Raw genomic sequence first — 113,211 nt, 5'->3', positions numbered from 1 at the left:
GTCGGAATCGATCAGCGGTATTCAGGACGGAAGCGACCCGCATCACAGCACCCGACACGAAGAAGGCGCCCACCCCCGCCAGGGGACGAACGCCTTCCACACACGCACGACGGATCAGACCCGGCCGGACCGCGTCACAGCAGCCCGTCCCACATCTGCTCCAGCAACACCGACCACCAGCCCTCCGGCGACGCCAGCGCCGCCGGATCGATCGCCACCAGCTGCGCCTGGAAATCGACCGTCCACCGGCCCGCCTGCTCCGGATTCAGCCCGAACCGCAACCGCCACATCCGGCCCAGCAACGCCATCGACCGCACGAACTCCGGCAGCCCCGTGTTCACGAACTGCGGCGGCACCGGCTGACCACCCGGCCCCGCCTCCACCGGAACGGCCACGATGTTCGCCGTCCCGTACTGCACACAGATCGCCCGGCCGAAGTCCGAACCCATCACCAGGTACGAACCCGCGTCGGACGCCGGCTGCACCTGACGCTGCACCGCCAGCTCCGCCAGCGTCGGCACCACCGGATGCCCCGGCTGCGCCCAGAAGAACGGCCCGAAATCGGCGGGCAGCCCCGCCCACATCAGCGTCCGCGCCACCACCTCCGGCACACCCTGACGGGACACCGCACGCTGATCGAAGCGCAGCACACCGGGACCGAACGCCCCGTGCAGCTCCTCCGCCAGCGCCTCCGGAGGGACCGCACCCGCCGGCGGCATCTGCGGCAACGGAGCCCGCACCGGAGCAGGCCGCGCCGGACCGTCCGCCACCTGGTGCAACTCACCCTGGTGCGTCAGCAGATGCTGCATCCCCTGCTGCCGGCTCGCGTGATCCGTCCCGTACGGCGCCACACTCGTGATCCGGACCTGCGGCCAGGTCTCCCTGATCATCCGCGCACAGTAACCACCGGGCAGCTCACACGACTCCAGCTCCGTGTGCAGCTCGATGACCTGCTGCGGCGGCACACCCATCGCACGCAGCTCGTGCAGCATCTGCCACTCCGGATGCGGAGTGCCCGGCGCCGAACGCCGGATCAGCTGCTGCTCGCTGCCGTCCGCCGCGCGGAAACGGAGCACGGCCTGATACCCCGGACCGACCGTCGGCTGACCCGTCGGCTGCTGCGGATAGCCGTACCCGCCCGGAGGCGGCGGCGTGTGCGGACCCTGCCCCGGCGCACCGGGAGCCCCCGGAGGACCGGGAGGCTGCGGCGCCCCGGGACCGGCCTGACCCGGACCCGCCAGCATCGTCGCAGCATGGTGGACCCCACCGCCCGGAGGACCGGGAGGGCCCGGAGGACCCGGGGGCCCCGGAGGTCCCGGAGGAGGCGTGGACCCAGGAGGCGGCGGCGCCACACCCGCACCCGGAGCACCCGGAGCACCCGGAGGACCGGGAGGAGCAGGCGGACCGGGCGGCCCCGGAGGACGCGGCGCGTTCGGCCCGCCGATGCTCGCGTCGGCGAACATCGTCGCGGCATGGTGCACCCCGCCACCCGGCGGCGGCGTCCCACCGGGCGGCCCCGGAGGAGCGGGCGGCTGCGGCACACCCGGAGGCGGCGTCGCACCGGAGGGCTGAGCACCCGGAGGGCCGAGCTGCGAGACGAGCTGCGTCGGTACGTACCCGCCCGCAGGCGCACCCGGAGGCGGAGTCGCCCCCGGACGCACCCCGGGAACACCGGGCGCACCGGGCGGCGGCGGAGCCGTCGGCCCCGCACCCCGGGCCCCACGCGGCGTCACCGTGGCCTTGCTCGTCGCGGCGTCCGCGATGTCCCTCGCCCCCGCACCCGGAGCGCCGGGAACACCCGGAGCAGGTGAGGCAGGAACCGCAGGGCCCGGAACAGAGGACCCCGGAGGCGGCGCCTGCGGATCCAGCCCCGGAACGACCGCCGTGGGAGGCAACTGACTGCCCCCCGACATCAGCGCCGTGGGCGCCTCCGCAGGCACCACCGGCGGCGGGACCTCGTCGTCGTCCGATCCGGACAACGGCGGCGCGAACACCGTCGCGGGCAGCGGCACAGCGCCCTCGTCCGGTCCCCCGTTCGTGTCCGTACCCGCCCAGGGCGTGGCCCCGGCCGGCACCCCGTCGTTCGCCGTCGGCTCGTGATCCGCCTGCTCACCGGCAGCCGGCCACAACGCACCCGAACCGTCCCGCGCCGGCGCGGGAACGGACGGAGCAGGATCCGGAACGGCCGGAGCCGAATCCGGAACAGGCCCCGGAGCAGCGGACTCCCCGGCATCGCCGTCCGCACGCCGGTCCGGAATCCCCAGCTTGTCCGCCGCCTCCTGCAACCACTCCGGCGGAGTCAACAGGAACGACGTCTGATTCAGATCGATACGCTGCGGCGCCTCGGCAACCGGCTCCGCCTCCCCCGACGCCCCGTAGTCCTCCTCGTACCGCCGTATCACCTCGCCCACCGGCAGCCCGGGCCACAACGTGGCCTCACCACTGTCCCGGGCGATCACCAACCGCTGACGGCCCCCGTCCGAAACAGGGCCCTCCGCACGGTCCTCGGCCCACACCACGAAACCCAGCTCGAACTCACGGACCCGGACCTCACGGTGCTGATACGCGGGCACGTCACCGTTGACCCACTCATCCGCCCGCTCCTGCGCCTGCGCGAACGTCACCACCGCGCTCACCCCTCCACCGGGACGGCCCGCGCGAAGCCACCGTCCACCATCAGGTTCGCCACCGTCTCCAGCTCCGGCGGATTGCCCGCGAGCCGCTGGAGGAACGCATCGAAGTCCTCACCGCACGGCAGCAGCAGCCGGTCCACCCGCTCCTGCACACCCCAGCCGTCCTGATCCCGCGCGTCGTCGTAGGCGCAGAACCACACCGACCCCAGGCCCTCGCCGCGCACCTTCACCGCCACGATGCCGCCCTGGACGAAACCCACACCCAGGAAATCCTTTGTGAAGTGGTCCCGCAGACACTTGTTCACGTACACCAGATCGTTCACAGCCGCTTCCTCACGCACCGTGAAGAACGGCTGGTCCACCAGCAGACCCAGCTCCGCGTCAAGCGCCGCACCCACCGGAGCCGACCCACCGGCCGCCTTCAGGAACGACCGGTACGCACCCGGAAGCCGGTACCCCAGATCCTCCTCGACCTGAAGGATCTGCTGCTCACCCACCGCCACCGACGCCTTCGGCAGCCGGAAATGGGCGGGCCTGGTCTCCTGCAGCGGTCGCGTACCCCGACGGTTCTGGTCCACCGCGGTCGTCGCCAGCCCACCGTGATGACGCAACAGCGCCTTCACCTCGACGGGCACCAGCTCCATCCGCCGGCCACCCGCCACGTGATGCCACGTCCAGCCGTGCGGGGTCGCCACCGCGGGAATCGTGTCCCACAGCTCATGCCCGCTCGCCGCCAGCGCCGCGTTCGCCGACACGTAGTCCGTCAGCCGCAGCTCGTCGATACCGAAGCCCGGAGGAGGCTCCGCGATCTCCGCGGCCGCACGCGCATACGGCGAAAGCACCGGATAGCCGTTCCCGTCCACGCGCACACCCCTGGGGTGGCGGGACGCCCGGACAGGATCCGGGAAATGCACGACCTGCCCGGCATAGGCCGCGTTCGGTGGCGCGGATTGCTGCCCGAGCCGACCTGTCGTCATGGCGGTTGCCCCCTGCTGCGTCTGGTGTTGCGCACAGCCTATGCGGTGGCGCAACACGGCCCCCCGCCCCCGCACCCCCCTCACCCAACGTCACCGGCGCGTGACGGACACGCCACCACACGACCCCCGCCACGCGACACGAAGACACGTTTCACCCACCCAGCTTCCCCACCACCCTGCATATTTGACAGGCTGTCCCCGCAACTCGGGGGATTGCAGGGAGGGACACCAGCACCATGCACTCAGCACAAACAGTCACATCCGGAGACCCGCGTCTCAGTTGGAGCACCACCGAGCCCGACCGAGCACCCCACCTCCAGCACCGCCGCGACGGCATCCTGCCCGCGGTGGCCGCAGCCCTGTCCGTACGCGGAGAGACACTCACCTGCACCGCGGGCAAGGGCGACCAGCCACCCGTCCTCCACCCACTCGTGCAGGACTTCCTCGACACCCTCACCAGCAACCAGCGCGAACGCTTCACCGGACGCTGCCCCGAAGCCATACTCCTGTCACGCCAGCTCACCGCCGCCGACGACAGCCGCTCCAAACGCGCCCAGCGCAAACCCCTCACCAACGGCGAAGCCCGCCGCGCGCTCAAACACGCACGCCTCACCGCCCGCCGCATCCGCGAGGACGGCGACCCCCTCCACGGCAGCTACGCACCCCCCTGCCGCTCCTGCACGGTGATGCTCGCCCACTTCGGCGTACGCCCCGTCGACCTCACCGCGAGTGCGGCGACCACCGCCGAGAAGGGCTGAACCCACCACCATGCACGACCGGACCGACGTACCCGGCCAGCAGAGCCGCACCTCCACCACCCGCTTCCCCGTCGCCGTCGACGCCGCACTCCGCGACGCCGGATGGCGACCCGGCCGCTGGGACATCCGCCAAGCCGAGGAATGGGCCGACGCCCTCCGCTCCCACACCTCCCCCGCCGGACACCAGCACGCCGTCTTCCCGGCAGCCGTCGAAGCCTGGGCCGAATTCGGCGGCCTCCGCCTCACCGCGACCGCACCCGGCCGCCAGATCGCCACCGCCACCGTGCGCATCGATCCGCTCAGCGGACTCCACCTGGCACGCACACTCGGCGACCTCGGACGCGCACTCGAGACCGAGGTCGCCGCCCTCGGCGACGAAGGAGACGGACAGGCCGTCCTCGCCATCGACAGCGAAGGCCGCGTCTACTCCATCGACCACACCGGCGACTGGTACCTCGGCTCCGACATCGACCGCGCCCTGGAGACCCTCCTGACCGGCGTCCAGCCCGCACGCCTCACCTCGGGCTGAGCCCCGCCCGGCACCGCGCCGAACGCACCCCACGCCTCCCCGGCGTCACGCCGGGCCCCCTCACGCCCCCTGCGCGTCCGGCAGCACCGCCGACACCCGGAAACCCCCCGCGTCCGTCGGCCCCGACACGAACACACCCCCGAGCCCCAGCACCCGCTCCCGCATCCCCACCAGACCGTTGCCACCGCTCGGCAGCCCCGCGTCCGCCGTCACACCGTCCGTAGGACCGTTCTCCACCTGCATCGCCACCTCGGCACCCCGATGCGCGAGCCGCACCCACGTCTTCGCACCCGCCGCATGCTTGTGCACGTTCGTCAACGCCTCCTGCACCACCCGGTACGCCGTCTGCTCCACCTCCGGCGCATACGGACGCAGCTCCCCCTCCACCGACAGCTCCACCGTCATCCCCGCCTCACGCGACTGCGCCACCAGCACCTCCACCTCGCGCAGCCGCGGACCGTCCTCCACCACCACCGCCGCGGCCACCGCGGCCACCCGCCCCACCGAGGCCAACGGCACCCGCCCCGCCTCCGGCGCCACCAGGGCGTCGCCGCTCCGCAACACCCCGAGCATCTCCCGCAGCTCCGTCAACGCCTGCCGCCCCATGTCCCCGACCAACGCGGCATTACGCACCGCCTTCGCCGGATCCTTCGGAGCCACCGCCTGCAACGCCGCCGCGTGCACCACCATCAGGCTCACCCGGTGCGCCACCACGTCATGCATCTCCCGGGCGATCCGGGTCCGCTCCTCGGTACGCGCCCACTCGGCACGCTCCTCCGCCCGGTCCGCCAGCAGCGACAGCTCCCGCTCCAGCGAGTCCGCACGCTCCCGCAGGCTCTCCATCAGCCGGCGCCGGGCCCCGATGTACAGGCCGAACAGCACCGAGGGCGCCGTCAGCCCCAGCGACATGAAGAGGGACACCACGGGGACGTACCAGACCCCGGGCCCGAAATCCACGTCCGCGTCCACGCTCTGCCGCAGCCGCACGTACGACACGATGAACGTGCCGACGAGCGTCATCCCCGTCAGCACCACCGTGATCCTGCGCGGCACCTCCGAAGCCGCCAGCGTGTACAGCCCGACGATCCCCATCAGGAAGCCCATCTCGGCGGGCGTCGTCGCTATCGACACCAGCACCACCGCGATCGGCCAGCGCCTGCGCAGCACCAGCACGGACCCCGCGATCAGGCCGAAGAGCACGGCCAGCGGCACCGGCAACCCGGTGTCCCCGGCGAACTGCACCCCCTCCAGCGCACACTCCAGCGCCGAAACCAGCGCCAGCCCCACGTCCAGGGCGACACCGCGCCGCCGCTCCCACCACCAGTAGCCGCGGGTGGTCGGACCCGCCGCTTCCCGGTCTGCCCCCGTTGCGGTCATGGCATCCAGCCTACGGGCGGCCGCATCCCTTTTTCCGGAGACTCCATCAGCACGGAAAGTGACCGGTCACGCCATGAACCGAGGCAGATCGCACGATCCGGTGAACCGAGCACCCTTTCGACCCGGACGTCCGCATTCCGGACGAGGCTGTCCGTATGACACATGCCACCGGCAAGTACGCGGATTTCGAAGGGCTGCGCGAGAAGGCGGTCGCGCTGCGGCGGGAGGGGCTGAGCCGCCGCCAGATCCGGGATCGCCTGCACGTCGACAACAACGACATCCTCCATCGCCTGCTGGAGGGCGAGCCCGCACCGGAATGGACGAAACGGCCGCGCGCGAGGGACGACCTGCGGGCGAAGGCCCGGGAACTCCGGCTCCAGGGCATGACCTACGACCAGATCCAGGTGGAGCTGGGGTGCTCGAAGAGTTCGATCTCGCTGTGGGTACGGGACCTGCCGAAGCCGGAGCGCAAACGCACCACCGCGCAGGCCTCCGAGATCGCACGGCGGGGCTGGGAAGCAACCATGCGGCGGCGCGATGCCGAACGGACGCTGACGAAGAAGGGGGCAGCGGCCGAGATCGGCCCACTGAGTCCACGTGAGCTCTTCCTGGTGGGCGTCGGCCTCTACTGGGCGGAGGGATCCAAGTCGAAGGCTTACCGCCAACAGGAGAGGGCCACCTTCGTCAACAGCGACCCGGACATGATCTCGGTATATCTCGCGTGGCTGCGCCTCCTCGGCGTACAGCCGGAACACCTCCGGTTCCACGTGCACATCCACGAGACCGCCGACGTCCCAGCCGCGGAGCGCTACTGGGCCGACCTCGCGGGCGCCCAGGCCTCGGCGTTCGGCAAGACCTCACTCAAAAGGCACTCCCCGAAGACGAACCGCAAGAACACGGGCGAGGGTTACCAGGGTTGCCTTGTGGTGCGAGTTCTGAAAAGTGCCGACCTGTACCGTCGCATCGAGGGCTGGTGGTGCGGCATAGTAGGGGCTGCGAAATGCACCGATCAAGAAAATCGGACATAACGCCACAGACCCTCCCGGGTCGTCTAATGGCAGGACAAATGGTTTTGGTCCATTGAATGAGGGTTCGATTCCTTCCCCGGGAGCCTTGGGAGCGGGCCCCGACCTCACCGGTCGGGGCCCGCGCTCGTTTCGGGCATATACGCCCCCGGTATCCTGCGGGTGTCCACCACCCGAAGCCGAAGGGCACATCCGTGAGCGCCACAAGCCCGGCAGCCGTCGTCGTCCTCGCAGCGGGTGAGGGCACCCGCATGAAATCGAAGACACCCAAGGTCCTGCACGAGATCTCCGGGCGCTCGCTCGTCGGACATGTCGTCGCCGCTTCCCGCGAGCTCGACCCGCAGCACCTCGTCGTGGTCGTCGGCCACGCCTCCGAGCAGGTCACCGCGCACCTGTCCGCCGGCGACACCCCCGTGCGCACCGCCTTCCAGGCCGAGCAGAACGGCACCGGCCACGCCGTCCGGATGGGCCTGGAGGAGCTCGGCGGCACCGTCGAGGGCACCGTCATCGTCGTGTGCGGCGACACCCCGCTGCTCTCCGGCGAGACCCTCTCCGCGCTCGCCACGACCCACGCGGCGGACGCCAACGCCGTCACCGTGCTGACCGCCGAGGTCCCGGACTCGACCGGCTACGGCCGGATCGTCCGCGACGCGGCCACCGGTGCGGTCACCGAGATCGTCGAGCACAAGGACGCCACCGACGCGCAGCGCGCGATCCGGGAGATCAACTCCGGTGTCTTCGCCTTCGACGGCCGCCTGCTGAGCGACGCGCTCGGCAAGGTGCGTACGGACAACAGCCAGGGCGAGGAGTACCTCACCGACGTGCTGTCGATCCTGCGTGAGGCCGGGCACCGCGTGGGGGCGTCGGTGACCGGTGACCACCGCGAGATCCTCGGCATCAACAACCGCCTGCAGCTGGCCGAGGCCAGGCGGCTGCTCAACGAACGCCTCCTGGAGCGCGCGATGCTGGCGGGCGTGACGGTGGTGGACCCGGCGTCCACGCTGATCGACGCGACGGTGACGTTCGAGCGCGACGCGATCGTGCACCCGGGTACGCAGCTGCTGGGGTCGACGCACCTGGCGGAGGACGCCGAGGTGGGCCCGAACTCCCGGCTGAAGGACACCGTGGTGCACGCGGGCGCGCGGGTGGACAACACGGTCTCGGACGGCGCCGAGGTGGGCCCGGGGGCGACGGTCGGCCCGTTCGCCTACCTGCGGCCCGGTACGCGTCTGGGCGCGAAGTCCAAGGCGGGCACGTACGTCGAGATGAAGAACGCGACGATCGGCGAGGGCTCGAAGGTGCCCCACCTGAGTTACGTCGGGGACGCGACGATCGGCGACCACACGAACATCGGTGCGGCGAGCGTGTTCGTGAACTACGACGGCGTGGCCAAGCACCACACGACGATCGGGTCCCACTGCCGGACCGGGTCGGACAATATGTTTGTGGCGCCTGTCACGGTCGGGGACGGCGTTTACACCGCCGCGGGTTCGGTCATCACCAAGGACGTACCGTCCGGTTCGCTGGCCGTGGCCCGCGGCCAGCAGCGGAATATCGAGGGTTGGGTCGCTCGGAAGCGTCCCGGGAGCGCGGCGGCTCAGGCCGCCCTGGCGGCCACGTCGGAGCCCGACGGCGAAAGCTGACCGGAAACAGGTGCGCCGAAGGCGGCGTACCGTGATAGATGCTCACCCATTTCGGCTGGCTCGTCGCACTTTCGGGACACATGCGTGCGGTGCCAGATACACGTCTGAGGAGACTGTGCTGTGACCGGGATCAAGACGACCGGCGAGAAGAAACTGATGCTCTTCTCCGGCCGCGCCCACCCCGAGCTGGCCGAGGAGGTCGCACACCAGCTGGGTGTCGGTCTCGTGCCGACGAAGGCCTTCGATTTCGCCAACGGTGAGATCTACGTCCGCTTCCAGGAGTCGGCCCGTGGCGCCGACTGCTTCCTGATCCAGAGCCACACGGCTCCGATCAACAAGTGGATCATGGAGCAGCTGATCATGCTGGACGCGCTGAAGCGCGCGTCGGCACGGTCGGTGACGGTGATCGTGCCGTTCTACGGCTACGCCCGGCAGGACAAGAAGCACCGCGGCCGTGAGCCGATCTCGGCCCGTCTGGTGGCGGACCTGATGAAGACGGCGGGTGCGGACCGTGTCCTCACCGTCGATCTGCACACCGACCAGATCCAGGGTTTCTTCGACGGCCCGGTGGACCACCTGTTCGCGCTGCCGATCCTCGCCGACTACGTCGGTGCGAAGGTGGACCGGTCGAAGCTGACGATCGTGTCCCCGGACGCCGGCCGTGTGCGGGTCGCCGACCGCTGGTGCGACCGTCTGGACGCACCGCTGGCGATCGTCCACAAGCGCCGCGACAAGGACGTGCCGAACCAGGTGAGCGTCCACGAGGTCGTCGGCAACGTCGAGGGCCGGGTGTGCGTGCTGGTCGACGACATGATCGACACGGGTGGCACGATCTGCGCCGCCGCGGACGCCCTGTTCGCGCACGGTGCCGAGGACGTCATAGTGACGGCGACGCACGGGGTGCTCTCCGGCCCCGCCGCGGACAGGCTGAAGAACTCCAAGGTCAGCGAGTTCGTGTTCACGGACACGCTGCCGACGCCGGGTGAGCTGGAGATCGACAAGATCACGGTGCTCTCGATCGCTCCGACGATCGCGCGTGCGGTGCGTGAGGTGTTCGAGGACGGTTCGGTGACGAGCCTCTTCGAGGAGCAGGGCTGATCACCTCCGGGTGATCGACTTTGGGTGCGGCCTCCCCGCCGGGTAGACTCAGTGAGTTGCTCGGCGAGGGAGGCCGTTCTCATGCGTGGTCATGGGAATCGGTGGTCCGTTATCGACGCGCTCTTCGTAGCAGGCCTGTCGTGGGCCGGGTGACCATCGGTTTTTCGTCACCTTACGAGGAGTGCAGCATGGCTGAGATCAAGCTCGACGCAACGGTCCGCACGGAGTTCGGCAAGGGCGCTGCCCGTCGCACCCGTCGCGCCAACCTGGTTCCCGGAGTCGTCTACGGCCACGGTGCCGAGCCGGTCCACATCAACCTGCCGGGCCACGAGCTGCTGCTCGCCCTGCGTACCGCCAACGTCCTGATCGGTCTCGAGATCGACGGCAAGGACGCCCTGGTGATCCCGAAGGCCGTGCAGCGCAACGCCCTCAAGGGCAACATCGAGCACGTCGACCTGCTGACCGTGAAGCGCGGCGAGAAGGTCAACGTCGAGATCGCGGTGCACGCCGAGGGCGACCTGGCGCCGGGTGCCAACCTGCTGGAGTACGTGCAGAACACCCTGCTCGTCGAGGCCGAGGCCACCCACATCCCCGAGTCGGTCACGGTCTCCGTCGCCGGTCTGGACGCGGGTGACTCGATCGCCGCGAAGGACATCACGCTGCCCAAGGGTGCCGTGCTCGCCGGTGACGAGGACGCCATCGTGCTGCAGGTCGTCGCCGCGCAGGCCGAGGAGGCGCCCGCCGAGGGCACCGAGACCGAAGGTGCCGAGGCCTGAGCCTCGCCCCACCTGCTTGACTGACGGGGTGGCGGTTCCCTTCCGGGGGTTCCGCCGCCCCGTTTCCCTGTATCGACCTGTATGTACGCACTGCGAGGAGACCGAGCTCTGATGTCCGACGCCACCGACCCCTGGCTGATCGTGGGCCTCGGCAATCCCGGTCCCGAATACGCTGCGAACCGTCACAACGTGGGCTTCATGGTGGCCGATCTGCTGGCGGAGCGGATGGGCGGGAAGTTCAAGCGGGCGCAGAAGGCGCAGGCGCAGGTGCTGGAGGGGCGGATCGGTCCGCCCGGGCCCGCGAGTCGCCGGGTGGTGCTGGCGAAGCCGATGTCGTACATGAATCTGTCGGGGGGACCGGTGACGGCCCTGCGGGACTTCTACAAGGTGCCGACGGATCATGTGGTGGCGGTGCACGACGAGTTGGACATCGATTTCGGGATGCTGCGGCTGAAGCTGGGCGGGGGTGACAACGGGCACAACGGGCTGAAGTCGATGACGAAGGCGATGGGTCCGGACTATCACCGGGTGCGGTTCGGGATCGGCCGGCCGCCGGGGCGGATGCAGGTCGCGGACTTCGTGCTGAAGGATTTCTCGTCGGCGGAGCGCAAGGAGCTCGCGTATCTGGTGGACCGGTCGGCGGATGCGGTGGAGTCGTTGCTGGCGGAGGGGCTGGAGCGGGCTCAGTCCGCGTACAACTCCTGACATTCCTGCTGCTTCTCGGGTGTTTTCCGGCCACAGGTTGACCGACGGCAGGGCTCTGCCCAAGGATCTGCCCCCATGAAGCGGAGTTCCTCGCACCGATTGCTGGCCCATGGGCGTTCGTTCGCCGCGGGCTGTGTCGTGCTGCTGTTGCTGGCCGCGGGTGTGTGGACGTCGTGGGACACCGCGCACCACATCGTTCTGGCGAAGGGCCGTGAGCACGGGACGATGGTGGTGACGGCGTGCGGTGAGGACACCTGCACGGGGCCTTTCACGCCGGACGCGACGTCCGCCGACCGTACGTCGGTGACGGTGGAGCGGTCCGTCGCGGCGAGGACGGGGGATCGTTTCCCCGTCGTGGTGAAGCCCGGGTCCGGTGACGTGGTGCGTACCGGGGCGCCGGGCTTTCTGCATTCCTGGGCGCCCCTGGGCGGTGCGCTGATGCTGGCCGCGCTGGTGATCGGCGGCGGTATGCGGCTGACGCGGACGGCGTGGGGGGCGGGGATCGCGGGTGCGGCCCTGCTGACGGCGACGTTCGTCGCCCTCTGACAGGACCGCACCCGCGCGGTCGTCCCGTGCGGATCAGCCGGTGTTACGGAGTCCCGCGGCGACACCGTTGACGGTGAGCAGCAGGGCGCGGGCGAGGAGCGGGTCCGGCTCCTCGCCGCGTTCGGCGGCCTGGCGCTGGCGGGCGAGCAGGGACACCTGGAGGTAGGAGATCGGGTCCAGGTAGGCGTCGCGGATGGCGAAGGTCTGCTGGAGCACCGGGTTGGTGCCGAGGAGTTCCTTGCCGCCGGTGACCTTGAGGACTTCCTGCACGGTGAGTTCGTGTTCGGCCTGGATGACGTCGAAGACGTGCTTGAGCTCGTCGGGCACGAGGGTGTCGACGTAGTGCCGGGCGATGCGCAGGTCGGTCTTGGCGAGGGTCATCTCGACGTTGGAGAGGAAGTTCTGGAAGAAGTGCCACTGTTCGTGCATCTCGTCCAGGACGGTGTCGAGGCCGGCTTCGCGCAGTGCCTTGAGGCCGGAGCCGACGCCGAACCAGCCGGGGACGATCTGGCGTGACTGCGTCCAGCCGAAGACCCACGGGATGGCGCGGAGGCCGTCGAGGGAGACGCCCGAGCCGGGGCGGCGGGAGGGCCGCGAGCCCAGGTGCAGGTCGGCGAGCTGGTCCACCGGGGTGGAGGCGAGGAAGTAGGCCGGCAGGTCCGGGTCCTCGACGAGCTTGCGGTAGGCCTGGTGGGCGGCGTCGGAGACGGTGTCCATGGCCGCGTCCCAGCGGGCGAGTGCCTCGTCGGACTGCCGGGGTGCGGTGTGGAGGGCGGAGGCCTGGAGGGTGGCCGCGACGGTCAGTTCCAGGTTCTCCCGGGCGAGGGCGGGGATGAGGTACTTGTCGGAGATGACCTCGCCCTGTTCGGTCACCTTGATCTCGCCTTCGAGGGTGCCCCAGGGCTGCGCGAGGATCGCGTCGTGCGAGGGGCCGCCGCCGCGGCCGACGGTGCCGCCGCGGCCGTGGAAGAGGCGCAGGCGTACGCCGTAGCGGTGGGCGACGTCGCGGAGCCGGCGCTGGGCGCGGTGGATCTCCCACTGGGAGGTGGTGATGCCGCCGAACTTGGAGGAGTCGGAGTAGCCGAGCATGACCTCCTGGACGTCGCCGCGGAGTGAGACGAGCCGGCGGTAGGAGGGGTCGGCGAGCATCTCGTCGAGGATGACGTCGGCGGCCTTGAGCTCGTCGGTGGTCTCCAGGAGCGGCACGATGCCGATCTTGGCCCAGCCGCCGTGGAGGTCGAGGAGGCCGGCCTCGCGGGCGAGGACGGCGGCGGCGAAGACGTCGTCGGCGCCCTGGCACATCGAGATGATGTAGGACTCGATGACCTCGGGGCCGAAGCGTTCGAAGGCCTGGCTGATGGTGTGGAAGACCCCGAGGGTCTTCTCGCCGGCGGCGTCCAGGGGGGCCGGGGTGGGGGCGAGGGGGCGACGGGAGCGGAGTTCCTTCGCGAGGAGCTTCTGCCGGTAGTCGCGGGGCATGTCGGTGTAGCGCCAGGACTCCTCGCCGAGCCGGTCGAAGAGCTGGCCGAGGGTGTGGTGGTGGGCGTCGGCGTGTTCGCGGACGTCCATGGTGGCGAGCTGGAGGCCGAACGCGGTGAGCGTGCGGATGGTGCGGTCCATGCGGCCGTCGGCGAAGAGTCCGCCGCGGTGTTCGCGCAGGGAGGTCTGGATGAGTGCGAGGTCGGCGATGAGTTCGGCGGTGCCGAGGTAGTCGCAGCCGGGGCGGTGGGGGGTGCCGGAGGCGAGGCGTTCGCGGGTGTTGACGAGCTTCTGGCGGACGCAGGTGGCCTTGAGCCGGTAGGGCTCCTCGGCGTTCAGCCGCTTGTAGCGGGGGCTGATCTCGGGGAGGCGTTCCAGGTCGGTCTGGAGCGAGGTGAGGAGCTCGTCGGTGGCTCCGGTGTAGCGGATGGAGTTGGAGAGCAGTCCGCGCAGCTGGTCGACGAGTTCGAGGGCGTCGGTGATGCCGTGCTCGTGCTGGAGGATGAGCACGTCCCAGGTGACGGTGGGCGTGACGTTGGGGTTGCCGTCGCGGTCGCCTCCGATCCAGGTGCCGAAGGTGAGCGGGCGGGTGCCGGCGGGCAGTTCGACGCCGACGCGCTCCAGCTCCGCGGCGAGGTCCTCCAGGACGTCGCCGACCGCGTTGGCGTGGAGTTCGTCGAGGTAGTAGATGGCGTTGCGGGCCTCGTCGGCGGGCTCCGGGCGGACGACGCGGAGTTCGTCGGTCTGCCAGATGAGGTCGATGTTCTCGGCGAGCCGGATGTCCTGGCGTCGGCGGTCGGCCTCGATGACCGGGGTCTCGAGGAGTTCGGCGATGCGGCGGAGCTTGTTGAGGACGGAGCGCCGTGCGGCTTCGGTGGGGTGTGCGGTGAAGACGGGCCGGACGTTGAGGTTCTTGACCGTCTCGCGCAGGTGATCGGGGTCGGCGTCCTTGAGGCGGTCGGCGGTGCGGGCGAGGAGCCCGCCCTCGGCGGACCGGCGGTCGCGCATCTCGTGGGCGCGGTGGACCTGCTCGGTGACGTTGGCGAGGTGGAAGTAGGTGGAGAAGGCGCGCACGAGCTGCGCGGCGGTCTCCAGGTCCGTGTCGCCGAGGAGCTCGGCCGCTGCCTCGCCGTCCTCGCGGGTCAGGGCGCGGACTCGTTCGACGAGGTCGAGGAGGTCCTGGCCCTCCTGTCGTACGAGGGTCTCGCCCAGCAGGTCTCCGAGGCGGCGGATGTCTGCCCGCAGTTCGGTGTTGGCGGCAGGGGTCTGGTCGGCACTGCTCACAGTGTGCGGCTCCTTGCAGTGGTTGAGCACGTCTGTCAGGGGAGGCCGGGGCGCTCGCGGTGCTGACGGGGCACCCCGGGTGTGCAGAGTGCGGACCGCGCTGTCCGACGCACCCAGGATAGGTGTCCGGCCGTCCGGCGTGCTCGCTGCCCTGCGGGGGTGGGCCGGATCGGGAGTGCCGGAGGGGTGGGGGCCTCGCCGCACAGGGGTTGTCGGGGCGGTGGTCTCGTGTCGTGAGCCTCTTCGCTGCCATACTTACGTTGCCGTAGGTTACGGAAGCGTAGCCCACTCATACCGTCATATTTTTCCTCACCTCACAGGGGACTCCCCAATGCCCACCAGCCCCGAAGTGATCGACGACGGCCTGCCCATGCCGGCCGGCGGCCCAGCGGCCCCCTCGGCCACGCTGGGCGGCGACAAGAAGCGCTCGGTCGAGCAGATCGCGCTGCTGCTGTTCATCGTGGTGCCGTTCGCGGCCCTGGTCGCGGCGGTGCCGCTGGCCTGGGGCCGCGGTGTCAGCTGGCTCGACCTGGGTCTCCTGGTGGTCATGTACTACTGGGGCTGCCACGGCGTGACGATCGGCTTCCACCGCTACTTCACGCACGGCTCCTTCAAGGCGAACCGTGCCCTGCGCCTCACCCTGGCCGTCGCCGGCTCGATGGCGGTGGAGGGCCCGCTGGTGCGCTGGGTGGCCGACCACCGCAAGCACCACCGGTTCTCCGACGCCGAGGGCGACCCGCACTCGCCCTGGCGGTTCGGCGAGAACCTCCCCGCGCTGATGAAGGGCCTGTGGTGGGCCCACATCGGCTGGATGTTCAACGAGGAGCAGACACCGCAGCAGAAGTACGCCCCCGACCTGGTCAGGGACCCGGCCATCCGCGCGATCTCGCGTCACTTCCTCGGCCTCACGATCCTCTCGCTGGCGATCCCCCCGCTGGTCGGCGGCCTGGTCACCATGTCGTGGTGGGGGGCGTTCACCGCCTTCTTCTGGGGTTCGCTGGTCCGTGTCGCGCTGCTGCACCACGTGACCTGGTCGATCAACTCGATCTGCCACGCGGTCGGGAAGCGGCCCTTCAAGTCCCGCGACAGGTCCGGGAACGTGTGGTGGCTGGCGGTGCTCTCGTGCGGCGAGTCCTGGCACAACCTGCACCACGCCGACCCCACGAGTGCGCGCCACGGGGTGATGAGGGGACAGATCGACTCCAGCGCCCGGCTGATCCGCTGGTTCGAGAAGCTGGGCTGGGCCCACGACGTCCGGTGGCCCGACGCCTCGCGTATCGCCTCCCGGCGCAAGCCCGCGGCCGTCGACCCGGCATGATTGACGACGTGGCGACCGACGGAAGCACCAGCGGCGAGAAGAGCATGTCTGCCCCCACCCGACGGGCCCGGCGGGTCCGGATGACGGGTAAGGAGCGCCGCGAGCAGCTCCTGGACATCGGGCGCACCCTGTTCGCCGACAAGGGCTTCGAGGGCACCTCGGTGGAGGAGATCGCGGCGCGCGCCGGGGTCTCCAAGCCGGTGGTGTACGAGCACTTCGGCGGCAAGGAGGGCCTGTACGCCGTCGTGGTCGACCGCGAGATGCGCCAGCTGCTCGACCTGGTGACGGGGGCGCTCACCGCGGGTCATCCGCGTGAGCTGCTGGAGCAGGCGGCGTTCGCGCTGCTCGACTACATCGAGACGTACACGGACGGTTTCCGGATCCTGGTCCGTGACTCCCCGGTCGCTCAGTCCACGGGTACCTTCGCGTCCCTGATCAGCGACATCGCCACGCAGGTCGAGGACATCCTGGGCCTGGAGTTCAAGGCCCGGGGCTTCGACCCGAAGCTGGCCCCGCTGTACGCGCAGGCCCTGGTCGGGATGGTGGCGCTGACCGGCCAGTGGTGGCTGGACGTGCGGAAGCCGAAGAAGGCCGAGGTCGCCGCCCATCTGGTGAATCTGGCCTGGCACGGGCTGGAGAACCTGGAGTCGAAGCCCCGGCTGATAGGGCACCGGAAGAACTGAGCCCGGCCTCGGTGCGCGCGTGATCACTCGTTGTGATGACGGAGCGGCGGACCGGACCCTACTGTGGTGGAGCAGGACCAGAATCCCGGCCATGGGAGGAATCATGACCGCCGAGCCGATCACCGGGCACAGCAGCCGCTGGCCGGTGCCCCCGCAGGACGGATACACCGTGGACGACCTGTTCACGCTGCCCGATCTCCCGCCGCACACGGAATTGCTCGACGGGAGCCTGGTTTTTGTGAGTCCGCAGCGAGATTTCCACAGCACCGTGATCGACCTCCTGGTGACCGGACTCCGCCATGGCGCGCCGCCGGAGCTGAAGGCTCGTCGCGAGATGACCGTCGTCCTCGACCGGCGCAACGCGCCCGAGCCGGATGTCTGCGTCGTGCGGGCCGAGGCTGTCACCGGGCGGGAGCTGACCCGTTTCGAGGCGGCGGACGTGCTCCTCGCCGTCGAGGTGGTCTCACCCGACTCCGAGGCCCGCGACCGTGACGCCAAGCCGCAGAAGTACGCCGCGGCGGGCATCCCGAACTTCTGGCTGGTCGAGATGGCCGGGAGCGACCGGCATCCGGTGGTGCGGGTCTACGAGCTGGACCCGGTGAACAAGGCGTACGCCCTCACGGGCATCCATCACGACCGGCTGAAGACCGGAGTCCCGTTCCCCGTCGATCTCGACATCTCGCCGGAGGCGCTCGACGCGCTCTGAGCGCACGGCGGCCGAGGTCACCCGGCGGTGCGGGTGACGGCGAAGATCCGCCGGAACGGGAAGACCGTGCCGTGCGGGCCCGCCGGGTAGGCGGTGCGCAGCAGGTCGCGGTACTCGGCGAGGAAGGCGTCGCGGGCCTCGGGGTCGTCGGCGAGGGCGTCGAGGAGGGGGCGCAGGCCGGTGCCCTTGACCCAGTCGAGGACGGGGTCCTCGCCCTGCAGGAGGTGCAGGTAGGTGGTCTCCCAGACGTCGGCGGTGCGTCCGGACGCGGTGAGCTGCTCCAGGTAGTGCGCCGGGGTGTGCACGGCGTCCGCGTGGCGCAGGAGGCCGGCGAGGCGGTCGCGCCAGCGGGGGGAGCCGGCGAGTTCCCGCATGAGGGTGTGGCTGGGGGCGTCGAAGTTGCCGGGGACCTGGAAGGCGAGGGTTCCGCCGGGGGTGAGGGCGTCCAGCCAGTGGGGGAAGCGGGCGGTGTGGCCGGGGACCCACTGGAGGAGGGCGTTGGAGACGATGAGGTCGTACGTCTCGGTGGGTGTCCAGGTTCCGGCGTCGGCCTCGGCGAAGTCGAGGAGGGGGCCGGCGTGGGTGCGGGCCCGTTCGAGCATCCGGGGTGAGCTGTCGTAGCCGGTGATGCGGGCGGCGGGCCAGCGGTCGCCGAGGAGCGCGGTGACGTTGCCGGCGCCGCAGCCGAGGTCGGCGATGCGCGGGGCCGGCTCGTGGGGCAGGGGCCCGATGTGGGCCAGGAGGTCGTGGAAGGGCCGGGTGCGGTGGTCGGCGTGGCGGAGGTACTGCTGCGGGTCCCAGCTCGGTGAGGTCATGGGGGCAGGATCACCAAACAGGTCTCTTGATGTCAAGACACTTGAATTCAAGAGACTTCATGTCGAGGGACCCTCTACACTGATCGACATGGAGGACGAGGTCGACCGACTGGTCGCTGCATGGCGCCGTGAGCGCCCCGACCTCGACGTGGAACCACTCGAGGTCCTGAGCCGCATCTCCCGCCTGGCCCGGCACCTGGACAGAGCCCGCAGGATCGCCTTCGCCGAGCACCAGCTGGAGCCCTGGGAATTCGACGTCCTGACGTCGCTGCGCCGCGCCGGAGCTCCGTACCAGCTCTCCCCCGGACAGCTGCTCACCCAGACGCTGGTCACCTCGGGCACGATGACCAACCGTATCGACCGCCTGACGAAGAAGAACCTCGTCGAGCGGCTGCCCGACCCGAACGACCGCCGCGGTGTCCTGGTCCGGCTGACCGACCTGGGCCGCGACAAGGCCGACCAGTCGCTGGCCGGGCTGCTCGACCAGGAGCGCGCCATCCTGGGCGAGCTCTCCCGCCGGCAGCGGGCCGAACTCGCCGGACTGCTACGCCAGCTGACCGCCCCGTTCGACAACGTCCCCGGTTAGCGAGGCGGGGCCCACCCCGGCCCGCCGGGCCAGCGCCACGGCGGCCAGGGTCGAGTGCACGCCCAGCTTCCCCAGCACGTTCTGCATGTGCGTGCGCACCGTGTGCGGGGACAGGAAGAGCCGCTCCGCGACCGCCTTGCGGCCCAGACCCGCCACCATGCAGCGCAGGACCTCACGCTCGCGGGGCGTCAGCGACTCGACGAGCTGTTCGCTCTCGGTGCGGTGCTTGCGGGCCGCCGTCAGCTCACGCAGCACACCCGTCAGCAGGGCGGCCGGCAGGTGGGTCTCGTCGCGCAGCACACCGCGTATGACGGTCAGCAGACGCTGCAGCGAGCAGTCCTTGGCCACCCAGCCCGACGCCCCGGCCTGCAGGGCGGCCGCCGCCCTGCGTGGGTCGTCCCGCTCGGCGAGCACCACCGTCCGGATGTGCGGCTGGCCCGAACGCACCCCGGCCACCAGCGAGATGCCGTCGACCGGGCCGGCGGCGGCACCGGATGCCGGCGGACCCTCCGGCGCCCCGCGCGGCGCGGGGACGGTGCGGGTGGCCCCCTGGGCGAGGACGCCCAGATCGGCGTCGACCAGCATCACGTCGTAGCGGCGCCCGTCGGCGGCCGCACGCTCCAGACACCGCAGCGCGGCGGGACCACTGCCCGCCGCGGACACGTCGACGTCCGGTTCGGCCGCGAGCGCGGCGGCCAGGGACTCGGCAAAGATGCGGTGGTCGTCGACCACCAGAACCCGGATACGCGCCACAGACACCCCCCATGCTGTGTGAACTCCTGGGGCGCCCCGTACATGGCCGGCCCCGGCGGGTACGGACCGCGACGGACACGACACCCGGAGCCCTCCGGTGAACCGCCGACGCACGGCCGCCGCCGTGTGCCGGCCGCCACCCGCCCCGGGTGTCGCATCCGACTGTCTCGTCCCCTGAAACGACACCGGCCCCCACCGGTGCTGAGCATCAGCGTACGGGGGGCGGTGGGCGCCGGAAGGGGATTCGCGGAACTGACCACCCGACGTGTTTAGGGTGTTGTTCATGTTCCGTCTTGAGACCGAAGTGGACAAGGAACGTCGTATTCTGCTGGGCCGTCGGCTGCACGCCGACAACTGGGACGGTTCACCGGAGCTGCGTGCCCTGCGCTCCACCACCGCCGAGCACGAAGTCCCGCTGGACGTCTGGCTCCTGGACGACGCGGGCGCGCTGGCCGGCGGGCTGAGCGGACGGACCTGGGCCTACTGGCTCCATGTGGACCTGCTCTGGGTCGACGGCCGCCACCGCGGGCTCGGCCTCGGCTCACGGCTCCTCGCCGAGGCGGAGCGTCTCGCCCGCGACGACCGGGCCTGTACCCGCTCCCGGCTGGAGACCTGGGGCTTCCAGGCCCCGGACTTCTACCGGAAGCAGGGGTACGAGGTGGTCGGCGAGGTCGAGGACTACCCGCCCGGCGTCGCGGAGTTCATCCTGGTCAAGCGGTTGGAGTGACCCGGCGTCCCCCGGCCGACGGCACCGCGGGGAACACTCCCGGAGCGGCGTGCCCGGCCGCGGTGAAGGCCTCCGTGACGGCCTTGGCGACGGTGTCGGCCATCGCCTCCTCCACCAGGACGATCGCCGAGCCGCCGAAGCCGCCCCCGGTCATCCGGGCCCCGAGCGCCCCGGCCGCGTTCGCGGCGGAGACCACGAGGTCCAGTTCCTGGCACGAGACCCGCAGATCGTCGCGCAGCGAGGCGTGGCCCTCGTTGAGGACCGGGCCTGCCGCGCGCACCTCGCCGGCGTCGAGCAGCGCGATGACCTGTTCCACACGGTGGTTGTCGCTCACCACGTGGCGGACGTAGCGCACGACCGACTCGTCCTCGCCGGCCGCCGCGAGGGTCTCCAGCGCGGTGCCGAGGTCCTCGTACGGGAGGTCGCGCAGCATGTCGATGCCGAGGGCCCGGGCTCCGGCCTCGCAGCCGGCCCGGCGCTCGGCGTACGCGCCGTCGCCGAGGGCGTGCTTGACGCGGGTGTCGACGACGAGCAGCTGCAGCCCGTGCGCGGCGAGGTCGAAGGGGACCTGGCGCTGGGTGAGGTCGCGGGTGTCGAGGTACAGCGCGTGGCCCTCGGTGCAGCACGCCGACGCCATCTGGTCCATGACACCGCAGGGCACGCCGACGAAGTCGTTCTCCGCGCGCTGGGCGAGCACGGCGACCTCCTGGGCACCGAGACCCAGCTCGAAGAGGTCGTTCAGGGCGAGCGCGGTGACGACCTCCAGGGCGGCCGAGGAGGAGAGGCCGGCGCCGACGGGCACGGTGGAGGTGAGCTGGATGTCCGCGCCGGTGACCTGGTGGCCGGCCTCGCGGAGCGCCCAGACGACACCTGCCGGGTAGGCGGCCCAGCCGTGGCCGGAGTGCGGGGCGAGCTCGTCCACACGGAGGGAGACGACCCCGCCCGGCACGTCGGTGGAGTGCAGGCGCAGCTGTCCGTCCGTGCGGCGGGCGACGGCGGCGCGGGCGTGGTGCGGGAGGGCGAGCGGCATGACGAAGCCGCCGTTGAAGTCGGTGTACTCACCGATCAGGTTCACCCGTCCGGGTGCTGCCCATATTCCTTCGGGGGCGGTCCCGTACAGCTCGGTGAAGGAGGCGGTCAGCTCGGCGTTGTCGGTCATGGTGCGGTGGGTTCCTCTCGGCGGGCGAACGTCCACGCGTCGGCGACGATGGCGGCGAGGTCCGGGCGCGACGGCTGCCAGCCGAGCCGCTTCCTGGCGGTGGCGGCGGAGGCGACGAGGACGGCAGGGTCGCCGGCGCGGCGGGGTGCGGCGGTCTCGGGGACCGGGTGGCCGGTGACCTGGCGGACGGTCTCGACGACCTCGCGCACGGAGAAGCCGTTGCCGTTGCCCAGGTTGCAGATGAGGTGCTCGCCCGCGGTGGCCGCGTCCAGGGCCAGCAGGTGGGCCTCGGCGAGGTCGGCGACGTGGATGTAGTCGCGTACGCAGGTGCCGTCCGGGGTGGGGTAGTCGTCGCCGTAGACGGAGATCGACTCGCGCTGCCCGAGGGCGACCTGGAGGACCAGGGGGATGAGGTGCGACTCGGGGTCGTGGCGCTCGCCGCAGCTGCCGTAGGCGCCCGCGACGTTGAAGTACCGCAGCGAGACGGCGGCCAGCCCGTGGGCGTTCGCCTCTCCGCTGATCATGTGGTCGACGGCGAGCTTGGAGGCGCCGTAGGGGTTGGTGGGGGCGGTCGGGTCGGTCTCCGTGATGGGGCTGGAGACCGGCTCGCCGTAGGTGGCGGCCGTGGAGGAGAAGACGAGCGTCCGCACACCGGCGTCGCGCATGGCGGCGAGCAGGGCGGTGGTGCCGCCGACGTTGTTGACCCAGTACTTCTCGGGGTCGACGACGGACTCGCCGACCTGGGAGAACGCGGCGAAGTGCAGTACGCCGTCGTAGGAGGCGTCCAGCCACTTGGCGGCGTCCTGGACGCGGCCCTCGATGAACTCCGCGCCCTGGGGGACGCCCTCGCGGAAGCCGGTCGACAGGTCGTCGAGGACGGTGACGGTGTGCCCCGCCTCCAGCAGGTGTGCCGTCACGACACTGCCGACGTATCCCGCGCCGCCCGTCACCAGGTACTTCTTGGCGGTGTTGCTCACTCGCTCGCTACCTCTCGCAGTCGCTGGGCCGCGGCCTCCGGCGGCACGTCGTTGATGAACACGTTCATACCTGACTCGGAGCCCGCGAGGAACTTCAGTTTGCCGGGGGTCCTCCGGATGGTGAAAAGCTCGAGATGCAGCGCGAACTCCTCACGGCCGGGGGCACGGAAGGGCGCCTGGTGCCAGGCCGAGATGTACGGGGTCGGCGGCTCCCCGGGCCCGAAGATCCGGTCGAACCGCCTCAAGAGTTCCAGATAGATCTGTGGGAACTCCGTGCGGGCGGCCTCGTCGAGTTCCCTCAGGTCCGGGACCCGGCGGCGCGGGTGGAGGTGGACCTCGTAGGGCCAGTGCGCGGCGTACGGCACGAAGGCGACCCAGTGCTCGCCCTCCAGGACCACGCGCTCCCCGTCGGCCAGTTCCCGTGCGACGACGTCGTCGAAGAGGTTCCGGCCGGTCTCGGCGCGGTGGGAGTCCATCGAGCGGAACATCTGCTCGGTTCGCGGGGTGACGAAGGGGTAGCCGTAGATCTGTCCGTGCGGGTGGCCGAGGGTGACACCGATCTCGGCGCCCCGGTTCTCGAAGCAGAACACCTGGGCGACCTGCGGGAGCTCGGCGAGGTCGGCCGTCCGGTCGGTCCAGGCCTCCAGGACCAGGCCGGCCTGCTCCTCGGTGAGGCCCGCGAAGGAGACGTCGTGGTCGGAGGTGAAGCAGACGACCTCGCAGCGGCCGGAGTCACCGGCGAGGGAGGGGAAGCGGTTCTCGAAGACGACGACGTCGTAGCCGGTGTCGGGGATCTCGCTGTGGCGGCCCTCCCGCGAGGGGCAGAGCGGGCACTCGTCGGCCGGCGGGTGGTAGGTACGCCCCTGCCGGTGCGACGCGATGGCCACCGAGTCGCCGAGCAGGGGGTCGCGGCGGATCTCCGAGGACGTCGAGACGGCATCCAGCGGCCGCGGGTCGACGGCGTCGCGGACGGTGTCGTCCGCGGAGTCGTAGTAGATCAGCTCGCGGCCGTCGGCGAGGGTCGTAACCGTCTTCTTCACCAGGCTCCTCCATGTGAGGCCCTCTAAACAGAACCGCACATAACAAATCACAAGTCAACATGGTGCGTCAATGCCGCCGACTCCTGCGGCAAGCCCGGCGTCAGCGGTGGCCAGATAGGGACATTTCCACTCGCCCGATCACGATCAAACAAAGAACGCCACTGGAACTGTTCAGTTTCTGAACACAAAGGCGTAGGTTCCCTCGGGTTCAGTTCGCGCAACGAAGCGAGTACCCCCCATGCAATATCTGGCCGAAGGGCTCCGGCTCCCCACGAACGGGCTCGATTACACAATTCTGGCGATCTACTTCGTCGTGGTGCTCGGCATCGGCTTCGCCGCCCGGGCCAGCGTGAAGACGAGTCTCGACTTCTTCCTCTCCGGACGTTCGCTGCCCGCCTGGGTGACCGGCCTGGCCTTCGTCGCGGCGAACCTCGGGGCCACCGAGATCCTCGGCATGGCGGCCACCGGCGCGCAGTACGGCGTCGCGGTCGTGCACTGGTACTGGATCGGCGCCATCCCCGCCATGGTCTTCCTCGGCCTGGTGATGATGCCCTTCTACTACCGGTCGAAGGTCCGCTCCGTGCCGGAGTTCCTGCTCCAGCGCTTCGACAAGTCGGCCCACCTGCTGAGCTCCATACTCTTCGCCTTCGCGGCGATCCTGATCGCGGGCGTGAACCTCTACGCCCTGTCGATCGTCGTGGAGGCGCTGCTGGGCTGGGACCGCTGGGTCGCGATCGTCGTCGCCGGCGTGTTCGTCCTGCTCTACATCACCATCGGCGGACTCTCCTCCGCGATCTACAACGAGGTGCTGCAGTTCTTCGTCATCCTCGCCGCGCTCATCCCCCTCACCATCCTGGGCCTCAAGCGTGTCGGCGGCTGGGACGGCCTCAGCGGCTCGCTGGAGAAACAGCACGGCGCGGACTTCATGTCCGCCTGGGGCGGTACCGGCATCGGTGACGCCAACCCGCTCGGCGCCAACTGGCTGACGATCATCCTCGGCCTCGGTTTCGTGCTCTCCTTCGGCTACTGGACCACCAACTTCGCCGAGGTGCAGCGCGCGCTGTCCGCGAAGAACCTGTCCGCCGCGAAGCGCACCCCGCTGATCGCCGCCTTCCCGAAGATCTTCATCGTCTTCGCGGTGATGATCCCGGGCCTGGTCGCCGCCGTCGTCGTCCCGAACATCGGGTCGAAGGAATCCGGCCTCACGTACAACGACGCCATCCCGCTGCTGATGCGGGAACTGCTCCCCAACGGTGTGCTCGGCATCGCGGTGACCGGCCTGCTGGCCGCGTTCATGGCCGGTATGGCGGCCAACGTGTCCTCGTTCAACACGGTCTTCACCACGGACATCTGGCAGCGGTACGTGAAGAAGGACCGGTCCGACGCCTACTACCTGCGCTTCGGCCGGGTGATCACCGCGGTGGGCGTGCTGGCCTCGATCGGCACGGCGTTCATCGCCGCCAGCTTCTCCAACATCATGACGTACCTGCAGACGCTGTTCTCGTTCTTCAACGTCCCGATGTTCGTCGTCTTCATCATCGGCATGTTCTGGAAGCGCGCCTCCATGAAGTCCGGTGTCTGGGGCCTCGTCGCCGGTACCACGGCCGCGATGGTGAACTACTTCGTCTTCTACGAGCAGGGCATCATCGACATCCCCTCCGACCAGGGCGCCAACTTCGTCTCCGCCATCGTCGGCTTCGTGGCCGGCGCGGTCGTCATGGTCGTCGTCACCCTCTTCACCGCGCCCAAGCCCGACGCCGAACTGGCCGGTCTGGTCTACGGGACGGAGTCCCCGGACGCCGACGAGGCACCGGACGAGGGCGACGGCGCCTGGTACCGCAAGCCCGCCCTGCTCGGCTGGGGCGCCATCGTCCTCGCCGCCCTCTGCTACCTGCCCTACTCGCTCTGATCGGAGGCACTCACCATGTCCGACCTGCACAAGGAAGTCTCCGAACTGGAGCGCACGTCCGCGACCGCGGCCCGGCTCTTCGACATCCGGCGGATCATCGGCGGTCTCTTCGTGGTCTACGGAGTGATCGTCACCATCGCCGGGATCAACCCCTCCGAAGCCGACCTGAAGAAGGCCGAGGGCGTCCACATCAACCTGTGGACGGGCCTGGCCATGCTGGTGCTCGGGCTCTTCTTCCTGATCTGGCTGAAGCTCCGCCCGGTCCAGGTACCCCAGGAGACCCCCGGCACGCCGGAGGACTGACCGGCTCCACCCCGCGGGGGCCGGACGATCACGCGTTCACGCGAGGCCGTCCGGCCCCCGCGGCGTTCCCGCCGCCCGGTCGAGCAGCCCCGTACGGGCCGCGAGGGCGGCCGCCTCCAGCCGCGAACCGACGCCCAGCTTCATCAGCACCCGCTGCACATGCGTACGCGCGGTACTCGGTGCGATGCCCATGCCGGCGGCGATCAGCCGGGTGTCCTCCCCCTCGGCGACCCTGACCAGCACCTCCACCTCACGCGGGGTCAGCATCCGCAGCAGCCGCTGCCCTTCGTCGTCCGGCTGGACCACGGGATGCAGCAGCTCGGTGAACGCGCCCCGCAGCAGCTGCGGGGCGACCGCGACCTCTCCCGCACGGGCCTTGATCATGGCGCGCTCCACGCCCTCGATGCGTTCGTCGTGCCGCACGTAACCGGCCGCTCCCGCGGCGAAGGCGGCGGCGATCCCCCGCGGGTCCGGCACCGGGCCGAGCACCACCACGGCCACCTGGGGGCGCTCCCGTCCGATCCTGGTGATCGGGTCGAACGCCCCGGGTTCGGCGGGCGCGGCCGTGCCGAACAGACAGACTTCCGGCGCCCTGCTGATGACCAGTTCCGCCGCCCCCGCCGTCGGCGCGGCCGCCGCGAGCACCCGGTGTCCGCGCAATTTGAGTGCCGAGGCGAGTGCCTCGGCGAGCAGACGGTGGTCATCGACCACCATGAGCCGCACGCCCATCGGAAAGCCCCCATGTGTACAGCGCTGTGCCGCTGCGTGTCCCTGAACAGGCCCCCCGGCCTCTCTGACCCGGCAAGCTACACGCTTGTTCGACACCTCGTGCCCACTACCGGCAAGAAGCTCCCCGGAATGCCGAATTATGAGTCGTTCGAGGCCGGATGCCCGTCGTAAAACGATCGGCCCTGCCGGTCGTTGATCGACCGGCAGGGCCGTTACGGATGGCCCGGGAGCGGGCCGGGCGGGTCAGTCGGTGCTGAAGGAGACGACGAGGTACTGCTTGTCGTCCAGCGAACTGGACTTGCTGGGCTCACTGACCATCTTCTCGGAGATGAACAGCCGCCCCTTCTCGTAGATGAACTCGGCGTAGTCCACGGAGAAGCTGGTCTCCGCGTCGCGCACCGCCTCGTCGTCCGGGTTGACCATCAGCACGGTCTCCTTGAACGTGGAGCCGTCGATGGACACGATCTGGCCGCCCTTGTCGTACGGGGGCCGCTTGTACGCGATGACGTTGGTGCCGTCCATCCGCAGCGGGGTCAGCGTGTAGCGGTCGCCCGCGTCCGCCCTTCCGCCGACGAGCTTGCCGGTGGTGAGGTCGAAGGCGACGATCTCGTTGGTGTCGCCGTACTCGCCGCCGCCCTCGTGCTCCTCGGTCGGCACGTAGATCCGGTTGTTGCCGACGGCCAGCGAGCCGCACTGCTCGACCTCGGTGGAACCGCACTCCGCGGCGTACTTGTCCGCGTCGGCCGAGATCCGGACGATGAGCTTGCCGGTGGCCGCGTCGATGGAGAAGAAGTCCGAGATGCTGCTGCCGTCACCCGCGGTGTCACCCACGTCGGCGGCGACGACGAGCGGCTTGGTGGAGACGATGCTCGCGTACTCGACGCCGGCCGGCATCGCGTACGAGGAGAGCGGCGCGCCGGTCGTCGGGTTCAGCGCCTGGATGGTGAGCTGCGGGGCGTCGTAGCTGCCGCACTTGCGGACCACGGCGAGGGCGTCGCCGCCGCCGTAGCCCATGTCGTAGCAGTTGTTGGTGTCGGCCTTGGGCTTCCAGAGCTCGGCGCCGTCGGCGAGGTTGAACGCGGCGCCGCCGCTGGTGCCGCCCGCGGCGACGGTGGAGCCGCTGAGCGTGACCTCGCCGAACCTGACGGGCTTGTCACCGCTGGACGCCGAGGTGACGGACTTGCTCCACATGAGCTTGCCGGTGGCGAGGTCGAGCGCTCCGACCTGGTTGCAGGAGGGGTACTTGTCCGCGGCGCTCGGCTTGCCCTCCTGGAAGACGACGGCGGTCCTGTAGTCCTTGCTCATGTGCCGGGACGCCGCGCAGACCTGGCCCTTCAGCGGGATCGACCAGACCTTCGTGCCCTTGGCGAGGTCGTAGCCCGCGACCTCGTACACGCCGGTCTTCACGTACACCTTGTCCGTGACCCAGGAGCCGTCGACGACCGTGGTGTCGGTGACCTTCGGGTGGGGCAGCTGGAAGCCGATCTTGGACTTGGTGTCGGACGGGGCCTTCTCGGTCCCGCCGGCCAGGCCGTCGCCCTCGCCGCCCTTGCCCTCGCCGCCGGTCGTCCCGCCGGAGGCGACGTCCTGCTTGCCGCCCTCGTCACCGCTGCCGGTGGCGTAGAGGACTCCGCCGCCGACGATCAGCACCACGGCGACGACCGCGGCGACGATGATCTTCATCTGGGTGTTGAACTTCTTGCCGCCACCGGGCTGGGGGGCGACGTACTGGGGCTGCATCGGTGCGGTCGGGTAGCCGTACCCCTGCTGCGGGTGCATGCCGGGCGGCGGCCCTTGCGGGAAGCCGTAGCCGGGCTGGGTCGGCGGCTGTCCCGGGGGCGGGGCCTGCGGGTAGCCGTACGCCGGGGTCTGCGGAGCCCCGTAGCCACCGGCGGGCGGAGGCGGCGGAGAGCCGTATCCGCCGGCGGGCGGGGTGGGCGGCGTGGCCGGGGGCTGCTTCGCGAGCGGGTCGGCGGGCGGCGGGGTGGGTGCGCCGAACCCTCCGGGCGGCGGGTCCTGCGGGGGGCCGAATCCGCCCTGGGGCGGTTCGTTGGGCGGCTGGGGCGGCTGAGTCATGGCGTACGTACCTCTGCGGGGTCGGAGAAGGAAGGGCTGCGGTTGCCGTGGTCGGCCGTCACTTGCCGAAGGCCATCATGGTCGTCTGCTCCTTCTCCTCCTCGTCGTTGCTCGCGCTGACGCGATCGCTGACGATGATGGAACGGCCGCCCGTGTAGACGATCTTCGACGAGAAGAAGTTCTCGATCCGGGTCGTCGAGTCCGGGTGCTGGAGCAGTACCTTCGGCGCGCCTCCGGTGGGTGCGATCGTCGCGATCGCCCCGCCCTTGTCGTACGAGGGCTCCAGGTAGACCAGGACGTTGCCGCCCTCCATGCGCAGCGGCTTCATGGTGCGTTCGGCGGGGGCCGCCGACTTCCACTTGGTCTTGCCGGTGTTCAGGTCGAAGGCGAGGACCTTGTTGGTGCGGCCGGAGCCGCTGGTGTCGTCCTCGGTCATCATGTAGAAGGTGTTGGCGTCGGCGGCGATGCCGCTGCAGCCTTCGAGTTTCGCCCCGAAGATGGCGAAGTCGTGCCCGCAGTCGACGGAGGGGTTGTCCCCCTTGTCACTGATCAGCTGGGACCGGAGCGTCCCGTTCTCCCTGAGCGCGAGGATGCCCCACTTCTTCTCCTCGCGCTGGGTCAGCGAGACGACGAGAGGGTTCACCGAGTAGACCTTCGCGACCTCCCAGCCGCGCTTGGGCTGGTAGGACCACTTGGCCTTGCCGGTGACCGGGTCGATCTCCTGGATCTGGTGCTGGGGCTTGTTCACGTCGTCGGTGCGGCAGTTGGCCGCGGCGATGAGCTTGGGACCGCCGGCGAAGGCGAACGGCTTGCAGTTGCCCGACGGATTACCGAACAGTTCCTTGCCGTCGCTGACCCGGTAGCCGTTGGAGTTGCTCGTACGGCCGACGGTCACGGTGTCACCGCTGATCGCCAGACCGATGTCGGACAGCAGGTCCCAGGTGCCGTTCTTCTTGACCGACTTCTTCCAGCCGGCCTTGCCGGTGTTGAGGTCGATCATCTGCAGGTCGGCGCAGTCGGCCTTGTCGGTGGTTCCGTTCATCACGCCGATGACGATCTTGCCGTCGGCCGTGGGGTTACCGGGCGCCGCGCACATGTCGGTGGGCAGCGGCAGGCTCCACTTCTGCTTGCCGTCGGCCGCCGAGTAGCCGTTGACCGACCGGTACATGCCCTTGACGACCGTGTCGCCGACGATCCACGGGCCGTACACGTTCTTGCCGTTGCGGGGCAGGTCGACGTCGTTCTTCGTCAGCCAGAGGACCTTGGCCTCACCGTCCTTGCGCCCGGCGTTGAGGTCGTCGTTCGCCTCACGGCCGTCGCCCTTGCCGTCGCCCTGGTCGACCTCGGCCGACTCGCTCGGGCGCACGGCTTCACCGCTGGACTTGGCGACGGGGTCCTTGCCCTCGTCGTCACCGCCGCTCGTGACGAGGAAGATGCCCCCGCCGACGACGAGGAGCGCGGCGAGCGCCGCCCCGATGATGACGGCGGGCTTGCCCTTGAAGGGGCCGCCGCCGGAGCCGCCGGGCGCCGGAGCGCCGGGGTACTGCTGCTGCGGGTAGCCGTACCCGGGCTGCTGCGCGTACGGACCGGGCTGCTGGCCGTAGGGCCCGGGCTGCTGCGCGTACGGGCCCGACGGGGCGCCGTACGGACCGGGTTGCTGGGCGTACGGGCCGGGGGCCTGGGGGTAGCCGTAGCCGGGCTGCGCGCCGGGTGCCTGCGGGTAGCCGTAGCCCGGCTGCGTCGGGGGCGCCTGCGGAGCACCGGAGGGCGGTGACTGCGGAGGGGCGGGCGGCACCTGCGGCGGTGACTGCGGCTGGGGCGGCTGGGGGGTGCCCTGCGGATCCTGCGGAGCCCCGAAGCCCCCCTGCGGCGGTTGCTGGCTGGGCGGCTGGGTCATCAGCACGTCCCCCTTCGTGCGGTCCGGTGCCCGGTCCGGTCTCCCCCGCGATTCCGCTGGGATCAGAGGATACGTGCAAGAAATCTCTGAATTCCCCCCGGAAAGGAGCGAATCGGGCATGGCTTCCGCGGCGTTACGACAGTCGAGCGGGGCTTCTTTGTACCACCCGTACCGCACCTGGCAGCGGTTCGGTCCATGCCCTGTTCCCAAGGGAGAACCGGGCCGTGATGCCGTCGTTACGCGCCTGTCGTGGCCGTCCGGGGCGCCCTCTGCCGACGCTCCGTCAACTCGCCCTCAGCTGCGCCTCTTTCACGGAACCCTCGCAGTCACCCCGTCATTCACCGAAGACCAGCACACCGGTCGCCGCCTTCTCCGCCTCGTCCTCGTCCTCGCTGATCCGCTGCGGGAGGAGGAAGGAGCGCCCGTCGCGGCAGGCGACCTTCGGCAGGAAGAGCGTGTTCTCGGTGCCGGCCGCCGATTCCGGGTGCTTCAGCAGGGCCGTGTACGCCCCGGTCGCGGGGTCCAGCGACCCGATCTCACCGCTCTTGCGGTACGCGGGCTGTACGTGCACCAGAGCCTTCCCGCTCTCCAGGCGCAGCGGCATCATGAAACGCCCGCCCGGCGGGGGTGTCCCGGCGGCGGGTCGTAGGGCGCTTTGAAGCCCTCCTGCGGCGGCCGGGCGGGCGGCTGGGTCATCGGCGGGATCCCCCTCGAGCGGCATGGCTCCGCAGGGCCACGCCAACCCGAGCGGCCCTACTTTCCTCCCACCCGCCCGGCCCGGACCGGACTGCCCGTCAGGCGTCCTCGGCCAGCTCCAGCCAGCGCATCTCCAGCACGTCCCGCTCCGCCACCAGTTCGCGCAGCTCGGCGTCGAGCTTGGCGACCTTCTCGAAGTCGGTGGCGTTGTCGGCGATCTGCGCGTGCAGCGACGTCTCCTTCGTCGACATCTTCTCCAGCTGCCGCTCGACCTTCTGCAGCTCCTTCTTCGCCGCGCGCGCGGCCTGCGGCGAGACGGTCTCGGCCGGCGCCGCCTTGGGCGCCGAGGACCCGGCGAAGGAGGCGGGCGTGGCCGTCTCCTCCATGCGCTGCCTGCGCTCGATGTACTCGTCGATGCCGCGCGGCAGCATCCGCAGCGCGCGGTCGCCGAGGAGCGCCATCACCTTGTCCGTGGTGCGCTCGATGAAGAACCGGTCGTGGGAGATCACGATCATCGATCCGGGCCAGCCGTCGAGGAGGTCCTCCAGCTGGGTCAGCGTCTCGATGTCCAGGTCGTTGGTGGGCTCGTCGAGGAAGAGGACGTTGGGCTCGTCCATCAGCAGACGCAGGATCTGCAGGCGCCGGCGTTCACCACCGGACAGGTCGCCGACCGGGGTCCACTGCTTCTCCTTGGCGAAGCCGAACTGCTCGCAGAGCTGTCCGGCCGTCATCTCCCGGCCCTTGCCGAGATCGACGCGGTCGCGCACCTGCTGGACCGCTTCGAGCACCCGCAGGTTCGGGTTGAGTTCCGCGACCTCCTGGGAGAGGTAGGCGAGCTTGACCGTCTTGCCGACGACGACCTTCCCCTCGGCGGGCTGTACGTCGCCCTGGCTGCGGGACGCCTCGGCGAGCGCACGCAGCAGCGAGGTCTTGCCCGCGCCGTTCACGCCGACCAGGCCGATGCGGTCACCGGGGCCGAGCTGCCAGGTGAGGTGGGTGAGCAGGGTCTTGGGGCCGGCCTGGACGGTCACGTCCTCCAGGTCGAACACGGTCTTGCCGAGCCGCGCGTTGGCGAACTTCATCAGCTCGCTCGTGTCGCGGGGCGGCGGCACGTCGGCGATCAGCTCGTTGGCGGCCTCGATGCGGTAGCGCGGCTTGGACGTACGGGCGGGGGCACCGCGCCGCAGCCAGGCCAGCTCCTTGCGCATCAGGTTCTGCCGCTTGGACTCCTCGGTCGCGGCGATCCGCTCCCGCTCGGCCCGGGCGAAGACGTAGTCGCTGTAGCCGCCCTCGTACTCGTGGACCGAGCCGCGCTGGACGTCCCACATCCGGGTGCAGACCTGGTCCAGGAACCACCGGTCGTGGGTGACGCAGACGAGCGCGGAGCGCCGGGCCCGCAGATGTCCGGCGAGCCACGAGATCCCCTCGACGTCGAGGTGGTTGGTGGGCTCGTCGAGAACGATCAGGTCCTGCTCGGCGATCAGCAGCTTCGCCAGCGCGATCCGACGCCGCTCACCACCGGAGAGCGGAGCGATGACGGTGTCGAGGCCGTGCTCGAAGCCGGGGAGCGCGAGGCCGCCGAAGAGCCCGGTCAGCACGTCACGGATCTTGGCGCTGCCCGCCCACTCGTGGTCCGCGAGGTCGCCGATCACCTCGTGCCGGATGGTGGCCTTCGGGTCCAGCGAGTCGTGCTGGGTGAGGACACCGAGGCGCAGCCCGCCGTTGTGGGTGACCCGGCCGGTGTCCGCCTCCTCCAGCTTGGCGAGCATCCGGATGAGCGTCGTCTTGCCGTCGCCGTTCCGGCCGACGACGCCGATCCGGTCGCCCTCGGACACCCCGAGGGATACACCGTCGAGCAGGGCACGGGTGCCGTACACCTTGCTGACCTGCTCGACATTGACCAGATTGACGGCCATTTCACTCCTGCCTCGGGGATCCCTGCGTCGGGGACCGCTCGACGTCCCAGCGTAGTCGCCGCGCGGGGTGCGATAGCGTGCGGCGATCGATCATGGGGCATAACCCCAGGTCGGAGCGGTTCGGATCATCTCTGGGGTGGGGACTTCATGATGCGTGTGACGCTACGGGCACTGATTCCGGCGGTCGCGGCGGCCTTGGCGCTCGCCGGCTGTTCGTCGTCAGGCGGCGGCACGGACGCGGGCGTGGACCCCGGCGGGACCGGGACCGGCTCCCCCGCGGCGGCCGCGACGGGTGTCGCCCCGGAGAAGGGCGTCACCCTCGGCGGGAAGGGCTCGGCCTGCGCGCTTCCGGTGACGTTCGGCCTCGCGGCGGACTGGAAGCCGCAGGCCGTGGAGGTGGAGCCCGGATCCGCGTTCGCGGAACTGGGGCAGCAGGGTTCGGCCACGATGGTCTGCGAGATCGACGCCAAACCGGCCGGGAACATCGGCTACCTCCGCGTCTGGCAGGGCAAGGGGTCCGGCACCACGCCGCGAGCGGCGCTGGAGGACTTCGTGGCAGGTGACCCGAACGCGAGCAAGGCCGCGTACGCCGAGATGCGGGCTGGTTCCCTGGCCGCCGTCGAGGTCGAGTACACGGTGAACGTCGAACTGCTGGACGAGAGGAAGACGGAGCACGCCTTCGCCGTCTCGACGCCCGCCGGCCCGGTCGTGGTGCACCTGGGCGGGCTGGACTCGCAGGAGCACGAGGAGATGCTCCCCGCCTACGAGCTCGCGAAGAGGACGCTGGAGCTGGGCTGAGGAGTAGACGACCGGTCGTCGCCCCTCCGGATCCACGCCTGTACGTCATCCTGTACGTACAGGATGACGTACAGGATCGAGGAGGCTGACCGACCTGCGGCGGACCGGCCCTCAGCGCCCCGCCCGCTCCACCAGCAGCCAGCCGCCGAGGGCCATCGCGACGGCCGCCGGGGCACTGACATGGACGGCGATCAGCAGTGCCGTGTGCCCTTCCAGCAGTCCCGCGTAGCCGACCATGGACAGCCCGAGCACGCCGAGCAGGGCGAGGGTCACGCCGATCGCCGCGACCGCCCCCGCTCCGCCGGAGCCCCGGGACGGGGCGGCGACCCGGGCGGGGCGCTCGAACGTGCGGAAGGCGGCGACCAGCACCGCGGTGACCGCGGCGGCGACCGTCATCCGCACCGGGGCCTGCGCCCACCAGGCGCCGGTGGCGGGCTCGGGCAGCGGAAGGCCGAGGGCGAGCATCGTGCCGTACACGCCGAGCATCGCGGTGAGGTGCCAGAGAAAGGCGGTCATCGCGACGCCGTTGGCGGCCACGACCGCGCTCCAGACGCGGGGCACGGCGACCAGCCTGCTCCCGGGGGCCCGCAGCAGCTCGACCGCTCCGACCAGCCAGAGGCCGTGCCCGAGCAGGGCCAGGGTCGGGGGCGCCATGTTGCTGATCTTCTCCCCGGGCATCCCGACCATGGACAGCGGATACGGGCCGAGGGCCACCAGCGCCACGGCGGCCACGAGCCCGGTCCCGGCGAGGAGCGCGGGCCGGCGGATGCGGCCGTCGGCCCGGAGGAAGCCGAGCTGGTGCACCGCGAGCCAGACGAACGCGAAGTTGAGGAACTCGACGTAGGGGACCCCTGCGGCGAACCGCAGGAGGTCCACCGTCGCGGCCGCTCCCGCGAGCGCGGCGAACGCGCCCCAGCCGAGCCGGTCGTGCAGCTTCAGCAGGGCGGGGGTGAACGCCACCATCGCCAGGTAGATCCCGATGAACCAGAGGGGCTGGGTGACCAGCCGCAGGGTCACGCCCGTCAGCCCGCCACCGACGCCGAGGAGTTGGACGACGAGCGCGGCCACGCCCCAGACCAGCACGAAGACCATGGTGGGCCTCAGCAGGCGTTGCAGCCGGGCCCGCAGGAAGGACGGGTACACCGAGCCGGTGGAGTCCTCGGGGCGCCTGCGGAGCAGGGACCGGTAGGACAGGGCGTGGGAGAAGCCGCCGACGAAGAAGAACACCGGCATCACCTGAAGGACCCAGGTGAGCAGTTGGAGCTCCGGCACGACGGCGAGGAGGTTGCCGACCCCGTCGGTGGTGACGGCGGCCATCAGCCAGTGGCCGAGGACGACCGTGCCGAGCGAGAGGACGCGCAGGAGGTCTATGTAGCGGTCCCGGGTGACGGGTGTCGCCTCGGCCAGGTCGGGCACGTGTGTTCCCATGCGCCTACGGTCGCGCTGTGCCCCAGGGGGGCGTCAGCGCGACCGTACTCATTTTCCGCATGAGTACCCGCGGTCAGACGACGGTGGCCCCCGGAGCGGGCGACGGCGCGACCCGTGCGCTGCGGCAGGTGCCCGACGCCAGCAGGGCGTCGGCGACCTTGCGGGCCGACTCCTCGTCGGCGGTGAGGAACGCCGTGGTCGGCCCCGACCCGGAGACCAGCGCGGCCAGGGCGCCCGCGGCGGTGCCCGCCGCGAGGGTGCCGGCCAGCGAGGGGCGCAGGGAGAGGGCCGCGGCCTGGAGGTCGTTGCCCAGGGCGCCCGCGAGCGCGGTGACGTCCCCCTTGCGCAGGGCGGTCAGGAGCGCGGGGGACGCGGCGGGCTCGGGGACGTCGGTGCCGGCGGTCAGGCGGTCGAACTCCCCGTACACGGCCGGGGTGGAGAGCCCGCCGTCGGCGACGGCGAACACCCAGTGGAAGGTGCCGCCGACCTCGACGGCGGTCAGCCGCTCGCCCCGGCCGACGCCGAGGGCCGCACCGCCGACCAGGCTGAACGGCACGTCGCTGCCCAACTCGGCGCAGATCTCGAGGAGTTCCTCCCGGCTCGCACCGGTGCCCCACAGGGTGTCGCAGGCCAGCAGGGCCGCGGCACCGTCGGCGCTGCCGCCCGCCATGCCGCCGGCCACGGGGATGTCCTTGGCGATGTGGATGTGCACGTCGGGCGCGACGCCGTACCGGGCGGCGAGGGCGAGGGCGGCGCGGGCCGCCAGGTTCGTGGTGTCCAGCGGCACCTGGGCGGCGTCCGGTCCTTCGCAGGTGACGCGCAGGGTGTCGGCCGGGGTGACGGTGACCTCGTCGTACAGACCGACGGCCAGGAAGACGTTGGCCAGGTCGTGGAAGCCGTCGGGGCGGGGGGCGCCCACCGCGAGCTGCACGTTGACCTTGGCGGGTACGCGGACGGTGACGCTGCGGGTCATGCGGAGGGCTCCGGCTTGTTCTCGGCGATGGCGGCGAACTCCTCGACGGTGAGCGCCTCGCCCCGTGCCTGCGGCGAGATCCCCGCGGCGGTGAGGGCGGCCTCGGCGGCGGGGGCGGAGCCCGCCCAGCCGGACAGGGCCGCGCGCAGCGTCTTGCGGCGCTGGGCGAAGGCGGCGTCCACGACGGCGAAGACCTCGGTCCTGCTCGCGGTCGTGCGGATGGGTTCCGTACGCCGGACCAGGGACACCAGCCCCGAGTCGACGTTGGGCGCGGGCCAGAACACCGTGCGGCCGATCGACCCGGCGCGCTTGACGTCGGCGTACCAGTTGGCCTTGACCGACGGGACGCCGTACACCTTGTTGCCGGGGCGGGCGGCCAGTCGGTCGGCGACCTCCGCCTGCACCATCACCAGCGTCCGCTCGATGCTGGGGAACCGCTCCAGCATGGTGAGCAGGACCGGCACGGCGACGTTGTACGGCAGGTTGGCGACGAGCGCGGTCGGCGCCGGACCCGGGAGCTCGGTGACGAGCATCGCGTCCGAGTGGACCAGGGCGAAACGGTCGGCGCGCCCCGGCAGCCGGGCGGCGACCGTGGCCGGCAGCGCGCCCGCGAGCACGTCGTCGATCTCCACGGCGACGACCCGGTCGGCGGCCTCCAGCAGGGCCAGGGTCAGCGAGCCCAGGCCGGGCCCGACCTCGACCACCACGTCGTCGGGCCGCACCTCGGCGGTCCGTACGATCCTGCGGACCGTGTTGGCGTCGATGACGAAGTTCTGGCCGCGCTGCTTGGTGGGGCGTACGCCCAGCGCTGCGGCCAGCTCGCGGATGTCTGCGGGGCCCAGGAGGGCGTCGGGCTCAGTGGTGCTCACCCGTTAAGCCTACGGCCGCCGCGGGACCCGGGGGCACGCCCCGGCGCGGGGCCGGAGACGCGTGTCCCCCGCCGGACGACGATCTCGTCGCCGTCGTCGAGCCCGGTGGCGGGGGCCGGGGCGACGGTGTCGCGGGCGCCGACCGTGACACCTTCCGCGTCGAGGAGTTCCCCGACGTCGTCGGCGAAGGTGTGCAGGGTGCGGGAGGTCCCGTCGACGCTGACGCGGACGGCCTTGTCCTGGACGAGGAACGCGACGGTCCCGCCGGCCAGGACGGCGACGACCAGGGCGCGCGGGACGATCCGCCGCAGGCTCTCCGGGGCGCCCCGGTGCCGTGGGGCCGCCCGGTGGCCGGCGGGTTTCCGGCGCGGGGCGGGCGGCCGGGCCGGCAGCGGGGTGTCCAGGACGGTGGGGTGGTGGACCTGCGGGAAGTCCGGCGCCCACCGGGCGACGATCGTCCGCTCCTCGTGGAGGGAGCGCGGCGGAGCCGGGGGCGGGACGGGGACCCGCGCCACGGCCCGCACCGTGCGCCGACTGCCGCGCGGCGCGCGGTGACTGCCCTGCGAGTGGCCCACGACGCTCTAGACGTTCCGGCCTGCCGACCCCGTTGCGCGGGCACGATAGCCGAGACCCCGCGACCTTCCGAAGTCGTACGATTACCCAACGTGTCGGGAGGGGCGCGCGGTGGGCGTCAGAAGTCGAACGCCCGGGCGGTGTTGTCGTAGACGGCGGCGGCCAGGGTGTCCTCGTCGGTGTTCCGCACCTCGGCCATGGCGCGGAGCGTGACCGGGATCAGGTAGGGCGCGTTGGGCCGGCCGCGGTACGGCGCGGGGGTGAGGAAGGGGGCGTCCGTCTCGACGAGCACGAGATCGGTGGGTGCGACGGCCAGGGCGTCGCGCAGCGGCTGCGCGTTCTTGAAGGTGACGTTCCCGGCGAAGGACATGAAGTATCCGGCCGCCGCGCAGATCCGGGCCATCTCGGCGTCCCCGGAGTAGCAGTGGAAGACGGTCCGCTCCGGGGCGCCCGCGTCGGCGAGGACGCGCAGGACGTCCGCGTGGGCCTCCCGGTCGTGGATGACCAGGGCCTTTCCGTGCCGCTTGGCGATCTCGATGTGCGCCCGGAAGGACTCCTCCTGGGCGGCGACGCCCTCGGGGCCCGTACGGAAGAAGTCGAGGCCGGTCTCGCCGACCGCGCGTACGTGGGCGAGGGCGGCGAGGGCGTCGATCTCGGCGAGGGCCTCGTCGAGTGCCGCCTTCCCGCCGGGCTCGCGTGCCCCCTGCCGGGCGGTGCCCTCGGGGTCGCCGTGCACGATGCGGGGCGCCTCGTTGGGGTGCAGGGCGACGGAGGCGTGGACGGACGGGTGGGCGGCGGCGGTCTCGGCGGCCCAGTGCGAGCCCTTCACGTCGCAGCCCACCTGGACGACGGTGGTGACGTTGACCGCCGCGGCGCGGGCCAGGCCCTCCTCGACGGTTCCGTCCTGCATGTCCAGATGGGTGTGCGAATCGGCGACCGGGACCCTGAGGGGTTCGGGGAGCGGCGGGGCTTCGGTACGGCTCATGCCCCCGACTCTACGAGGGCATGAGCTCTCTCTCACCGCCGGTGGAAGGGACGCAGCAGGTCGGACAGGTGCCAGTGGTGCGCCTCGGGCCCGGGAGCGCGCACCGCCGCGACGGCCATCTCCTCGGCCGCCGGCTCCTCGGCGGGCTTCGCCACGGGCACGGTCTGCGGGGGCCGGAGCAGCTGCTGGACGGTGGAGACCCGGCCGGCCCGCATGATCCGGACCACGTGGCCGCCGCACTTCGCGCAGGTGGGGGTGGACAGTGGCGAGGGCACACGCTGCCCGTCCGCCTTGTAGACCACGTAGGCGTTGCCCGAGTGGTCGACGTGGTGTTCTATCTCGTAGGCCTGTTCCCAGCCGTATCCACACCGCATGCAGGCGAAGGCATACGCCTCGTGCACGGTGGGTGCTGCGATCTCACTCATGCCTGCTCCTCTTGTCCGATGGACAAGCACTCCGGACAAGCACTCCGGATGGTGCGTTCCACCCTCAAGTGGACGCCCTCACCGGCGGCGAGGCACCAGGTCTGCCGAGTGTTGGAACGCTTTTGGCCGATCCGTGGCCGTGGGGCCCGGTTCCCGGCTAGGGCTTTACATTTCAGGCTAGTCCTTTGCCCTGTTCCTGGCCGGTCCGAGCCGCGTTCTTTGCCGCCACCACCGCATCGAAGACCTCGCGCTTGGGCAGCCCCGCGTCGGCGGCGACCGCCGCGATGGCCTCCTTGCGCCGCTCCCCCGCCTCCTCGCGCACCTGCACCCTGCGCACCAGCTCGGCGGGGTCCAGGTTCTCGTTCCCGGAGTCCGTGGCCCCCTCGACGACGACGGTGATCTCGCCGCGCACGCCTTCGGCCGCCCAGACGGCCAGATCGCCCAGGGGGCCGCGCTTGACCTCCTCGTACGTCTTGGTCAGTTCCCGGCACACGGCGGCCCTGCGGTCCGCGCCGAACACCTCGGCCATCGCGGCCAGGGTGTCGTCCAGCCGGTGCGGGGCCTCGAAGAAGACCATCGTGCGGCGCTCGTCGGCGACCTCGCGCAGCTTCCCGAGCCGCTCGCCCGCCTTGCGCGGCAGGAAGCCCTCGAAGCAGAAGCGGTCCACGGGCAGGGCGGACAGCGCGAGTGCGGTCAGCACGGCGGAGGGTCCCGGCACGGCGGTGACCTTGATGTCCTGTTCCACGGCTGCGGCGACCAGCCGGTAGCCGGGGTCGGAGACCGACGGCATCCCCGCGTCGGTGACGAGCAGGACCCGCGCGCCGCCGGCCAGCGCCTCGACGAGTTCGGGCGTACGCGCGGACTCGTTGCCCTCGAAGTAGGACACGACACGCCCCGTCGTGTGGATGCCCAGCGCCTGGGTGAGCCTGCGCAGCCGCCGGGTGTCCTCGGCGGCCACGACGTCGGCCGTCTCCAGCTCGGCGGCGAGCCGTGGCGGGGCGTCCGCCACGTCGCCGATGGGGGTCCCTGCGAGTACGAGCGTTCCAGTCGTTCCAGTCACATCGCCCATCCTCCCAGCACGGGCGGCACCACTCGCACAGATGCGTTCCCTACGATGGCGCGGTGACGAGTACTGCGCCCGAGGCCCGGCAGGGCAACGACGCCGGGGATCACGCCGGCGACCAGCCGCCTTCCTGGCAGCAGCGGCTGCGCCGCTTCGGCCATTCCCCACGGCCGGAGACGGGGCTGCGCGAGCGCCTGGTCCCGCCCTACACCCGCCCCGGCGGCCAGTTCTGGAGCGTGCTCGCGGTGCCCCCGACGCTCGCCGGGCACCTGGTGCGCTGGTCCGCCTGGGGCGGTCCGCTGCTGGTGGCGCTGGTGGCCGGAGTGCTCCGGTTCTGGAACCTCGGCAGCCCGAAGGCGGTGATATTCGACGAGACGTACTACGCCAAGGACGCCTGGGCCCTGGTCAACCAGGGGTACGAGGGCTCCTGGCCCAAGGACGTCGACAAGCTGATCCTGAAGGACCCGTCCTCCGTGGACATCCCGGTGGACCCGGGCTACGTCGTCCATCCGCCGGTCGGCAAGTGGATCATCGGCTTCGGGGAGCAGCTCTTCGGCTTCACCCCGTTCGGCTGGCGCTTCATGGTGGCGCTGCTCGGCACCCTCTCGGTGCTGATGCTGTGCCGCATCGGACGCCGGCTCTTCCGCTCGACGTTCCTGGGCTGCCTGGCGGGCACCCTGCTGGCCGTCGACGGACTGCACTTCGTGATGAGCCGCACCGCGCTGCTCGACCTGGTGCTGATGTTCTTCGTCGTCGCGGCCTTCGGCTGCCTGCTCATCGACCGCGACTGGTCCCGGCGGAAACTGGCCGCGGCACTCCCGGTCGACGAGGACGGGGTCCTGCGCCCGGACGCCCACATCGCCGAAACGCTCCGCCTGGGGTGGCGCCCGTGGCGGATCACGGCCGGCCTGATGCTCGGCCTGGCCTTCGCCACGAAGTGGAACGGTCTCTACATCCTGGCCGCGTTCGGCGTGATGGCGGTGCTCTGGGACGTCGGTGCGCGGCGTACGGCGGGCGCGGTGCAGCCGTACCGGGCCGTGGCCCTCAAGGACCTGCTGCCCGCGTTCGTCTCCACCGTGCCGGTCGCGATCGGCACGTACCTGGTCTCGTGGACCGGCTGGATCGTCACGGACAAGGGGTACTACCGCAACTGGGCGGCCACCGAGGGCAAGGGCGGCAGCTGGACCTGGCTGCCGGACTGGCTGCGCAGCCTCTGGCACTACGAGTACCAGGTCTACGAGTTCCACGTCGGCCTGACCTCCGGCCACACCTACCAGTCCAATCCGTGGAGCTGGATCGTGCTGGGCCGCCCCGTCTCGTACTTCTACGAGGAGCAGACGGGCTGCCTCACCTCCGGGACCGGCAAGTGCGCCCGTGAGGTCCTGGCGCTCGGCACCCCGCTGCTCTGGTGGACGGCGTGCGTGGCGCTGCTGTACGTCCTGTGGCGCTGGTTCTTCCGCCGCGACTGGCGGGCGGGAGCGATCGCGTGCGGGGTGGCGGCCGGCTGGGTGCCCTGGTTCCTCTACCAGGAGCGGACGATCTTCCTCTTCTACGCGGTCGTGTTCGTGCCGTTCCTGTGCCTGGCGGTCACGATGCTGGTCGGCGCCCTCATCGGCCCGGCGGTCGGCGCGGCCGCCGGACACCGTCCGGAGACGGACACCACCGACCCGGCGGGCGAGCGCAGACGCACCCTGGGCACGATCGCGGCGGGTGTCCTGGTGCTGCTGATCATCTGGAACTTCGTCTATTTCTGGCCGATCTACACGGGCACCTCGATCCCGGACGGCTCCTGGCGCGACCGGATGTGGCTGGACACCTGGGTGTAGGCCGGCCGGCGGCGCGCGCACAGCCCACCGCCCGTCGACGGATCACGTGCCGCGTGGTCCGTGGACGGGCGGTGGGCTGTCGTCGTGCACGGGTCCGGGCACCGTCGCCGGGCTTCCCTGCCCGGCGTGGCCGGAACCTGACTCCCGACGGCGGAAAGCGCTCTCTCGCCCCGCATAGCGGTCCGGTAACAACCGTCACAGGGCTCGCTCCTGTCCCGTACAGTGCCGAAGGCATGCCCACTTGAACACGTTCAAGGAAGCTCACGGGGAGGGGATCGGACAGATGCGCGGTGGAGCGAAGGTCGCCATGGTCGGCGGGGTGTTCGTGCTGGTGGCCGGAGGACTCGGCTACGGCGTGTACGAAGTGGTGCTGGGGGGCGGCGAAGGGGGCACCCAGACCGCCGCCGCGTCCTCGGAGGTGAGGACCGGGCCACCGGGCAAGGAGGAAATAGAGGAGACCGCCAAGGGCTTCCTCGAGGCCTGGGCGTCCGGCGACGCGTCGGCCGCGGCGGGCCTCACGAACAACGAGGCGGTCGCGCAGCCGCTGCTGGCCGGCTACGCCTCGGACGCCCACGTCACCGAGGCGGTGATCACCCCGGGCCCCGCCGTCGGCACGAAGGTGCCGTACACGGTGAAGGCGACGGTGTCGTACGAGGGGAGGACCAAGCCCTGGTCGTACTCCTCCGAGCTGACCGTGGTGCGGGGACTGACCAGCGGAAAGGCCCTCGTCGACTGGCAGCCCACGGTGATCCATCCGCAGCTGACCGACGGGGCGGTGCTGAGGACGGGCGAGTCGTCGACGGCCGCGATCGAGGCCGTCGACCACGACGGCAAGGTGCTCGACAAGGAGACGTACCCGTCGCTGGGGCCGATCCTGGACAGCCTGCGTGAGAAGTACGGCGACAGCACCGGCGGCTCTCCCGGCATCGAGACCTGGATCGAGCCCGAGGGCGGGTCCGCGGCGAACACCACGCTGCTGACGCTCGCCAAGGGGAAGCCCGGCAAGCTGCAGACCACCCTCGACGCGGAGGCCCAGGCGGCGGCGGAGAAGGCGGTCAAGCAGTTCAGCGGGGCCTCCGTGGTCGCCGTGCGGCCGTCCACCGGATCGATCCGCGCCGTCGCGAACAACCCGGCGACCGGCTTCAACGCGGCGATGCAGGGCAAGCAGGCACCCGGTTCCACACTGAAGATCGTGACCGCCGCGATGCTCCTGGAGAAGGGCCTGGTCACGGCGGACGGACCGACGGAGTGCCCCAAGGAAGTCCTTTACCAGGGCCGCACGTTCCACAACCTGGACTACTTCGAGCTTCCGCCCACCGACCCGTTCATCACCAGCTTCGCCCGCTCCTGCAACACCGCCCTCATCAAGCTGATCGACGACACCGAGGACGACTCCGCGCTGCCCGCGGAGGCCCGCGACGTCTTCGGGATCGGGCTCGACTGGAAGACCGGCATCACGTCCTTCGACGGCAGCGTGCCCGACGAGACCGGCGGTGAGGCGGCGGCCCAGTACATCGGCCAGGGCACCGTCCAGATGAACGCGCTCAACATCGCGTCCATCACGGCGACCGCCCGCACCGGCACGTTCCACCAGCCGGTGATCGTCCCCCGGGACCTGGACGACCGTCAGCTCGCGACCGCGTCCCGCTCGCTGTCGCCGAGCGTCACCCGGCAGCTGAACGACATGATGCGGGCCACCGCGTCCTGGGGCACCGGCAAGGCGGCCATGGCCTCGGTCGGCGGAGACAAGGGCGCCAAGACGGGCTCCGCCGAGGTCGACGGACAGGGCACGTCCAACAGCTGGTTCACCGGTTTCAGCGACGACCTCGCGGCAGCGGCGGTCGTCCAGTCCGGCGGCCACGGCGGCGACGCGGCGGGCCCGGTGGTGGCGGCGGTGCTGCGCGCGGGGTCGTGACCCGAAGGCCGCGGGGGCTCGGGCGCCCTCGCGGCAGGGGGAGGCCGGCCACAGCCGCCGGAAAGGCGGTGGTCGGCCTCGGGGCCGTTTCAGTAGCGTGCGGGGTATGAGCACTTCCGACGCCACCCCCGCCGCCACGACCACGTCCGAGGCCCATCCCCGGTTCGCCGAAGCTCTGAGGGAGCTGGGCCTCGACGTCGAGGTACGCCGCTTCCCCGACGCCACCCGCACCGCGGTGGAGGCCGCGGCGGCGATCGGCTGCGAACTCAGCCAGATCGTCAAGTCCCTGATCTTCGAGGCGGACGGCGTACCCGTCCTGGTCCTGATGGACGGCTCCTCCCGGGTGGACCTGGAACTCGTACGCGGCGAGCTGGGCGCCGCGAAGGTGGAGCGGGCGCGGGCCGACCTCGTCCGCGAGACCACCGGCTACGCGATCGGCGGGGTTCCGCCCTTCGGGCACCGCACGAAGACCCGGGTGCTGGCCGACCGTGGGCTGCTCGGCCATGCCGAGGTGTGGGCGGCCGCGGGCCATCCGCACGCCGTCTTCCGGATCGCTCCGGCCGACCTGGTCGACCGCGCGGGCGGCACCCTCGTGGACGTGCGTGAGCGGACCGCGTGACGCCGCTGGTGGCGGCGGCCGTCCTGGCCGCCGCGATCACGCACGCGAGCTGGAACGCCATCGCCCACGCGATACGTGACCAGTTGCTCTCCTTCACCCTGATCTCGGGCGGAGGGGCGCTGATCGGAGCCGTCCTGGTCTGCCTCGCTCCGTTCCCCGCGGCGGGCGCCTGGCCGTATCTGCTGGCCTCGGCGGCCCTGCACGTGGCTTACATGCTGCTGCTGATGCGCTCGTTCACCCTCGGCGACTTCGGCCAGATGTACCCGATCGCCCGAGGCACGGCCCCGCTCGTCGTGACGGTGCTGGCGGCCGTCCTCATCGGTGAGATCCCGGACGGCTGGGCGACCGCGGGCGTGGCCGTGGCCTCGGCCGGACTCGTCGGGCTGGCGCTGTGGGGCATCCGCGGCTCCGGCGACCGGCCTCACCCGCCGGCGATCCTGGCGGCCCTCGCGACGGGGCTGGCCATCGCCGGCTACACCACGGTCGACGGGGCCGGGGTACGCGCCTCGGGGACCCCGGTCGGCTACATCGGCTGGCTGATGATCGCGCAGGGCCTGGTCATCCCCGCGTACGCCTACGCGCGCAGACGGGGCGAACTCCTGCCCCAGCTCCGGCCCTTCGTGGCACGGGGCCTCCTCGGCGCGGCCTTGTCGGTCGCGGCCTACGGACTCGTCCTGTGGGCCCAGACGAAGGCCCCGCTCGCCCCGGTCGCCGCGCTGCGGGAGTCCTCGATCATCGTGGGTGCCGCGATAGGCGCGCTGTTCTTCAAGGAGCGCTTCGGGGCCCCGCGGATCGCCGCGGCCGGACTGATGGTGGTGGGCATCGGCCTGATGCTGCACACGAGTTGAGGAGAGGACCCCGGGTGCCGGGAGGCGGCCCGCGTCAGTCCCGGCCGGTGACCTCGCGGGCCGCGGCGGCCTTCGAGGTATGCACCTCTTTCAGCTTCGCCAGTTCGGCTGGCTCGGCGGCGATCATCTTCTTCTGGATCGCGGTCTCCGCGGAGAACCACGTCCGGAGGAGCCCGACCCGGGTCTTGCACTCCATGTCCGCCCGCGCGGTCTCCACCTCACGCTTGCTGATGCCCTTGTCCAGGAAGCGCTCGTCGCCGAGGGCCGCCAGCGGATCGGAATAGGTGTACCCGCGCTCCGTCATGCAGTCGGACCACCGGCGGACGGCTTCCCGCACCCGGGAGTCCTCGACGGATTCCTGATAACTGCGCCTCGCGATGCCGCTCGCGATCTCCGCGCCGGCCGGGTACCGGTGGTCCGCGTCCAGGGACTCGGCGGCCTCGCCCCGGCAGCCGCGGGCAGGGATGTCCAACGCCGGGTCCGCCTCTCCGTCGATCCCGGCGGACCTGCCGTAGAGGGCGATGAGCGTGGTCGTGCTCAGGCCCTTGTTCGGGTTGAACGAGGCCTTCGGTGGCAGGTGGTAGCCGTACCGGGCGGCGTCCTCGGCGCTCGACAGCCCGTACCTCCGGTCCGAGGCCCTGGACACCCCGGGTGCCTTCCGGGCGGTGTAGGGGAGGCCCAGCCTCTTCATGCAACGCTCGGTGAGCACATCCTCCGCGGCACCGATGTCCGCGTTCTGCGCCTCCGTATAGGAATACTCGGCGATGGGCAGCCGGAAGGTGAAGTCCTCGGATGCGGACGGGGAAGCGCCACCGGATCCAGCGGCACCCGGCGATGCGTTCGTCCGCCCCGCGTCCGCATCATTTCCGCCGGATTCCGCCGGCCCGGAGCAGCCCGCGAGAAGCCCGATCGAGAGTACGAAACCCGACGCGGCGACAACACGGAAAGGGAAGCTTTTTCTTTTCACCTGATGAGCGCCGATCCAGGGTGCGGAATTCAGAGGAACGAGAAGTGTCGGCACCACGGCCGCCGGCCACCCGGTGTCACTTCCGGGCACCGGGCAGCCGTGGCGGCGGACGGATCAGAACTTGTAACAGCTCGATCCGCTGGTGTCGAACTTGAACGACGCGTTGTTGTTGTACGTGTTGCGCAGCTGATCCGCGATCGCGTAGAACGTCAGGGTGTCGCAGGCACCGCCGTAGTTGCTGTTGTAGAAGATGGTGGTGCTGCTGTTGGCGTCGTTGATGGCCGACGCCGCATTGTTCTTGACGGTCACTCCCTTACCCGCACCGGACGTCAGGAAGGTGTAGGAGGCGAAGTTGGATACGTTGCTGCCGTAGAAATAGGTGCTGGAGCCCTGCCGGTTGCTGTTGTAGTACAGCCGCAGACAGCCGGTACCCGCGCTCGCGTCGCAGGAAGCCCCCGCTGCCGCGCTCGCCGACGGAGCCGCTACCAGAAGCGTGGCGGCAGTGACCGGAACCGAAAGCGCGGCAATAACCCGGGCGCGCGAAAAAGCCATGATGAACCCCCTGTTGGCATGGGCAATTACTTCATGATCCTAACGATCGATCAAGTAATGCCGCAAGCGTTATCAGTAATGGGCGGTCCGGGCGTTTAGCCACCCAATTTTTGTGACCTGTCCCCGGACGTACCGAATGTCGACCGGCCGACGGCAGGCGGAAGCGGGCCCCGTCCTGTCACCCCGGCACGGCGGCCGAGGCGGCCAGTTCCACGACCACCTCGTCGTCCTCGGCCTCGCCCGTCGGGCGGAACCCGAGCGAGGTCCAGAGCGCCGCGGCGGCCGTGTTGGCCGGGTCGTAGGACAGCCGGATCACCTCGCAGCCGTCGCGGCCCGCGAGCCACTCCGCGAGCGTGCGCGCGGCGGCGCGCCCGACCCCGGTGCCCTGCTCGGGGCCGTCGACCAGCACCCCGCCGATCCAGTACGAACCGTCCTCGTCCCGGGCCCACATCACATGGCCGAGCGGGACGTCCCCGGCGTGGACGGCGAGTGAGTGCCAGGTGTCCTCGCGCGAGGAGAGAAGCAGATAGCGGGCCGCGAGCGCGGGGGCGAAGTCGCGCTGGCCGTCGAGCGGCGCGACGTCCGCGACCGCGCGCCAGGTGTCGTCGGTGACCTCGCGCAGGGTGACGGGGCGGCCGGTCCGGTCGGTGTAACCGTGGTCGATCATCGGGGGAGAGTAGAGCGTGGGCCGCCGCCCCCGCTACCGGGTTTCGGTCTCCCCCGTCATCGCCTCGCGGAACCCCGTGTTGACGGCGAGGAGACCGCCGTCCACCCGCAGCGTGATCCCGGTGATCCACCGCGCGTCCGGGGAGGCGAGGAAGGCGACGGCGGACGCGACGTCGTCCGGTTCGCCGATCCGGCCGAGCGGGTAGAGGGCGCTCGCCCTCGCGAGTGCCTCGTCGCGGCCCGCCCAGGCATCCGTGCGGATCGTGCCGGGGGCGACGAGGTTGACGCGGACACCGCGTGGTCCCGCGTGGCCCGCGAGCGTACGCGTCAGGCTGGCCAGGCCCGCCTTCGCGGCGCTGTAGGCATGCCCCCCGAAGTCCTGCTCGCCGTTGACCGAGCCGATGCTGACGATGGCGCCCCGGCCGGAGGCGACCAGGTGCGGCAGCGCCGCACGGGAGCAGCGGTAGGGGCCGTTCAGGGTGATGTCGAGGGTGCGGGCCCAGGGTTCGTCGGTCTCGTCCTCGAAGAGCGGGGCGTCGTCGTGGTTGGCGTAGGCGTTGTTGACCAGGACGTCGAGCCGGCCGAACGCGGCGACCGCGTGGGCCACCGCCGCGTCGACCGCCGCCCGGTCGCCCACGTCGCAGGCCAGGGATTCGGCGGTGCCGCCCGCCTCGCGTATCGCGGCCGCCGTGCGCTCGGCGCGTCCGGCGTCGAGGTCGGTGACCAGGACGGCCGCGCCCTCGGAGGCCAGCCGGCGGGCGGTGGCCGCCCCGATGCCCTGTCCCGCGCCGGTGAGGAGCGCGGCGTACCCGTGGAAGCGAGGAGGAGTCATAGCGCCGACCGTACTGCCCTGACCAGGGCCTGGGCACGGGGATCGGCGGTGACTCCCTTCTGCAGACCGTTCGTCACATAGCCGAGCGCGATACCCGATTCGGGGTCGGCGAAGCCGAGCGAGCCCCCGCGGCCGGGGTGCCCGAACGATCCGGGGCCGAGAAGCGGCGCGGACGGGCCGTGCAGCATGTAGCCCAGCCCGAAACGGGTGTTGACGACGAGCACCCGGTCCGGCCCCGCGGACTCCTCGGTGCGGGCCAGCGTGAGGGTCGCCGGGGCGAACAGCCGGTGCCCGTCGACCTCGCCGATCATGGCGGCGTAGCAGCGGGCGAGTCCCCGCGCGGTCGCGACGCCGTTGGACGCGGGGAGTTCGGCCGCGCGGTAGCCCGGGTCGTTCTCGTCGGGGAAGGGGTCGATCGCCCCGAAGGCGCGCCGGGTGAGCGAGTCCGGGTCGCCGTAGGCGTCGACGACGGACCGCTTGGGGCGCATCCGCAGGGCACCGCTGCCTTCGGCCGGCGGGGGTTCGACGGGGCCGATCCGTCCGATCCGGTGCGCCTCGTCCTCGGGGAGCCCGAACCAGAAGTCCAGGCCGAGCGGGCGTGCGATCTCCTCGGCGATCCAGCGGCCGATGGTCCGCCCGGTGACCCGGCGGACCAGTTCCCCGACGATCCAGCTGTAGGTCTGGGCGTGGTAGCCGTGGTCGGTGCCGGGCTCCCACTGGGGCCGCTGCTCGGCGACGGCCCTGGGCCCCGACACCTGGTCGGCGGCCTCCTCGGGGGTCAGCGTCGTGTCGAGGGCGGCCACTCCGGACCGGTGGGCGAGGAGGTGGCGCACGAGGACGCGCTCCTTGCCGTTGGCCTTGAACTCCGGCCAGTACGTACCGACGGGCGCGTCGAGGTCCACCTGGCCGCGCTGGTGCAGCAGGAGCGGCACGGCGGCCGCGATCCCCTTCCCGGCCGAGCGGACGATCTGCACGGTGTCCACGGCCCAGGGTTCGGCGCCGTCGACGTCTCTCGTCCCCGCCCACAGGTCCACGACCTTGCTGCCGTGGTGGTAGAGCGCGACGGCTGCCCCCCGTTCGCCGCGCTGCTCGAAGTTACGGACGAAAGCGTCCCGTACCACCTCGAATCCCGGTGCCACCGTGCCCCGTACGTCCACGCCTGCTCCCGCGCTCCCGCTCATCCCTCCATGGTGCATCGCGTCCCCGGTGGAACGGGTGGCGGGTCACCCTCTGTTCACGGACGCGGAACGGACACGGAACGCGGGTCGAAGCCGAAGGGCAGCTCCAGCCGGTGCTCGCGCATGAGCGCCTCGTCGCACAGCAGGTCCTGGGTGCGGTCGTCGGCGGCGATCACCCCGTCACTGAGGACGACGGCGCGCGGGCAGAGCTCGAGGGCGTACGGCAGGTCGTGGGTGACCATCAGCACGGTGACGTCCAGGGACCGCAGGATGTCGGCGAGTTCGCGTCGTGAGGCCGGGTCCAGGTTGGACGACGGCTCGTCCAGCACGAGGATCTCCGGCTCCATGGCGAGGACCGTGGCGACGGCCACCCGGCGGCGCTGGCCGAAGGAGAGGTGGTGCGGGGGCCGCGCCGCGTACTCCGCCATGCCGACCCGCTCCAGGGCGGTCGTGACCCGCCGCTCCAGCTCGGGTCCGCGCAGCCCCGCCGCGGCCGGGCCGAAGGCCACGTCCTCCCGGACGGTCGGCATGAAGAGCTGGTCGTCGGGGTCCTGGAAGACGATGCCGACGCGGCGCCTGATCTCCGCCAGGTTCTTCTTCTCCACGGGGAGCCCGGCGACGCGGACGGTTCCGGCGCCCGCGTCGAGGATGCCGTTGAGGTGGAGGACGAGGGTGGTCTTGCCCGCACCGTTGGGACCGAGGAGTGCGACGCGTTCGCCGCGGGCCACGGTCAGGTCGACGCCGAAGAGGGCCTGATGGCCGTCGGGGTAGGCGTAGGCGAGGCCGCTGACCTCGAGGGACGGCGCGGGGGCGGTGGGCAGGCTCATACGGTCCATCCCAGCAGACAGACGACGAGGGCGAGCACGGGGAGTGCCGCGGCGTGCGCCCACTGGGTCCGGGTCGCGGTCACCTCGTCGATCACCGGCATGGTGCCGGTGTAGCCGCGGCTGACCATCGCGAGGTGGACGCGTTCGCCCCGCTCGTAGGAGCGGATGAAGAGGGCGCCCGCCGTCTTGGCGAGGACGCCCCAGTGCCGTACGCCGCGCGCCTCGAACCCGCGGGAGCGCCGGGCGATCGACATCCGCCGCAGCTCGTCGCCGATCACGTCGCCGTAGCGGATCATGAAGGACGCGATCTGGACGAGCAGGGGCGGCAGGCGCAGCCGCTGGAGGCCGAGCAGCAGGGAACGCAGCTCGGTGGTGGAGGCCAGGAGCACGGAGGCGGCGACGCCGAGGGTGCCCTTGGCCAGGACGTTCCAGGCGCCCCAGAGTCCGGGGACGCTGACGGAGAGGCCGAGGAGTTCGGTCTGCTCGCCGGGGACGACGAACGGCATGAGCAGCGCGAACGCGACGAACGGCACCTCGATGACCAGGCGCTTCAGCAGGAAGCCGGGCGAGATCCTGGCGACCGCGGCGACACCGGCGAGCAGCGCCGCGTACAGCGCGAACGCCCAGACCGCCTCGCGCGGGGTGGAGACGACGGCCACGACGAAGCAGAGGACGGCGGCGAGCTTGCAGTGCGGGGGGAGCGCGTGGACGGGTGTGGTCCCGTGCCGGTAGAGCCTGTGCGCGTGGCCGGCCCCCATGTCAGACGGACCCGGTGGTGGTGCGGGCGTCGGATCCCTCGGACGTACGGCGGCTGCGCACCGCCCAGAAGACGCCGCTGCCGACGACGACGGTGGCACCCACGCCGATCACTCCGGCGAGGCCTCCGGAGAGGCGGGCGTCGGTGATGTTCCTGACGCCGTAGTCGGCGAGCGGGGAGTCCGCGGCGCCGTGCTCCTGGGCCTTCTCGTCGATGCCCTGGTCCGCGGCGACCTTCTCCAGGCCGTCGGGGTTCGCGGAGGCGTAGAAGGAGACGAAGCCCGCGAGGACGAGCGCTGCGGCCAGGCCGGCGGCCCAGACCGTGCGGGTGGAGCGGGCCGCGACGGGCGCGGGTGAGGGGGTGGCGGCCGGTGCGTCGACGAGTTCGCCGTCGATCCGGAGCTTGAGCGGGGCTCCGGTACCGCGGGCGCCGTGCACGAGGTCGGGGCGTACCGCGATCACGGCGCCGACGGTCAGGGCGGTGATCGCCGCCTCCCCGATCCCGATCAGGACGTGGACGCCGACCATCGCGGTGAGGACCTTGCCGAGGGGGACGTCGGTGGTCCCGCCGATCGCGTAGATCAGGGTGAAGGCGAGCGCGGCGGCCGGCACGGAGACGAGTGCGGCCACGAAGGCCGCGGCGGTCGTCGAGCGGCGGGTGCGGGGCAGCACCCGGGTCAGCCCGCGGAAGAGGAGGTAGGCGACGACGGTGGTGACGACTCCCATCACCGTGATGTTCACGCCGAGCGCGGTGAGCCCGCCGTCGGCGAAGAGGATGCCCTGCATCAGCAGGACCACCGCTATGCAGAGCACCCCGGTGTACGGCCCGACCAGGATCGCCGCCAGGGCCCCGCCCAGGAGGTGGCCGCTGGTGCCCGCCGCGACGGGGAAGTTCAGCATCTGCACGGCGAAGATGAAGGCGGCGACGAGCCCGGCCAGCGGAGCGGTCCGCTGGTCGAGTTCACGCCGGGCGCCGCGGAGTCCGACGGCGACCGCACCGGCGGCGACGACACCTGCGGCGGCGGAGACGGGTGCGTCGATGAAACCGTCGGGTACATGCATGGAGTGGCTCCGCTTTCGGACGTTGCTGCTGGCGGGGTCGGAAACGCTCCACTATAGAGCGCTCTTGCAAAGAGTTCGCAAGAGCGCAGTGACGACAACTGACGGCACCCCGAAATGCCTAAATGGGAAGATATGGGACATTAGGGGGAGAGATTTTCACACAGGAGGAGCCGGCCATGTCCCTCGTGATCCAAGAACACGCCCGAGCCCGGCTCATCACCGACGGCCCCGACCCCCGCCTGGTCCCCGTCGAACTGCGCTACGACCCCGAGGATCCGGAGACCGTCCAGGTCCGGCTCCCCGGGGGTGTCGACTGGGCCTTCGCCCTCGACCTCCTGGAACGCGGCCTGCGCTCCCCCGCCACCCGCGACGACATAGGGATATGGCCGTGCGGCCGGGCCCAGCTGGTCGTCGAACTGCACGCGAAGGACGGCGTCGCCGTCTTCCAGTTCGACAAGGCGCCCTTCATCCGTTTCCTGTCGCAGATCCGAGCGAGGACGCCGAAGCGCCCTGCGGCCGCCAGGACGACCAGGCCGGCTCCGGCCGGTGCGGCGGCCACGGAGGCGGAGGCCACCGCCACCCGCGCCTGACCCCGGACACATGAGAGCCCCCGTGCGGCGCGCACGGGGGCTCTCCCTCGCCCCGGCCCCCGTCCCCACAGGTAACCGGCGCTCCGGGGCGCGTTCCGCTCATCCGCTCGGACTCGGCCCCGGGGTCGTCGCGGTGCGCGCCGCGGCTCGCACCGCGACGCGCACCACCGGTCAGGCGCGGACCAGCTCCCGCTCCCCGCCGCCTTCGGCCGGGCCGTCGGAGAGGTCCTCGCGCAGGCCCTCGCCCTCCACGTCCACGTTGGGCAGGACGCGGTCCAGCCAGCGCGGCAGCCACCAGGCACGCCTGCCGAGCAGCGCGAGCACCGCGGGCACGACGGCCATGCGGACCACGAAGGCGTCGAAGAAGACGGCGATGGCGAGCGAGAAGCCGATCATCTTGATCATCTGCTCGGAGGAGCCGATGAAGCCGGCGAAGACGGCCATCATGATCACCGCGGCGGCCGTGACCACCCGGGCACCGTGTTTGAAGCCGGTGACGATCGCCTGGCCCGGCGTCTCCCCGTGGACGTACGCCTCCCGCATCCGCGTGACCAGGAAGACCTCGTAGTCCATGGCGAGGCCGAACACCACACCGACCATGAAGATCGGCATCATGCTCATGATCGGGCCCGTCTGCTCGACCCCGAAGAGCGATCCGAGCCAGCCCCACTGGAAGACCGCGACGACGGCGCCGAGCGCCGCGACCACCGAGAGCAGGAAGCCCAGGGCCGCCTTCAGCGGGACGAGGACCGAGCGGAAGACCACCATCAGCAGCAGGAACGCCAGGCCGACGACGAGCGCCAGGTAGGGCAGCAGGGCGTTGTTCATCTTCTCGGAGAAGTCGATGTTCATCGCCGTGGCACCGGTGACCAGCACCTCGGCGCCGGTGTCGTCCTTGATCTGCGGGCCCGCGTCACGGATCGCGTGGACGACGTCCTCGGTCTCCGTGGAGCTCGGCCGGTCCTGCGGGACGACCGTGATGGTCGCCGCGTCGCCGGCCTTGTTGAAGGCTGCCGGGGTGACGGCGGCGACGTGGCCGATGCCCTCGATCTCCTGCGACACCCGGTCGACGGCGCTCTTGCCGTCCGAGGCGCCCTTGGTGTCCACGACGACGAGCAGCGGACCGTTGAACCCGGGGCCGAAGCCGTCGGAGAGCATGTCGTACGCCTGGCGCTGCGTGGTCGACTTCGGCTGGGCGCCGTCGTCCGGCAGACCCATCTCCAGCGAGGCGGCCGGTACGGCGATGGCGCCGAGACCGAGCACACCGACCAGCAGCACCCACACCGGCCTGCGCAGCACGAACCGCGCCCAGCGGGTGCCCATGTTCGGCTTCGCCTCGGGCCTGTTCTCCGCCTCGGCGGCCTTGCGCGCCCTGCGCCCCATGATCCGCTTGCCCGCGAAGCCCAGCATCGCCGGGACGAGGGTGAGCGCGATGAGGACGGCGATCGCGACCGTGCCGGCGGCGGCGAAGCCCATCTTGGACAGCATCGGGATGTTGACGACGGCGAGGCCCACCAGGGCGATGACGACCGTGAGGCCGGCGAAGACGACGGCGGATCCCGCCGTGCCGACGGCCCGGCCGGCGGCCTCCTCGCGCTCCCGGCCCTCGGCCAGCTCGGCGCGGTAGCGGGAGACGATGAAGAGCGCGTAGTCGATGCCGACCGCGAGGCCGATCATCATCGCGAGCGTGGAGGTCGTGGAACCGAGGTCCAGCACGTTCGCCAGCGCGGTGATCGTGGACACGCCGATCCCGACCCCGATCAGGGCGGTCAGCAGCGGCAGCCCGGCGGCGATCAGGGACCCGAAGGTGATCACCAGCACCACGGCGGCGATGGCGACGCCGATGATCTCGGTGGCTCCGGTCTCCGGCATCACCTGGAGCGCATCACCGCCGATCTCCACCTGCATGCCGCTGCTCTGCGCGTCGTGACCGGCGTCCTCCAGCGCCTCCCTCGTCCCGTCGGTCAGCTCCATCGAGCTGACCTTGTAGGAGACGGAGATGTAGGCGGTGGAGCCGTCCTCGCTCACCGCCTCGGCGGCGAAGGGGTCGGCGACCGAGGCGATCTGGTCCGAACCGGACTTCAGATCGCCGACGATGCCCTTGATCTCGGCCTTGTTGGCCGCGGAGGTCACCTTCTCGTCCCCGGGTGCCTTGAACACGACCCGGGCGGTGGCGCCGTCGGCGCTGCCTCCGGGGAAGCGCTCGTCGAGCAGGTCGAAGGCCCTCTGGGCCTCCGTTCCGGGGATCGAGAAGGAGCTGGAGGTGGCGGTGGACGCGGAGGCCGCGCCGAATCCGGCGAGCGCCAGCAGCGCGACCCAGATCAGGGCGACGTAACGGCGGCGCCGGAACGCCAGCCGTCCGAGTTTGTACAGGAATGTAGCCACGGCGGGGTACTCCCGGTCGGGTCGTGGAGTGGAAAAGGGCGTGAGGAACCAGCCCGACGACGAGAGCGGCGTGTCAGGTGGAGCGTCGGGGAGTCAGTTCGTACGGAGGGTCGTGCGGTGAGGACGGAGAGCGGGGACGTCAGACGCCGAGGGCGGGGAACACCACGGCTTCCGCGTAGTCGATGAGGAACGCCTGGTCGACGGTCCGGTCCTCGACGAGCTCACGAGCGGCGAAGGCACCGATCATCATGTGCGGAAGGAAGGACAGCGCCGGATTGTCCGGACGCACTTCACCCCGGTCCACGGCCCGCTGGAGCATCAGTCCGAGACCGGTGAGTTCCGGCTCGATCAGCAGCTCGCGCAGCGCCTGGAAGAGGTCGGGATTGCTGTGGACGGCCTGACCGAGCCCCCGCATCAGCGCGGAGTTCTTCTCCATCTGGCAGTCGTCGGTCCGCTGGAGCACGGCATGGAAGTCACCGCGCAGCGAGCCGGTGTCGATCTCGGCGAGCTGCACCGGCTTGTTGTGCCGCAGCGCCTTGACGACGAGTTCGGGCTTGCTCCCCCACTGACGGTAGAGGGTGGCCTTGCTGGAACGGGTTCGGGCGGCAACGGCGTCCATGGTCAGGGCTTCGTAGCCGACCTCGCCGAGAAGATCGAGCACGGCTGAGTACAGCTCACTCTCGCGCTCGGGCGTGAGCCGGCTGCGTGCCATGGGTCGACCTCCTCTTGAATTGCGCCTGCTGGATGGTACGTCAGCCGAAGATCAACTGACGGAACGAAACTGTTTCGTACACTTAGAAGGTACTCCCCTCCCTCAGCGAAACGAAACTGTTTCGCTTGTGTCCTGCACCACAAGTTGCCGCGGGCCCTTCACGCGGAAAGCATTGGAGGGTGAGTGACGACGTCGCGTATCTCCGTTTCCCCCACCTCCACAAGGACTTGCTCTGCTTCGCGGCGGAGGACGACCTGTGGGTCGCCCCCCTCGCCCCGGCAGGACAGCGGCCCGGCCGGGCATGGCGGCTGACCGTCGACCGGACCAGGGTCGGTCATCCGCGCTTCTCGCCCGACGGCAGCCGTATCGCCTACACGACCTGGCGCACCCTCGACCCCGAGATCCACCTCGTCCCCGTCGACGGCGGCCCCGCTCGCAGACTCACCCACTGGGGGTCGACCGACGCCCGGGTGTGCGGCTGGAGCCCCGATCCGGGGGACTCGTCGCAGATCCTGGCCGTCTCCTCGCACAACCAGCCGTTCTCGTACTTCTCGTGGGCGTACAGCGTCCCGACCGACGGCAGCCCGGGCGGGAAGCTCCCCTGGGGGCCCGTCTCCGACATCGCGGTCGCCGACGTCGACGGTGAGCGGCGGACCCTGCTGCTCACCGGGAAGCCGCCGCACGAGCCCGCGGCCTGGAAGCGGTACCGGGGCGGCGCCATGGGCCGGCTGTGGCTGCACGGCGAACGGCTGCTGCCGGACATCGGCGGCCATCTGGACGCCCCCATGTTCGTCGGGCGCCGGATCGCCTTCCTCTCCGACCACGAGGGCGTCGGCAATCTGTACTCCTGCCTGATGGACGGCAGCGATCTGCGCCGGCACACGGACCACGACGCCTTCTACGCCCGGCACGCCTCCAGCGACGGCCACCGGGTCGTCTACCAGTGCGGCGGCGACCTGTGGCTGGTCGAGGACCTGGAGTCGCCGGACGCGGTGCCCCGGAAGCTGGAGGTGCGGCTCGGCGGTCCACGGACCGGCCGGCGCACGTACCAGGTGCCGGCGTCCAGCCATGTCGACTCGCTGTCCGTGGACGAGACGGGCCGCGCGAGCGCCGTCTCCGTGCGCGGCAGCCTGTACTGGCTCACCCACCGCGACGGCCCGGCCCGCACGATCGCCGACACCCCGGGCGTACGGGTCCGGCTGCCGGAGATGCTGGGCAGCAGCGGACGGGTCGCCTACGTCACGGACGCGGAGGGCGACGACGCGGTCGAGATCGCCTACCTCCCCCGGGCCAGCGGTGACCGCCCGCCCCGGCGGCTGGCCGCCGGACGGCTGGGCAGGGTCCACGAGATCGTCTCCGACCCGGAGGGCGAGCGGCTGGTCATCGCGTCGAACGACGGCCGGCTGCTCCTGCTGGACACCACGGAGGACACCGTCGAGCCGGCCCTGGGCCTCCTGGGCCCGGACGGGGACCCCGCGGAGGCGTCCGTAGCGTCCGAGGTGCCGGACGAGGGTGTGGCCCCACCGCGGACCGTCGCCCCGCTGGACGTCCTCACCGGGCCGGCCGGCCCCGGCGACGGCCCACCGGACGACGGGAACCCGGCGGCAGGGGCCCCGGCCCCGGACGACGGGCTCACCGAGCTCATCCGCTCCGTGAACGGCCCCGTCCGCGATCTGGCGTTCTCCCCGGACGGCCACTGGCTGACCTGGTCGCACCCCGGCGTCGGCCGCTCGCTGCGGCAGATCAAACTCGCCCGGATCACCGGACCCGGCGCCCCGGTGATAGTGGATGTCACCAACGGCCGCTTCGAGGACGAGAACCCCGTCTTCACTGGCGACGGCCGCTATCTCGCGTTCCTGTCCTGGCGCGGCTTCGACCCGGTGTACGACGTCCACACCGGCGACCTCTCCTTCCCGCTGGGCTGCCGCCCGTACCTGGTCCCCCTCTCCTCGGCCACCCCCTCCCCCTTCGCGCTGCTCCCGGACGGGCGGCCCGCGGCGGGTGGCCTGGACCCGGTGGACGTCCCCGAGGGCCCGGTCGAGGGCACGACGGTCATCGTGGAGTTCGAGGGGCTGGAGAACAGGGTGACCCCGTTCCCGGTGTCGGCGTCGAAGTACTCGGCGCTCCGGCCCGTCAGCGGCGGCGGTCTCGTCTGGCTGCGCTGGCCGATCTCCGGCGCTCTGGGCGAGACGTTCGCGAACCCGGCGGACATGTCGGGCCGCCCCACACTGGAACACTTCAACATCGCCAAGGCCCGCAGGACCGAACTGGTCGCCCACCTCGACTGGTTCGCGGTCAGCGGGGACGCGACCCGGCTGGTCGTCATGGACGACGGCGAACTGCGCGCCGTGCCGTCCAACGAGAGCGGCGACAACGACACGACGGTCTTCCTCGACCTGCGCCGCATCCTCCACGACGTCGACCCTGCGGCCGAGTGGCGCCAGGCGTACGGGGAGGCGGGGCGGATCATCCGCTCCTACTTCTGGGAACCCGACATGTGCGGCATCGACTGGGACGGCGTACTGGACCAGTACCGGCCCCTGGTCGAACGGGTCGCCTCACCCGACGAGTTCGCCGACCTGCTGCGTGAGGTGCTCGGCGAGCTGGGCACCTCCCACGCCTACGTCTCACCCGCCCGCCGCAACGAGGGGCCTCCGCACTACCAGCGGGCGATCGGGCTGCTGGGCGCCAACCTCGTGTGCAGGGACGGCGAGTGGATGGTCCAGCGCATCCTGCCCGGCGACTCCTCGGACTCCAAGGCACGTTCACCGCTCGCCGGTGCGGGCATCCGGGAGGGCGCCGTACTCACCCACGTCGACGGCAGGCCGGTGGACCCGGTCGCGGGACCGTACCCGCTGCTGACGGCGGCGGGCGGCACGACGGTGGAGCTGACGTTCCGCCCGGCCGGGGGCGAGTGCGGCGGCAGGTCACGCCGTATCGCGATCGTCCCCCTGGTCGACGAGCGTCCGCTGCGCTACCAGGACTGGGTCGCCAAACGGCGTGACGTCGTACGCGAGTTGAGCCACGGCAGGTGCGGCTACCTGCACATCCCCGACATGGGCGGCTCCGGCTGGGCGCAGTTCAACCGCGATCTGCGGCTGGAGGTGGCGCGCCCGGCGCTGATCGTGGACGTACGGGGCAACGCGGGCGGCCACATCAGCGAGCTGGTCGTCGAGAAGCTCACCCGCACCATCCTCGGCTGGGACCTGACGCGCAACGCCCAGGCGGTCTCGTACGCGTCCAACGCCCCCCGGGGGCCGGTCGTCGCCCTCGCGGACGAGGCCACGTCCTCCGACGGGGACATGATCACCGCCGCGTTCCGGCTGCTGAAGCTGGGGCCCGTGGTGGGCCAGCGGACCTGGGGCGGGGTCGTCGGGATGACCGGCCGGCACCGCCTCGGCGACGGCACGGTGATCACGGTGCCGATGAACGCGGCCTGGTTCGACACCTACGGCTGGGCCGTCGAGAACCACGGCGTCGAGCCCGATCTGGAGGCGCTGCGCACCCCGCTCGACTGGGCCGAGGGCCGCCACGCGGTCCTGGACGACGCCGTCAGGGTGGCCCTGGACCTCCTGGCCGCCCACCCGGCGGCCACGCCGCCCAGCTACGACACGGCACCGAACCTGCGCCGCCCCCCACTCCCCCCGAGGTGACCCGGCGGGGCCCGCCGCCCCCCACTCCCCCCGAGGTGACCCGGCCGGCTCCCGCACGGGAAGGGACGCCGGGCACCCGCACGCGAAGGGGCGTACCCGGCAACCGGGTACGCCCCAACCGACCACAGACGCTCAGAGGCGTCGACCGTCAGCGCTCGGAACGCTCACGCGCACGGTCCGCGGCGTCCTGCGCGCGGTCCCGCGGCTCGGGCCGACGGCCCTGAGCCTGGCCCTGGGCCTGGCCACCGGCGCGACGCGGCGCATCGGCGGAGCGCTCGCGCGCCTCACCCTGCTTGCCGCCCGCCTTCTGCTGCTTGGCCTGGTCGGCGAGCTCCTGCGCCTTGTCCTTGAACTGGTCTGCGATTCCCATGCTGTTCACTCCTATGTGGGTGCGTGGGGTCGGCCCCGGTGGGACCTCGCTCAGACTTACACACCCGGACATTCACCGCATTTCGATCATCTGCCCTGTACGCGCTCCGTCTGGTCGGCCCGGCCTCCGGCCCCCACGAGCCCCTTGCCGACGCCGTCGAGCCGGGGCCCGAACCGCTTCATCTCGCGCTGGCCCACGGCCCCTATGACCGTCGGCAGATAACCCCGGATCGACTGCATCCCGCGCAGCCACCACTGGGCGTAGACGTGCGCGGAGCGCCGTTCGATCCCCGCCACGATCCGGTCGACCGCCGGACCCAGGGGGTAGGTGCGGTTCGTCGGCCAGGGCAGCCGCTGCCTCAACTCCCGCATGACGTCGTCCTCGTCGGCGCCGCGCACCATGTCGGTGTCGGTCCAGGACAGATAGCCGACCCCGACCTTCACACCCCGGTGGCCGACCTCGCCGCGCAGGCAGTGGGCGAACGCCTCCACGCCGGACTTGGACGCGCAGTAGGCGCTCATCATCGGCGCCGGGGTGATCGCGGCCAGCGACGCTATCTGCAGGAAGTAGCCGCGGCTCTCCATCAGTACCGGCAGGAACGCGCGCGCGGTCACCGCGCCGCCTATCAGGTTCACCTCGATCACCCGCCGCCAGGCCTCCGGATCCGAGTCCACGAGCGGACCCCCGGTGGCGACACCGGCGTTGGCGACGACGACGTCGACCTTCCCGAAGCGCGCCTTGACCTCTTCGGCGACCCGGCTCATCGCCACGTGGTCGGTGACGTCCGCGTGCCAGTGGTCGCTCTCGGAGTGCAGCCGCTCCGAGACCTTCTTCAGCTCGTCCGGCTCCAGGCCGACCAGCGCCAGCGTGGCGCCGCGCGCCGAGAGTTTGCGGGCCAGCAGTTCACCCACCCCCCGCGCCGCGCCCGTGACGACGACGACCTGTCCTTCGAGACTCCGCCTGCCGCTCATGCGACCTCCTCCTCGCTCACGGCTTCCGCCGCGCTGCCCGCACCTTCAAGAGTGACGTACGAGGCCACCAGCTCGCGGAGCTTCGCGGTGACCACCTCGGGCGCCTCCACCGGTGTCATGTGCCCCATGCCCGCCAGTTCGGTGAGCCCGAGACTGTGCGGCAGCGCCGCCTCGACGGCCCGCGCGTGCACGGGCGGCGTCAGCCGGTCCTCCGTACCCGCGATCACCGCGGTCGGCAGACGCAGCTCACGCACCCGCGCCTCCAGGTCCAGCTCCGCGAGCACGTGCCCCCAGGCGACACGCGCCCCGCGGGGACACGCATGCACGATCCTGGCACACGTATCCACCCGTTCCGGGGCAGAACCGCGCCCCATCGTGGCGTACTTGAGAATCACCTTCGACACCGCGTTGACCGGCCCGAGGGGCGCACGCGCGCCGAGCACGGCGGCCGTCAGCCGGGTACGGAGCGCGCCGGCCCGCAGCGGCAGCACCAGCGACTCGGCCGTCAGCCGCGAGCTGCCGGTGCTGCACAGCAGCACCGCCGCCCCGTGCTCCCGCACGGCGGCCCGTCCGGCGGCCGCCATCAGCGTCATCCCGCCCATGGAGTGCCCGCCGAGCACCGCTTTCCGCCCCGGTTCGAGCGTGGCCTTCAGGACCGCTTCGAGGTCGTCGGCCAGCGCACGCGTGCTGTATCCGCCGGGGCCGGCCTCCGGGCTGCGCCCGTGGCCCCGCTGGTCGTAGACGACGACCCGGTGGTCCACCGCCAGGTCACGCACCTGCGCGTCCCAGAAGCGGGTGTTGCAGGTCCAGCCGTGCGCCAGGACCACGGCGGGCGCGTCCTCGGGTCCGTGCAGTTCGACGTGGACGCGCGCGCCGTCGGCCGAGACGACGCTCAGCTCGCGTACGGGCACGGGTACGGACGCGCTGTCCGCCGTCTGCGTCAGCCGGCTCATCGTGCGGCCTCCTCGGTCACGGCCTGTGCCGCGGTTCGGGCGGTGGCGGGGGCACGGACGACCTCGTACTCACCGAGGTCGACCGATCGGGTGGCCCGGCGGAACTCGGCCGTCGTGCCCGGCCAGACGGTGGTGTTGCGGCCGTTGGCGTCGAGGTACCAGCTGGTGCAGCCCCCGGTGTTCCAGACGGTCCGCTTCATCCGTTCCTGGACCCGCCGGTTCCAGGCGCCGACGGCGGAGGGCCTCGCGTCGAGTGCGGCACGGCCGCCCAGCACGTCCAGCTGGCGCATGTAGTCGGCCATGTAGTTCAGCTGGGACTCGATCATGAGGATCATGGAGGAGTTCCCGAGCCCCGTGTTGGGGCCGATGATCGTCATCCAGTTGGGGAATCCCGCGGCGGTCGCCCCCCGCAGCGCCTGCATCTCGTCCTTCCAGGACTCGGCGAGGGTGATGCCGTCGGCACCGACGACCCGACTGGCGATCGGCATGTCCGTCACGTGGAAGCCGGTGCCGAGGATGATCACGTCGGCCTCGGTCTCCGACCCGTCCGAACCGACCAGGGTCGACCCCCGCACCTCGGACAGTCCGGAGGCGACCACGTCGACATTCGGCTGCGCGAGCGCCGGGTAGTAGGCGTTGGAGAGCAGGATGCGCTTGCAGCCGATGCGGTACGAGGGAGTCAGCTTGGCCCGCAGCGCGGGGTCCTTGATGGCCCGCGCCATGTTGGACTTGGCTATCGACTCGACCAGCCCGAGCTGGTTGGGGTGCTTGGTGAAGGCCCCCACCTGCAACTCCCGGATGCCCCAGAGGAGTCCGCGCCGCGCGGTGGCGGTGAACGGCAGCGCCCTGTGCAGCCACTTCTCGGCGCCGCTGATGGCCCGGTCCATACGCGGCATCACCCAGGGCGGGGTCCGCTGGAAGAGGGTGAGCCGGCCGGCCTTCGGCTGGATCTCCGGGACGATCTGGATCGCGGAGGCACCGGTGCCGACCACGGCGACGCGCTTGCCGCTCAGGTCGTAGTCGTGGTCCCACTGCGCGGAGTGGAAGACCTTGCCGGGGAAGTCGGCCAGCCCCGGGATGTCCGGCAGCTTCGGGTCGGAGAGCGGCCCGGTGGCGGACACGACCGCGTCGGCGGTGATCGTGGCACCGTTGGCGGTCTCGATCACCCAGTGCAGTTCGTCGTTGTCCCAGCGCATGACGGTGACTTCGTGGTCGAGCCTGATGTGCGGGCGCAGCCCGAAGGTGTCGGCCACGTGCTCCAGGTAGGCGCGGATGTGCTGCTGCCCGGAGAAGGTGCGCGGCCAGTCGGGGTTGGGCGCGAACGAGAACGAGTACAGGTGGGACGGCACGTCGCAGGCGCAGCCGGGGTAGCTGTTGTCGCGCCAGGTGCCGCCGACGGAACCGGCGCGTTCGAGGACCAGGAAGTCGGTGATGCCTTCGCGACGGAGACGGACCGCGGCTCCGAGTCCCCCGAATCCGGATCCGATCACCGCCACTCGTACGTGCTCGTGCTGGGCCATGCTGCCGCCTCCCCGCGGTACGTGCCACGACTCTGCCAGCAATCACTGGCATGGTTGGGAGGGTAGAGCAGCTCCGTACCGATGGGTAGGGGGCGGGACGAGGAAAGTTACCGGCGGTACAACATAGGGTGCGGGGGTGGCTGAAGGACGCGAGCACCGTGAGTACCGCATGGAGGAGCTGGCCGAGGAGGCCGGCATCACCGTGCGCACCCTGCGCTTCTACCGGGAGCGCGGCCTGATCCAGCCACCCCGCCGCGAGGGCCGCATCGCCTGGTACGACGACCACCACCTGGCCCGGCTGCGCACCATCACGGGCCTGCTGGAACGGGGCCACACCCTCAACGGCATCGCCGACCTCGCCGCCACCTTCGACAGCGGCCGCGACGTCGCCGAGGTGCTGGGCCTGGGCGAACCCTCCGAGGAGACCCCGGTCCGGCTCACACCCGAGCAGCTCGCCGACTACTTCAAGGACCAGGCCACGGCGGAGAACCTCTCCGCGTCCATGGAGCTCGGCTACCTCGGGATCGACGGCGACGAGATCGTCCACATCAGCCGGCGCCTCCTGGACGCCTCGTCGGAACTGGTGCGGGCCGGCGTCCCGCTCGACGCGGTGCTCTCCTCGGGCCGCCAGGTCCGTGAGCACGCCGACGCCCTGGCCGACCTCTTCGTACGCGTCCTGCGCACACACACCGCGGACAGCGATCCCGGGCAACTGCGCACGCTGGCGCACGCGGTGGTGGACGCCGAGCTGTCGATGGCGCTGGACCGCAGACTGCGCGAGGACGGCGATCCGGACGAGCCCGGGCGTCCACGGCCCTGAGGGCCCTCCCGGCGGCCCTCAGCGCTCGTAGGTGACCGTCACCGGCGCGTGGTCGCTCCAGCGCTCGCCGTGCGTGGCGGCCCGCTCCACCCACGCCTTCGCCGCGCGCCCGGCGAGCCCCGGCGTCGCCACCTGGTAGTCGATCCGCCAGCCCGCGTCGTTGTCGAAGGCCCGGCCCCGGTAGGACCACCAGGAGTAGGGACCCTCCTGCTCCGGATGCAGTGCCCGGACCACGTCCACGTACGCCGCCTCGTCGAACACCCGGGTCAGCCACTCCCGCTCCTCGGGGAGGAAGCCGGAGTTCTTCCTGTTGGACTTCCAGTTCTTGAGGTCGGCCTCACGGTGGGCGATGTTCCAGTCGCCGCAGACCACCACCTCGCGGCCGCCGGCGGCCGCCCGCGCCTTCAGCCCCTGGAGATAGGGGAGGAAGGCCGCCATGAAGCGCTCCTTCTCCTCCTGCCTCTCCGTGCCCACCTCTCCGGACGGCAGGTAGAGGCTGGCGACCGTCACTCCCGGGAGGTCCACCTCGATGTAGCGGCCGGAGGTGTCGAACTCCTCGCTCCCCGGCACCTCGAACCCGCCGAACCCGATCTGGACACGTTCCGGCGCACGCCGCGTGAGGATGCCCACACCCGCACGCCCCTTCGCCGCGGCGGGCGCGTACACGGCGTGCCAGCCCTCGGGCTCACGCACCTCGTCCGGGAGCTGCTGCGCTTCCGCGCGGACCTCCTGGAGGCAGATCACCTCGGCCTCGGTCCGCCCCAGCCACTCGACGAAGCCCTTCTTCACGGCGGCGCGGATCCCGTTCACGTTCACGGTGGTAACAGTCAGCATCCAGGTACAGTACCTACGCGGGACGTGCGCATACATGTACCATAATTCGCATGAATATCCAGCCGCGGCCGTTCGACCACCCCGACGCCGTGAAACTCAACGACTTGGTGCAGCTCGAGTACGCCGAGCGTTACGGCGACGAGGGCGACGTCACACCGCTCGACGCCACCATGTTCGATCCTCCGCACGGGCTGTACCTGCTCGCCTACGACGAGCAGGACCGCCCGCTGGCCACCGGCGGCTGGCGCAGCCAGGAGCGGAACGCGGAGGGCTACTCCGACGGCGACGCCGAGATCAAGCGCATGTTCGTGATCGCCGAGGGCCGCGGCCGGGGCCTCGCGCGCCGTATCCTCGCCGCCCTGGAGGCCGACGCGCGCGCCGCCGGCCGCACGCGCATGGTCCTGGAGACCGGGGACCGGCAGCCCGAGGCGATCGCGCTGTACACGTCGAGCGGCTACACGGTCTGCGAGAAGTTCGGCCACTACCGCGCGTACGACAGCAGCATCTGCATGGCCAAGCCGCTGGCCGGGCCCTCCTGACGGACCGCCACGGCCGCCTAACGCACCCGCGCCACCCCGACGTGGAACCCGCTCCGCTCGTACACCGGGGCCGGCTCCTCCCGGTACCACTCGGGCGCGGTGACCAGCCCCGGCCCGACGAGCTCCAGCCCCTCGAAGAACGGCTCGACCTCCGCACGCGTACGCATCCGCAACGCGATCGCGCCCTTCCTGTACGCGGACTCGGTCTCCGTCCGGAGCTCCGGATGCTGGTCGGCGGTCCCGTGCGAGAGAACCAGGTAGCTCCCCGCGGGCAGCGCCCCGACCAGGGTGCGGGTGATGCCGTACGGATCCTGCTCGTCGGGCAGGAAGTGCATCAGCGCGATGAGGGACAGCGCGACGGGCCTGGTGAAGTCCAGCAGTTCCGCGGCCCGTTCGAGGATCGCCTCCGGCTGCCGCACATCGGCGTGGATGTAGTCGGTCGCGCCCTCGGGGCTGCTCACCAGGAGCGCCTCGGCGTGACGCAGCACGATCGGGTCGTTGTCCGCGTAGACGACCCTGGCGTGCGGGGTGACGGCCTGGACGACCTGGTGGAGGTTGGGCGCGGTGGGGATGCCGGTGCCGATGTCCAGGAACTGGTCGACACCCTGCCCGGCGAGCCAGGCGGACGCCCGGTGCATGAACGCCCGGTTCCGGGCCGCGTTCGCCCGCGCCTCGGCCGGCAGCCTCTCCGCGACCTCCTGGTCGACCGGATAATTATCCTTGCCTCCGAGCAGCCAGTCGTAGACCCGTGCCGGGTGCGGCTTGCTGGTGTCGATCCGGGAGCTGGGTGTACCGGCTGTCACAGGGCGCCCTCCATGCGGAACCACGAACACACGACCCGCGCCCGACCTGCGCGACCCTCAACAGCGGTCACCAGGAGGGCGGGTGAGCGAGGACGGCCCAGGTTACCGCCTGACCGTCCGGGCGGAAGACGGCCTTCCACCGGCCCGCCGGGCAGGGCCGGTGAGCTGTGCGTACCGGTCAGAGCGCGGCGAGCCGGTCCACCAGCAGGCCCATCCTGGCCTCGGTGTGCTCCGGCGGGAGCCGTCGCGCCCGGGTCAGGGTGACCAGCCCGTGCAGGGCCGCCCAGAACGTCTCGGTGAACAGCCCCGGGTGGACGCCCTCACCGGCGACTTCACCGAGGGTCTCCAGCAGGGCGGCGAAGGCGTCCTTCAGGGGCTCCGGGGTGTCCTCCCGCGCATACGCGAGACCGCCGTCGAGCTGGAAGATGGCGTCGTAGACAGCCGGATTGCGTGCGGCGAAGTCGAGGTAGGCGCGGGCGAGGGCGGTGGCCCGGGCGCGAGGCCCGTCCGCGGCGGAGGTCGCGGCCCGCACCGCCGCGGCCATCTCGGTGGCACCCTCCAGGGCGACGGCGCCGATGATCTCGCGCTTGCCCCGGAAATGGCTGTAGAGGACGGGCTGGCTGTACTCGATGCGCTCCGCGAGCCGACGGGTGGTGACCGCGTCCCAGCCCTGCTGCTCGGCGAGTTCGCGAGCCGTGGCCACGATGAGGCGCTCGCGGCCCGCCCGCTCACGCTCCTTGCGTTCCTGGACTGACATACCCGGATCCTAGCACCGCTAGACAATCGAGCGGCAGCAGTACTAGCGTTGCCTCATCAGCTAGCAACGCTAGATTCCAGGGGGATCGCCATGCTCGACGCACTTGAGGTCGTCACCACCGTGGTCGTGGGCGTGATGGTGGGGGTGGAGTTCGCCGTCGCCTTCGTCATGAACCGGATCTTCGACGCACTGCCCGGCGACGCCGGCCAGCTCGGCCGCGCTCACGGGGGCCGCATGCTCGGGGCCGTGATGCCGGTCTGGTACATCGGCTCGCTCGTCCTCGTCGCGGTCTGGGCCGTCGCCGGATGGCAGGACGAGGGCAACGGCCTCACCGTCACCGCCGGCGCGCTGCTGATCGTCAGCGTGCTCATGTCGGTCCTGCTGCTCGTCCCGATCAACAACCGGGGCAAGACGTGGACTCCGGAGAACCGGCCCGCCGACTGGAAGGAGCAGATGAACCGCTGGGATCGCCTCCACTACGTCCGCGTCGCCGTCATCGTCGCCGCTTTCACCCTGCTGGTCGCCGCCCTCGTCTGAGCCCGCGGGCAGGCAGCCCGCGGGCAGGCAGCCCGCGGACAGGCAGCCCGCGGACAGGCAGCCCGCGGACAGGCGCCCGTCGGCCACCGGCCGACACGTGCCCCGGGTACGGCCGGGGCACGTGTCGCGCGGGTCATGGGCCCGCGGGCCGTACGACTCCGCGGGTCACGACTGTGCGGGCAGGAGCGCGGCGATCTCGCCCAGGACCCGGGCCGCCGGGGCCGGCTCGACCAACCACTTCAGGTGGCTGCTGGTGAGCGTACGGACGTCGTAGGGGTTCTCCGGCGTCAGCGCGTCGCCCTCGCGGATCATCCGGTCCTGCACGGCGACCGGCACGCTGGTGTCCTCGGTCAGCCGGACGTACGACTTGGGGATCCGCCCCCAGGTGTCGGCCTGCGCCCGGTCGTCGGGTGTTCCGGTGTCGAGGTTCTCGTCGGGCTGGAAGGTGTTGAGGAAGACCATGAACTCCTCGTCCGTACCGTCGGCGAGGAAAGCCGCCTTGAAGGCCGCGAGGGCACCGGGGTCCGCGGTGCGGAAGTTCGAGCGCAGCAGCCCGAGTTCGGCAGGGTTCCCGACCATCGCCGAGGCCAGCGCTCCGGCGTCGACCGTGGCCATCTCGGGCTCGGCGTAGTAGCCGCCGACGCTCAGGTCGACGGGGCACCAGGCGGAGACGTAGACGATGCGGTCGATCAGGTCGGGCCGCTGATTGGCCGCGACGGTGGCCGTCAGACCGCCGCGGCTGTGCGAGACGAGGATGACGGGCCCGTTCCGCTTGGCCCGCTCCAGTATCCCGATCAGGTGCGCGACGTTGTCGGCGAGCGTGACGCCCTTGATGGCCCCGGGGGCGGTGGCAAGCGCTTCGAGGTCCTGCGGCGCCTGGTAGGCACCCGGGTACGTGGCCGCGAAACCGTGCCCCGGAAGGTCGACGGCGGCGGAGCGGTGCCCGAGGAGGCCGAGTTCGGCTTGGAGCGGCGCGAAGGAGAAGGAGTTCGCGAAAGCTCCGTGAACCAGTACGAACGTGGGTTGCATCTGTCTGCTCACTTTCTGGCCTCCGCCACATCGGCGGCACGCGCGTCGCCGATGCCGGCGACGCGAGCAGCTGCACGGCCGAGGCCGGGGAACGAGTCGCCGTCCCCCGGTACGACGCCCCCGCCGCCGAGACGCTGTCGTGCGGGACGAGGGCCGGGGCGCCGGCGCGTTGCCACGAGGGCGGCTCCGGGCAGGATGCCCGTCATCCGATGCCGCACAGTACTCAGGGAGAGATCGTCCGCACTACTCGGATCGAGTCTTTCCGCTTGTGCGCTCCGCCGCCGGTACCGGCGCGCCCGTCACGTCCGGGGGTCATGCGTCTCGAAGGAGAGATGCGCGGACAGCGCGTGGAGGAAATCGGCGGCGTCGAAGATACGGCCCGCGGAGGCGACACCGACCGCCCTTATGCGCCCCGCGAGGATGCGGGAGACCGCTTCCACCGCCAGCGGCGCCGTGACGGCGTAGATGTCCTGACCCCGTGCCACCGCACGTCGTTCCTCCTCACCCGAGCGCACGACGACGTCGACGAGGAAGGTCTGCGCGGAGCGGCCGCTCCCGTCGACAGCGGCCGGCGCCGGGGTGTCCGGGGCCGCCAGATCGCCGGCCGCCTCGGTCGTCATGTAGGTGGTCACCTCGGGGATGGCCAAGTGGCTGGGCACGGTGACGACGTCGGCCATCGTGAACTCGCCGAGGACGGTCCTGACTCCCGTCGGCTCGGGGAAGACCCACTCCAGGGTGGGCAGCGCGTCGTCGTGGTACTCCAGTCGCCCCTTCGCGTAACGGACCCGCCGGCCGTCGCGCCGCTCCCCCGAGACCTTGCCGGCGGCCCGTGTCCCCTCCGTGGGATGCCAACTGCTCAGCCCGTACGCGATGTGCGCCTCGTCCGCCGTGGCCCAGTCACCCATCGCAGCGGTGGCCAGCAGGTCACCCAGACCACCGAAGAAGGCCATGGCGGGGACGACCACCGCTCCCGCGGCGCGGGCCCGGTCCGCGAAGTGGGCGAAGGTATCGGCGTTGGCCTCGATCTCGGCCGCGACGTCCACGTACGCGATCCCCGCACGCAGCGCGGCCTCGATCAGCGGGGCGGCCGTCGTGGCGAAGGGACCGGCGCTGTTGACGACAGCCGCCGCACCGGCCAAGGCCCGGTCGAGAGACGCCGGATCGTCCACCGACGCCACTGCGACGTCGAGCCCGGGACGTTCCTCCGCGAGCGCCCTCAGCTTCTCCTCGTCGCGCCCGGCGAGCACGGGAACGAACCCGCGCTCCAGCAGCTCGGCCACCACGAATCGTCCGGTGTGCCCGTAAGCCCCGTAGACCGCGACCGTGTTGTTCGTCGTCATGCTCTCTCCCCCGTGCCTCGCCGACCGATGACGACCATCGTGGCGCGGAGGCGCACTCCGGCATGAGTGTCCGGAACGACAGGCCCCGTACAGTTCCGGACACCGCCACGGCCCTGACAGCACGGCCGGCCATCCCGTGGCGGGGAAACGACGAGATCCCGCCCGATCTTTCGATCGGGCGGGATCTCGTGTGTGCGGTGGACCTGTGGGGATTTGAACCCCAGACCCCCTCGATGCGAACGAGGTGCGCTACCAGACTGCGCCACAGGCCCTTGCAACGAGTGAAACTCTAGCACCCCGATGGGGGTGCTCGGAAATCCGTATCCCGGCAGGTCACCGAGCCGGGGTCTCGCACTTCCCCGAAGGGAAGCGCCGAAGTCGCTCCGTGATCGCCGGGACCGCCGACCCGCGCCGGGGCTCCGGGCACCGATGCCGCCACCGGGGACCCGGCGGCGGCATCAGGAAGGGAATGAGGACAGTTTCGGCGGGGGCGCGTCACTCGTTGGCCGCGCGCGGCCTGTCCTCGTCGTCGTACTGGTCGAAGAGGGGCGTGCGGCCACGGTCGCGGGTGCGCCTGGGCGGGGTGACGCGGCGGCGCGGAGCGGGCTCCTCGTCGGGTGCGGCGACCTCGTGGCTGCCCGTCCGGGTGGGGTCCGCCTGACTGGACCGGGCCGCGCTCCACGTCTCCGGATCGCCGACCTCGACCCCGCCCCTGGTACGCGGGGCGACGGGAGCGGTGACGTAGGTCGGCAGCGGCACCGGGACGGGCTCCCAGCTGTCGCCCTGGGCGGGTCCGCGCTCGCGCTGCTGGTCCACCCACTCCGCATGGTCGGTCTGCTCGACCAGCGCACGCCGGCCGGCCTCCTGGGGGGAGACCGTCGGAGCCGGTGCGGACGCCCCTCCAGGCTCCTCGTCGGGCTCGGCCGGAGCCGAGGACGCGGGCTGGTGCCTGCGGGTGTGGTTCTCGCGCAGCCGCTGCGCGGCCACCTCGGCACGCCGTCGGTCCATCGTGAAGACGAACCGGCGACGCTCCTGACCACGCAGATGAACGATGTACGTGCTCAGGAGCACCGCGGGAACGGCCGGCGCCCACAGGAAGCGGAGTCCGCCCACCGCCGCGACGATCGCGCCGAGCGTGAAGGCCATGAAGAGCACCGTGGTCGTACGCCGCCGGCGCGCCAGGACCTGCGACCGGCGACGCCGCTCGCGCTCCGACTCCGCGCCGGAGGGGCGTCGGCGCCGTGCCTGGGCCGGCGGGCGGTCCTGCTCGGCCCGGTCGGGTGCCGGGTCGTGCAACCGTACTTCCGTATGTGCCGGAGGCGCGGAAAAGGCCCGGACGTCGACGGACTCCATACGGTCCGTGACGGCATCCGGGTCCACGTCGCCAGGCGCCTCCTCGGCATCCCGCTCCCGCAGCTCCTTGGCATAACGGCGCTCCATGGCCGCCCGTCCGGACAGCAGCCGGATGGCGGTGCTGAAGCGTTCCGTCGGACGCGCTTCATTGAGCTCGTCCTGCCTGCGGAGCCACATCGGCACCAAGTAGGCGGCCCATGCACCGACGATGACTGCGTAGATGAGGCCGCTGCTGCTCACGCTCACACCGTAGAGGGGTTTGCACGGCAGCATCCGCCAATTGGCCCGGTGTGTCGCACGATCAGGCTCATATGACGGACTTTTTTTGCGATTGTTCGGGTCAACAGTCGACGAAAGTGATGCCGATTACCCTCGCGGATCGATCAAATTCGAACACTTATTTTATTTCGCCGGGCGTGTGCGGCGTTCCGGATGTACCCGGCCGCACCCTGCGCCAACGTCTCAGCAGCCCGTCCGGCACTTCCTCGGCGGTGAGGGCGAAGATCAGGTGGTCCCGCCATGCGCCGTCGATGTGCAGATAGCGTGGACGCAGCCCTTCCGCACGGAATCCGAGTTTCTCCACGACCCGTCGGCTGGGGCCGTTCTCGGGCCGAATGCACACCTCGATCCGGTGCAGTCCGACCGTGCGGAAGCAGTGGTCGACGGCGAGCGCGACCGCGGTCGGCATGACGCCGCGCCCCGCCACGCTCCGGTCGACCCAGTAGCCGACATGGCCCGAGCACATCGAGCCCCAGGTGATGCCGGCCACCGTCAACTGCCCGACCAGACGGCCCTCGTACTCGATGGCGAACGGCAGCATCCGGCCGGCGTTCGCCTCGGTGCGCAGGTGGCGGATCATCTGCCGGTAGGTGGGGCGCTGAGCCACCGGGCCGCCGGGGGCCGGTGGCGGGACGGTCGCCTCCCAGGGGCGCAGCCATTCCCGGTTACGCCGGTTGACCTCGCGCCAGACGCTCTGGTCACGCAGCTTTATGGGGCGGAGGGTGACGGTGCCGTCGGTCAGGATCACCGGCCAGGTCCGGACGTTCAGCTCGGGCTCCCCGGTCGGGGGTGGTCGCCGCCGCGCACCTGGTCGACGGCGTGCACCAGAAGCCTGCTCAGGACCGCGAGCCCGTCGCGCACCCCGCCGGTCGAGCCGGGCAGGTTCACGACGAGGGTGCCGTCCGCGATGCCCGCGAGGCCGCGCGAGAGCGCGGCGGTGGGGACCTTGTCACGGCCCTCGGCACGGATCGCCTCGGCGATGCCCGGGATCTCACGGTCCAGCACACGCCGGGTGGCCTCGGGCGTGGCGTCGGTGGGCGAGATCCCGGTCCCGCCGGTGGTGACGATCACGTCGTAGCCCGCGGCGACGCCGGCCCGCAGGGCGGCCTCCACCGGATCGCCGTCGGGAACGACCTGCGGGCCGTCGACGGCGAACCCGAGGCCGGTGAGGGCCTCGGAGATGAGCGGGCCGCCCTTGTCGGCGTAGACACCGGCGGAGGCGCGGTTCGAGGCGGTCACGACGAGGGCGCGGTATCCGCCGGTGGCAGGTGCGCTGCCGGGCGCGGTCATGCGTCAGCCCCCTCCGGCGCGGGGCGCCGGTAGTCGCCGGACTTCCCGCCCGACTTCGCCTCGACCCGCACGTCCGTGATCACCGCGCTCTTGTCGACCGCCTTGACCATGTCGATCACCGTGAGCGCGGCGACCGACACGGCGGTCAGGGCTTCCATCTCGACCCCCGTACGGTCCGTGGTCTTCACGACGGCCAGGATCTCCACCGCGTCGTCGGCGACGCTCAGGTCGACCTTGACACCGGACACGGCCAGCGGGTGGCAGAGCGGGATCAGGTCCGGGGTGCGTTTGGCCCCCATGATCCCGGCGATGCGCGCGGTGGCGAGCGCGTCCCCCTTCGGGACGCCCTCGCCCCTGAGGAGTTCGACGACACGCGGCGACACGAGGACCCGGCCGCTCGCCCGGGCGACACGGGTGGTGACGTCCTTCTCCGACACGTCGACCATGCGGGCGGCGCCCGCCTCGTCGATGTGCGTCAGCCTGTTCTGCGTACTCAACTCACTCCGCCTAGCGGTAGGGCGCCGGTTGCCCGTCCGTCCCGCGCCGAGGGGCGGAGCGGCGGGCCCGGGGAGCTTCCCCCGGTAAGGCACAGCGCCAGACACCGTACCGCCACCGCCGGGAAGTCAGCGGAGGAGGATCACCTCGGCCTCCGTGCCGGGCTCGGCGGAGGTGACGTCCTCGGGCAGCACGATCAGCGCGTCCGCCTGGGCGAGCGCGGCGATCAGATGCGATCCGGGCCCTCCGACGGGGGTCACCGTGCCAGCCTCCGCGTCGTACGTGCCCCGCAGGAACTGGCGCTTGCCGGGCGGCGAGGAGAGTGCCGCGTCGGTGTCCAACGTGGCCCGGACCGACGGGCGGTGGACGTCCTCGAGACCCATGAGCGTCAGGATCGCCGGCCGGACGAACAGCTCGAAGGAGACGTACGAGGAGACCGGGTTGCCGGGCAGGGCCAGCAGCGGCGTGTGCTCCGGCCCGATCGAGCCGAAGCCCTGCGGCTTGCCCGGCTGCATGGCGAGCTTGCGGAAGTCGACGCCCCCGCCCGCCGCGTCCTCGTCGCCCACGGAGGACAGGGCCTCCTTGACCACGTCGTACGCCCCGACGCTCACACCGCCCGTGGTGACGACGATGTCGGCGCGGATCAGCTGGTCCTCGATCGTGGCCCGCAGCGTCTCGGCGTCGTCGGCGACGGCCGGCACGCGGTAGGCGATGGCTCCCGCGTCCCGGGCGGCGGCCGTCAGGGCGAAGCTGTTGGAGTCGTAGATCCGGCCGCCGGTCAACTCCTCGCCCGGCTGCGCCAGCTCACTGCCGGTGGACAGCACGACGACGCGCGGGCGGGGCCGCACCCGCACCGTCGAGCGGCCGATCGCGGCGAGCAGGCCGATCTGCGGGGGGCCGACGACCGAGCCCGCGCGCAGCGCCAGGTCGCCGGGCTTCACGTCGCTGCCCTTGGCCCGGACATGGGCGCGGGGCTTCACCGGACGGTGGACGCGGACCTCACCGCTCGCCCCCTCCGGGGCGTCGCTGTGGGCCCGCATGCTCTCGGCCGGGCCGGCACCCGTGCCCCCGTCGGTCCACTCGACCGGGACGACCGCCTCGGCGCCCGCGGGGAGCGGGGCGCCGGTCATGATGCGGGCGGCCTCGCCGGGCCCCACGGACCGGCCGTCGGGCAGGCCTCCGTCGCCCGCCGCGACGTCACCGATGACGGTGAGGACGGCGGGGAACTCCTCGCTGGCACCCTCGACATCGGAGATACGGACGGCGTACCCGTCCATCGAACTGTTGTCGAAGGGCGGCAGGGCGACCTGCACCACGACGTCATCGACCAGGACGCATCCCTGGGCGTCGGGCAGGTGCAGCTCGATGGGCTCGAGCGGCTTCACCGCCGCGAGGATGTCCTCCAGGTGCTCGTCCACGGACCAGATCGTGCCGCTCAAGCTGTTACAACTCCTCGGTGACGAAACTGCGCAGCCAGGTCCGGAAGTCCGGGCCCAGGTCCTCACGTTCGCACGCGAGTCTGACAATGGCACGCAGATAGTCTCCACGGTCCCCGGTGTCGTACCGGCGGCCCTTGAAGACGACACCGTGCACCGGCCCGCCGATCTTCTCGTCCTCGGCCAGCAGCTGGAGCGCGTCCGTGAGCTGGATCTCGCCGCCGCGGCCGGGCTCGGTCCGTCGCAGTATGTCGAAGACGGCGGGGTCCAGGACGTAGCGGCCGATGACGGCGAGGTTGCTGGGCGCCTCGGCGGGTTCGGGCTTCTCGACGAGCCCGGTGACCCGGACGACGTCGCAGTCGGCGGTCGCCTCGGTGGCGGCGCAGCCGTACATGTGGATCTGCGCGGGGTCCACCTCCATCAGCGCGACGACGCTGCCGCCCTCGCGCTCCTGGATCTCGACCATCCGGGCGAGCAGGGGGTCGCGCGGGTCGATGAGGTCGTCACCGAGGAGGACGGCGAACGGCTGGTCTCCCACGTGCGGCGCGGCGCAGAGGACGGCGTGGCCGAGACCGCGCGGGTCGCCCTGGCGTACGTAGTGCATGGTGGCCAGGTCGCTGGACTCCTGGACCCTGGAGAGGCGTTCCGCGTCTCCCTTGCGGGTCAGCGCGGACTCCAGCTCGTAGTTCCGGTCGAAGTGGTCCTCCAGCGGACGCTTGTTCCGGCCGGTGATCATCAGTACGTCGGAGAGACCCGCCGCGACGGCTTCCTCGACCACATACTGGATGGCCGGCTTGTCGACGACAGGCAGCATCTCCTTGGGAGTGGCCTTGGTGGCCGGCAGGAACCGGGTGCCGAGACCTGCAGCTGGAATAACAGCTTTGCTGATCCTGGGGTGCGACTGAGTCATGCGCCGAACTCTAACGCGCGGATATGGGCGGAAGATGAGCGTCCGGTTAACTTCGTTCTCATACATCCACATAAGCGAGTAGATGCGAGTGCCCGTTGAACCATGACATGTCCCAAAAGGCGGCCTTGCGGCGTGAACTGCTCGCCGCGCGACGGCTCCTCACCCAGGATGACGTCGGAAGGACCGCCGCGGTTCTGTCCGCGTCCGCCCAGAATCTCCCCGAGCTGACCACGGCGCGGACCGTGGCCGCCTATGTGTCGGTCGGACGCGAGCCGGGGACGCACGCGCTCCTGGACGCGCTGCGGGCACGGGGTGTCCGCGTGCTCCTGCCGGTCCTCATGGAGGACAACGACCTGGACTGGGCCCTGTTCGAGGGCGCGGAGCACCTCGTGCCGGCCGGCCGGGGCCTTCTGGAGCCGGACGGTGAACGCCTCGGGCCGCGTGCGGTCCTGGAGGCGGACGCCGTGCTGCTGCCGGGGCTGGCCGTGGACGCGCGCGGGATGCGGCTGGGCCGCGGCGGGGGCAGCTACGACCGGGTGCTGGCCCGGCTCTCGTCGGCCGGCGCCCACCCCGCTCTGGTCGTCCTGCTGTACGACGACGAGGTGGTCGCGCGGGTTCCCGAGGAACCGCACGACCACCCCGTGGACGCCGTGGTCACGCCGGCCGGAGCGCGGCGCTTCTCCGCTAGGGCTTCTTGAGCGTCAGGGTGTCGACGGTGGACTTCTTCACCGCGTCCTCCCCGAAGGACCAGTCGAGCAGCTCACCGTCGACCCACTTGTCGGTCTGGTCGGTGTAGTGCGCACTGAAGGCGTGTCCCGAGGCACCGGTGAGGTTGATCCACCGGGACTTGTCCCACTCGCCCACGTTGACGACCATCCGCATGGACGGGACCCAGACGACCTCGTAGCCGCCCGCCGCGTTCCAGCCGGTGGCGTTGACCGCCGCCTCGCCGCCGCCGAGGTCCCAGGGACCCCGGTTGAGGGCCCGCTGCAGGAGGTCGGGGCCTTCCTTGCCGAGCGTCTGGTTGCGCAGGCTCAGCTGGTGCAGCCGGCCCCAGCTCCAGGTGTTCATGTCCTTGCCGAGCTCGGCGGTCAGCTCCCAGCGCGCGTCCTCCATGGCACGGGCGAAGAGCTGGTCGCGGCTGTCGATCGCCTCTTCGCGCCCCTTGGCCGGAACCTTCCACCAGTCGTTGTCCTGGTCGTCCAGGATGCTCTCCACGACCTCGTACCAGCGGTCGCCGCCGTCCGGCTGCGCCGCGTCCGGGGCGCGCTGACCGCACTCGCGCACGAGCTTGTTCTGCTCGTCCACGGGGCCGGTGCCGGCGACCGGCTTCACGTAGACGCAGTCACCCTTGGCCCGCATCTCCTTGGGGAGCTTGTCGCCGAAGGCCAGTTTGAGGATGTTGCGCCACACACCGTTGAAGTAGGCGGCGGCGGCCGAGTCGGACTCCTGGGTGTAGTTCCAGCCCTCCAGCAGCTTCTGTGCCTCACGGACGTTCTTGTCCGAGATGCTGATGTTCTTCAGCTCGGGCACCAGCTTCGCGGCGATCGCGCTCTGGTTGTCCATCTGCATCGTCTGCATGTCGTCGGTCGAGATCTTCTCGCCGTCGTCGATCTTCTTCTGGATCAGGTCGTTGATCCGCTGGCTGCGGGTGCCGTAGCCCCAGTCCTTGGTGAGCATGTGCTCGTAGTCGTCACCGATGACCGCCTGGTTGGCGGTGACGATGTAACCGCGCTCCGGGTCGTACTCGTACGGCAGCTCGTCGAACGGGACGAACTCGTCCTCCCAGCCGTACTTCGGGTTCCAGCCGGGGCTCGGCAGCGTGCCGTCGCCCTGCTTGCGCACCGGGATCTTGCCGGGCGCCTGGTAGCCGATGTGGCCCTTGGTGTCCGCGTAGATCAGGTTCTGCGAGGGCACCTCGAAGTTCGCCGCCGCCTTGCGGAAACTGGTGAAGTCCTTGGCCCGGTTCAGCTGGAAGACGGCGTCCATCGACTTGCCGGGGTCCAGTGCCGTCCACTTCAGGGAGACCCCGTAGCCGTCACCGCGGTCGGGCGCGTTGGTGGTGACGGGAGCCTTCTTGCCGACCTTGGAGAGCTCGCTGCTCCGGTCGGACACCAGCGGGCCGTTGTTGGTCTCGCGGACCGTGATCTTCCGGCTCTTGCCGCCCGCGACCTTGATGGTCTCCTCACGGGTGACGAAGGGCTCGGTCTTGCCGTCGAACTGGTAACCGTCAGCCGAGACCTTCTCCAGGAAGAGGTCGGTGACGTCGGCCCCGAGGTTCGTGAAGCCCCAGGAGATGTCCTGGTTGTGGCCGATGATCACACCGGGCAGTCCGGAGAACGTGTAGCCGGCCGTGTCGTACCGGCAGGAATCCGAGACCTGACGGCAGTGCAGTCCCATCTGGTACCAGAGCGAGGGGAGCTGCGGCGCCAGGTGCGGGTCGTTGGCCAGGAGCGGGCTGCCGGTCGTCGTGTGGTCGCCGGAGACGACCCAGGAGTTCGATCCGATGCCGTTGCCGTTGGGGCCGAGCAGCGCCGGGATCTCGTCCAGGGTGTCGGAGAGCGCGGAGAGCTGGGTGTTCAGGCCCTCGGTCGCGCCCTGGACGGTCTGGGAACCGATGCTGTCCACCGGCTCGGCCTCCGGGTCGAACTTCCCGGTGACCGGGGAGACCGCGCCCTTGCCGACGATCGGCTTGTTCTTCTCGAACGGGTAGTCCGGGTAGAGGTCCTTGATCTGCTCCGTGCTGAGCCTGCTGGTCATCAGCGAACGGTCGATCTCGTCCTGCATGTTGCCGCGCAGGTCCCAGGCCATCGCCTTCAGCCAGGCGACCGAGTCGACCGGGGTCCACTCGGTCGGCTTGTAGTCGTTGGTCAGGCCGAGTGCCGCGTACTCGACGGAGAGGTCCTTGCCGTCCTTGCCCTCCAGATACGCGTTCACCCCCTCCGCGTACGCCTGGAGGTTCTTCTTGGTGTCCTCCTCCAGCTCGGTGTCGTACTCCTCCTGCGCGACCTTGTGCCAGCCCAGCGTGCGCAGGAAGGAGTCGGTCTCGACCTGGCCGGAGCCGAACATCTCGGAGAGCCGTCCGGACGTCATGTGGCGGCGTACGTCCATCTCCCAGAAACGGTCCTGGGCCTGGACGTACCCCTGGGCGCGGAAGAGGTCGCTGTCGGTGTCGGCGTAGATCTGCGGGATCCCGTAGTCGTCGCGTCTGACGTCGACGTCACCGGAAAGGCCCTTGAGCTCGATCGACCCGGTGGTCTGCGGGTAGGAGGCCCGGACCGTGGAGACGGACCAGTACGCGCCGTAACCGACACCCGCGACAAGCGCCAGCACCAGGACGATCACGAACAGGCGGGCGCGACGCCCCTTCTTCCGGCCGGTCTTCTTCGCATCGGAAGACCCGGAAGGGGCGGTTGTGTTGGCGGGCATCGCTGTCCTTAGAGGGGCAGGGTGGTCCTGGGAGTGCAGGAGCAACCATAGGCGCCCCGCAGAAGCCACTCGGACGCGGTATGGGGATGCATCCATTTGCGCACCGGTTCGCACGGACACTCGAAGGCGTCAAGAAAACGTTAAAGATTAGGTAAGGTAACGAAGTACTGGTCGCCGGAGGCCGATCCGGAAGGCGTACGCAGGGAAGGAAACGGACCCTGACTGTCCACGCGCTCAACGAACTTCTGCTCGTCTGCTCACTCGTCCTGCTGGTCGCCGTGGCGGCCGTACGCATTTCGTCCCGCAGCGGGCTCCCCAGCCTGCTCCTGTACCTCGGCATCGGTATCGCCATGGGCCAGGACGGCATCTTCGACGTCAAGTTCGACAACGCCGAGCTGACCCAGGTGATCGGCTACGCCGCCCTGGTCGTCATCCTGGCCGAGGGCGGGCTGGGCACGAAGTGGAAAGAAGTGAGACCCGCCCTTCCGGCGGCGGCCGTCCTGTCGACCGTCGGTGTGGGCATCAGCGTGGGCGTCACCGCGAGTGCGGCGCACTACCTCGTCGGCCTCGACTGGCGGCAGGCCCTGATCATCGGCGCCGTCGTCTCCTCCACCGACGCCGCGGCCGTCTTCTCCGTCCTGCGCAAGGTCCCGCTCCCCTCCCGCATCACGGGTGTCCTGGAGGCCGAGTCCGGCTTCAACGACGCCCCCGTGGTCATCCTGGTCGTGGCGTTCTCCGCCGTCGGCCCCGTGGAGCACTGGTACGTCCTCGTCGGCGAGATAGCCCTGGAGCTGGCCATCGGCGCGGCGATCGGCCTGGCCGTGGGCTGGCTCGGCGCCTACGGCATCCGCCATGTGGCGCTGCCCGCCTCCGGGCTCTACCCGATCGCCGTGATGGCCATCGCGGTGTCCGCGTACGCCGCCGGGGCCATGGCGCACGGCAGTGGCTTCCTGGCCGTCTACCTGGCCGCGATGGTCCTCGGCAACTCCAAGCTCCCGCACTGGCCCGCCACCCGCGGCTTCGCCGACGGACTCGGCTGGCTGGCGCAGATCGGCATGTTCGTCCTGCTGGGCCTGCTGGTCACCCCGCACGACCTCATCGACGACTTCTGGCCCGCCGTGGTCGTGGGGCTAGTCCTCACCGCCGTCGCCCGGCCGCTGTCGGTCTTCATCAGCCTCGCGCCCTTCCGGCTGCCCAAGCGGGAGATGTCCCTGATGTCCTGGGCCGGGCTGCGCGGCGCCGTGCCCATCATCCTGGCGACCATTCCGATGGTGTCCGGGATCGAGGGCAGCACCCGGGTCTTCAACATCGTCTTCGTGCTCGTGATCGTCTACACCCTCATCCAGGGGCCGACGCTGCCCTGGCTCGCCAAGGCGCTGAAGATCTCCGAGGACCCGTCCGAGACGGCGGACCTCGGCATCGAGTCGGCTCCCCTGGAACGGCTCCGCGGCCATCTGCTCTCCGTCGCGGTCCCCGGCAGGTCCAAGATGCACGGCGTCGAGGTCGCGGAACTCCGGCTGCCCGCCGGGGCGGCGGTCACCCTCGTCGTACGGGACGGGACGAGCTTCGTCCCGGCACCCTCGACCGTGCTGCGGCGCGGGGACGAACTGCTGGTCGTCGCCACCGACCCGGTGCGCGACGCCACCGAGGCCCGCCTGCGCGCCGTCGGCGAGGGCGGCAAGCTGGCGGGCTGGCTGGGGACCGGCGGGACGAAGCGGCAGGAGACCGCCCCGGCGGCGGACCTGCCGCACCTCGCGAAACTGGCCAGGAAGCTGGCCAAGGGCGGCGAGGACCACGCGGGGGACGCGGCGGGCGGCAGGCGGGCCCACCACTGAGCCCGGCCGCGTCCACGGGTCCGGGGCGCGGGGGACTGTATGCAACCGTCGGCCCGTCCGTGACCCCGGGGAGCGTCCGACCTGCGCCTGCGGGCCATCACAGGCCCGCCCCGGTACGGAGCCTGTAACATGAAGGACCGGATCTCATGATCCACATGATTCGAACCTGATCGACCAACTCTGTCTGATGCAGAGCTGGCGCGACCGTATGGCGGTCGTGGCGCCCTCTCTCCCTCGGAGCGAGCCCGCCCGGCATCTACCGCAGTCCCGCGCGAAGAGGACAGCTCTCGGCAGTTCCCGCACGTCCCGCACCCCGGTGCGGCACACCGGGAACACGGCCACCAGGCGGCAGAAAGGCATGGACCGTGGCGTCCACGGTCTCCGACCGCCCCGGTTACGGGCAGTTGCTGCGCACCCCGGGTGCGTGGACCTTCCTCCTCCCGGGCTTCGCCGCCCGGCAGCCCTTCGCGATGCTGACCATCGGCATCGTGCTCCTGGTCCAGCACACCACCGGCTCGTACGGCAGCGCGGGTGCCGTGGCCGCCGTCTCCGGTGTTTCCATGGCCCTGTTCGCGCCGCAGAGCGGCAGGCTCGCCGACCGGTTCGGCCAGCGCGCCGTGCTGGTGCCCGGCGTCCTGGTGCACGGGGCGGCCGTCGGCACCCTCACCGCGCTCGCCCTCGCGGACGCGCCCCTGTGGGCGCTGTTCCTGGCCGCGGTGCCCACCGGGGCCTCCATCCCGCAGGTCGGGCCCATGGTGCGCGCCCGCTGGGCGGCCCTGCTCGGCGCCGCGCCGGGTCGTCCCGCCTCCCCGCTGATGTCCACGGCCGCGGCCTTCGAGTCCGTGACGGACGAGTTCACGTTCGTCATCGGCCCGGTGCTCGCGACGGCGCTGTGCACCGGCGTGCACCCGGCGGCCGGACTGGTCGCCGAGGCGGCTCTGACGCTGCTGGGCGGCGTACTGTTCGCGGCCCAGCGTTCCACCCAGCCCGCACCCAACGGCGCCGCCACGGCGTCCGAGCCGCACCGGTCGGCGCTCGCCGTGCCCGGCGTGCGGGTGCTCGCGGTCACGTTCCTGGGCATCGGATCCGTCTTCGGCGGCATGCAGGTCTCGCTGACGGCCTTCTCCGAGGAGATCGGCCGGCCCGGCGTGAACGGACTGCTGTACGGGGTCTTCGCGGCCGGCAACATGCTGGCCGGCATCGCCTGCGGCGCCGTCGCGTGGAAGATCAGCCCGCGCCGCCGGCTGGTCGTCGGCTACGTGGCCCTGACACTGACAGCGTCCGGCTTGTGGGCCGTGCACTCCGTTCCGCTGCTGGCGGGACTCGGCCTGCTGGTCGGCCTGTGCATCGCTCCCGCACTGATCAGCGGCTACACCCTGGTCGAGGCGCTGGTGCCGGCGTCCGCCAGGACCGAGGCCTTCACCTGGCTGACCGGGGCCGTGGCACTCGGTCAGGCGGCGGCCGTCACGGTGGCCGGACAGCTCGCCGACGCCCACGGCGCGAGCACCGGTTTCGTGGTCCCGCTGGCCGGCACGGCACTGGCCCTGGTGACCCTGCTGGCCCTGCGTTCACGGCTGACGCCGCGGGCCCCGGGACGGACGGTGGCACGTGGGATCGGTCACCGCGAGCCGGTCACGGTGGACTGATCGCTCGGAATACGTCAGTATGGAACGTCGTTAGCACTCACTGAGTGAGAGTGCCAGGAGGAGCAAGTGCCGACCTATCAGTACCAGTGCACCGAGTGCGGCGAGGGCCTCGAAGCGGTGCAGAAGTTCACCGATGATGCCCTGACCGTGTGCCCGAACTGCGAGGGACGCCTCAAGAAGGTGTTCTCGGCCGTCGGCATCGTCTTCAAGGGATCCGGTTTCTACCGGAACGACAGCCGCGGCTCCTCGTCGAGCAGCACGCCGGCCACGTCGTCCTCCAAGGCGTCCGACTCGTCCACCGGGTCGGCCTCGTCGAAGACGGACTCCAAGCCCGCCGCTTCCGCGTCGTCCTCGGCCTCCTCCTCGGCTTCCACGTCGTCGTCGAGCGGCAGCTCGGCCGCCTGAGGCGGCTCGGACACCACACGTTCCACCCGGACCCCGCCGATCGACTCGGCGGGGTCCCGGTCGTGCCCGCCCGGTTAGTGTGACCCGCATGGTGAACGCAGACACAGCGGAAATCGGTGTCATCGGCGGATCGGGTTTCTACTCCTTCCTCGACGACGTGACCGAGGTCAAGGTCGACACCCCCTACGGGGAACCGAGCGACTCCCTCTTCCTGGGTGAACTCGCGGGCCGCCGGGTGGCTTTCCTCCCGCGTCACGGCCGCGGCCACCACCTCCCTCCGCACCGGATCAACTACCGCGCCAACCTCTGGGCGCTGCGCTCCGTCGGCGTACGCCAGGTGCTCGGTCCCTGTGCGGTCGGCGGTCTCCGGCCGGAGTACGGACCGGGCACCCTGCTGGTACCGGACCAGATGGTCGACCGCACCAAGGCCCGCGCCCAGACGTTCTACGACGGTGAACCGTGGGCCGACGGGACCCGGCCCAACGTGGTGCACCTCGGCTTCGCCGACCCGTACTGCCCCGGGGGACGCAAGGCGGCCCTGGCGGCGGCACGCGGACGCGACTGGGAGCCGGTGGACGGTGGAACCCTGGTCGTCGTCGAGGGCCCGCGCTTCTCGACCCGCGCGGAGTCACGCTGGCACGCGGCGATGGGCTGGTCGGTCGTCGGGATGACCGGCCACCCGGAGGCGGTGCTCGCCCGCGAACTGAACCTCTGCTACACGACGTTGACGCTGGTGACCGATCTCGACGCCGGGGCCGAGGCCGGCGAGGGCGTCAGCCACGCGGAGGTGCTGGAGGTGTTCGCTGCGAATGTGGACCGGCTGCGGTCGGTGCTCTTCGACGCGGTGGCCGCCCTGCCCGCGAACGAGGACCGCGACTGCGTCTGCGCGCACGCGCTGGACGGGCTCGACACGGGGATCACGCTGCCGTAGCCACGTCCTGGCGGGGGTGGGCCCTGCGGGGGTGTGACCTGCTGGGCCCGATCGGCGGGGTGGCGGTGGTGCGGCCGGGTTCGTCTCCCGTACGGGTGGCCGGGTTTTCCACATCCTGTGCGCTGTCCACAGGCATCAGCGGGTTTTCCGAGCAGGGTGGATCGTGAGGGGAGTCCGGCGGGTCGGCCCGCCGGACTCCCCTCACGCGTTCCCCGGCGGTTCCTCGCGGCTCTCGCGCCTCCTCGCGCGATTCCCCGTGCGGATGCGCCCGGGGATCGCCCTCACGGCAGGTGGTGCTGGCCATGTTCCCGTCCATGCCCGATACACGTCCCGCGCCTCCCGCCCCGTGCGGTGTCCCGCCCTTCGGGCCGCTGCGGGTGCGGGGCGGTGGTGGCCGACGGCTCCGGCGGGCCTTGCGCGGACAACGCAGGGCGCTGGCCGCCGGGTTCGCGCTGGCCTCCGCCGTGCTCGCGCTCTCGGGGCCGGGCGGCGAGAAGGGCGCGCTCGCCACCGCAGGGGGCGGGCCACCGGGGCCCGAGCGGCCGGCGGCCCGGCTGGTGTCCGCCCCGGTGCGGATCGCGGACGCGGCGACGGTCGGGCTGCTGCGGCCCGGTGACCGCGTCGATGTGATCGCCGCGGTCGAGGGGGACGCGGAGGCCAGGGTGGTGGCACGCGACGTCCGGGTGGCCGAGGTCCCGCGCGGTGCGGGGGCCGGGAGGGCCCCGTTCCCGGACGCGGGCGGCCCGGCGGACGCCGGGAGCGGGGCCCTGGTGGTCCTGTCCGTCGAGCGGAGGACCGCGGCGGCGCTGGCGGGGGCCGGTGCCTCGGGGCGGCTCGCGGTGGCGGTGTCCCATGCCGAATAGAACAGGTATCGCCTCAACTCACCCGTCGGGCGTACCGGATTGGACACTGCCGTCCTCTGCCGCCTTATGTGGCCGGGCAGTTCACTCCCCCCACGGCGCGTACAGAGGAAGGCTCACCTGTGAGCGAGAAGAAGGCCGGCCTGCTGGAGGGTTTCAAAGCCTTCCTGACGCGGGGCAATGTGATCGGCCTCGCGGTCGCCGTCGTGATCGGCGCCGCGTTCACGAACGTGGTGAACGCGGTCGTGAAGGGACTCATCAATCCGGTGGTCGGCGCCTTCGGTACCCAGGACCTGGAGAGGTACACGTCGTGTCTCCGCAGTCCCTGCGTCGTGGACCCGGAGACCGGCAGGACGGACGGCATCGAGATCCTGTGGGGCTCGGTGCTCAGCGCCACCCTCAGCTTCCTGATCACCGGTGCCGTCGTCTACTTCCTGCTGGTGCTGCCGATGGCGAGGTACCTCGCCCGACGGGCGGCCGCCCAAGCGGCGAAGGAGGGGGTCCAGGAGACGTTGGAGGTGAGCGAACTGGAGGTGCTGAAGGAGATCCGGGACGCACTGGTCGACCGGCCCGGCCACGCGTAGCGGGACCGGAGGCAGGCCCGCCGGGGCCGGCTGCGGCCCGTCGGCGGCACGGGCGGGCGCGACGGAGTCGCGGTCAGGCCCGCCCTGGCACGGGACCAGTGGGCCCGGAACGCCACCGGTGGCTGTCAGACGTGGTGAGGCGGCTTCTCGTCGAGGAAGCGCGCGAGGTCGGCGGCGGCGCCGCCGCCGGCGGGAGCCCGCTCACCCCACCCCTGGTCCGTGTCGTCCGAGGACTGCCTGTCCAGCGGATCATCGAAGATCAGAGCCGGAGGCTTGGACCCGGGCTTCCGGGTCGGCCGCTGCTGCGGCTGCGACGGCTTCGGTTCTCGCGGTCCGGGGGCGGGGGCGGTACTCATGTCTCCAGGGTACGGCCGGGCTCAGCGGTCCTTCGGATCGAGCAGCCACAGGCCCAGCACGACCAGGAACGACAGGCACAGGAACCCGGCGCCCCACCAGGCGGTTCCGGTGTCGCCCTCCATCCACACGTTCACGACCTCCGTGAGCGCCCACAGCTGGCCGATGACGACGCTCAGGGCCAGCATCAGCCGGGCCGTGAGCTTCGCGGAGCGCTCGGGTTCCTGCTCCGAGCCCGCCCCCGGGCCCGGACCGGTGTGGCGCACGCGCGGATCGGCGTACCCGCTGGTGGGCCGGATCTGGGGGTAGCGCTCGTGCAGGGGCCGGTTCAGTTCGGGACGCGCGCTTCCCGGGTGGTAGTCGGGATAGGCGGTCCCGGCGGGGTCGGGGGGCCGCGGCGGCTCGACCGGCTCCAGGGGCTCGGTCATCACCGCCCTCCCGTGGCCGTGCCGTCGGGGGCGGCCGGCGCGGAGGGGACCGGCGCGGGCGGTGCCTCGGCGCCGCCTCCGGTGCCGGGGCAGCCGATCCGGGTGGCGAGATCGGGGCGGTCCTGGCGGAGCTGCCGGCACAGCCCTTCCTCGACGCTCTCGCCGGAGCGGGTGGTGCCGACGGCCCAGATACTGCCGTCCTCGAGCTCGGTCATCACCACCTTGGGCAGTCCGCGGGGCGGTGGGCCCGCGGTGACCTCACCGGTGCGCGCGTCGAAGACGCCCTCGTGACAGGGACAGTAGAGCTCGCCCTCCGTACCGCGGTCCTTGCGCCAGAGCACGGCGCAGGCCAGGTGGGTGCAGACCGCGGAGTAGCCGACGAGCGTGCCGTCGTCCATCCGCACGGCGACCGCCCGGTCCTCGTCCCCGGGATAGCGGAAGGCGAGGGACTCCCCCGGCAGCAGCTGCGCGGCGATCCGCTTCGGGGCCGGAGCCTTCCCGTCCTCCGTCTCGCCGTGCCGGTGGAGGATGCCGCCCGCCACGGCCAGACCGCCCACGGCGAGACCGCCGGAGACCGTGGCGACGATCCGGAGGTAGTCGCGCCGGGTGGTCAGCGAGTCGGCGCCGATCCTGTCGTGCAGGGCTTCACGGGGGTCGTTGCCGGAACCGTTGTCCGGGCCCGGCTGCTGCTGTTCGGTGACGCTCATCGGCGGACGTCCTTCCCGTTGATCTCGACGACGGGAAGGCCGCCCGGTACCGGCCACTGGACCCGTTCCGCGGGCACGACCATGGCCACGCCGGTGCGGACCTCGCTCTCGCCGAAGACGAAGGTGTCGGCGACCTGCACACCGGGGCGTTCCGCCTGGAGTTCCTCGAGGGTGCCGTAGTAGAGCGCTCCGGTCGGGCAGACGGTGGCGCACATGGGGGCGAGCCCGTAGGCGGTGCGGTCGTAGCAGAGGTTGCACTTCATCTGCAGCTTCGCCTGGAGGTCGATCTTCGGGACGCCGAAGGGGCACGCGTTCACACAGTTGGCGCAGCCGATGCAGCGGGTGGTGTCGGCCTGCTGCACGACGCCGTCGGCGGTGACGAGGATCGCGTCGGCCGGGCAGACCTCCGCGCAGGGGGCGACCGGATCCTCGCAGTGCATGCAGACCGTGGGAAGGGAGGCGACGGACGACCCCTCGTCGGTGTAGTCGAGGTGGATCATCGACTTGCCGCGGTGCGAGTCGCATTCACGGCAGGCGGATACGCAGGCCTGACAGCCGATGCAGCGGCCCGGGTCGATGAAGATCGTTCTGCCCATCATCCGGGGATCAGCTCCTTTCCGAGGTGCCGCGGCCCTGCGGGGCCGTGGGCGGCAGCGGGTCGGTGCGGGAGACCTGGGTCTCGGGGTAGGCGACGTGGCCGGGTGCGACGGGCGGCGCGGGCACCTCGTCGATCGCCGCGGCGTGCTCGATGCGGCAGGCGCAGACCTTGTACTCGGGAATCTTGGAGCGCGGGTCGAGGGCGTCGATGGTGAGGGCGTTGGCCGCTGTCGGGACGGGCCAGTGGTAGGGGATGAACACCGTGTCGGGCCGGATCGCCTCGGTCACCAGCGCGGGGAAGACCTCGCTGCCCCGCCGGGTGACGACGCGTACGGGTTCGCCGTTGCGGAATCCGTGCGAGGGGTGGACCTCGGCCCAGGGGCGTGGGGTCTGTTCGACGAGGGCTCCCAGCCGGCGGGTCTGGTTGCCGGAGAGGAAGTGGGCGACGGTCCGTCCGGTGGTCAGCGTCATGGGGTGCTCGTCGTCGTACGGGTCGGCCGGGGGATGCCACTCGACGACCTGCATGTGGATCCTGCCGTCCGCGTGGTAGGTCGTGCCGTCCTCGAACAGCCGGGGAGTGCCGGGGTGATCGGTGGACGGGCAGGGCCAGGAGATTCCGCCGGTCTCCTCCAGCCGCTCGTAGGTGATGCCGGAGTAGTCGATGACGGTGCCTGCGGAGGCCCGGCGGAGCTCGTCGAAGACGTCGCGGGAGCCGCCGAACGCGAATTTGTCCCCGGCCCCGAGACGGCGGGCGATCTCGCACATCACCCAGGTGTCGGTACGCACCCCGGCGGGCGATTCCTGCGCCTTGTTGTGCTTGACGACCCGGGCCTCGGCGTTGGCCATCACCCCTTCGTCCTCGGCCCAGATGGTGACAGGGAAGACGACGTGCGCGTTGGCCGCGGTCTCGGAGAGGAAGAAGTCGAACTGGGCGTGGAACTCGGTGGTGTCGTACCCCTCCTTGACCACGGCGTAGTTGGGGAGCGAGACGAAGGGGTTGTTGCAGATGCCGATGAGCCCGCGGATCTCCCGGCGCTGCATCTGCCAGACCATTTCCATCATCGAGGTCCCCGCGGCCGGGAGTTCCGACTCCTCGATGCCCCAGACCTCGCAGATCTGCCGCCGGTGCTCCTCGTTGAGGATGGAGCGCCCGCCGGGGAGGAGGTCGGCCTTCTGGCCGTGCTCGCGGCCTCCCTGGCCGTTGCCCTGCCCCGTGAGGGTGCCGTAGCCGGCGCCCGGCTTGCCGATGTGGCCGGTGGCGGTACAGAGGTTGATCACGCTGAGGCAGTTCTCCACGCCCTGCGTGTGGTGTTCGATGCCCCGGGCGTGGAAGGCCATGGCCTTGGGCGCGCGGGCGAAGGCGCGGGCGACCTGGACGATCTGCTCCGCGGGGACGCCGCAGATCCCGGCGGCCCGGGACGGGGGGTACTGGGCGACGTTGGCCCTGACCTCCTCCCAGCCGGTCGCGTGGGCCGCGAGGTAGGCCTCGTCGGTGAGGCCCTCCTCGACGACCACGTTCAGCACGGAGTTGAAGAACGCCGAGTCGGTTCCCGACTTGAGGGCCACGTGGATGTCGGCGGTGCGCGCGACCGCCGTCTCACGCGGATCGATCACGATCAGTGTGGCGCCGCGGTCGCGGGCTCCCCAGACGTACTGGGTCAGCACCGGGAAGCACTCGCCGACGTTGGCCCCGGCGAGCAGCAGGCAGTCGGTGAGCAGGATGTCGGAGAACGGGTTGCCGGCCCGGTCGATGTTGAAGGCGAGCTTGTTGGCACCGGCGGCGCTCACCATGCAGAGCCGGCCGTTGTAGTCGACGTGCCTGGTCTTCAGCGCGACCCGGGCGAACTTTCCGACCAGGTACGTCTTCTCCGAGAAGAGGCTCGCCCCTCCGAGTACGCCGAAGGCGTCACGCCCGTGCGCCTGCTGGATGCGCTCGATCTCCGAGACGGTGAAGTCGAGTGCCTCGTCCCACGAGACCTCCCGCAGTTCCTCGTCCCGGGAACGCCGCATGAGGGGCGCGGTGAGCCGGTCCGGGTGGTTGACCTGCTGGTAGGCGTTGATGCCCTTGGGGCAGAGCCGCATGCGGTTGATGTCGTGGTTGCGGGGCTCCACTCCGAAGACCTTCCCGCCGTGGTCCACACGGAGGTACATCCCGCACTGGACGCCGCAGAAGCAGCAGTGCGTGGGGACGAGCGTCTCGCCGTTCTGGTCGGCGTGCCACCGGTCGGCCGGGATGCCGCCCGCGTCCCGGAACCCGCGGGTCCCGGGCGGCGCGAGCGAGGGATCGAGGGGGACGACCGTACGGCCGTCGGCTGCGCGTGGGTCCGCGGTCACTTGAAGCCCTTCTTGACCTGGGTGAGATAGGCGTTGCCGCGCAGCACGCGCTTGCAGCGCGGGCAGTATTCGGCCCATGCGTCGAAGCCGAGTTCCAGGTCCTGCATGGTTCCGCGCAGGTTCTCGACGTACGGGCCGGTGTCGATGGCTTCACCGCAGCGGCGGCAGGCGAAGACCTCGTCGTCCTGGCGGTCGGTGTACTTGAAGAGCTGCATGCCGACCGCCGCCGGGCGCTGCACGATGTGGAAGAACTTCCCGAACGGGATGTAGATCAGGGTGAAGACCACCGAGACCATGTGGAGGATCGCCAGGAACTCGTAGCCGCCGCCGTGCAGGAAGACCGAGGAGAAGGTGAGCAGCAGACCCGTCACCGAGATGATGATCAGGGCGAGCAGCGGCACCATGTCGTAGGCGAACCGCTGTCCGGTGATGGCCCCGCGGTCCTTCATCCGGCGCCAGAGGAAGTACGAGGCGCCGGGGATGACCAGCACCGCGGCGATGTCCAGGCCGTGGAACATCACCCAGCCGACGAAGTTCAGCGAGTCGAAGCCGAGGATCTTGATTCCCCAGACGCGCATCTCGTAGCCGGGCCCCGAGCCGCTGCCCGAGGTGAAGGTGAACCAGCCCCAGGTGAGGGGGAAGGTGATCAGCGCGGCGAGGACGCAGCCCCAGAAGATCAGCTGGTGCGCGGCCCAGCGCGCGTGGGAGCGGGCTCCGAGGAATTTCTGGAGGCCCAGATAGGTGGCGATCATCTTCGGCAGCGCGGTGGGCGTCCTGCGGAAGTTCTCGGCCGAGAACAGGCTGCTCCAGCCTTTCCCGAAGAGCCGTCGGGCGCCGGGGGCGGAGACCCAGACCGTGTAGCGGTAGGCGACGCCGAAGGCGAGGAAGACGGTGGCGACGGCGTACGGCAGCAGCGCCGAGTCGAAGTCGTGCAGCAGGCGGCTGCCGAACACGATGGCGAGGATCAGCAGGCCCGAGACGACGGCACCCGCCAGGGTCGCACGACCCGAGACGGACCGGGGCAGGTGCCGGACGGCCCTCGCGACGACGGAGGGTTCCTCCTCTGAGGGCCGGCCGTGCGGGCCGCCGGACGTTCCGGTGCGGGCGCCGGGTGCGGACTGCTCGGCCGCGGCGGGCGGCTCTGGTGGCTCGGTCACCCGGCCACCGTAGGAGTGAGAAGGGCGCTTGGTCCCGTTATGCGACTCGATGGTGTGTCCGCGTAGCCCAAGTGGCCCGCACCCCGTGGAGGCGGGCCCGGCGGGAACTTTGCGCCTGCGCCGTACGTTTTTCGCGAACCCCGGTCACGATGTCAGACCCAGGGACTACGTTATGCACGCATCAGGTAACACGCGGCAACGGCCTGGAGACAGCACCTTGAGCGATCCGTACGAGACAACCGAGCAGCACCTCGAGCGACTCCTGCGATGCGCCCTCAACTCCTTCGACCTCTCCGACACCACGGTCGACCGGCTCGGGACGGCCCTGGCACACAGCAGCGCCCTGCACTCTTCCCACCACAGCTCCGTGCTGCACCGCGAGACCTACCGGCACAGCTACCTGCTCTCGGACGGCACCACGCTGACCCTGTGGGAGCTGGTGCACGGGGGAGGCAAGGACGTCCCCTCCCCCCGCCGCCACGAGCTGTACGACGACGAGGGCGACGCCCAGCTCGCCGCCTCGCGCCTCGCCGGCAGCCACTGGGACACCCCCGCCCTCGGTGACGACAGCCTGCGGGACGACCTGGAGGCGCTCACCCTGCTGATGAGTGTCCCTCCGGCGCCCCTCCCCCGCACGTACGCCCCGGACAATTCGGCGGACCACGCCCGCCGGGTCCTGCGCCGCGCGGAGAACGGCGACCGGCCGGGCGCCGCGACAGCCGACCGGCTCCGGGCCGCCTTCGCCCACCACATCACGCAGGTGTTCGGCCGCCAGTACCGCGTCGACGGGCGGGACGCCGGCTTCACGCTCTACGAGCACGCCTTCCTCCTGCTGGACGGCAGCGAGACGAGCCTGTGGGAGGTCGAGCACACGGCCACACCCGACGGCCGTCACATGTGCGAGGTCTACGACGACGAGCAGGCGGCGCGCCTGGCCATGGAGGACCGTACCCGGATCTGCTGATCCCGTCCGGGTGCCGTCGGCCCGCGCGCGGGAGCGACGGATCTCTCCATCAGGCCGGATCCTGGCCTGATGGGAGGGCATCCTGTGACCCATGACGGACACCCCGGCACGACTCCTGCGTCTGCTGTCGCTCCTCCAGACCCCGAGGGAATGGCCGGGCAGCGAGCTGGCCGGCCGCCTGGAGGTCAGCCCGCGCACCATCCGCCGGGACATCGACCGGCTCCGGGACCTCGGCTATCCCGTCGAGGCCTCGCGCGGCTCGGTCGGTGGCTACCGGCTGGTCGCCGGCACCGCCATGCCGCCTCTCCTCCTGGACGACGAGGAGGCGGTCGCCATCGCGGTGGGTCTGCGGGCGGGGGCCGGGCACGCCATCGAAGGGGTCGACGAGGCGTCCGTACGGGCCCTGGCCAAGCTGGAACAGGTCCTCCCGGCACGGCTGCGGCACCGGGTCTCCTCCCTGCAGAACGCCACCGTGCCCCTCACCCGCGGCGACGGCGCGACCATCGACCCGCGGACGCTCACGGTGATCGCCTCGGCCGTCACCTCTCGCGAACGGCTGCGCTTCGGCTACCTGGCCGGGGACGGCGCCGCGTCGAAGCGGCAGGCCGAGCCGTACCGGCTGGTGAGCACCGGCAGCCGCTGGTACCTGGTCGCCTACGACCTGGACCGCGAGGACTGGCGCACCTTCCGGGTGGACCGGGTGAGTGAGCCGTTCGCCACCGGGGCCCGTTTCGCCCCGCGCGAGCTGCCCGCCGGGGGAGAGGACGGTGCGGAGCTCCTCGCCCGGTCGATGTCCCGGCTCCAGCCGGAGCTGCACATCGACGTGACGTTCGAGGCGGCGGCCGACGTCGTGGCGGCCCGGCTGCCGGCGGAGCTCGGCGCACTGGAGCCGAGCGGTGAGCACAGCTGCCGGCTGCGCACGGCCTCCAGGAGCTCCGTGGAGTGGGTGGCGCTGCGGCTCGCCCTGGTGGGCTGCGCGTTCGAGGCGCTCGGGCCGCCGGAGCTGGTGGAGCACCTCGGAGTCCTGGGCGACCGTCTCTCGCGTGCCGCGTCACGCCCTTCGGCGGCGGGCCGGACATGAATGAGCCCCGGCGCCGGGGGGGGTGGGCGCCGGGACTCAGCTCAGGGGACCGGTAGGAACCGGTCGTCGGGCCGGTGCGAACCGGCTTGACGGTGAGATTACGGGTTATCGGCTCACGCCGCAGCGTCAAAGCCCGTGTCGTGAGCCATTCGCTTCAATTCGAGCAATGCGTGCTTCTCGATCTGCCGGATCCGCTCCCGGGTCAGACCGTGCTGCTTGCCCACCTCGGTGAGGGTGCGCTCACGGCCGTCCTCGATTCCGTAACGCATCTTGATGATGGACGCGGTGCGGTTGTCGAGCTTGCCGATCAGGTCCTCGAGCTCCTCGCTCCGCAGCAAGGTCATCACGGACTGCTCGGGCGAGATGGCGGACGTGTCCTCCAGCAGGTCACCGAACTGGGTGTCGCCGTCGTCGTCCACGGACATGTTCAGGCTGACCGGGTCACGGGCCCAGTCCAGGACGTTGCCCACGCGCTCCGCGTTGGTGTCCAGCTCGGTGGCGATCTCCGCGTGCTCCGGGTCACGGCCGTGCTCGCGGTTGAACTCGCGCTGCACCCGCCGGATCCTGCCGAGCTCCTCCACGAGGTGGACGGGGAGCCGGATCGTGCGGGACTGGTCGGCGATGGAACGGGTGATGGCCTGCCGGATCCACCAGGTCGCGTACGTCGAGAACTTGAAGCCCTTGGCGTAGTCGAACTTCTCGACCGCGCGCACCAGGCCGGCGTTCCCTTCCTGGATCAGGTCGAGGAGGGGCAGACCCGCCCTCGGGTAGCGCCTGGCCACGGCAACGACGAGTCGGAGGTTGGAGCGGATGAATATGTCCTTGGCGCGCTCGCTCTCGGCGACCAGCGCCTCCAGCTCCTCACGCTTCGCACCGCCGGCGTCACTCTCCACGACACCGTCGAGTATCTGCTGGGCGAAGACGCCCGCCTCGATCGTCTGGGAGAGCTCGACCTCCTTGGCGGCGTCGAGCAGCGGTGTGCGAGCGATCTCGTCCAGGTACATGCCGACCAGGTCGCGATCGGCGATCTCCCCGCCCACGGCGCGAACACTGCTTGCCCGGTCGGTCCCGCCGGTGCTGGCGGACGAACGACGAGCGACGGCACGGGTTGCCATGCGAGCTCCCTTGCTGAGTAGGTCGCGACACCCTCCCGGGTGCCCTGCATCCGATGGAAACAACGACTGGAATCCGGACAGAATTCCCACGGGGACCATTCACTTTCGAGATCATGCAGTACCCTGTCGCCTCCCACGGGAGGACAGATAGTGCAGATACCCACAGAACTGCAGGTCAGGCCCGGAGTGGAGGCCGACCTCGAGGCCCTTACGGACATCTACAACCATTACGTCCGTGAGACCGTGCTCACCTTCGACACGGTCGCGTTCACCCCGGAGGAGCGACTGCCCTGGTTGCGCTCCCACCCGGAAGACGGCCCCCACCGGCTCCTGGTTGCTCTGGACCCTGGTACCCGGCAGAACGCGCCGCATGTCCTCGGATATGCCACCAGCAGCCCGTACCGCCCGAAGGCGGCGTACAGCACATCGGTCGAGGTGAGCGTGTACTGCGCCCCGGGCGCCACGGGCCGCGGCGTCGGCACCCTTCTCTACAAGGCTCTGTTCGAGGCTCTGGCCGACGAGGACCTCCACCGCGCCTACGCCGCGATCGCCCTGCCCAACGAACCGTCGGTCCGGCTGCACGAGGCATTCGGCTTCCGCCTCGTCGGGACGTACGGGGAAGTGGGCCGCAAGTTCGGCCGCTACCTGGACGTCTCCTGGTACGAGATGCCCCTGCTCAGCCGAACTGCACCGAGCGCTTCGCCAGACCCATCCAGAAGCCGTCGATGACGCTGCGGCCCTGATCGAGCTCAGCCTCGGCCGCGCCGAGCGTGACGAAAAGCGGCGCGAAGTGCTCCGTGCGCGGGTGGGCCAGCCTGCCGGCCGGTGAGGCGTGCTCGAAGTCCAGCAGGGAGTCGATGTCCTGGGCCTGGAGCGCCTGGTGCCCCCAGTCGTCGAACTCCGCCGACCAGCCGGGGGTCCCGCCGCCGGCGTGCCGCAGCGCCGCCAGGTTGTGCGTGAAGAAGCCGCTCCCGACGATCAGCACACCCTCGTCCCGCAGCGGGGCGAGCTTGCGCCCGATGGCCATCAGCTCCTGCGGGTCGAGTGTCGGCATCGAGATCTGGAGGACGGGGATGTCGGCCTCCGGGAACATCTCGACCAGCGGCACGTAGGCACCGTGGTCGAGGCCGCGGTCGGGGATGTCCTGGACCGGGGTTCCCGCTCCGCGCAGCAGCTTGCGGACGTCGTCCGCGAGCTTCGGTGCCCCCGGGGCGCCGTACCGGACCTGGTAGTAGTGCTCGGGGAAGCCCCAGAAGTCGTAGACGAGCGGCACGGTCTCGGTGGCGCCGAGGGCGAGCGGGGCCTCCTCCCAGTGCGCGGAGACCATCAGGATCGCCTTGGGGCGGGGCAGCCCCGCCGACCAGGCGGCGAGCTCCGCGGGCCAGACCGGGTCATCGGCGAGCGGCGGCGCGCCGTGGGAGAGATAGAGGGCGGGCATACGTTCCACTGCGGCTGTCATGACACTCCCATTCCTCTGCCGATCAAGGTATGTGTGTTCTCTACAGCTACCGAGGAACGGGCATCTGTACGAGCACCTGGGATTCGGCGGATCGGCTCTTCGGATCCGAATCATTGAATCTTCAAGCTCCAACTACCAGAGACCTTAGCTCTATCTAGTTCAACTTTCAAGAAAAGGTCGTACAGTGGAGTACATGACCACGGCATCAACCGGCGGGCCCCGGTGGCTCACCGACGAAGAGCAGGGCGTGTGGCAGGCGTACCTCCACGCCACCACGCTCATGGAGGATCACCTCGACCGCCAGTTGCAGCGCGACGCCGGAATGCCGCACACCTACTACGGCCTGCTGGTGCAGCTCTCCCGGGCGCCCGGCCGCCAGAAGCGCATGACGGAGCTGGCCAAGGACGCCAAGATCACCCGTTCCCGCCTCTCGCACGCGGTCGCCCGGCTGGAGAAGAACGGCTGGGTCCGTCGCGAGGACTGCCCCTCCGACAAGCGCGGCCAGAACGCGGTCCTCACCGACGAGGGCCAGGACATGCTGACGCGGTCCGCACCGGGGCACGTCGAGGCGGTGCGGCAGGCGATCTTCGCCCGGCTCAGCCCTCAGCAGGTGAAGAGCCTCGGCGAGATCATGCAGGTCATCGCCGGCGGCCTTCAGCCGGAGGACACGGACGCGGATCTGCCCTGGCTCCGCTGAGCGGAGACCAGGGCAGAAACGCCGTGCCCGGCGTCGAAGGCCGTCGGGCGGCACGCCCGACGGCCCGGCGCCGGACCGGTCACCCGGCCCGGCGCACCGTTCGGTGGACGACTCAGTGGGCGACGACCGGGATCTTGAACTCGTCCTCGACCCCGTCGGCCAGGTCCCCCGAACCGGTTGCCGCACCGGTGCCCGGGCGGCCCGTGTTGATCAGCGTCACCGCGATCGCCGAGGCGACGACCAGGATGCCGACCGCCCACCAGATGGCGGAGGCGAAGCCGCTGACCATGGCCTGGAGCTGCAGCAGCTTCGGGTCGGCCGCACCGGCCGCGTGGTCGGCGATGTAGGCGGTGGTGGCACCGGCGGCGATCGTGTTGAGCAGCGCCGTGCCGATGGCACCGCCGACCTGCTGCGAGGTGTTCACCATCGCGGAGGCCACACCCGCGTCACGCGGCTCGATGCCGTGCGTGGCCAGCGACATGGCCGGCATGAACGCCGTACCCATACCCAGACCCAGCAGCAGCTGGCCCGGCAGGATGACGGCGGCGTAGGAGGTGTCGATGTCCAGCTGGGTCAGCAGCAGCATGCCGATGGCCGCCACCAGGAAGCCGGGGCCCATCAGCAGCCGCGGCGGGACCCGCGTCATCAGCCGCGCGCCGATCTGGGTGGAGCCGGTGATCATGCCGGCGATCATCGGCAGGAACGCGAAGCCGGTCTTGACCGGTGTGTACCCCTTGACCACCTGCAGGTAGTAGGTGAGGAAGAGGAAGAGCCCGAACATCGCGATGATGGCGAGCCCCAGCGAGAGGTAGACCCCTCCGCGGTTGCGCTCGGTCAGGACGCGCAGCGGCAGCAGCGGGGACTTCACCCGCGACTCGGTGACGACGAAGGCCAGCAGCAGCAGACCTGCGGCGACGAACATGCCGATGGTCAGCGAGTCCGACCAGCCGGCCGACTCGGCGCGGGTGAAGCCGTACACCAGGGACACCAGGCCCAGCGTGGACAGGACGACACCGGGGATGTCGAGCGGGGAGCGGTTGCGGCCACCGGCCGGCTCCCGGATGACGAAGTACGCGCCCGCCGCGGCGATCACGGCGAACGGGATGTTGACGAAGAACGTCCAGCGCCAGTTCAGGTACTCGGTGAGGAATCCGCCCAGGATCAGGCCGACCGCGCCACCGCCACCGGCGATGGCTCCGTAGATGCCGAAGGCCTTGGCGCGCTCCTTGGCGTCGGTGAACATCACCGCGAGCAGCGAGAGGGCGGCCGGTGCGAGCAAGGCCCCGAAGACACCCTGCAGGGCGCGGGAGCCGAACATCATGGCCTGTCCGGTGGCGGCACCACCGAGCGCGGAGGCCAGGGCGAAGCCGATCAGGCCGACCAGGAAGGTCCGCTTCCGGCCCCAGAGGTCGGCGATGCGCCCACCGAAGAGCAGGAGCCCGCCGAACGCGAGCGCGTACGCGGTGATGACCCACTGCTTGTTGCCGTCGGAGATGCCCAGGTCCGTCTGGGCCGACGGCAGGGCGATGTTCACGATGGTCGCGTCGAGCACGACCATCAGCTGGGCGAGGGCGATGAAGGCCAGCGCTTTCCAGCGGCTGGGATCCGGGAGGGTACCGGCTGTTTTCGACATGGGACTAGCCACCTAGGGACACGAGAGCTTGCGGATTCGGCGGACGGGACGCGGACGGGCCCGTGTACGGAGCCGAAAAAGGGCGGGCTGAACCGGCGGCCGGACCTCTGTGTCAGGGCCGAGCCGGATTCATGGGGCGGGTGCGGGCCGCAGGGGGCCGTGGGTCTGTGGGTCGGTTCTCCGGTGCGCGGGCGTCAGGCCCCTGCGCGCAGGTCCTCCAAGGTCGCCGCCGATCCCGGCAGCTCGGAGCGGGCCGGGGATTCCAGACCGTCCAGGAAGAGCTGCAGATGGCGATGGGTGAACCGGTCGATGTGCAGGCAGGCGATGCCGGGCAGCGGCCGGGTGAGCTGGGAGAGGGCGACGAGCACGTCACCGACGGCGATGTCGGTGCGCAGCCTCCCTGCGGACTTGGCACGCTCCACGAGTCCCTCGACGGCCTCTTCGAGGCGACGGCGCTCGCTGAGCAGTTCGGGGTGGTCGGTGTCGAAACCGCCGGACAGCATCGGGCACAGGGCGCCGATCCGTTCGTCGGCCGCCGCGTGCACGAAGCGGCTGAGCGCGGCGAAGGGGTCGGCCTCGGCCTCTACGGCCTCCTCCAACCGGTCGGTGGTGCGGGACGTGACGGCGAGGACGACCTCATGGATCAGCGCGGCACGGTCGGGGAAGTTCCGGTAGAGCGTGGCATTGCCGACCCCGGCCCTGCGTGCGACCTCGTCGAGCGGCACGTCCGGCCCGAACTCGACGAACATCTCGCGCGCGGCCGTCACGATGCGCTCCCTGTTGCGCAACGCGTCGGCCCGCGGACGGGGCGTGCGACGCGATGCGGCGCAGGCGGCGGTCTCGACGGCGGATTCCACGACCAGGCCCTTCCCTCCGGTGCGTACGGACCCTCGGGGAAACCGGGGACCGTGTCCCCGTTTCGCGGGAACACAGATACAAACGGGGAGAGGGTCCCCGGTTATTTCACGCCTCGATGTGACCTGCGCCACAAACCGGAAGGGCGCAGAAATCCCCCTATCGGCGCACCCAGCGAGCGGTCGCCCACGACCCGGCACAGGCTGATCGCCAGAGCGCAGTCAGAGCCGGCCGGCTGCCGCGGACCGAAGGCGACGCCCTATGCAGCAGCCCCGCCACCGGATACGCGGACAACGCCGCCCCCTCGCCCTCGCCGGAGCGACGGCCCTGGTCATCGCGACGATGGCATCGGCCAGCAGCACCCTCCCCGTCGCCAGCCGCGCCTCCGCCGGGCCGGTCGCCACGCCACGGGGAACCGGCCTCGCGCCGTGCCGGATACCCACGGCCATGGGCGTGCAGATGTCGGAGGGGGTGCCGACTCCCCCGGGCTACGCGCGCTCCACCGGCCGGATCAGAGCCCTCAACCTGATGGTCGACTTCCCCGACGCGGAGGCGAAGGAGCCGGCGGCGGACCGGCTCGCGGAATTCTTCCCGCAGACCTCCGACTGGTTCCGCACCAGCTCCTACGGCCGGCTCACCTACACGCCCGAGGCACCCGTGAAGGACTGGCTCCGGATGCCGCTCCCGTTCTCCGAGTACGGGATAGAACGCGGCTCACCGTACGAACCGGGCTACCGCAAGATGGTCAAGGACCTCGTGACCGTCGCCGACCCGAAAGTCGACTTCTCCGAGTACGACCTGGTCAACGTGCTGGTCACCCCCAACGCCGGACCCTCCGCGCTCGACACCGTCCTGTCCGTGACCTTCTCCGGCAACGACGACGCACCCTCCGCCGACGGCGTCCCGCTCGCCAACACGTCCTTCGTCTACAGCCGCCAGGACGACGGCTCGGGCTCCTACGCCGAAACCGGCTACCGGGTCCTCCCCCACGAGAACGGCCACGTCTTCGGGCTGCCCGACCTCTACACCATGGAGGGCGGCGGCTCAGTGGGGCACTGGGACATCATGTCCGAGGACTGGGGGGCCAACAACGACCTGCTGGGCTGGCACAAGTGGAAACTCGGCTGGCTGGACAACGACCAGGTCAGCTGCGCCGCCATGCCCGGAACCAGCGAACACGTCCTGGAGCCGCTGGCCACGACGGGCGGCCCGAAGCTGGTCTTCGTACCGGTGAGCGCCCAGTCCGGCTACGCGGTGGAGGTGCGGACCGCGGACGGCAACGACGAAGCCGTCTGCCGGCCCGGCGTGCTCATCTACAAGGTGAGCTCCGACGTGGACACCGGGCAGGGCCCCGTCGCCGTCGAGGACAGCACCGAGGACAGCGGCGGATGCACCCGTCGTCCGAACGTCCACACCGAGCTATCCGACGCCCCGTTCGAACCCGGCGAGACGTTCACCGACCGGGCCGACGGCATACGGATATCGGTGCTCGAGAAGAACCCCGACGGGGACTACCGGGTACGCGTCACCCGGCCGTGAAGCCGGCGCCGCCCGGTCGATCCTGCCCGGCAGGGGGCAGCCACGTGGTCACTCCCGACCGGCAGGGGGGCCACCGGGCGGGTGCTCCTGAGCGGCAGGGGGTCCACCGGGCGAGCGCTCCTGAGCGGCAGGGGGGCCACCGGGCGGGCATTCCCGGACCGTGCCGCGCAGCTCCCGCTTGAGGATCTTGCCCGTCGCGTTCCGGGGCAGCGGCTCCCGCGTCACCCTCACATGGGCCGGAACCTTGAACGCGGCCAGCCTCCGGCCCACGTGGGCCCGCAGCGCGTCCGCCGTGACGACGGCACCCGGACGCACCCTCACCACGGCCGCGACCTCCTCCCCCAGCACCGGATGCGGGACGCCGAGCACCGCCGCGTCCTCGACGTCGGGATGGTCGTGCAGCACGGCCTCGACCTCCACGCAGTACACGTTCTCGCCGCCCCGGATCACCATGTCCTTGAGCCGGTCGACGACGTACACCCGCCCGTCCCGCACGACGGCGAGATCCCCCGTACGGAACCAGCCGCCGGTGAACGCCACGGCCGTCGCCGCCGCGTCGCGCCAGTAACCACGGATCAGGGACTGGCCGCGCAGCAACAGCTCGCCGGCCTCACCGTCGGGCAGTGCCTCGCCCGCGGGACCGGCGATCCGCACCTCGGTGACCGGCGTCGGGGTGCCGACGGAGTCCGGATGCTCCCGGTAGCCGGCACCGAAGTTGGCCAGTACGCCGCCGCTGGTCTCGGTCAGCCCGTAGCCGTTGCGCGGCTCGATCCGCTCGCCGTACCGGGCCGTGAGCCGCGCGACCAGGTCCGGAGGAGCCGCAGCCCCGCCCGTGTTCAGCCCCTTCAGACCCTCCAGACCGTCGCCCGCGCGCTCCGCCGCCGCGAGCAGCTCGAGCGCGGTGGCGGGGACGCCCGCATAGTGGGTGACCCCGTGCCGCCGGATCAGCCGGAGCGCCTCGTCGGCGTTCCACTTCGGCATCAGGACGAGGGTGCCGCCCGCCGACATCGCCGCGTACAGGCTGGTGAACGCCGCGACGTGGAAGAACGGGAACGTCATCAGGGTGACCGGAGCCGGCCCCTGCCCGGGGATGACACCACGGCCCAGCGCGGAGGCAGCCGCCTGGTAGCGCGGATTGAGGGCAGCGCCCGCGTGCGCGAGATGGGTGGCCACAGCCCCCTTGGGCCGCCCCGTCGTGCCGGAGGTGTAGATGATCGTGGCATCGTCCTCGGGCCGGACCTCGACATCGGGCGGCGCCGCCCAAGGATCGGGCTCCGGAAGGTCCACGTAACGCTCGGCGCCGGGCGGCACCTTGCCCGGGCCTCCCTCGTCTCCCTCGTCTCCCTCGTCTCCCGCGTCTCCCTCGTCTCCCGCGTCTCCCGCGTCTCCCGCGTCTCCCGCGTCTCCCCCGTCTCCCGCGTCGTGGAAGACGAGGAGGCGCGCCCCTGCTTTCCTGCCCCACTCGGCCACCTTCGGCACCTGCTCACCGTCGACCAGCAGCACCTTCGGCTCGCAGTCGTCGAGGGCATGTCCGAACTCCCCCTCGGTCCACCACGTGTTGAGCGGCACGGCGACGAGCCCGGCCAGCTGCACCGCCCAGAAGGCGATCTGCCACTCGGGGTGATTACGCATCGCCACCACGGCGCGGTCACCGGGGCGGAGTCCGTACGTCTCGGTGAGACGGCAGGCCAGAGCGGAGGCCGCGGCGAAGAACTCACCGTACGAGCAACTGCGTTCACCCGAGACGAGGAACGGCTGGTCGCCGAACGCCCAGGTGGTCTCGACGAACTCCCGCAGCGTGCGGGGGCCGTTGACGTAGACGAGAGGGCCGTGCTCGGCACGCTCCACGGCGAACGGAGCGCCCGGAGCGGTGAGCGACGCCTCGATACGGGCGCGGTCCCCTTCGCTGGGGGCGCGGTCCGCCGGGTCCGACGAACGGCTGGGATCGGTGTGCGGCACGATCGGCCTCTCCACGTGCTGGCTCAGCGGCCCGGCGACGCTATGCCCGCACCGGGACCCCGTCAAGGCGACCGCGCCGCAGCTCGCACCGGCACCCCCCAGTCGCGGCTGGGCATGCCACCTCCCCACACAACCCTCCGGGCTCCGAGCGACCACCCGCTACACTGTCACCGGTGAGGCGGCCGTCGTCGGCCGCACCACGACGACACTGCTGGAATCCAGCTGCCCGAGACCACGGCCACCGCCGGGCCCTCGGACACGGGACCCGGCAGATCCCTGCCTTCGTAGCTCAGGGGATAGAGCACCGCTCTCCTAAAGCGGGTGTCGCAGGTTCGAATCCTGCCGGGGGCACCAGTTCAGAAGGGGCCCGCCTCCGGATTTCCGGAGGCGGGCCCCTTCTGGCATCTCCGTCCGACATCGACGCGGCCCATGGCTTCGCGCTGCGTGTCCTGAACGCCATGCGTGTGGACGACAGGACGGCTTGCCCCACGAGTACGAGCGCGAGCGCGGCAGCCGCGTCCTGTTACCTGCACCCGCGTGCGCGAGCCCGTGCGGGACGGTCATTCCGCCATGGGCAGGGCCGCCGCTATCGCGTTCCGTTCCTTCCGTCCGAGCAGCGGGAACACGATCTTCAGGCCCTGTTCGCGGTCCGGGGAGGAGACGATGAAGGAGGAGTTGAGCACGCGCTCCTTGACCTCGGTACGCACGAGGCCGGCGCGGGGAATCGTCATCAGGTGCTCTTCCGGCCGGGCGAAGGTCGGGTTGGCGCGGAAGATGAAGATGCGCCTGCCGGTCATCGCCAGGTACATGGGGGTCGGCACCGGGACCACGGCCATTCCGCCACCGCTCACGATCGCGGAGGCGACCGCGAACGCCGCGGTCCGGCGTACCGACACCGACTTCAGGTTGACGATGGTCGCCACCTCGACCTGCTCACCAGGTTCGAGCATGGGATCGATGGCGGCCAGCAGCAAGCGACGGCGCTTCCCGTTCACGGGGTTCTCCTGCACGTTCGGTCTCGACCGGGCGGATGGTCCCGCCCGGGATGCGGCAGCCCGCCGCCGGGCGGGGTGCAGGTGGTCGCAGTCCGAGGAACAGCCGCGGGCCGGACTCCCTCGCGAGATCCGGTCGGCGTGAGCTGTCGGCACACTTTGCCATACGAACCCCGGCGGTCTCCCACCGTGTCGGCCGGGGCCCACCGGCGGGGGCCGCGGGTGGAAGCTGTTCAGGACGTTTGCACGGCGCCGGTCGGGGTCGCACGGGGCAGCGATGTCCGAAATCACTGCGTGGGTACCGGGGCCTGGACCGATCCGGTCAGGCCGGGGCCGGTCCCGTCGAGGCTGCGGCGGACGCGTAGCGAGCGGCGAGTTCGGCGAAGGCGTCGGTCAGTTGCGGTGGCCCCTCGACGTGGATCGCCGTGCCGAAGTGGCCGAGCGTGGCGGCGAGTCCGGTCCACGACCAGGAGCCGAGGGTGAGACGGCAGCGTTCGGGGCCGAGTTCCTCGACGATGCCGTCCTGCGCGTAGGGGGCCACGGCCTCTGCGGGGAGGTCCAGGACGACCTGACCGCGGCAGGGCCAGTCGGCGCTGGAACCGTCAATCCCACGGAACCGGCCCGTGACGAACACGGCCACGTCCCCGCCGGGGATCTCGCGCGGGGTGAAGCGCGGGCCGGTGGGGGTGCGGGGGCGCAGACGGTCGACGCGGAAGGTCCGCCAGTCGTCACGGTCGAGGTCCCAGGCGAGCAGGTACCAGCGGCCGCGCCACGCGACGAGGTGGTGCGGCTGCGTCCGGCGGGGTGGTCCGGCGTCGGCAGCCGCCTGGGCGGGATCGGCCCGGGCCGACACGGGCTCGGTCCCGTAGTCGAAGCGCAGCTCCTCCCGGGCGCGGATGACGCGGCCCAGTTCCATGAGGACCTCCGTGCCCGCCGGGGACGCCTCGTCGTTCCCCGGCGTCCGTACCGCGGTCACCCGCAGCATGTCGACGCGTCGGCGCAGGCGCGGGGGCATGACCTGGCGGACCGTGGCCAGGGCGCGCGCCGCGTCCTCGCCGATCGCGCCGTCGCCCGCCACGGACCGGAGGGCCAGGGCCAGGGCGACGGCCTGACCGTCGTCGAACAGCAGTGGGGGCAGTTGCGAGCCGGCGTCCAGGCGGTAGCCGCCCGAGGGCCCCTTGAAGGCGCGGATCGGGTAGCCCAGTTCCCGGAGCCGGTCGATGTCCCGTCGCACCGTGCGCGGGGTGATGTCGAGTCGCTCGGCGAGGTCGTCACCGGACCAGTCGCGGTGCGCCTGGAGCAGCGACAGCAGCGCGAGCAGCCGGGAGGACGTCTTCTGCGGGGCCATGGTCTTCATTCTGCCCGCAGTGGAGGACACAACCTGTCCGCTACCGGTGGAAGGGTGGGCTTCGCGCCCTCCGGGGAGGCCGAGACCTCAGGGGAGGCACAGCCCACCCGGCGGTGCACCTCGACGAACAGCAGGCAAGGAGAAGATCATGTCCATCACGACCACCACCCACCTGAACTTCCGGGGCGACGCCCGGGCGGCGCTGGACCACTACCGGTCCGTCTTCGGAGGGCGGGTCACCGCCGTCACGTACAAGGACACGGGCGACGTGCGGAACGAGAGCGAGGCGGACTGGCTGGTGTGGGGCGAGGTGGTGGGCGACGACGGGTTCCACGTCATGGCCTACGACGTCCCGTCGTCGCTGCCCTGGTCCCAGGGCGACCGGCCGTTCTTCGTGTCCGTGCGCGGGGACGACGCGGACGAGATCGGCGCCCTGTGGCAGGGGCTGGTGGTGGGCTCGACGGTGGTCCAGCCCCTGGCACCGTCGCAGTGGGCGCCGCTGTACGGCATGCTCACCGACCGCTTCGGCGTGACCTGGGTCCTGGACGTGGCTGTCCCGTACAACGGCTGACCCTCGTCCGACACGGAGCACAGGAGGAAGGGAGACAGTCCGCGTGCGGAATCGACAGCTCGGGCGTTGCGGCACCGAGGCAGGCACCCCACGGCGGCCAGGCCCATGACCGTACTCGGGGCGCGGGACCTCAACCGCGCCACTCTGGCCCGTCAGTACCTGCTCGACCGGACGACCACGCCGGTCAAGGAGACGGTGGCACACCTCTGCGGTCTGCAGGCCCAGGAACCGCAGGAGCCCTTCACCGGCCTGTGGTCGAGGCTGTACGCCTTCACACCCGACCGGCTCGACCGGGCGCTGACGGACCGGCAGGTCGTACGCACGCATCTGATGCGCCGCACCGTGCATCTGGTCACGGACGACGACGCGCTCGCCTGGCGGGCCCGTCACGACACCATGCTGCGCCAGCGGGTGCTGGCCACCTACCGGCGTGAGCTCGCCGATGTCGACCTCGACGCACTCGCCGCGGCCGGGCGGGCCGTCATGGCCGACCGGCGGCCCCGCACCATGGCCGAGCTCGTCGACGCCGTACAGGGCGGCCGGCCCGGTCCGCCCCGCCGTGCCCTGGGGGAACTCCTCGTCGCCGGCCTCGTCCCGATGGCCCAACTGCCCCCGCGCGGCCTGTGGCAGACGAAGGGCGGCGTGCGGAATCTTCCCCTGGCCACCTGGCTCGGACGGGATGTCGCCCCGCTGCCCGACGAAGGAGACGAGGGGCACGGGGGCGACCAGGGCCACGAGGACCCGGTCGGGCAGCAGTTGGTACGCCGCTATCTCGCCGCCTACGGGCCCGCCGCCACCGCCGACATCCGCGCGTGGAGCGGTGTGGCGGGTCTCCCCGCGGCGGTCCGGGCCCTCCGGGACGAGCTGGTCACCTTCCGGGACGAGCGCGGCCGGGTCCTGCTCGACCTGCCGGACGCACCCCGCCCGTCCCCGGACACACCCGCCCCCGTCCGGTTCCTCCCGGCCTTCGACAACGCGATCCTCGGCTACCAGGACCGCGGCCGCATCATCGACGACGCCCACCTCGGTCTGTCCGTCGCGGGTCTTCGCGCGGTGCTCGTCGACGGGCGCGTCGCCGCCACCTGGACGACGGACGGCCGGCGGCTCCTCGTCGCCCCCTTGCGGTCCCTCTCCGCCCCCGAGCAGGAGGCCGTCCGGGAGGAGGGCCATGATCTGGCCGTCTTCCTCGACCGGGGAATCGACCGGGTGGACATCACGGCCGTCCGGGCGGCCATCGGCTGAGCGGGCGGACATCAGGGTCGTTCAGGCGGCCACCGGCCGAGCGGGTGGACATCACGGCCGTCCGGGCGGCCACCGGCTGAGCGGCGGTCCGGCAGCGGTCACCCCGCGCTGCCGGACCGCTCCGGCTCCTCCAGGATCTCCCCGATCACATGCCGTGCGATCCCCGCCATCACCGGGTTCGACGTCCGGTAGGACGACAGCTCCATCAGCGCGACGGACAGGGCCCAGCCCCGTGCCCGCGCCCACATCGCCGGGTCCGCCCCCACCCGCGTACGGAGGATCCGCCTCGGCCCGGGCGGCAGCAGGTACCAGCCCGCGATCAGGTCGACCGCGGGGTCGGCGAGCCCCATGCAGCCGAAGTCGATGACCGCGCCGAGCCGGCCGCCCGAGACCAGGACGTTGCCGGGCTGGAGATCGCCGTGGACCCATACCGGCGGGCCCTGCGGTCCGGGGGCGCGCAGGGCGTCGGACCAGACGGCCGCCGCCGTCGCCGTGTCGATGACGCCGTCGAGCGCGGCGAGGGCCGCCCGGGTCTCCGTGTCCCGTGCGGCCAGGGGTTCGCTGCGGTAGGCGGGCGGCCCGTCGGTGGGGTCGACGCGGCGCAGCGCGAGGACGAACTCCGCGATGTCCCCGGCCATTCGGCGCTCCCCGAGCCTGCGGCCGGGTTGTCGCCGTCGATCCAGCGGCAGACCGACCAGGACCACGGGTAGCCCTCGGCGGGGACCCCCTCGGCCAGGGGGACGGGCACGGTCACGGGCAGGCCGCGGGCGAGGCGCGGAAGCCAGTGGCGCTCCGTCACCACGTCCCGCGAGCCGCCTCGGCGCGGGGCAGCCGCACGACCAGGTCCGTTCCCAGCCGGTAGATGGCGTTGACCGTCCCGTGGGAGCCGACCCGTTCGACGGGAAGGCCGGCCCAGGCGGGGAACTGCGCGGCGAGCAGGCGCTGGACGAGCGCCGCGTCGGTGGTCGTCCCGTCGGCGTGCATCCGGCCCATGCAAGCCGAACCGGCACCGCTTGTCGAGCGAAATCCGGTGGGCCGGCGCGCCCACGCTGCGGCAGGATCCATGTCCATGCGCCTCGTGCTCCCGCCCCGTCTCACCGCCTCCGCCCGGATCCTCCGCGACACCGCCCGGCGGCGCGGTCTGCGCATCACGCAGCTGCCGGACGGCACGGTGCCCGGGGAGCTTCCCGACGGGGACGCGCACCTGCACGCCGGCCCGTCCTTCGCCGACGCCGTGGCGCCCGCGCTGGGCATCGCGCCGCTCGAAGCCCCCGCCGACTGGCTGGCCCGGCTTCCCGCCGCGTTCGTCCGGCGCGAGGTCCGTGCCGTACCCATCCGCGAGGCGTACGCGCTGCGCCGGCCGGTCTTCGCCAAGTCGCCGAACGACAAGAGCATCCCCGCGCTGGTCTACGCCGACGGCTCGCGGCTGCCCGGCCCGGACGCGGTCGATCCGGACACGGTGGTCCTGGTCAGCGACGTCACCGTCTTCGACACGGAGTACCGGCTGTACCTGCTCGACGGGCAGGTCCTCACCGGCAGCCGGTACGCCGCGTCGGGACGGCTCGATCTGGCCCCTCTGTCCGCCTCGGCGCGGGCCTTCGGCTCGGAGCTGCTCGCCGCCGCCGGGCATACCCTGCCCTCCGCGATCGTCGTCGACGTCGGAACCACCGACGCCGGGCATTGGGCGGTGGTGGAGGCCAACGCCGCCTGGGCGAGCGGCTGTTACCACTCCGACCCGGAGTGCGCCCTGGACGTCGTCCTCAGGGCCGCCGGGCCGCGCGCGCAGGTGACGGAACGCGACGCCGCATTCGTACGGGGATGACGCGGGCGCGGGGCGCCGGGCGGGTCAGCGGCAGGAGGCCTTCAGCTGCGCCGCGGCGTGGTGCGCGCCCACCAGGTCCGCGTCGCCCCAGTCACGGCCCCGGTCGACGAGCTGCACGGCGAAGGTGTCCCCCTTCACCGGGTAGCTGCGTACGTCCACGGCGGTGCCCCGGTGCTCCGGCTGGCGCACGGCGAAGCCCGTGTACGCCGAGTCCGTGTCGCGCGGGTCGGAGAGCACCCGGTAGACACTCGGAGAACCCGCCACATCGCTGTCCCGGACGCTGCGCGGCACGAAGACCGTGAGCGCGCACTCGCGGAAGCCGTCACCGAGGTACCAGGACCAGACGGCGCTGCTCCCCCGGTCCTGGTCAGGGCTTCCCGACATGGGGAGGGCGCTGAACCGGCCGTCGCACGGGCTCTCCCCGAAACCGCCCGAATCGACGGTGTACCAGCCCGCGTCGCCGTTCTCGAACCGCCCGTTCTCCATGTACGCGCCCGTGGTGCAGCCGGGCCCGGCCCACGCCGTGAAGCGGTAGCGGCCCGTGGAGGCCGAGGGTTGCGCGGTGACGCCGCCGGGCGGCTCCGTCCCGTCGGTTCCGGCCTGCCCGATCCGGGTCGGGGCCCCGCCGCCGACCGGTGCCGGCACGGCCCCCGCCCGGCCCATCGCCTCGGGGGGCGTCCCTCCGGCGCCCTCGGCGAGCAGGGACGCGGCGGCGGCCAGGCCGCCCACGGCCACCGCGACGCCGGCCACCAGCAGGGCCTTCCGCCGTCGGGTCAGCGTGGAGACCCTTCCCGTGAGCGTCTCCCGGGCTATCCAGGAACCGGTCCCGTGCGACGAGCGCTCCGCGGAACCGCACCGGGGACAGACCATGCCCGGCAGCGGACCGCCGCGTTCACCGCCGTGATGTTGGCACCTCATGGCAGCACACCATGCCAGTGCCGCCCGCCCGGAGGGAGGCTTCCGGCACTATTGGCGCAGTTCCTCGGGGCACGGCGTGCCCGGCTGCAGCTGGTACGGCGCCGCCAGGCGGTAGACGCCCGCGCGGGGGGCGAGGAGCTCGGTCCACTCGTCGCCGTCGCCGTCCTCCTCCACCTTGATCAGGCAGCCGTGGGCGTTGGTGAAGTCCTTCGGAGCCTCGCTGTCCTCGGCCGAACGCTTCTTGGACTCCTCCGTCTCCTGCGGGCGCTCCACGCTCTTGCCCTCGTCGTCCACGACGGCAAGCCACCGGGAGTACGGGATCCGGATCAGGACGCGGCCCGCCGTCTGGACGCGGATCGTCAGCTCGTCGTCGCCGGCCCTCTCCACGGTCGCGGGCGGGTCGGCGAGCGGCACCGGGTCCAGGACCCGGAACAGCTTCCAGTTGGCGTCGCTCCAGACCGCCTTCAGATACGGCTGCCCCTTCTCGACGAGCGCCGCCTCCTGCTCGCCCCCGGAGTCCGGCATGCCGGTCGGCAGCACGACGTAGTGCACGGCCCAGCGGTCCAGCCACTCCCGGTAGTTCACGGGGTCGAGGGTGTCGTCGTAGAAGAGCGGGTTGCGCTTCATGTCGGCCTGCCGGTTCCAGCCGCGGGCCAGGTTCACGTACGGCGCGAGCGCGGAGGCCTCGCGATGGCTGCTGGCGGGGACCACCTCGACCCTGCCACGCTCCGCCCCGGCCTTCTGGAGCTGGTTGACCAGGGGGGCCAGCTCGCGGTTCCAGGACGCGGCGGGTGCGGTGCGGACGATGTCGTCGACGCCCTTGAAGCCGATCCAGAAGTTCAGCCCGGCGAAGACGACGATCAGCGCGTACCAGCGTCGGGTGCGCGGCGCCGTGTACGGGAGGGCTGCCAGCAGGACGACCCCGGCGAACAGCATCGCCATCCGCGACACGTTCGACCCGATCTGCGAGTCGACCACGTACGTCAGGAGCGTCCCGGCTCCGTAGACCGCGGCGGCCGTGCGCACCGTGTGCCAGTCGCGGGGCACCAGGAAGAAGACGAAGACCGAGTACAGGAACGGCAGGGACAGGGTGCCGAGCGCCATCGGCTGGGTCCCCGAGAACGGGAACAGCCAGGCGGAGAGGACCACCACCGCGACGGGCGCCAGGCCCAGCGCGTACGCCCCGGGGCGCCGTTTGTTCAGGAAGAGGGCGGCGGCGACGACACCGAGGAAGAGCCCGGCGACCGGGCTGCCCGCCGTAGCGAGGCCGGCCAGGGGCGCGGCGACGACGGCCTTCGCCCACCGCTTGTAGCGCCAGCGGTGGGGCCAGCAGAACACCGCGGCGACGGCACCGAGCGCGAACATCATGCCGAGCCCGAACGTCACACGGCCCGACAGGGCGTTGCACAGGTAGGCGAAGACCCCGGCGAGCGCGCACGCGAGCGGGTTGCGGACGGCGGGCACCCGCACCAGGATCAGGGCCGTGAGCGCCGACGACACCGTGCCGACGACCATCATCGTCGTACGGACGCCGAGCACCGACATCAGGTAGGGCGACACCACGCTGTACGAGACCGGGTGCATGCCCCCGTACCAGGCGAGGTTGTACGCGGTGCCGGGGTGGCGGCCGACGAACTCGGCCCAGGCGTCCTGGGCTGCGATGTCGCCGCCGCTGTTCGCGAAGAAGAAGAACCAGAGAAGGTGCACGGCGGCGGCCACCGCCGTCGTCAGCAGCACCGGATGGCGTCGGAGACGGCTCCGTAGCGAGAGGTCCGGGCCGTCGCCGTCCAATCCGGCCGCCTGGGCCGGGATCCGCACGGCCATGCTCTCGGCGGACGACGGCGGGCCGGTGTCCGCCCGTGTCGGCTCAGCGGTGGTCACTGCGACTCTCCCCGTCCTCGCCCGGGCCTGCCGAACCGTCCTCGTGCTGCACGGACCTCGTCCGTCGTACCCGGAGGGACGCGTCCCGGCGTCCGCCCGTTGCTTTCGGGACGCTAGCATGCGGCATTTTCTCCGCGCTGCCCCATCGGCGGACAGCCCCGTCCCGTCGACGGCCGGCCCCCGTCCCAGCGCCCGCCGGCCCCTGCCCCCACGAGGACGGGGGACAGGGGCCGGCGGGCGGAACAGGGGACCGGAGGGTCAGCCGATACGGGTGAGCTTGTCGCCGAAGCCCGGTTCCGTCATCGCGCTCTGGAGGGCGACGGGCGCGGATACCTTGCCGGTGCCCGAGCCGACCGTCACCTCACCGACGACGGTGCCCGCCTCCGCCACGTGTGCGGGGGTCTTCCCGCCGTCCGTGAGCTTCAGGTCGACCTCCAGCCCGCCCCAGCCGACGGCCTTCAGGTCCTTGGTCGCGACCACCGGGGTACGGGTGCCGAAGCCGTTGTCCACATAGCCGACGACCTGGCCCTTCTTGACGACGGTGGCGGAGTCGACGCCGTCCTGGGCGGTCTGGATCAGCGCCAGGCTGGTCTGCAGGGCGCGCTGCAGCTTGGCGTCCAGGGTCCCGTCGACGTCGGCTCCCATGACCGCGCCGATGATCCGACGGGACTTGCCGTCGATGACCGTGTCGGCGGTCCAGACGAGGTTGCCGCCCGCGGGGGTCGACGAACCGGTCTTGATGCCGCTCACGCCCGGCTCCAGCAGGATGTTGTTGTTGTTGTAGATCATCTTGCCGATGCCCGGGATCTCCGCCTGCGGCATGTTCACGATCTCCCGGAAGACGTCGTTCTGCATGACCGCCTTGGCCAGCTTGAGCTGGTCGGCCGGGGTGGACCGGGTGGTGGACTCGAGACCGCTCGGGTCCGTGTAGACCGAGTTCGTCATCCCGAGGTCCTTCGCCGCCGCGTTCATCTTCTCGACGAACGCCTTCTCGGTGGTGGCGTCCCACCGGGCGAGGAGCCGGGCGACGTTGTTGCCCGAGGGGATCATCAGGAGCTGGAGCATCTGACGCTGCGTGTACTTCTGCCCCTCCTTGATCGGCGCCGTCGACTCGTCCGGACGGTTGGCCTCCTCGCCGGCCTTCGCGTCGACCTCGATCTGCTCCCCGTCCTCCTTACCGGTGATGGGGTGCCCCTGGAGGATCACGTACGCGGTCATGATCTTGGCGACGCTGGCGACCGGCGCGGACTTCTCCTTGCCGTACGTGCCGATGGTCCCGACACCCTCGACCTCGACGGCGCCCTGGCCCTCCTCCGGCCACGGCATGTCCAGCTTCTCGCCGCCGAAGGTGTACGTGGGGTCGGCGGAGAGCGTCAGCGCGGGCTCGGGGAGCGGGCGCACGGCCTGCGCGATCGCAAAGACGATCAGGAGCAGCAGGACCAGCGGCGTCCAGATCTTGACCCGCCGGACCGCCGTGCGGACCGGGGTCTCCGGGGGCGGCGGGGTGTTCGTGAGCTCCGCGAGCAGGTCGAGCGGCGGCCTGGGCGGCATGGGCTGCTGCCGGGTCCGCTCGGCCTCGGCGAGGCCTGCCCCGGGAGCCCCGGGCGTGCCGGGACTCGCCGCGACGTCAGGGGTGACCGTGGGTCCGACGACGGGCGCGGGGCGTACGTCGTCGGAGCGCAGCGGCACGAACTTGCTGGTCCGCTCCGCGGGGGCCTCGGGAGCCTCCGTGGTACCGGCGACCTTGGAGGCCCAGGAGGGCTTCCGCTCGGCCGCCTTCCCCTGCTCCTCGCCCTCCTCCTGCTCCTCCGCCTTCGGCTTCGCCTTGGTCGGCAGCTTCAGCGCGGTCGTCGGCTGGTCGAGCTGTTCGGCCCGCGGTGCCTTGAAGACGGCGGTCGGATGATCGATTCCTCGCCCGTCGGACGCGGACTCCGGCTCCTTGGCCGGGGTGGCCTCCTCGCGGGTCTTCGGCACCCGGGGAGTGCTGGAGGCCGCGGGGGCGGGCGAAGC

104 protein-coding genes, 3 tRNA genes and 1 pseudogene (1 of these 108 only partly in view) are annotated in these 113,211 nt (G+C 71.2%); 42 read left to right on the top strand and 66 right to left on the bottom strand.

Going from position 1 to position 113,211, the window contains the following annotated elements; translation table 11 throughout:
- Nucleotides 1–134: 134 nt before the first annotated feature.
- Nucleotides 135–2,627 carry an SUKH-4 family immunity protein gene (locus IA22_RS0118300; RefSeq protein ID WP_030124184.1) on the bottom strand — a complete coding sequence of 831 codons (2,493 nt, stop codon included), beginning with the start codon at nt 2,625–2,627 and terminating at the stop codon, nt 135–137.
- Between the two features lie 5 nt (nt 2,628–2,632).
- A complete protein-coding gene (locus IA22_RS0118295) occupies nt 2,633–3,610 on the bottom strand; it encodes an SMI1/KNR4 family protein (protein WP_078605504.1) in 978 nt (325 codons plus the stop codon).
- A 236-nt stretch (nt 3,611–3,846) separates the two neighbouring features.
- On the opposite strand from IA22_RS0118295, the gene IA22_RS0118290 reads away from it, so the two are divergent.
- Both IA22_RS0118290 and IA22_RS0118285 read left to right on the top strand, forming a co-directional pair.
- The gene (locus IA22_RS0118290; RefSeq protein ID WP_014155814.1) at nt 3,847–4,368 is read left to right on the top strand and encodes a YwqJ-related putative deaminase; all 522 of its coding nucleotides are present in this window, start codon (nt 3,847–3,849) and stop codon (nt 4,366–4,368) included.
- Nucleotides 4,369–4,378: 10 nt separating this feature from the next.
- Nucleotides 4,379–4,897 (top strand): SUKH-3 domain-containing protein, encoded by a 519-nt coding sequence (locus IA22_RS0118285; protein ID WP_030124182.1) that lies wholly within the window; start codon nt 4,379–4,381, stop codon nt 4,895–4,897.
- A gap of 60 nt (nt 4,898–4,957) precedes the next feature.
- On the opposite strand, the gene IA22_RS0118280 is transcribed toward IA22_RS0118285, so the two are convergent.
- The gene (locus tag IA22_RS0118280) at nt 4,958–6,274 is read right to left on the bottom strand and encodes a sensor histidine kinase (RefSeq protein WP_014155812.1); all 1,317 of its coding nucleotides are present in this window, start codon (nt 6,272–6,274) and stop codon (nt 4,958–4,960) included.
- Between the two features lie 155 nt (nt 6,275–6,429).
- On the opposite strand from IA22_RS0118280, the gene IA22_RS0118275 reads away from it, so the two are divergent.
- The 7 genes from IA22_RS0118275 (at nt 6,430) to IA22_RS0118245 (ending at nt 12,067) form a co-directional block, all read left to right on the top strand.
- Nucleotides 6,430–7,302, top strand: coding sequence for a hypothetical protein (locus IA22_RS0118275; RefSeq protein ID WP_030124181.1), 873 nt, complete (start codon nt 6,430–6,432; stop codon nt 7,300–7,302).
- Nucleotides 7,303–7,314: 12 nt separating this feature from the next.
- Nucleotides 7,315–7,385 (top strand) — tRNA-Gln (locus tag IA22_RS0118270).
- Nucleotides 7,386–7,493: 108 nt separating this feature from the next.
- Entirely contained in the window at nt 7,494–8,942 is a 1,449-nt protein-coding gene (glmU, locus tag IA22_RS0118265; RefSeq protein ID WP_030124180.1) for a bifunctional UDP-N-acetylglucosamine diphosphorylase/glucosamine-1-phosphate N-acetyltransferase GlmU, read from the top strand.
- Between the two features lie 120 nt (nt 8,943–9,062).
- Nucleotides 9,063–10,040: a ribose-phosphate diphosphokinase gene (locus IA22_RS0118260; RefSeq protein WP_014155809.1), complete on the top strand. Its 978-nt coding sequence runs from the start codon at nt 9,063–9,065 to the stop codon at nt 10,038–10,040.
- Between the two features lie 188 nt (nt 10,041–10,228).
- Nucleotides 10,229–10,816, top strand: a complete 588-nt coding sequence (locus tag IA22_RS0118255; protein WP_014155808.1) for a 50S ribosomal protein L25/general stress protein Ctc — start codon at nt 10,229–10,231, stop codon at nt 10,814–10,816.
- A 111-nt stretch (nt 10,817–10,927) separates the two neighbouring features.
- Complete coding sequence (pth, locus tag IA22_RS0118250; protein WP_014155807.1) at nt 10,928–11,521, top strand: aminoacyl-tRNA hydrolase; 594 nt, start codon at nt 10,928–10,930, stop codon at nt 11,519–11,521.
- Between the two features lie 75 nt (nt 11,522–11,596).
- On the top strand, nt 11,597–12,067 hold the full coding sequence (locus tag IA22_RS0118245) for a hypothetical protein (RefSeq protein WP_030124179.1): 471 nt from the start codon (nt 11,597–11,599) through the stop codon (nt 12,065–12,067).
- Nucleotides 12,068–12,100: 33 nt separating this feature from the next.
- Here IA22_RS0118245 and ppc read toward each other — a convergent pair whose 3' ends face one another.
- Nucleotides 12,101–14,830, bottom strand: coding sequence for a phosphoenolpyruvate carboxylase (ppc, locus tag IA22_RS0118240; protein WP_014155805.1), 2,730 nt, complete (start codon nt 14,828–14,830; stop codon nt 12,101–12,103).
- Nucleotides 14,831–15,161: 331 nt separating this feature from the next.
- Between ppc and IA22_RS0118235 the strand changes: the two genes are divergently transcribed.
- The 3 genes from IA22_RS0118235 to IA22_RS0118225 all read left to right on the top strand — a co-directional run bounded on the left by IA22_RS0118235 (nt 15,162) and on the right by IA22_RS0118225 (nt 17,537).
- Nucleotides 15,162–16,148, top strand: coding sequence for an acyl-CoA desaturase (locus tag IA22_RS0118235; RefSeq protein ID WP_014155804.1), 987 nt, complete (start codon nt 15,162–15,164; stop codon nt 16,146–16,148).
- Nucleotides 16,145–16,831 (top strand): TetR/AcrR family transcriptional regulator, encoded by a 687-nt coding sequence (locus IA22_RS0118230; RefSeq protein WP_014155803.1) that lies wholly within the window; start codon nt 16,145–16,147, stop codon nt 16,829–16,831. Before IA22_RS0118235 ends, IA22_RS0118230 begins: the two co-directional genes overlap by 4 nt.
- A 103-nt stretch (nt 16,832–16,934) precedes the next feature.
- Nucleotides 16,935–17,537: a Uma2 family endonuclease gene (locus IA22_RS0118225; RefSeq protein WP_030124178.1), complete on the top strand. Its 603-nt coding sequence runs from the start codon at nt 16,935–16,937 to the stop codon at nt 17,535–17,537.
- A gap of 17 nt (nt 17,538–17,554) precedes the next feature.
- Here the strand turns inward: IA22_RS0118225 and IA22_RS0118220 are convergent, their stop codons facing one another.
- Nucleotides 17,555–18,352, bottom strand: coding sequence for a trans-aconitate 2-methyltransferase (locus tag IA22_RS0118220; protein WP_030124177.1), 798 nt, complete (start codon nt 18,350–18,352; stop codon nt 17,555–17,557).
- Nucleotides 18,353–18,440: 88 nt separating this feature from the next.
- Here IA22_RS0118220 and IA22_RS0118215 point away from each other — a divergent pair, with 88 nt between their 5' ends.
- Nucleotides 18,441–18,938: a MarR family winged helix-turn-helix transcriptional regulator gene (locus IA22_RS0118215; protein ID WP_030124176.1), complete on the top strand. Its 498-nt coding sequence runs from the start codon at nt 18,441–18,443 to the stop codon at nt 18,936–18,938.
- Here the strand turns inward: IA22_RS0118215 and IA22_RS0118210 are convergent.
- On the bottom strand, nt 18,897–19,691 hold the full coding sequence (locus IA22_RS0118210) for a response regulator transcription factor (RefSeq protein ID WP_015577512.1): 795 nt from the start codon (nt 19,689–19,691) through the stop codon (nt 18,897–18,899). The two genes, IA22_RS0118215 and IA22_RS0118210, sit on opposite strands and share 42 nt — an antisense overlap.
- A 283-nt stretch (nt 19,692–19,974) precedes the next feature.
- Between IA22_RS0118210 and IA22_RS0118205 the strand changes: the two genes are divergently transcribed.
- Entirely contained in the window at nt 19,975–20,418 is a 444-nt protein-coding gene (locus tag IA22_RS0118205) for a GNAT family N-acetyltransferase (RefSeq protein WP_030124175.1), read from the top strand.
- On the opposite strand, the gene galK is transcribed toward IA22_RS0118205, so the two are convergent.
- From galK to galT, 3 genes are read right to left on the bottom strand one after another with little or no spacing between them, the layout of a single operon-like run.
- Complete coding sequence (gene galK / locus IA22_RS0118200) at nt 20,402–21,577, bottom strand: galactokinase (protein ID WP_014155797.1); 1,176 nt, start codon at nt 21,575–21,577, stop codon at nt 20,402–20,404. The two genes, IA22_RS0118205 and galK, sit on opposite strands and share 17 nt — an antisense overlap.
- Nucleotides 21,574–22,554, bottom strand: a complete 981-nt coding sequence (gene galE / locus IA22_RS0118195) for a UDP-glucose 4-epimerase GalE (RefSeq protein ID WP_014155796.1) — start codon at nt 22,552–22,554, stop codon at nt 21,574–21,576. Before galE ends, galK begins: the two co-directional genes overlap by 4 nt.
- Nucleotides 22,551–23,594: a galactose-1-phosphate uridylyltransferase gene (galT, locus tag IA22_RS0118190; RefSeq protein ID WP_030124174.1), complete on the bottom strand. Its 1,044-nt coding sequence runs from the start codon at nt 23,592–23,594 to the stop codon at nt 22,551–22,553. Before galT ends, galE begins: the two co-directional genes overlap by 4 nt.
- Nucleotides 23,595–23,832: 238 nt before the next feature.
- On the opposite strand from galT, the gene IA22_RS0118185 reads away from it, so the two are divergent.
- On the top strand, nt 23,833–25,503 hold the full coding sequence (locus tag IA22_RS0118185; RefSeq protein WP_014155794.1) for a sodium:solute symporter family protein: 1,671 nt from the start codon (nt 23,833–23,835) through the stop codon (nt 25,501–25,503).
- A gap of 15 nt (nt 25,504–25,518) precedes the next feature.
- Entirely contained in the window at nt 25,519–25,806 is a 288-nt protein-coding gene (locus IA22_RS0118180) for a hypothetical protein (protein ID WP_014155793.1), read from the top strand.
- A 36-nt stretch (nt 25,807–25,842) separates the two neighbouring features.
- Here IA22_RS0118180 and IA22_RS0118175 read toward each other — a convergent pair whose 3' ends face one another.
- The 5 genes from IA22_RS0118175 to IA22_RS0118155 all read right to left on the bottom strand — a co-directional run bounded on the left by IA22_RS0118175 (nt 25,843) and on the right by IA22_RS0118155 (nt 33,120).
- Nucleotides 25,843–26,535, bottom strand: coding sequence for a helix-turn-helix transcriptional regulator (locus IA22_RS0118175; RefSeq protein WP_014155792.1), 693 nt, complete (start codon nt 26,533–26,535; stop codon nt 25,843–25,845).
- 243 nt (nt 26,536–26,778) lie between these two features.
- Nucleotides 26,779–28,611 carry an outer membrane protein assembly factor BamB family protein gene (locus IA22_RS0118170; RefSeq protein ID WP_030124173.1) on the bottom strand — a complete coding sequence of 611 codons (1,833 nt, stop codon included), beginning with the start codon at nt 28,609–28,611 and terminating at the stop codon, nt 26,779–26,781.
- A 58-nt stretch (nt 28,612–28,669) separates the two neighbouring features.
- Nucleotides 28,670–30,508, bottom strand: a complete 1,839-nt coding sequence (locus IA22_RS0118165; RefSeq protein ID WP_030124172.1) for an outer membrane protein assembly factor BamB family protein — start codon at nt 30,506–30,508, stop codon at nt 28,670–28,672.
- 334 nt (nt 30,509–30,842) lie between these two features.
- Entirely contained in the window at nt 30,843–31,115 is a 273-nt protein-coding gene (locus tag IA22_RS0118160) for a hypothetical protein (protein ID WP_030124171.1), read from the bottom strand.
- Nucleotides 31,116–31,302: 187 nt separating this feature from the next.
- A complete protein-coding gene (locus IA22_RS0118155; protein ID WP_015577521.1) occupies nt 31,303–33,120 on the bottom strand; it encodes an ABC-F family ATP-binding cassette domain-containing protein in 1,818 nt (605 codons plus the stop codon).
- Nucleotides 33,121–33,267: 147 nt separating this feature from the next.
- Here IA22_RS0118155 and IA22_RS0118150 point away from each other — a divergent pair, with 147 nt between their 5' ends.
- Nucleotides 33,268–33,918: a lipoprotein gene (locus IA22_RS0118150; RefSeq protein WP_030124170.1), complete on the top strand. Its 651-nt coding sequence runs from the start codon at nt 33,268–33,270 to the stop codon at nt 33,916–33,918.
- Between the two features lie 111 nt (nt 33,919–34,029).
- Here IA22_RS0118150 and IA22_RS0118145 read toward each other — a convergent pair whose 3' ends face one another.
- From IA22_RS0118145 to rsmI, 7 genes are all read right to left on the bottom strand, one after another.
- Complete coding sequence (locus IA22_RS0118145; protein WP_030124169.1) at nt 34,030–35,346, bottom strand: acyltransferase family protein; 1,317 nt, start codon at nt 35,344–35,346, stop codon at nt 34,030–34,032.
- A 73-nt stretch (nt 35,347–35,419) separates the two neighbouring features.
- Nucleotides 35,420–36,319, bottom strand: a complete 900-nt coding sequence (locus tag IA22_RS0118140) for a 4-(cytidine 5'-diphospho)-2-C-methyl-D-erythritol kinase (RefSeq protein ID WP_015577524.1) — start codon at nt 36,317–36,319, stop codon at nt 35,420–35,422.
- Nucleotides 36,316–37,188 (bottom strand): 16S rRNA (adenine(1518)-N(6)/adenine(1519)-N(6))-dimethyltransferase RsmA, encoded by an 873-nt coding sequence (rsmA, locus tag IA22_RS0118135; protein ID WP_030124168.1) that lies wholly within the window; start codon nt 37,186–37,188, stop codon nt 36,316–36,318. The genes IA22_RS0118140 and rsmA overlap by 4 nt, the downstream gene beginning before the upstream one ends.
- Entirely contained in the window at nt 37,185–37,703 is a 519-nt protein-coding gene (locus IA22_RS38250; RefSeq protein WP_386186375.1) for a ubiquitin-like domain-containing protein, read from the bottom strand. Before IA22_RS38250 ends, rsmA begins: the two co-directional genes overlap by 4 nt.
- 176 nt (nt 37,704–37,879) lie before the next feature.
- Entirely contained in the window at nt 37,880–38,746 is an 867-nt protein-coding gene (locus tag IA22_RS0118125) for a TatD family hydrolase (RefSeq protein WP_015577527.1), read from the bottom strand.
- A 32-nt stretch (nt 38,747–38,778) separates the two neighbouring features.
- Nucleotides 38,779–39,171, bottom strand: coding sequence for a hypothetical protein (locus tag IA22_RS0118120; protein WP_014155780.1), 393 nt, complete (start codon nt 39,169–39,171; stop codon nt 38,779–38,781).
- Between the two features lie 172 nt (nt 39,172–39,343).
- Entirely contained in the window at nt 39,344–40,240 is an 897-nt protein-coding gene (gene rsmI, locus IA22_RS0118115) for a 16S rRNA (cytidine(1402)-2'-O)-methyltransferase (protein WP_030124167.1), read from the bottom strand.
- 53 nt (nt 40,241–40,293) lie between these two features.
- On the opposite strand from rsmI, the gene IA22_RS0118110 reads away from it, so the two are divergent.
- From IA22_RS0118110 to IA22_RS0118095, 4 genes are all read left to right on the top strand, one after another.
- Nucleotides 40,294–42,060, top strand: coding sequence for a dolichyl-phosphate-mannose--protein mannosyltransferase (locus IA22_RS0118110; RefSeq protein ID WP_014155778.1), 1,767 nt, complete (start codon nt 40,294–40,296; stop codon nt 42,058–42,060).
- Nucleotides 42,061–42,343: 283 nt separating this feature from the next.
- Nucleotides 42,344–43,975, top strand: coding sequence for a penicillin-binding transpeptidase domain-containing protein (locus tag IA22_RS0118105; protein ID WP_030124166.1), 1,632 nt, complete (start codon nt 42,344–42,346; stop codon nt 43,973–43,975).
- Between the two features lie 106 nt (nt 43,976–44,081).
- Complete coding sequence (locus tag IA22_RS0118100) at nt 44,082–44,594, top strand: YbaK/EbsC family protein (RefSeq protein WP_014155770.1); 513 nt, start codon at nt 44,082–44,084, stop codon at nt 44,592–44,594.
- Nucleotides 44,591–45,442, top strand: a complete 852-nt coding sequence (locus IA22_RS0118095) for a DMT family transporter (RefSeq protein WP_014155769.1) — start codon at nt 44,591–44,593, stop codon at nt 45,440–45,442. Before IA22_RS0118100 ends, IA22_RS0118095 begins: the two co-directional genes overlap by 4 nt.
- A 34-nt stretch (nt 45,443–45,476) precedes the next feature.
- Here IA22_RS0118095 and IA22_RS0118090 read toward each other — a convergent pair whose 3' ends face one another.
- The 8 genes from IA22_RS0118090 to IA22_RS0118055 form a co-directional block, all read right to left on the bottom strand.
- A complete protein-coding gene (locus tag IA22_RS0118090; RefSeq protein WP_238991969.1) occupies nt 45,477–46,133 on the bottom strand; it encodes a hypothetical protein in 657 nt (218 codons plus the stop codon).
- A gap of 390 nt (nt 46,134–46,523) precedes the next feature.
- Nucleotides 46,524–46,961 carry a peptidase inhibitor family I36 protein gene (locus tag IA22_RS0118085; protein ID WP_014155767.1) on the bottom strand — a complete coding sequence of 146 codons (438 nt, stop codon included), beginning with the start codon at nt 46,959–46,961 and terminating at the stop codon, nt 46,524–46,526.
- Between the two features lie 178 nt (nt 46,962–47,139).
- The gene (locus IA22_RS0118080) at nt 47,140–47,628 is read right to left on the bottom strand and encodes a GNAT family N-acetyltransferase (protein ID WP_014155766.1); all 489 of its coding nucleotides are present in this window, start codon (nt 47,626–47,628) and stop codon (nt 47,140–47,142) included.
- Nucleotides 47,629–47,661: 33 nt separating this feature from the next.
- On the bottom strand, nt 47,662–48,459 hold the full coding sequence (locus IA22_RS0118075; RefSeq protein ID WP_030124164.1) for an SDR family NAD(P)-dependent oxidoreductase: 798 nt from the start codon (nt 48,457–48,459) through the stop codon (nt 47,662–47,664).
- Complete coding sequence (locus tag IA22_RS0118070; RefSeq protein ID WP_014155764.1) at nt 48,456–49,616, bottom strand: serine hydrolase domain-containing protein; 1,161 nt, start codon at nt 49,614–49,616, stop codon at nt 48,456–48,458. The genes IA22_RS0118075 and IA22_RS0118070 overlap by 4 nt, the downstream gene beginning before the upstream one ends.
- Before the next feature lie 77 nt (nt 49,617–49,693).
- A complete protein-coding gene (locus tag IA22_RS0118065; RefSeq protein ID WP_014155763.1) occupies nt 49,694–50,464 on the bottom strand; it encodes an energy-coupling factor ABC transporter ATP-binding protein in 771 nt (256 codons plus the stop codon).
- Complete coding sequence (gene cbiQ, locus IA22_RS0118060) at nt 50,461–51,222, bottom strand: cobalt ECF transporter T component CbiQ (RefSeq protein WP_030124163.1); 762 nt, start codon at nt 51,220–51,222, stop codon at nt 50,461–50,463. Before cbiQ ends, IA22_RS0118065 begins: the two co-directional genes overlap by 4 nt.
- A 1-nt stretch (nt 51,223) precedes the next feature.
- Complete coding sequence (locus IA22_RS0118055; RefSeq protein ID WP_014155761.1) at nt 51,224–52,282, bottom strand: energy-coupling factor ABC transporter permease; 1,059 nt, start codon at nt 52,280–52,282, stop codon at nt 51,224–51,226.
- Between the two features lie 176 nt (nt 52,283–52,458).
- On the opposite strand from IA22_RS0118055, the gene IA22_RS0118050 reads away from it, so the two are divergent.
- Nucleotides 52,459–52,872, top strand: a complete 414-nt coding sequence (locus tag IA22_RS0118050) for an SsgA family sporulation/cell division regulator (RefSeq protein WP_014155760.1) — start codon at nt 52,459–52,461, stop codon at nt 52,870–52,872.
- A 171-nt stretch (nt 52,873–53,043) separates the two neighbouring features.
- Here IA22_RS0118050 and IA22_RS0118045 read toward each other — a convergent pair whose 3' ends face one another.
- Both IA22_RS0118045 and IA22_RS0118040 read right to left on the bottom strand, forming a co-directional pair.
- Complete coding sequence (locus IA22_RS0118045; RefSeq protein ID WP_015577532.1) at nt 53,044–55,257, bottom strand: MMPL family transporter; 2,214 nt, start codon at nt 55,255–55,257, stop codon at nt 53,044–53,046.
- Nucleotides 55,258–55,396: 139 nt separating this feature from the next.
- The gene (locus IA22_RS0118040) at nt 55,397–55,969 is read right to left on the bottom strand and encodes a TetR/AcrR family transcriptional regulator (protein WP_014155758.1); all 573 of its coding nucleotides are present in this window, start codon (nt 55,967–55,969) and stop codon (nt 55,397–55,399) included.
- Nucleotides 55,970–56,148: 179 nt separating this feature from the next.
- On the opposite strand from IA22_RS0118040, the gene IA22_RS0118035 reads away from it, so the two are divergent.
- Nucleotides 56,149–59,622, top strand: a complete 3,474-nt coding sequence (locus IA22_RS0118035; RefSeq protein WP_030124162.1) for a S41 family peptidase — start codon at nt 56,149–56,151, stop codon at nt 59,620–59,622.
- A gap of 148 nt (nt 59,623–59,770) precedes the next feature.
- On the opposite strand, the gene IA22_RS0118030 is transcribed toward IA22_RS0118035, so the two are convergent.
- From IA22_RS0118030 to IA22_RS0118015, 4 genes are all read right to left on the bottom strand, one after another.
- Nucleotides 59,771–59,992 (bottom strand): hypothetical protein, encoded by a 222-nt coding sequence (locus IA22_RS0118030; RefSeq protein ID WP_015577534.1) that lies wholly within the window; start codon nt 59,990–59,992, stop codon nt 59,771–59,773.
- Nucleotides 59,993–60,078: 86 nt separating this feature from the next.
- Nucleotides 60,079–60,963 carry an SDR family oxidoreductase gene (locus IA22_RS0118025; RefSeq protein WP_014155755.1) on the bottom strand — a complete coding sequence of 295 codons (885 nt, stop codon included), beginning with the start codon at nt 60,961–60,963 and terminating at the stop codon, nt 60,079–60,081.
- Entirely contained in the window at nt 60,960–61,916 is a 957-nt protein-coding gene (locus IA22_RS0118020) for an alpha/beta fold hydrolase (protein ID WP_014155754.1), read from the bottom strand. The genes IA22_RS0118025 and IA22_RS0118020 overlap by 4 nt, the downstream gene beginning before the upstream one ends.
- The gene (locus IA22_RS0118015) at nt 61,913–63,436 is read right to left on the bottom strand and encodes a flavin-containing monooxygenase (RefSeq protein ID WP_015577537.1); all 1,524 of its coding nucleotides are present in this window, start codon (nt 63,434–63,436) and stop codon (nt 61,913–61,915) included. The genes IA22_RS0118020 and IA22_RS0118015 overlap by 4 nt, the downstream gene beginning before the upstream one ends.
- Nucleotides 63,437–63,605: 169 nt before the next feature.
- Between IA22_RS0118015 and IA22_RS0118010 the strand changes: the two genes are divergently transcribed.
- Entirely contained in the window at nt 63,606–64,256 is a 651-nt protein-coding gene (locus tag IA22_RS0118010) for a MerR family transcriptional regulator (protein WP_030124161.1), read from the top strand.
- 18 nt (nt 64,257–64,274) lie between these two features.
- On the opposite strand, the gene IA22_RS0118005 is transcribed toward IA22_RS0118010, so the two are convergent.
- Nucleotides 64,275–65,090, bottom strand: a complete 816-nt coding sequence (locus tag IA22_RS0118005; RefSeq protein WP_014155751.1) for an exodeoxyribonuclease III — start codon at nt 65,088–65,090, stop codon at nt 64,275–64,277.
- 50 nt (nt 65,091–65,140) lie between these two features.
- On the opposite strand from IA22_RS0118005, the gene IA22_RS0118000 reads away from it, so the two are divergent.
- Nucleotides 65,141–65,629, top strand: a complete 489-nt coding sequence (locus IA22_RS0118000; RefSeq protein WP_014155750.1) for a GNAT family N-acetyltransferase — start codon at nt 65,141–65,143, stop codon at nt 65,627–65,629.
- Nucleotides 65,630–65,646: 17 nt separating this feature from the next.
- Here the strand turns inward: IA22_RS0118000 and IA22_RS0117995 are convergent, their stop codons facing one another.
- Both IA22_RS0117995 and IA22_RS0117985 read right to left on the bottom strand, forming a co-directional pair.
- Complete coding sequence (locus IA22_RS0117995) at nt 65,647–66,432, bottom strand: SAM-dependent methyltransferase (RefSeq protein ID WP_014155749.1); 786 nt, start codon at nt 66,430–66,432, stop codon at nt 65,647–65,649.
- A 178-nt stretch (nt 66,433–66,610) separates the two neighbouring features.
- Nucleotides 66,611–67,189, bottom strand: a complete 579-nt coding sequence (locus IA22_RS0117985) for a TetR/AcrR family transcriptional regulator (protein WP_014155748.1) — start codon at nt 67,187–67,189, stop codon at nt 66,611–66,613.
- Between the two features lie 90 nt (nt 67,190–67,279).
- Here IA22_RS0117985 and IA22_RS0117980 point away from each other — a divergent pair, with 90 nt between their 5' ends.
- Nucleotides 67,280–67,726 carry an anthrone oxygenase family protein gene (locus IA22_RS0117980; protein ID WP_014155747.1) on the top strand — a complete coding sequence of 149 codons (447 nt, stop codon included), beginning with the start codon at nt 67,280–67,282 and terminating at the stop codon, nt 67,724–67,726.
- Between the two features lie 165 nt (nt 67,727–67,891).
- Here IA22_RS0117980 and IA22_RS0117975 read toward each other — a convergent pair whose 3' ends face one another.
- The 10 genes from IA22_RS0117975 to galU form a co-directional block, all read right to left on the bottom strand.
- Nucleotides 67,892–68,767 carry an alpha/beta fold hydrolase gene (locus IA22_RS0117975; protein WP_014155746.1) on the bottom strand — a complete coding sequence of 292 codons (876 nt, stop codon included), beginning with the start codon at nt 68,765–68,767 and terminating at the stop codon, nt 67,892–67,894.
- Nucleotides 68,764–68,961, bottom strand: coding sequence for a hypothetical protein (locus tag IA22_RS36810; RefSeq protein ID WP_134665325.1), 198 nt, complete (start codon nt 68,959–68,961; stop codon nt 68,764–68,766). The genes IA22_RS0117975 and IA22_RS36810 overlap by 4 nt, the downstream gene beginning before the upstream one ends.
- 93 nt (nt 68,962–69,054) lie before the next feature.
- Nucleotides 69,055–70,095, bottom strand: a complete 1,041-nt coding sequence (locus IA22_RS0117970) for a saccharopine dehydrogenase family protein (RefSeq protein ID WP_030124160.1) — start codon at nt 70,093–70,095, stop codon at nt 69,055–69,057.
- 198 nt (nt 70,096–70,293) lie between these two features.
- Nucleotides 70,294–70,367, bottom strand: a tRNA-Ala gene (locus tag IA22_RS0117965).
- 223 nt (nt 70,368–70,590) lie between these two features.
- Nucleotides 70,591–71,688, bottom strand: coding sequence for a divisome protein SepX/GlpR (gene sepX, locus IA22_RS0117960; RefSeq protein ID WP_015577542.1), 1,098 nt, complete (start codon nt 71,686–71,688; stop codon nt 70,591–70,593).
- A 157-nt stretch (nt 71,689–71,845) separates the two neighbouring features.
- Nucleotides 71,846–72,475, bottom strand: a complete 630-nt coding sequence (locus IA22_RS0117955; protein ID WP_014155743.1) for a GNAT family N-acetyltransferase — start codon at nt 72,473–72,475, stop codon at nt 71,846–71,848.
- Nucleotides 72,476–72,492: 17 nt separating this feature from the next.
- The gene (locus tag IA22_RS0117950; protein ID WP_014155742.1) at nt 72,493–73,017 is read right to left on the bottom strand and encodes a MogA/MoaB family molybdenum cofactor biosynthesis protein; all 525 of its coding nucleotides are present in this window, start codon (nt 73,015–73,017) and stop codon (nt 72,493–72,495) included.
- Entirely contained in the window at nt 73,014–73,514 is a 501-nt protein-coding gene (gene moaC, locus IA22_RS0117945; RefSeq protein ID WP_014155741.1) for a cyclic pyranopterin monophosphate synthase MoaC, read from the bottom strand. Before moaC ends, IA22_RS0117950 begins: the two co-directional genes overlap by 4 nt.
- Nucleotides 73,515–73,640: 126 nt before the next feature.
- A complete protein-coding gene (gene glp / locus IA22_RS0117940) occupies nt 73,641–74,951 on the bottom strand; it encodes a molybdotransferase-like divisome protein Glp (protein WP_014155740.1) in 1,311 nt (436 codons plus the stop codon).
- Nucleotides 74,952–74,955: 4 nt separating this feature from the next.
- Nucleotides 74,956–75,858, bottom strand: coding sequence for a UTP--glucose-1-phosphate uridylyltransferase GalU (gene galU / locus IA22_RS0117935; protein WP_030124159.1), 903 nt, complete (start codon nt 75,856–75,858; stop codon nt 74,956–74,958).
- Nucleotides 75,859–75,965: 107 nt separating this feature from the next.
- On the opposite strand from galU, the gene IA22_RS0117930 reads away from it, so the two are divergent.
- Nucleotides 75,966–76,556 carry a 5-formyltetrahydrofolate cyclo-ligase gene (locus tag IA22_RS0117930; RefSeq protein ID WP_014155738.1) on the top strand — a complete coding sequence of 197 codons (591 nt, stop codon included), beginning with the start codon at nt 75,966–75,968 and terminating at the stop codon, nt 76,554–76,556.
- Here IA22_RS0117930 and IA22_RS0117925 read toward each other — a convergent pair.
- The gene (locus IA22_RS0117925) at nt 76,543–79,287 is read right to left on the bottom strand and encodes a penicillin acylase family protein (protein WP_014155737.1); all 2,745 of its coding nucleotides are present in this window, start codon (nt 79,285–79,287) and stop codon (nt 76,543–76,545) included. The two genes, IA22_RS0117930 and IA22_RS0117925, sit on opposite strands and share 14 nt — an antisense overlap.
- 278 nt (nt 79,288–79,565) lie before the next feature.
- Here IA22_RS0117925 and IA22_RS0117920 point away from each other — a divergent pair, with 278 nt between their 5' ends.
- The 6 genes from IA22_RS0117920 (at nt 79,566) to IA22_RS0117895 (ending at nt 85,548) form a co-directional block, all read left to right on the top strand.
- On the top strand, nt 79,566–81,122 hold the full coding sequence (locus IA22_RS0117920) for a potassium/proton antiporter (RefSeq protein WP_015577544.1): 1,557 nt from the start codon (nt 79,566–79,568) through the stop codon (nt 81,120–81,122).
- 365 nt (nt 81,123–81,487) lie between these two features.
- Entirely contained in the window at nt 81,488–82,768 is a 1,281-nt protein-coding gene (locus tag IA22_RS0117915; RefSeq protein ID WP_014155735.1) for an MFS transporter, read from the top strand.
- A gap of 66 nt (nt 82,769–82,834) precedes the next feature.
- On the top strand, nt 82,835–83,173 hold the full coding sequence (locus IA22_RS35280; protein WP_015577546.1) for an FmdB family zinc ribbon protein: 339 nt from the start codon (nt 82,835–82,837) through the stop codon (nt 83,171–83,173).
- Between the two features lie 88 nt (nt 83,174–83,261).
- Nucleotides 83,262–84,104 (top strand): S-methyl-5'-thioadenosine phosphorylase, encoded by an 843-nt coding sequence (locus tag IA22_RS0117905; RefSeq protein WP_030124158.1) that lies wholly within the window; start codon nt 83,262–83,264, stop codon nt 84,102–84,104.
- A gap of 302 nt (nt 84,105–84,406) precedes the next feature.
- Nucleotides 84,407–84,967, top strand: coding sequence for an RcpC/CpaB family pilus assembly protein (locus IA22_RS0117900; protein ID WP_014155732.1), 561 nt, complete (start codon nt 84,407–84,409; stop codon nt 84,965–84,967).
- A 119-nt stretch (nt 84,968–85,086) separates the two neighbouring features.
- Nucleotides 85,087–85,548, top strand: coding sequence for a large conductance mechanosensitive channel protein MscL (locus IA22_RS0117895; RefSeq protein WP_030124157.1), 462 nt, complete (start codon nt 85,087–85,089; stop codon nt 85,546–85,548).
- Between the two features lie 125 nt (nt 85,549–85,673).
- Here the strand turns inward: IA22_RS0117895 and IA22_RS0117890 are convergent, their stop codons facing one another.
- Genes IA22_RS0117890 through IA22_RS0117865 form a run of 6 tightly spaced genes read right to left on the bottom strand, consistent with a single transcriptional unit; the run spans nt 85,674 to nt 91,125 of the window.
- Nucleotides 85,674–85,904, bottom strand: coding sequence for a hypothetical protein (locus IA22_RS0117890; protein ID WP_030124156.1), 231 nt, complete (start codon nt 85,902–85,904; stop codon nt 85,674–85,676).
- Nucleotides 85,905–85,925: 21 nt separating this feature from the next.
- Entirely contained in the window at nt 85,926–86,330 is a 405-nt protein-coding gene (locus IA22_RS0117885; protein ID WP_030124155.1) for a hypothetical protein, read from the bottom strand.
- On the bottom strand, nt 86,330–87,037 hold the full coding sequence (locus tag IA22_RS0117880; protein WP_014155728.1) for a QcrA and Rieske domain-containing protein: 708 nt from the start codon (nt 87,035–87,037) through the stop codon (nt 86,330–86,332). Before IA22_RS0117880 ends, IA22_RS0117885 begins: the two co-directional genes overlap by 1 nt.
- A complete protein-coding gene (locus IA22_RS0117875; protein ID WP_014155727.1) occupies nt 87,034–87,636 on the bottom strand; it encodes a 4Fe-4S dicluster domain-containing protein in 603 nt (200 codons plus the stop codon). The genes IA22_RS0117880 and IA22_RS0117875 overlap by 4 nt, the downstream gene beginning before the upstream one ends.
- A 7-nt stretch (nt 87,637–87,643) precedes the next feature.
- Nucleotides 87,644–89,968, bottom strand: coding sequence for a molybdopterin oxidoreductase family protein (locus tag IA22_RS0117870; RefSeq protein ID WP_030124154.1), 2,325 nt, complete (start codon nt 89,966–89,968; stop codon nt 87,644–87,646).
- Nucleotides 89,965–91,125: a hypothetical protein gene (locus tag IA22_RS0117865; RefSeq protein ID WP_030124153.1), complete on the bottom strand. Its 1,161-nt coding sequence runs from the start codon at nt 91,123–91,125 to the stop codon at nt 89,965–89,967. Before IA22_RS0117865 ends, IA22_RS0117870 begins: the two co-directional genes overlap by 4 nt.
- A gap of 217 nt (nt 91,126–91,342) precedes the next feature.
- Here IA22_RS0117865 and IA22_RS0117860 point away from each other — a divergent pair, with 217 nt between their 5' ends.
- Both IA22_RS0117860 and IA22_RS0117855 read left to right on the top strand, forming a co-directional pair.
- On the top strand, nt 91,343–92,089 hold the full coding sequence (locus IA22_RS0117860; RefSeq protein WP_030124152.1) for a DUF6227 family protein: 747 nt from the start codon (nt 91,343–91,345) through the stop codon (nt 92,087–92,089).
- Nucleotides 92,090–92,180: 91 nt separating this feature from the next.
- Entirely contained in the window at nt 92,181–93,170 is a 990-nt protein-coding gene (locus tag IA22_RS0117855) for a helix-turn-helix transcriptional regulator (RefSeq protein WP_030124151.1), read from the top strand.
- Nucleotides 93,171–93,283: 113 nt separating this feature from the next.
- Here IA22_RS0117855 and IA22_RS0117850 read toward each other — a convergent pair whose 3' ends face one another.
- On the bottom strand, nt 93,284–94,285 hold the full coding sequence (locus IA22_RS0117850; protein ID WP_030124150.1) for a sigma-70 family RNA polymerase sigma factor: 1,002 nt from the start codon (nt 94,283–94,285) through the stop codon (nt 93,284–93,286).
- A gap of 150 nt (nt 94,286–94,435) precedes the next feature.
- Here IA22_RS0117850 and IA22_RS0117845 point away from each other — a divergent pair, with 150 nt between their 5' ends.
- Nucleotides 94,436–95,014: a GNAT family N-acetyltransferase gene (locus IA22_RS0117845; protein ID WP_078863267.1), complete on the top strand. Its 579-nt coding sequence runs from the start codon at nt 94,436–94,438 to the stop codon at nt 95,012–95,014.
- On the opposite strand, the gene IA22_RS0117840 is transcribed toward IA22_RS0117845, so the two are convergent.
- Nucleotides 94,962–95,744 (bottom strand): dioxygenase family protein, encoded by a 783-nt coding sequence (locus IA22_RS0117840; RefSeq protein WP_030124148.1) that lies wholly within the window; start codon nt 95,742–95,744, stop codon nt 94,962–94,964. The two genes, IA22_RS0117845 and IA22_RS0117840, sit on opposite strands and share 53 nt — an antisense overlap.
- Nucleotides 95,745–95,928: 184 nt before the next feature.
- Here IA22_RS0117840 and IA22_RS0117835 point away from each other — a divergent pair, with 184 nt between their 5' ends.
- The gene (locus IA22_RS0117835) at nt 95,929–96,441 is read left to right on the top strand and encodes a MarR family winged helix-turn-helix transcriptional regulator (protein WP_030124147.1); all 513 of its coding nucleotides are present in this window, start codon (nt 95,929–95,931) and stop codon (nt 96,439–96,441) included.
- A gap of 112 nt (nt 96,442–96,553) precedes the next feature.
- On the opposite strand, the gene IA22_RS0117830 is transcribed toward IA22_RS0117835, so the two are convergent.
- Nucleotides 96,554–98,074 carry an MFS transporter gene (locus tag IA22_RS0117830; protein WP_015577555.1) on the bottom strand — a complete coding sequence of 507 codons (1,521 nt, stop codon included), beginning with the start codon at nt 98,072–98,074 and terminating at the stop codon, nt 96,554–96,556.
- A 194-nt stretch (nt 98,075–98,268) separates the two neighbouring features.
- The gene (locus tag IA22_RS0117825; RefSeq protein ID WP_014155717.1) at nt 98,269–98,931 is read right to left on the bottom strand and encodes a TetR/AcrR family transcriptional regulator; all 663 of its coding nucleotides are present in this window, start codon (nt 98,929–98,931) and stop codon (nt 98,269–98,271) included.
- 259 nt (nt 98,932–99,190) lie between these two features.
- Here IA22_RS0117825 and IA22_RS0117820 point away from each other — a divergent pair, with 259 nt between their 5' ends.
- Nucleotides 99,191–100,468, top strand: a complete 1,278-nt coding sequence (locus tag IA22_RS0117820; RefSeq protein ID WP_014155716.1) for a M6 family metalloprotease domain-containing protein — start codon at nt 99,191–99,193, stop codon at nt 100,466–100,468.
- Between the two features lie 48 nt (nt 100,469–100,516).
- On the opposite strand, the gene IA22_RS0117815 is transcribed toward IA22_RS0117820, so the two are convergent.
- Nucleotides 100,517–102,427 carry a class I adenylate-forming enzyme family protein gene (locus tag IA22_RS0117815; protein WP_245229586.1) on the bottom strand — a complete coding sequence of 637 codons (1,911 nt, stop codon included), beginning with the start codon at nt 102,425–102,427 and terminating at the stop codon, nt 100,517–100,519.
- 278 nt (nt 102,428–102,705) lie between these two features.
- On the opposite strand from IA22_RS0117815, the gene IA22_RS0117810 reads away from it, so the two are divergent.
- A tRNA-Arg gene (locus tag IA22_RS0117810) sits at nt 102,706–102,781 on the top strand.
- A gap of 206 nt (nt 102,782–102,987) precedes the next feature.
- Here the strand turns inward: IA22_RS0117810 and IA22_RS0117805 are convergent.
- Entirely contained in the window at nt 102,988–103,422 is a 435-nt protein-coding gene (locus tag IA22_RS0117805) for a hypothetical protein (RefSeq protein WP_030124145.1), read from the bottom strand.
- A 319-nt stretch (nt 103,423–103,741) separates the two neighbouring features.
- Entirely contained in the window at nt 103,742–104,776 is a 1,035-nt protein-coding gene (locus tag IA22_RS0117800) for a helix-turn-helix transcriptional regulator (protein WP_030124144.1), read from the bottom strand.
- Between the two features lie 139 nt (nt 104,777–104,915).
- Here IA22_RS0117800 and IA22_RS0117795 point away from each other — a divergent pair, with 139 nt between their 5' ends.
- On the top strand, nt 104,916–105,338 hold the full coding sequence (locus tag IA22_RS0117795; RefSeq protein ID WP_014155687.1) for a VOC family protein: 423 nt from the start codon (nt 104,916–104,918) through the stop codon (nt 105,336–105,338).
- 105 nt (nt 105,339–105,443) lie between these two features.
- Complete coding sequence (locus IA22_RS0117790; RefSeq protein WP_030124143.1) at nt 105,444–106,580, top strand: winged helix DNA-binding domain-containing protein; 1,137 nt, start codon at nt 105,444–105,446, stop codon at nt 106,578–106,580.
- Nucleotides 106,581–106,678: 98 nt separating this feature from the next.
- Here the strand turns inward: IA22_RS0117790 and IA22_RS34135 are convergent.
- Nucleotides 106,679–107,564, bottom strand: a pseudogene (locus IA22_RS34135) (aminoglycoside phosphotransferase family protein).
- Between the two features lie 85 nt (nt 107,565–107,649).
- On the opposite strand from IA22_RS34135, the gene IA22_RS0117780 reads away from it, so the two are divergent.
- On the top strand, nt 107,650–108,402 hold the full coding sequence (locus tag IA22_RS0117780; RefSeq protein ID WP_030124142.1) for an ATP-grasp domain-containing protein: 753 nt from the start codon (nt 107,650–107,652) through the stop codon (nt 108,400–108,402).
- 24 nt (nt 108,403–108,426) lie between these two features.
- Here the strand turns inward: IA22_RS0117780 and IA22_RS0117775 are convergent, their stop codons facing one another.
- The 3 genes from IA22_RS0117775 to IA22_RS0117765 form a co-directional block, all read right to left on the bottom strand.
- Nucleotides 108,427–109,320 (bottom strand): hypothetical protein, encoded by an 894-nt coding sequence (locus tag IA22_RS0117775; protein ID WP_030124141.1) that lies wholly within the window; start codon nt 109,318–109,320, stop codon nt 108,427–108,429.
- A 48-nt stretch (nt 109,321–109,368) separates the two neighbouring features.
- Entirely contained in the window at nt 109,369–111,201 is a 1,833-nt protein-coding gene (locus IA22_RS0117770; protein WP_030124140.1) for a DUF2339 domain-containing protein, read from the bottom strand.
- Nucleotides 111,202–111,459: 258 nt separating this feature from the next.
- Nucleotides 111,460–113,211, bottom strand: the 3' portion of a protein-coding gene (locus tag IA22_RS0117765; RefSeq protein ID WP_014155682.1) for a D-alanyl-D-alanine carboxypeptidase. Its footprint extends 930 nt past the window's final position; only the last 1,752 of its 2,682 coding nucleotides appear in the window; its start codon lies beyond the right edge, outside the window; the stop codon is at nt 111,460–111,462.

This window comes from Kitasatospora papulosa (genome assembly GCF_000717245.1).
Lineage (GTDB): Bacteria > Actinomycetota > Actinomycetes > Streptomycetales > Streptomycetaceae > Streptomyces > Streptomyces papulosus.
The sequence above is the reverse complement of the archived record's forward strand: the minus strand, read 5'-3'. Positions and strand labels throughout refer to the sequence as shown.

Bases quoted from the DNA above. Each gene is read 5' to 3' on its own strand.
- IA22_RS0118215 (WP_030124176.1), top strand. From the start codon at position 18,441: ATGGAGGACGAGGTCGACCGACTGGTCGCTGCATGGCGCCGTGAGCGC.
- IA22_RS0117830 (WP_015577555.1), bottom strand. From the start codon at position 98,074: ATGTCGAAAACAGCCGGTACCCTCCCGGATCCCAGCCGCTGGAAAGCG.
- rsmI (WP_030124167.1), bottom strand. From the start codon at position 40,240: ATGGGCGATGTGACTGGAACGACTGGAACGCTCGTACTCGCAGGGACC.
- cbiQ (WP_030124163.1), bottom strand. From the start codon at position 51,222: ATGGGGGCCGGCCACGCGCACAGGCTCTACCGGCACGGGACCACACCC.
- IA22_RS0117875 (WP_014155727.1), bottom strand. From the start codon at position 87,636: ATGATGGGCAGAACGATCTTCATCGACCCGGGCCGCTGCATCGGCTGT.
- IA22_RS0118050 (WP_014155760.1), top strand. From the start codon at position 52,459: ATGTCCCTCGTGATCCAAGAACACGCCCGAGCCCGGCTCATCACCGAC.
- IA22_RS0118000 (WP_014155750.1), top strand. From the start codon at position 65,141: ATGAATATCCAGCCGCGGCCGTTCGACCACCCCGACGCCGTGAAACTC.
- IA22_RS0117985 (WP_014155748.1), bottom strand. From the start codon at position 67,189: ATGTCAGTCCAGGAACGCAAGGAGCGTGAGCGGGCGGGCCGCGAGCGC.
- IA22_RS0118160 (WP_030124171.1), bottom strand. From the start codon at position 31,115: ATGATGCCGCTGCGCCTGGAGAGCGGGAAGGCTCTGGTGCACGTACAG.
- IA22_RS0118180 (WP_014155793.1), top strand. From the start codon at position 25,519: ATGTCCGACCTGCACAAGGAAGTCTCCGAACTGGAGCGCACGTCCGCG.
- IA22_RS0118285 (WP_030124182.1), top strand. From the start codon at position 4,379: ATGCACGACCGGACCGACGTACCCGGCCAGCAGAGCCGCACCTCCACC.
- IA22_RS0117980 (WP_014155747.1), top strand. From the start codon at position 67,280: ATGCTCGACGCACTTGAGGTCGTCACCACCGTGGTCGTGGGCGTGATG.
- IA22_RS0117855 (WP_030124151.1), top strand. From the start codon at position 92,181: ATGACGGACACCCCGGCACGACTCCTGCGTCTGCTGTCGCTCCTCCAG.
- IA22_RS0117970 (WP_030124160.1), bottom strand. From the start codon at position 70,095: ATGACGACGAACAACACGGTCGCGGTCTACGGGGCTTACGGGCACACC.
- IA22_RS0117925 (WP_014155737.1), bottom strand. From the start codon at position 79,287: ATGCCCGCCAACACAACCGCCCCTTCCGGGTCTTCCGATGCGAAGAAG.
- IA22_RS0117800 (WP_030124144.1), bottom strand. From the start codon at position 104,776: ATGAAGACCATGGCCCCGCAGAAGACGTCCTCCCGGCTGCTCGCGCTG.
- IA22_RS0117840 (WP_030124148.1), bottom strand. From the start codon at position 95,744: ATGACAGCCGCAGTGGAACGTATGCCCGCCCTCTATCTCTCCCACGGC.
- IA22_RS0117850 (WP_030124150.1), bottom strand. From the start codon at position 94,285: ATGGCAACCCGTGCCGTCGCTCGTCGTTCGTCCGCCAGCACCGGCGGG.
- pth (WP_014155807.1), top strand. From the start codon at position 10,928: ATGTCCGACGCCACCGACCCCTGGCTGATCGTGGGCCTCGGCAATCCC.
- IA22_RS0118090 (WP_238991969.1), bottom strand. From the start codon at position 46,133: ATGAAGAGGCTGGGCCTCCCCTACACCGCCCGGAAGGCACCCGGGGTG.
- IA22_RS0118165 (WP_030124172.1), bottom strand. From the start codon at position 30,508: ATGACCCAGCCGCCCAGCCAGCAACCGCCGCAGGGGGGCTTCGGGGCT.
- IA22_RS0118235 (WP_014155804.1), top strand. From the start codon at position 15,162: ATGCCCACCAGCCCCGAAGTGATCGACGACGGCCTGCCCATGCCGGCC.
- IA22_RS0118245 (WP_030124179.1), top strand. From the start codon at position 11,597: ATGAAGCGGAGTTCCTCGCACCGATTGCTGGCCCATGGGCGTTCGTTC.
- IA22_RS0117790 (WP_030124143.1), top strand. From the start codon at position 105,444: ATGACCGTACTCGGGGCGCGGGACCTCAACCGCGCCACTCTGGCCCGT.
- IA22_RS0118205 (WP_030124175.1), top strand. From the start codon at position 19,975: ATGTTCCGTCTTGAGACCGAAGTGGACAAGGAACGTCGTATTCTGCTG.
- IA22_RS0118005 (WP_014155751.1), bottom strand. From the start codon at position 65,090: ATGCTGACTGTTACCACCGTGAACGTGAACGGGATCCGCGCCGCCGTG.
- IA22_RS0117820 (WP_014155716.1), top strand. From the start codon at position 99,191: ATGCAGCAGCCCCGCCACCGGATACGCGGACAACGCCGCCCCCTCGCC.
- IA22_RS0118020 (WP_014155754.1), bottom strand. From the start codon at position 61,916: ATGAGCCGGCTGACGCAGACGGCGGACAGCGCGTCCGTACCCGTGCCC.
- IA22_RS0118055 (WP_014155761.1), bottom strand. From the start codon at position 52,282: ATGCATGTACCCGACGGTTTCATCGACGCACCCGTCTCCGCCGCCGCA.
- galU (WP_030124159.1), bottom strand. From the start codon at position 75,858: ATGACTCAGTCGCACCCCAGGATCAGCAAAGCTGTTATTCCAGCTGCA.
- IA22_RS0118230 (WP_014155803.1), top strand. From the start codon at position 16,145: ATGATTGACGACGTGGCGACCGACGGAAGCACCAGCGGCGAGAAGAGC.
- IA22_RS0117775 (WP_030124141.1), bottom strand. From the start codon at position 109,320: ATGAGGTGCCAACATCACGGCGGTGAACGCGGCGGTCCGCTGCCGGGC.
- IA22_RS0118080 (WP_014155766.1), bottom strand. From the start codon at position 47,628: ATGATCGACCACGGTTACACCGACCGGACCGGCCGCCCCGTCACCCTG.
- IA22_RS36810 (WP_134665325.1), bottom strand. From the start codon at position 68,961: ATGACGGGCATCCTGCCCGGAGCCGCCCTCGTGGCAACGCGCCGGCGC.
- IA22_RS0118105 (WP_030124166.1), top strand. From the start codon at position 42,344: ATGCGCGGTGGAGCGAAGGTCGCCATGGTCGGCGGGGTGTTCGTGCTG.
- IA22_RS0117795 (WP_014155687.1), top strand. From the start codon at position 104,916: ATGTCCATCACGACCACCACCCACCTGAACTTCCGGGGCGACGCCCGG.
- IA22_RS0117950 (WP_014155742.1), bottom strand. From the start codon at position 73,017: ATGACCGCGCCCGGCAGCGCACCTGCCACCGGCGGATACCGCGCCCTC.
- IA22_RS0117780 (WP_030124142.1), top strand. From the start codon at position 107,650: ATGCGCCTCGTGCTCCCGCCCCGTCTCACCGCCTCCGCCCGGATCCTC.
- IA22_RS0118100 (WP_014155770.1), top strand. From the start codon at position 44,082: ATGAGCACTTCCGACGCCACCCCCGCCGCCACGACCACGTCCGAGGCC.
- IA22_RS0117890 (WP_030124156.1), bottom strand. From the start codon at position 85,904: ATGAGTACCGCCCCCGCCCCCGGACCGCGAGAACCGAAGCCGTCGCAG.
- IA22_RS0118185 (WP_014155794.1), top strand. From the start codon at position 23,833: ATGCAATATCTGGCCGAAGGGCTCCGGCTCCCCACGAACGGGCTCGAT.
- IA22_RS0118075 (WP_030124164.1), bottom strand. From the start codon at position 48,459: ATGACTCCTCCTCGCTTCCACGGGTACGCCGCGCTCCTCACCGGCGCG.
- IA22_RS0117905 (WP_030124158.1), top strand. From the start codon at position 83,262: ATGGTGAACGCAGACACAGCGGAAATCGGTGTCATCGGCGGATCGGGT.
- IA22_RS0118175 (WP_014155792.1), bottom strand. From the start codon at position 26,535: ATGGGCGTGCGGCTCATGGTGGTCGATGACCACCGTCTGCTCGCCGAG.
- IA22_RS0117885 (WP_030124155.1), bottom strand. From the start codon at position 86,330: ATGACCGAGCCCCTGGAGCCGGTCGAGCCGCCGCGGCCCCCCGACCCC.
- IA22_RS0118295 (WP_078605504.1), bottom strand. From the start codon at position 3,610: ATGACGACAGGTCGGCTCGGGCAGCAATCCGCGCCACCGAACGCGGCC.
- galK (WP_014155797.1), bottom strand. From the start codon at position 21,577: ATGACCGACAACGCCGAGCTGACCGCCTCCTTCACCGAGCTGTACGGG.
- IA22_RS0118025 (WP_014155755.1), bottom strand. From the start codon at position 60,963: ATGAGCGGCAGGCGGAGTCTCGAAGGACAGGTCGTCGTCGTCACGGGC.
- IA22_RS0118125 (WP_015577527.1), bottom strand. From the start codon at position 38,746: ATGAGCCGTACCGAAGCCCCGCCGCTCCCCGAACCCCTCAGGGTCCCG.
- IA22_RS0118280 (WP_014155812.1), bottom strand. From the start codon at position 6,274: ATGACCGCAACGGGGGCAGACCGGGAAGCGGCGGGTCCGACCACCCGC.
- IA22_RS0118030 (WP_015577534.1), bottom strand. From the start codon at position 59,992: ATGGGAATCGCAGACCAGTTCAAGGACAAGGCGCAGGAGCTCGCCGAC.
- IA22_RS0117900 (WP_014155732.1), top strand. From the start codon at position 84,407: ATGTTCCCGTCCATGCCCGATACACGTCCCGCGCCTCCCGCCCCGTGC.
- IA22_RS0118155 (WP_015577521.1), bottom strand. From the start codon at position 33,120: ATGGCCGTCAATCTGGTCAATGTCGAGCAGGTCAGCAAGGTGTACGGC.
- IA22_RS0118010 (WP_030124161.1), top strand. From the start codon at position 63,606: ATGGAGGAGCTGGCCGAGGAGGCCGGCATCACCGTGCGCACCCTGCGC.
- IA22_RS0118120 (WP_014155780.1), bottom strand. From the start codon at position 39,171: ATGAGTGAGATCGCAGCACCCACCGTGCACGAGGCGTATGCCTTCGCC.
- IA22_RS0118145 (WP_030124169.1), bottom strand. From the start codon at position 35,346: ATGGGAACACACGTGCCCGACCTGGCCGAGGCGACACCCGTCACCCGG.
- IA22_RS0118140 (WP_015577524.1), bottom strand. From the start codon at position 36,319: ATGACCCGCAGCGTCACCGTCCGCGTACCCGCCAAGGTCAACGTGCAG.
- IA22_RS0118255 (WP_014155808.1), top strand. From the start codon at position 10,229: ATGGCTGAGATCAAGCTCGACGCAACGGTCCGCACGGAGTTCGGCAAG.
- IA22_RS0118225 (WP_030124178.1), top strand. From the start codon at position 16,935: ATGACCGCCGAGCCGATCACCGGGCACAGCAGCCGCTGGCCGGTGCCC.
- IA22_RS0117880 (WP_014155728.1), bottom strand. From the start codon at position 87,037: ATGAGCGTCACCGAACAGCAGCAGCCGGGCCCGGACAACGGTTCCGGC.
- IA22_RS0118170 (WP_030124173.1), bottom strand. From the start codon at position 28,611: ATGACTCAGCCGCCCCAGCCGCCCAACGAACCGCCCCAGGGCGGATTC.
- IA22_RS0118290 (WP_014155814.1), top strand. From the start codon at position 3,847: ATGCACTCAGCACAAACAGTCACATCCGGAGACCCGCGTCTCAGTTGG.
- IA22_RS0118015 (WP_015577537.1), bottom strand. From the start codon at position 63,436: ATGGCCCAGCACGAGCACGTACGAGTGGCGGTGATCGGATCCGGATTC.
- IA22_RS0118150 (WP_030124170.1), top strand. From the start codon at position 33,268: ATGATGCGTGTGACGCTACGGGCACTGATTCCGGCGGTCGCGGCGGCC.
- IA22_RS0118220 (WP_030124177.1), bottom strand. From the start codon at position 18,352: ATGACCTCACCGAGCTGGGACCCGCAGCAGTACCTCCGCCACGCCGAC.
- IA22_RS0118040 (WP_014155758.1), bottom strand. From the start codon at position 55,969: ATGGCACGCAGCCGGCTCACGCCCGAGCGCGAGAGTGAGCTGTACTCA.
- IA22_RS0118275 (WP_030124181.1), top strand. From the start codon at position 6,430: ATGACACATGCCACCGGCAAGTACGCGGATTTCGAAGGGCTGCGCGAG.
- IA22_RS0117930 (WP_014155738.1), top strand. From the start codon at position 75,966: ATGTCCCAAAAGGCGGCCTTGCGGCGTGAACTGCTCGCCGCGCGACGG.
- IA22_RS0118085 (WP_014155767.1), bottom strand. From the start codon at position 46,961: ATGGCTTTTTCGCGCGCCCGGGTTATTGCCGCGCTTTCGGTTCCGGTC.
- IA22_RS0118065 (WP_014155763.1), bottom strand. From the start codon at position 50,464: ATGAGCCTGCCCACCGCCCCCGCGCCGTCCCTCGAGGTCAGCGGCCTC.